99 protein-coding genes and 2 tRNA genes (1 of these 101 running past the window's edge) are annotated in these 115,343 nt (G+C 30.6%); 56 read left to right on the top strand and 45 right to left on the bottom strand.

What is annotated here, in order from left to right:
• From GCL60_RS15445 to GCL60_RS15455, 3 genes are all read right to left on the bottom strand, one after another.
• On the bottom strand, positions 1-364 hold a 364-nt coding region (locus GCL60_RS15445), incomplete at its 3' end, for a hypothetical protein (protein ID WP_153421579.1).
• A 104-nt stretch (positions 365-468) separates the two neighbouring features.
• Positions 469-2,712 carry a choice-of-anchor D domain-containing protein gene (locus GCL60_RS15450; protein WP_153421580.1) on the bottom strand — a complete coding sequence of 748 codons (2,244 nt, stop codon included), beginning with the start codon at positions 2,710-2,712 and terminating at the stop codon, positions 469-471.
• Positions 2,713-2,780: 68 nt separating this feature from the next.
• Positions 2,781-2,930: a hypothetical protein gene (locus tag GCL60_RS15455; RefSeq protein WP_153421581.1), complete on the bottom strand. Its 150-nt coding sequence runs from the start codon at positions 2,928-2,930 to the stop codon at positions 2,781-2,783.
• 581 nt (positions 2,931-3,511) lie between these two features.
• Here GCL60_RS15455 and GCL60_RS15460 point away from each other — a divergent pair.
• Both GCL60_RS15460 and GCL60_RS15465 read left to right on the top strand, forming a co-directional pair.
• Positions 3,512-4,183, top strand: coding sequence for a heavy metal response regulator transcription factor (locus GCL60_RS15460; protein WP_153421582.1), 672 nt, complete (start codon positions 3,512-3,514; stop codon positions 4,181-4,183).
• A gap of 2 nt (positions 4,184-4,185) precedes the next feature.
• Entirely contained in the window at positions 4,186-5,622 is a 1,437-nt protein-coding gene (locus tag GCL60_RS15465) for a heavy metal sensor histidine kinase (RefSeq protein ID WP_153421583.1), read from the top strand.
• Positions 5,623-5,738: 116 nt separating this feature from the next.
• On the opposite strand, the gene GCL60_RS15470 is transcribed toward GCL60_RS15465, so the two are convergent.
• Positions 5,739-5,813 (bottom strand) — tRNA-Gln (locus tag GCL60_RS15470).
• 210 nt (positions 5,814-6,023) lie between these two features.
• Here GCL60_RS15470 and GCL60_RS15475 point away from each other — a divergent pair.
• Together GCL60_RS15475 and GCL60_RS15480 are read left to right on the top strand one after the other, a co-directional pair.
• Positions 6,024-7,139 carry a branched-chain amino acid aminotransferase gene (locus tag GCL60_RS15475; protein ID WP_153421584.1) on the top strand — a complete coding sequence of 372 codons (1,116 nt, stop codon included), beginning with the start codon at positions 6,024-6,026 and terminating at the stop codon, positions 7,137-7,139.
• A gap of 211 nt (positions 7,140-7,350) precedes the next feature.
• A complete protein-coding gene (locus GCL60_RS15480) occupies positions 7,351-7,890 on the top strand; it encodes a hypothetical protein (protein ID WP_153421585.1) in 540 nt (179 codons plus the stop codon).
• A gap of 6 nt (positions 7,891-7,896) precedes the next feature.
• Here the strand turns inward: GCL60_RS15480 and GCL60_RS15485 are convergent, their stop codons facing one another.
• From GCL60_RS15485 to GCL60_RS15495, 3 genes are read right to left on the bottom strand one after another with little or no spacing between them, the layout of a single operon-like run.
• Complete coding sequence (locus tag GCL60_RS15485) at positions 7,897-8,853, bottom strand: flagellin (RefSeq protein ID WP_153421586.1); 957 nt, start codon at positions 8,851-8,853, stop codon at positions 7,897-7,899.
• Positions 8,854-10,488 (bottom strand): methyl-accepting chemotaxis protein, encoded by a 1,635-nt coding sequence (locus GCL60_RS15490; RefSeq protein ID WP_153421587.1) that lies wholly within the window; start codon positions 10,486-10,488, stop codon positions 8,854-8,856. It lies immediately after the preceding gene.
• A gap of 28 nt (positions 10,489-10,516) precedes the next feature.
• Positions 10,517-12,205, bottom strand: a complete 1,689-nt coding sequence (locus GCL60_RS15495) for a GspE/PulE/PilB domain-containing protein (RefSeq protein WP_153421588.1) — start codon at positions 12,203-12,205, stop codon at positions 10,517-10,519.
• A 147-nt stretch (positions 12,206-12,352) separates the two neighbouring features.
• Between GCL60_RS15495 and GCL60_RS15500 the strand changes: the two genes are divergently transcribed.
• Both GCL60_RS15500 and GCL60_RS15505 read left to right on the top strand, forming a co-directional pair.
• Positions 12,353-12,946 carry a TetR/AcrR family transcriptional regulator gene (locus GCL60_RS15500; protein ID WP_153421589.1) on the top strand — a complete coding sequence of 198 codons (594 nt, stop codon included), beginning with the start codon at positions 12,353-12,355 and terminating at the stop codon, positions 12,944-12,946.
• A 23-nt stretch (positions 12,947-12,969) separates the two neighbouring features.
• Positions 12,970-14,394 (top strand): POTRA domain-containing protein, encoded by a 1,425-nt coding sequence (locus tag GCL60_RS15505; RefSeq protein ID WP_161998245.1) that lies wholly within the window; start codon positions 12,970-12,972, stop codon positions 14,392-14,394.
• 89 nt (positions 14,395-14,483) lie between these two features.
• On the opposite strand, the gene GCL60_RS15510 is transcribed toward GCL60_RS15505, so the two are convergent.
• Positions 14,484-15,464, bottom strand: coding sequence for a flagellin N-terminal helical domain-containing protein (locus GCL60_RS15510; RefSeq protein ID WP_153421591.1), 981 nt, complete (start codon positions 15,462-15,464; stop codon positions 14,484-14,486).
• A 161-nt stretch (positions 15,465-15,625) separates the two neighbouring features.
• Positions 15,626-16,348: an FAD-dependent thymidylate synthase gene (thyX, locus tag GCL60_RS15515; protein ID WP_153421592.1), complete on the bottom strand. Its 723-nt coding sequence runs from the start codon at positions 16,346-16,348 to the stop codon at positions 15,626-15,628.
• Between the two features lie 181 nt (positions 16,349-16,529).
• On the opposite strand from thyX, the gene GCL60_RS15520 reads away from it, so the two are divergent.
• The 19 genes from GCL60_RS15520 to GCL60_RS15610 all read left to right on the top strand — a co-directional run bounded on the left by GCL60_RS15520 (position 16,530) and on the right by GCL60_RS15610 (position 37,883).
• Positions 16,530-16,961, top strand: a complete 432-nt coding sequence (locus tag GCL60_RS15520; protein WP_153421593.1) for a hypothetical protein — start codon at positions 16,530-16,532, stop codon at positions 16,959-16,961.
• A 6-nt stretch (positions 16,962-16,967) separates the two neighbouring features.
• Positions 16,968-19,046 (top strand): tetratricopeptide repeat protein, encoded by a 2,079-nt coding sequence (locus tag GCL60_RS15525; RefSeq protein WP_153421594.1) that lies wholly within the window; start codon positions 16,968-16,970, stop codon positions 19,044-19,046.
• Positions 19,047-19,093: 47 nt separating this feature from the next.
• Positions 19,094-19,732 carry a hypothetical protein gene (locus tag GCL60_RS15530; RefSeq protein WP_153421595.1) on the top strand — a complete coding sequence of 213 codons (639 nt, stop codon included), beginning with the start codon at positions 19,094-19,096 and terminating at the stop codon, positions 19,730-19,732.
• A 57-nt stretch (positions 19,733-19,789) separates the two neighbouring features.
• Positions 19,790-20,254 (top strand): DDE-type integrase/transposase/recombinase, encoded by a 465-nt coding sequence (locus GCL60_RS15535; RefSeq protein WP_153421596.1) that lies wholly within the window; start codon positions 19,790-19,792, stop codon positions 20,252-20,254.
• Positions 20,255-20,483: 229 nt separating this feature from the next.
• Positions 20,484-21,026: a peroxiredoxin gene (locus tag GCL60_RS15540; RefSeq protein ID WP_153421597.1), complete on the top strand. Its 543-nt coding sequence runs from the start codon at positions 20,484-20,486 to the stop codon at positions 21,024-21,026.
• Positions 21,027-21,085: 59 nt separating this feature from the next.
• A complete protein-coding gene (locus GCL60_RS15545; RefSeq protein ID WP_153421598.1) occupies positions 21,086-21,634 on the top strand; it encodes a carboxymuconolactone decarboxylase family protein in 549 nt (182 codons plus the stop codon).
• Positions 21,635-21,720: 86 nt separating this feature from the next.
• Entirely contained in the window at positions 21,721-22,512 is a 792-nt protein-coding gene (locus GCL60_RS15550; RefSeq protein WP_202614046.1) for a ZIP family metal transporter, read from the top strand.
• A 117-nt stretch (positions 22,513-22,629) separates the two neighbouring features.
• On the top strand, positions 22,630-24,240 hold the full coding sequence (gene purB, locus GCL60_RS15555; protein ID WP_153421599.1) for an adenylosuccinate lyase: 1,611 nt from the start codon (positions 22,630-22,632) through the stop codon (positions 24,238-24,240).
• A complete protein-coding gene (locus GCL60_RS15560) occupies positions 24,237-25,034 on the top strand; it encodes a phosphoribosylformylglycinamidine synthase subunit PurQ (protein WP_153421600.1) in 798 nt (265 codons plus the stop codon). Before purB ends, GCL60_RS15560 begins: the two co-directional genes overlap by 4 nt.
• A gap of 1 nt (position 25,035) precedes the next feature.
• A complete protein-coding gene (locus GCL60_RS15565) occupies positions 25,036-27,567 on the top strand; it encodes an AIR synthase related protein (protein WP_153421601.1) in 2,532 nt (843 codons plus the stop codon).
• The gene (purF, locus tag GCL60_RS15570; RefSeq protein ID WP_153421602.1) at positions 27,567-29,018 is read left to right on the top strand and encodes an amidophosphoribosyltransferase; all 1,452 of its coding nucleotides are present in this window, start codon (positions 27,567-27,569) and stop codon (positions 29,016-29,018) included. The genes GCL60_RS15565 and purF overlap by 1 nt, the downstream gene beginning before the upstream one ends.
• Positions 29,019-29,558 carry a 5-(carboxyamino)imidazole ribonucleotide mutase gene (gene purE, locus GCL60_RS15575; protein ID WP_153421603.1) on the top strand — a complete coding sequence of 180 codons (540 nt, stop codon included), beginning with the start codon at positions 29,019-29,021 and terminating at the stop codon, positions 29,556-29,558. It begins immediately after the preceding gene.
• A complete protein-coding gene (locus tag GCL60_RS15580) occupies positions 29,555-30,748 on the top strand; it encodes a 5-(carboxyamino)imidazole ribonucleotide synthase (protein WP_153421604.1) in 1,194 nt (397 codons plus the stop codon). The genes purE and GCL60_RS15580 overlap by 4 nt, the downstream gene beginning before the upstream one ends.
• A complete protein-coding gene (gene pyrF, locus GCL60_RS15585; protein ID WP_153421605.1) occupies positions 30,732-31,517 on the top strand; it encodes an orotidine-5'-phosphate decarboxylase in 786 nt (261 codons plus the stop codon). Before GCL60_RS15580 ends, pyrF begins: the two co-directional genes overlap by 17 nt.
• 10 nt (positions 31,518-31,527) lie before the next feature.
• Positions 31,528-33,837: a phosphoribosylaminoimidazolesuccinocarboxamide synthase gene (locus GCL60_RS15590; protein WP_153421606.1), complete on the top strand. Its 2,310-nt coding sequence runs from the start codon at positions 31,528-31,530 to the stop codon at positions 33,835-33,837.
• 38 nt (positions 33,838-33,875) lie between these two features.
• On the top strand, positions 33,876-34,442 hold the full coding sequence (gene purN, locus GCL60_RS15595; protein WP_153421607.1) for a phosphoribosylglycinamide formyltransferase: 567 nt from the start codon (positions 33,876-33,878) through the stop codon (positions 34,440-34,442).
• A 7-nt stretch (positions 34,443-34,449) separates the two neighbouring features.
• Positions 34,450-35,406, top strand: coding sequence for a phosphoribosylformylglycinamidine cyclo-ligase (purM, locus tag GCL60_RS15600; RefSeq protein ID WP_153421608.1), 957 nt, complete (start codon positions 34,450-34,452; stop codon positions 35,404-35,406).
• Positions 35,407-35,651: 245 nt separating this feature from the next.
• Positions 35,652-36,989 (top strand): peptide MFS transporter, encoded by a 1,338-nt coding sequence (locus GCL60_RS15605; protein WP_153421609.1) that lies wholly within the window; start codon positions 35,652-35,654, stop codon positions 36,987-36,989.
• 27 nt (positions 36,990-37,016) lie between these two features.
• Positions 37,017-37,883: a mechanosensitive ion channel family protein gene (locus tag GCL60_RS15610; protein WP_153421610.1), complete on the top strand. Its 867-nt coding sequence runs from the start codon at positions 37,017-37,019 to the stop codon at positions 37,881-37,883.
• Between the two features lie 5 nt (positions 37,884-37,888).
• Here the strand turns inward: GCL60_RS15610 and GCL60_RS15615 are convergent, their stop codons facing one another.
• The 3 genes from GCL60_RS15615 to GCL60_RS15625 all read right to left on the bottom strand — a co-directional run bounded on the left by GCL60_RS15615 (position 37,889) and on the right by GCL60_RS15625 (position 40,732).
• The gene (locus GCL60_RS15615; RefSeq protein ID WP_153421611.1) at positions 37,889-39,439 is read right to left on the bottom strand and encodes a DHA2 family efflux MFS transporter permease subunit; all 1,551 of its coding nucleotides are present in this window, start codon (positions 39,437-39,439) and stop codon (positions 37,889-37,891) included.
• Positions 39,439-40,302 (bottom strand): HlyD family secretion protein, encoded by an 864-nt coding sequence (locus GCL60_RS15620; RefSeq protein WP_153421612.1) that lies wholly within the window; start codon positions 40,300-40,302, stop codon positions 39,439-39,441. Before GCL60_RS15620 ends, GCL60_RS15615 begins: the two co-directional genes overlap by 1 nt.
• Before the next feature lie 91 nt (positions 40,303-40,393).
• Positions 40,394-40,732: a DMT family transporter gene (locus GCL60_RS15625; protein WP_202614047.1), complete on the bottom strand. Its 339-nt coding sequence runs from the start codon at positions 40,730-40,732 to the stop codon at positions 40,394-40,396.
• A gap of 263 nt (positions 40,733-40,995) precedes the next feature.
• Between GCL60_RS15625 and GCL60_RS15630 the strand changes: the two genes are divergently transcribed.
• On the top strand, positions 40,996-42,363 hold the full coding sequence (locus GCL60_RS15630; RefSeq protein ID WP_153421613.1) for a PAS domain-containing protein: 1,368 nt from the start codon (positions 40,996-40,998) through the stop codon (positions 42,361-42,363).
• Positions 42,364-42,688: 325 nt separating this feature from the next.
• Positions 42,689-43,915 carry a dicarboxylate/amino acid:cation symporter gene (locus GCL60_RS15635; RefSeq protein WP_153421614.1) on the top strand — a complete coding sequence of 409 codons (1,227 nt, stop codon included), beginning with the start codon at positions 42,689-42,691 and terminating at the stop codon, positions 43,913-43,915.
• Positions 43,916-43,932: 17 nt separating this feature from the next.
• Here the strand turns inward: GCL60_RS15635 and GCL60_RS15640 are convergent, their stop codons facing one another.
• On the bottom strand, positions 43,933-44,748 hold the full coding sequence (locus GCL60_RS15640; RefSeq protein ID WP_153421615.1) for a substrate-binding periplasmic protein: 816 nt from the start codon (positions 44,746-44,748) through the stop codon (positions 43,933-43,935).
• A 323-nt stretch (positions 44,749-45,071) separates the two neighbouring features.
• On the opposite strand from GCL60_RS15640, the gene GCL60_RS15645 reads away from it, so the two are divergent.
• Positions 45,072-46,370, top strand: a complete 1,299-nt coding sequence (locus tag GCL60_RS15645; protein ID WP_153421616.1) for a hypothetical protein — start codon at positions 45,072-45,074, stop codon at positions 46,368-46,370.
• 17 nt (positions 46,371-46,387) lie between these two features.
• On the opposite strand, the gene GCL60_RS15650 is transcribed toward GCL60_RS15645, so the two are convergent.
• Positions 46,388-46,477: transfer RNA gene (locus GCL60_RS15650), tRNA-Ser, on the bottom strand.
• Between the two features lie 41 nt (positions 46,478-46,518).
• Positions 46,519-48,465 (bottom strand): lytic transglycosylase domain-containing protein, encoded by a 1,947-nt coding sequence (locus GCL60_RS15655; RefSeq protein ID WP_161998246.1) that lies wholly within the window; start codon positions 48,463-48,465, stop codon positions 46,519-46,521.
• A 146-nt stretch (positions 48,466-48,611) separates the two neighbouring features.
• On the opposite strand from GCL60_RS15655, the gene GCL60_RS15660 reads away from it, so the two are divergent.
• Complete coding sequence (locus GCL60_RS15660; RefSeq protein ID WP_161998247.1) at positions 48,612-49,544, top strand: DUF2797 domain-containing protein; 933 nt, start codon at positions 48,612-48,614, stop codon at positions 49,542-49,544.
• A 20-nt stretch (positions 49,545-49,564) separates the two neighbouring features.
• Here the strand turns inward: GCL60_RS15660 and GCL60_RS15665 are convergent, their stop codons facing one another.
• From GCL60_RS15665 to GCL60_RS15675, 3 genes are all read right to left on the bottom strand, one after another.
• Complete coding sequence (locus tag GCL60_RS15665) at positions 49,565-50,419, bottom strand: hypothetical protein (RefSeq protein WP_153421619.1); 855 nt, start codon at positions 50,417-50,419, stop codon at positions 49,565-49,567.
• A gap of 201 nt (positions 50,420-50,620) precedes the next feature.
• Positions 50,621-51,118, bottom strand: a complete 498-nt coding sequence (locus GCL60_RS15670; RefSeq protein ID WP_153421620.1) for a YajQ family cyclic di-GMP-binding protein — start codon at positions 51,116-51,118, stop codon at positions 50,621-50,623.
• Positions 51,119-51,150: 32 nt separating this feature from the next.
• A complete protein-coding gene (locus tag GCL60_RS15675; protein ID WP_419964833.1) occupies positions 51,151-51,426 on the bottom strand; it encodes a thiamine-binding protein in 276 nt (91 codons plus the stop codon).
• A gap of 86 nt (positions 51,427-51,512) precedes the next feature.
• Between GCL60_RS15675 and GCL60_RS15680 the strand changes: the two genes are divergently transcribed.
• A complete protein-coding gene (locus GCL60_RS15680; protein ID WP_153421621.1) occupies positions 51,513-51,821 on the top strand; it encodes a DUF4286 family protein in 309 nt (102 codons plus the stop codon).
• On the opposite strand, the gene GCL60_RS15685 is transcribed toward GCL60_RS15680, so the two are convergent.
• From GCL60_RS15685 to GCL60_RS15710, 6 genes are all read right to left on the bottom strand, one after another.
• Positions 51,813-52,148 carry a Rieske (2Fe-2S) protein gene (locus GCL60_RS15685; RefSeq protein ID WP_153421622.1) on the bottom strand — a complete coding sequence of 112 codons (336 nt, stop codon included), beginning with the start codon at positions 52,146-52,148 and terminating at the stop codon, positions 51,813-51,815. The genes GCL60_RS15680 and GCL60_RS15685 overlap by 9 nt on opposite strands.
• 23 nt (positions 52,149-52,171) lie before the next feature.
• A complete protein-coding gene (locus GCL60_RS15690) occupies positions 52,172-53,464 on the bottom strand; it encodes a SufB/SufD family protein (protein WP_153421623.1) in 1,293 nt (430 codons plus the stop codon).
• A 5-nt stretch (positions 53,465-53,469) separates the two neighbouring features.
• Complete coding sequence (gene sufB, locus GCL60_RS15695) at positions 53,470-54,924, bottom strand: Fe-S cluster assembly protein SufB (RefSeq protein WP_153421624.1); 1,455 nt, start codon at positions 54,922-54,924, stop codon at positions 53,470-53,472.
• A gap of 30 nt (positions 54,925-54,954) precedes the next feature.
• Positions 54,955-55,704 carry a Fe-S cluster assembly ATPase SufC gene (gene sufC / locus GCL60_RS15700; protein ID WP_153421625.1) on the bottom strand — a complete coding sequence of 250 codons (750 nt, stop codon included), beginning with the start codon at positions 55,702-55,704 and terminating at the stop codon, positions 54,955-54,957.
• Between the two features lie 33 nt (positions 55,705-55,737).
• Positions 55,738-56,307, bottom strand: a complete 570-nt coding sequence (gene sufU / locus GCL60_RS15705) for a Fe-S cluster assembly sulfur transfer protein SufU (RefSeq protein ID WP_153421626.1) — start codon at positions 56,305-56,307, stop codon at positions 55,738-55,740.
• A 125-nt stretch (positions 56,308-56,432) separates the two neighbouring features.
• Positions 56,433-57,686, bottom strand: coding sequence for an aminotransferase class V-fold PLP-dependent enzyme (locus GCL60_RS15710; RefSeq protein WP_161998248.1), 1,254 nt, complete (start codon positions 57,684-57,686; stop codon positions 56,433-56,435).
• 152 nt (positions 57,687-57,838) lie between these two features.
• On the opposite strand from GCL60_RS15710, the gene GCL60_RS15715 reads away from it, so the two are divergent.
• Complete coding sequence (locus GCL60_RS15715) at positions 57,839-60,703, top strand: AarF/UbiB family protein (protein WP_153421628.1); 2,865 nt, start codon at positions 57,839-57,841, stop codon at positions 60,701-60,703.
• A 4-nt stretch (positions 60,704-60,707) separates the two neighbouring features.
• Here the strand turns inward: GCL60_RS15715 and GCL60_RS15720 are convergent, their stop codons facing one another.
• Together GCL60_RS15720 and GCL60_RS15725 are read right to left on the bottom strand one after the other, a co-directional pair.
• Entirely contained in the window at positions 60,708-62,102 is a 1,395-nt protein-coding gene (locus GCL60_RS15720) for a metallophosphoesterase family protein (protein WP_153421629.1), read from the bottom strand.
• Positions 62,103-62,246: 144 nt separating this feature from the next.
• Positions 62,247-63,020 carry an exodeoxyribonuclease III gene (locus tag GCL60_RS15725; RefSeq protein ID WP_202614049.1) on the bottom strand — a complete coding sequence of 258 codons (774 nt, stop codon included), beginning with the start codon at positions 63,018-63,020 and terminating at the stop codon, positions 62,247-62,249.
• 120 nt (positions 63,021-63,140) lie between these two features.
• Between GCL60_RS15725 and GCL60_RS15730 the strand changes: the two genes are divergently transcribed.
• From GCL60_RS15730 to lnt, 3 genes are all read left to right on the top strand, one after another.
• The gene (locus GCL60_RS15730) at positions 63,141-64,343 is read left to right on the top strand and encodes a cation:dicarboxylate symporter family transporter (protein ID WP_153421630.1); all 1,203 of its coding nucleotides are present in this window, start codon (positions 63,141-63,143) and stop codon (positions 64,341-64,343) included.
• A gap of 320 nt (positions 64,344-64,663) precedes the next feature.
• Positions 64,664-66,484 carry a hypothetical protein gene (locus tag GCL60_RS15735; protein ID WP_153421631.1) on the top strand — a complete coding sequence of 607 codons (1,821 nt, stop codon included), beginning with the start codon at positions 64,664-64,666 and terminating at the stop codon, positions 66,482-66,484.
• A gap of 97 nt (positions 66,485-66,581) precedes the next feature.
• Positions 66,582-68,264: an apolipoprotein N-acyltransferase gene (lnt, locus tag GCL60_RS15740; protein ID WP_161998249.1), complete on the top strand. Its 1,683-nt coding sequence runs from the start codon at positions 66,582-66,584 to the stop codon at positions 68,262-68,264.
• Here lnt and GCL60_RS15745 read toward each other — a convergent pair.
• Entirely contained in the window at positions 68,261-69,052 is a 792-nt protein-coding gene (locus tag GCL60_RS15745) for a transporter substrate-binding domain-containing protein (RefSeq protein ID WP_153421633.1), read from the bottom strand. The genes lnt and GCL60_RS15745 overlap by 4 nt on opposite strands.
• A gap of 147 nt (positions 69,053-69,199) precedes the next feature.
• On the opposite strand from GCL60_RS15745, the gene GCL60_RS15750 reads away from it, so the two are divergent.
• Positions 69,200-70,114 carry a cation diffusion facilitator family transporter gene (locus tag GCL60_RS15750; protein WP_153421634.1) on the top strand — a complete coding sequence of 305 codons (915 nt, stop codon included), beginning with the start codon at positions 69,200-69,202 and terminating at the stop codon, positions 70,112-70,114.
• A 1-nt stretch (position 70,115) separates the two neighbouring features.
• Here GCL60_RS15750 and lipB read toward each other — a convergent pair whose 3' ends face one another.
• Genes lipB through GCL60_RS15770 form a run of 4 tightly spaced genes read right to left on the bottom strand, consistent with a single transcriptional unit; the run spans position 70,116 to position 75,248 of the window.
• A complete protein-coding gene (gene lipB / locus GCL60_RS15755; RefSeq protein WP_153421635.1) occupies positions 70,116-70,769 on the bottom strand; it encodes a lipoyl(octanoyl) transferase LipB in 654 nt (217 codons plus the stop codon).
• Between the two features lies 1 nt (position 70,770).
• Positions 70,771-72,063 carry a phosphonate ABC transporter, permease protein PhnE gene (gene phnE / locus GCL60_RS15760; RefSeq protein WP_153421636.1) on the bottom strand — a complete coding sequence of 431 codons (1,293 nt, stop codon included), beginning with the start codon at positions 72,061-72,063 and terminating at the stop codon, positions 70,771-70,773.
• Positions 72,063-72,860 carry a phosphonate ABC transporter ATP-binding protein gene (gene phnC, locus GCL60_RS15765; RefSeq protein ID WP_202614050.1) on the bottom strand — a complete coding sequence of 266 codons (798 nt, stop codon included), beginning with the start codon at positions 72,858-72,860 and terminating at the stop codon, positions 72,063-72,065. The genes phnE and phnC overlap by 1 nt, the downstream gene beginning before the upstream one ends.
• A 27-nt stretch (positions 72,861-72,887) precedes the next feature.
• Positions 72,888-75,248 carry a lytic transglycosylase domain-containing protein gene (locus GCL60_RS15770; RefSeq protein ID WP_161998250.1) on the bottom strand — a complete coding sequence of 787 codons (2,361 nt, stop codon included), beginning with the start codon at positions 75,246-75,248 and terminating at the stop codon, positions 72,888-72,890.
• Here GCL60_RS15770 and GCL60_RS15775 point away from each other — a divergent pair.
• The 10 genes from GCL60_RS15775 to oppF all read left to right on the top strand — a co-directional run bounded on the left by GCL60_RS15775 (position 75,214) and on the right by oppF (position 88,706).
• On the top strand, positions 75,214-76,179 hold the full coding sequence (locus GCL60_RS15775; protein WP_153421638.1) for a sensor histidine kinase: 966 nt from the start codon (positions 75,214-75,216) through the stop codon (positions 76,177-76,179). The two genes, GCL60_RS15770 and GCL60_RS15775, sit on opposite strands and share 35 nt — an antisense overlap.
• Positions 76,145-76,864, top strand: coding sequence for a response regulator transcription factor (locus GCL60_RS15780; RefSeq protein WP_161998251.1), 720 nt, complete (start codon positions 76,145-76,147; stop codon positions 76,862-76,864). The genes GCL60_RS15775 and GCL60_RS15780 overlap by 35 nt, the downstream gene beginning before the upstream one ends.
• A 198-nt stretch (positions 76,865-77,062) precedes the next feature.
• Complete coding sequence (locus tag GCL60_RS15785; protein WP_153421640.1) at positions 77,063-78,931, top strand: bifunctional homocysteine S-methyltransferase/methylenetetrahydrofolate reductase; 1,869 nt, start codon at positions 77,063-77,065, stop codon at positions 78,929-78,931.
• A 33-nt stretch (positions 78,932-78,964) separates the two neighbouring features.
• Entirely contained in the window at positions 78,965-79,255 is a 291-nt protein-coding gene (locus GCL60_RS15790) for a 2Fe-2S iron-sulfur cluster-binding protein (RefSeq protein ID WP_153421641.1), read from the top strand.
• 1 nt (position 79,256) lies between these two features.
• Positions 79,257-82,775, top strand: coding sequence for a methionine synthase (metH, locus tag GCL60_RS15795; protein WP_153421642.1), 3,519 nt, complete (start codon positions 79,257-79,259; stop codon positions 82,773-82,775).
• 354 nt (positions 82,776-83,129) lie between these two features.
• Complete coding sequence (locus GCL60_RS15800; RefSeq protein ID WP_153421643.1) at positions 83,130-84,785, top strand: peptide ABC transporter substrate-binding protein; 1,656 nt, start codon at positions 83,130-83,132, stop codon at positions 84,783-84,785.
• 100 nt (positions 84,786-84,885) lie between these two features.
• On the top strand, positions 84,886-85,806 hold the full coding sequence (oppB, locus tag GCL60_RS15805; protein WP_153421644.1) for an oligopeptide ABC transporter permease OppB: 921 nt from the start codon (positions 84,886-84,888) through the stop codon (positions 85,804-85,806).
• A gap of 16 nt (positions 85,807-85,822) precedes the next feature.
• Positions 85,823-86,749 carry an oligopeptide ABC transporter permease OppC gene (gene oppC / locus GCL60_RS15810; RefSeq protein WP_202614051.1) on the top strand — a complete coding sequence of 309 codons (927 nt, stop codon included), beginning with the start codon at positions 85,823-85,825 and terminating at the stop codon, positions 86,747-86,749.
• A gap of 17 nt (positions 86,750-86,766) precedes the next feature.
• Entirely contained in the window at positions 86,767-87,732 is a 966-nt protein-coding gene (locus tag GCL60_RS15815) for an oligopeptide/dipeptide ABC transporter ATP-binding protein (protein WP_153421645.1), read from the top strand.
• A complete protein-coding gene (gene oppF, locus GCL60_RS15820; RefSeq protein ID WP_153421646.1) occupies positions 87,729-88,706 on the top strand; it encodes a murein tripeptide/oligopeptide ABC transporter ATP binding protein OppF in 978 nt (325 codons plus the stop codon). The genes GCL60_RS15815 and oppF overlap by 4 nt, the downstream gene beginning before the upstream one ends.
• 13 nt (positions 88,707-88,719) lie before the next feature.
• On the opposite strand, the gene GCL60_RS15825 is transcribed toward oppF, so the two are convergent.
• From GCL60_RS15825 to surE, 5 genes are all read right to left on the bottom strand, one after another.
• Positions 88,720-89,808 (bottom strand): mannosyltransferase family protein, encoded by a 1,089-nt coding sequence (locus tag GCL60_RS15825; RefSeq protein ID WP_161998252.1) that lies wholly within the window; start codon positions 89,806-89,808, stop codon positions 88,720-88,722.
• Positions 89,809-89,934: 126 nt separating this feature from the next.
• A complete protein-coding gene (locus GCL60_RS15830) occupies positions 89,935-90,678 on the bottom strand; it encodes a substrate-binding periplasmic protein (protein WP_153421648.1) in 744 nt (247 codons plus the stop codon).
• 132 nt (positions 90,679-90,810) lie between these two features.
• On the bottom strand, positions 90,811-91,611 hold the full coding sequence (locus tag GCL60_RS15835) for an SDR family NAD(P)-dependent oxidoreductase (RefSeq protein ID WP_153421649.1): 801 nt from the start codon (positions 91,609-91,611) through the stop codon (positions 90,811-90,813).
• 14 nt (positions 91,612-91,625) lie between these two features.
• Positions 91,626-92,693 carry a KamA family radical SAM protein gene (locus GCL60_RS15840; protein ID WP_153421650.1) on the bottom strand — a complete coding sequence of 356 codons (1,068 nt, stop codon included), beginning with the start codon at positions 92,691-92,693 and terminating at the stop codon, positions 91,626-91,628.
• Positions 92,690-93,463 (bottom strand): 5'/3'-nucleotidase SurE, encoded by a 774-nt coding sequence (gene surE, locus GCL60_RS15845; protein WP_161998253.1) that lies wholly within the window; start codon positions 93,461-93,463, stop codon positions 92,690-92,692. The genes GCL60_RS15840 and surE overlap by 4 nt, the downstream gene beginning before the upstream one ends.
• Position 93,464: 1 nt before the next feature.
• On the opposite strand from surE, the gene GCL60_RS15850 reads away from it, so the two are divergent.
• The 5 genes from GCL60_RS15850 (at position 93,465) to GCL60_RS15870 (ending at position 97,997) form a co-directional block, all read left to right on the top strand.
• Positions 93,465-94,457: a M28 family metallopeptidase gene (locus tag GCL60_RS15850; protein ID WP_161998254.1), complete on the top strand. Its 993-nt coding sequence runs from the start codon at positions 93,465-93,467 to the stop codon at positions 94,455-94,457.
• A 1-nt stretch (position 94,458) separates the two neighbouring features.
• The gene (locus tag GCL60_RS15855) at positions 94,459-95,121 is read left to right on the top strand and encodes a bifunctional adenosylcobinamide kinase/adenosylcobinamide-phosphate guanylyltransferase (protein WP_161998255.1); all 663 of its coding nucleotides are present in this window, start codon (positions 94,459-94,461) and stop codon (positions 95,119-95,121) included.
• Positions 95,122-95,124: 3 nt separating this feature from the next.
• Positions 95,125-95,865, top strand: a complete 741-nt coding sequence (gene ubiE, locus GCL60_RS15860; protein ID WP_153421654.1) for a bifunctional demethylmenaquinone methyltransferase/2-methoxy-6-polyprenyl-1,4-benzoquinol methylase UbiE — start codon at positions 95,125-95,127, stop codon at positions 95,863-95,865.
• 99 nt (positions 95,866-95,964) lie between these two features.
• Complete coding sequence (locus GCL60_RS15865; protein ID WP_153421655.1) at positions 95,965-96,909, top strand: malate dehydrogenase; 945 nt, start codon at positions 95,965-95,967, stop codon at positions 96,907-96,909.
• A gap of 140 nt (positions 96,910-97,049) precedes the next feature.
• Positions 97,050-97,997 carry a glycosyltransferase family 2 protein gene (locus tag GCL60_RS15870; protein ID WP_202614052.1) on the top strand — a complete coding sequence of 316 codons (948 nt, stop codon included), beginning with the start codon at positions 97,050-97,052 and terminating at the stop codon, positions 97,995-97,997.
• A 4-nt stretch (positions 97,998-98,001) separates the two neighbouring features.
• On the opposite strand, the gene GCL60_RS15875 is transcribed toward GCL60_RS15870, so the two are convergent.
• A complete protein-coding gene (locus GCL60_RS15875; protein WP_153421657.1) occupies positions 98,002-99,894 on the bottom strand; it encodes a DUF6311 domain-containing protein in 1,893 nt (630 codons plus the stop codon).
• A gap of 183 nt (positions 99,895-100,077) precedes the next feature.
• Between GCL60_RS15875 and GCL60_RS15880 the strand changes: the two genes are divergently transcribed.
• From GCL60_RS15880 to GCL60_RS15890, 3 genes are all read left to right on the top strand, one after another.
• Entirely contained in the window at positions 100,078-100,848 is a 771-nt protein-coding gene (locus GCL60_RS15880) for a hypothetical protein (RefSeq protein ID WP_153421658.1), read from the top strand.
• Positions 100,849-100,892: 44 nt separating this feature from the next.
• A complete protein-coding gene (locus GCL60_RS15885) occupies positions 100,893-101,156 on the top strand; it encodes a hypothetical protein (RefSeq protein ID WP_153421659.1) in 264 nt (87 codons plus the stop codon).
• 330 nt (positions 101,157-101,486) lie between these two features.
• Positions 101,487-103,796, top strand: a complete 2,310-nt coding sequence (locus GCL60_RS15890; protein ID WP_153421660.1) for a hypothetical protein — start codon at positions 101,487-101,489, stop codon at positions 103,794-103,796.
• A gap of 17 nt (positions 103,797-103,813) precedes the next feature.
• Here GCL60_RS15890 and GCL60_RS15895 read toward each other — a convergent pair whose 3' ends face one another.
• Positions 103,814-104,956, bottom strand: coding sequence for a methyl-accepting chemotaxis protein (locus tag GCL60_RS15895; RefSeq protein WP_153421661.1), 1,143 nt, complete (start codon positions 104,954-104,956; stop codon positions 103,814-103,816).
• Entirely contained in the window at positions 104,949-106,007 is a 1,059-nt protein-coding gene (locus tag GCL60_RS15900; RefSeq protein ID WP_161998256.1) for a methyl-accepting chemotaxis protein, read from the bottom strand. Before GCL60_RS15900 ends, GCL60_RS15895 begins: the two co-directional genes overlap by 8 nt.
• 152 nt (positions 106,008-106,159) lie before the next feature.
• Between GCL60_RS15900 and GCL60_RS15905 the strand changes: the two genes are divergently transcribed.
• The gene (locus GCL60_RS15905) at positions 106,160-106,504 is read left to right on the top strand and encodes a MazG nucleotide pyrophosphohydrolase domain-containing protein (RefSeq protein WP_153421663.1); all 345 of its coding nucleotides are present in this window, start codon (positions 106,160-106,162) and stop codon (positions 106,502-106,504) included.
• A 1-nt stretch (position 106,505) separates the two neighbouring features.
• Here GCL60_RS15905 and GCL60_RS15910 read toward each other — a convergent pair whose 3' ends face one another.
• The 3 genes from GCL60_RS15910 to GCL60_RS15920 all read right to left on the bottom strand — a co-directional run bounded on the left by GCL60_RS15910 (position 106,506) and on the right by GCL60_RS15920 (position 109,680).
• Positions 106,506-107,507 (bottom strand): diacylglycerol/lipid kinase family protein, encoded by a 1,002-nt coding sequence (locus GCL60_RS15910; RefSeq protein ID WP_153421664.1) that lies wholly within the window; start codon positions 107,505-107,507, stop codon positions 106,506-106,508.
• Between the two features lie 3 nt (positions 107,508-107,510).
• Entirely contained in the window at positions 107,511-109,073 is a 1,563-nt protein-coding gene (locus tag GCL60_RS15915; RefSeq protein ID WP_153421665.1) for a pyruvate kinase, read from the bottom strand.
• 115 nt (positions 109,074-109,188) lie between these two features.
• Positions 109,189-109,680, bottom strand: coding sequence for a Fur family transcriptional regulator (locus tag GCL60_RS15920; RefSeq protein ID WP_153421666.1), 492 nt, complete (start codon positions 109,678-109,680; stop codon positions 109,189-109,191).
• 89 nt (positions 109,681-109,769) lie between these two features.
• Here GCL60_RS15920 and GCL60_RS15925 point away from each other — a divergent pair, with 89 nt between their 5' ends.
• Both GCL60_RS15925 and GCL60_RS15930 read left to right on the top strand, forming a co-directional pair.
• On the top strand, positions 109,770-111,803 hold the full coding sequence (locus GCL60_RS15925; protein ID WP_153421667.1) for a carboxy terminal-processing peptidase: 2,034 nt from the start codon (positions 109,770-109,772) through the stop codon (positions 111,801-111,803).
• 277 nt (positions 111,804-112,080) lie between these two features.
• Positions 112,081-112,905, top strand: coding sequence for an Rpn family recombination-promoting nuclease/putative transposase (locus GCL60_RS15930; protein ID WP_161998257.1), 825 nt, complete (start codon positions 112,081-112,083; stop codon positions 112,903-112,905).
• A gap of 916 nt (positions 112,906-113,821) precedes the next feature.
• Here the strand turns inward: GCL60_RS15930 and GCL60_RS15935 are convergent.
• The 3 genes from GCL60_RS15935 to GCL60_RS15945 form a co-directional block, all read right to left on the bottom strand.
• Complete coding sequence (locus tag GCL60_RS15935) at positions 113,822-114,196, bottom strand: DUF805 domain-containing protein (protein ID WP_153421669.1); 375 nt, start codon at positions 114,194-114,196, stop codon at positions 113,822-113,824.
• A 346-nt stretch (positions 114,197-114,542) separates the two neighbouring features.
• Complete coding sequence (locus GCL60_RS15940) at positions 114,543-115,016, bottom strand: hypothetical protein (RefSeq protein ID WP_153421670.1); 474 nt, start codon at positions 115,014-115,016, stop codon at positions 114,543-114,545.
• 122 nt (positions 115,017-115,138) lie between these two features.
• A protein-coding gene (locus GCL60_RS15945) for an imm11 family protein (protein WP_153421671.1) crosses the window boundary here: on the bottom strand, positions 115,139-115,343 show its final stretch. The gene runs 227 nt beyond the window's last position; the window shows 205 of its 432 coding nt (coding positions 228-432); the start codon falls outside the window, past its right edge; its stop codon occupies positions 115,139-115,141.

The following is a 115,343-nucleotide window of genomic DNA, read 5'->3' on the forward strand; positions in this document are numbered from 1 at the left end:
GATCTTCAAATCCATTCCCAATTACATCTCCTATTTTATATGATAGAGAAAATGCACCTGTTCTTGGATCTACAGATTGAGATAAATCTTTATAATTGTAAGCATCACTTACTGGCTTATTGCTATCCGCTCCGCCTTGGGTATTACTTGCACTTTGGGCATAAGCCTTAGTTCCGCTAAGCTCTGTACCTGCTGTTGATTTAGCTACTGTCTGAGTGCTTTTAGCACCTTCTGCTGAGCTATATACAACCGCTGTTAACTTAGATATCCCGCTCGCATATACATACGATTGAAAGGGACTTGATAGCATTAGACCAGTACTAAATAATGCTGTTACTTTATTTAAAACATGGTTTCTTTTCATTTTTTTTTATCCGTCTTAATTAAATTTCCAAAAAAAACACCTGCTAGAATTATTTTTACTAATTAACTAGCAAGTGCTAATTTATGTTATGCAATTATTTCTAATTACATATTGTCGTTAAGTTGCGCGTAGAAAGGGTTACCGAAGGAATCTACACCATTCATTTCAAGCATAAATGGTAAGTGCCATTGGTAGTTTCCAACCCAACTTGGCATTCCAGAGTCAGAGATAGAAGCAAAAGCATAATCATTTTTACCTATAGAAGTTAAAGTTAAATCTTGATTTTTATTCTTGCTTAAAGTTACGTAAGTAACGGAATCAGGTTTTAATTTACCAGATAAGAATTTTCCAGAATAGAACTCTCTTCTATATTGGTTATTTAAGAAAGTCTTTCTCTCACCTTGGTCAAACCAACCTAAATCAATAGAATATCCACCTTTAAAGTCAACCCCAATTAGTGCTGAGCTACGGTTCATGTTTTTGTTTGTTACACGAATTTGACTTACTTCAGAAGAACTTAATGTTGCATAAGTTTTAACATCTGGAGAAATTTTGAATAATCTGTAGTTATCTCTTGTAACAAGATCTCCACTATAACCATCCGCAACAATTCCAAATGTAAATAAGGAACCAGTATCAACACCTTTAAGAGGATTCGCTAATACAGCTAAATTTACTCTTCCAGCTTGGTTATCTTCAGTACTAATTGTTGTAACAGTACCATCTTTTTCAACATAAGAAATTTTAGCACCAACATCTAACTTTTGGCCATTAGCTTCAGTATAGATAAATTTAGCTTGTGTATTAGAAGGAATTGAAGAACCTTCAGTACATTTTGTAAAGTTATTTGCTGCAGATAAAATGGAAGTTGCGTCTGAACTAATTCCACCAGAAACTAGTTGAACTTGTGTACTTGCAACAACGTCTTCTAACTTAACAGAAATTGCTTTTCCTGAGTCATCAGTAGCTGTAAATGTAGGAACTAAAGGAATATTGTGTTTTCCATTTCCGTAAATTTCTTTTTTATTACATGAAGTATCAATTTGGATACTTTTTGAATTTACTTTATATTGAGACAAGTTTAATACATTTGCCGCAACTGTTTTATAATTGATTGTAGTAATTGCAGATTTTTTAGTAGTACCATCATTATAAGTAACTACCATAGCAACTTCTTTTTGCTCATCAATTTTATCAGAATTTAAAGAAACATCAAAAGTACAAGATGCATCTTTAGCTAATTCAAAAGATTTTCCGTCTACTGGTTTACATGTAGATGAATCTAATTTTATAGATAATGGTTTTACTAATGTTGGTAAAGTAACTAAAGTAGCTTTGCCATTTCCATTATTTTTAATTGTATAAGTACGAATTGCTGAATCTTTATTGATATTTGAAACTAAGAAATCAGCATAAGAATTTAAAGATAAGTCTGCTTTACCAATAGTTTGGTAAGAAATTACAGAAGGTATCGTAACAGGAACTAAATTTCCTTCTTCATCTACATCATTATAAGTAATTTGAAGATTTTGTTTCGTATCCATTAAATCTGCTGGAGCGAAAGTAACTTCAATATCACAGCTTTGACCTTTTTCTAGTGTTTCTTTACAAGTATTCCCTGTAATAGAAAGAGGAGATGCAAGATCAGCAATTTTAATTCCTGTTATTGCATTAGCGCTTTTATTTGTAATAGTTAAAGTTTTTTTGTCTGTTTTAGAAACTTCTGCTTTTAATTGAGCTAATGTAGGAATATCGAGAGTAACTTCCCCTTTTGCTAAATAATTTACATCAAAAGCTGTTGTTTTTGTAGCGGATGCAGATTCGCTAGAATAAGCAACAGAAATTGTTTCTTTACCGCTTGCAACTTCAGTTGGAGCAAAAACGATAGTTACTTGGCATGTTTCACCAGCAGCTAAAGTTTTATTTAAGCAACTTGTGTCAGCAACTGGATCAACTACAGGAGCTGGATCAACTACTGGAGTTGTTGCTTCAGATTTAGCAGCTTTTGCTGGTTCTACTGGTTTAGCAGGATCAACTACAGCAGGAGTTTCGGATTTAATTGTAATTAATCCGCCTTCAACGCCTGTAATTGTAATATTTTGTGCAGATTTAGAGCCTTCATTTTTAATTACTAATACTTGCTCTTTCTTGTCACCAACTTTAGCAACAACTTGAGGAACAGACATAGTAACTGTTAAGTTAGGTTGTTGATCTTGCGCTGGATTTACTTCTGGAGATTGTTCAGAAGCAGAATTAGAAGAGCTACCTTTATTACAAGAAATAGCAAATGAAGCACCTACTAAAGTTATAAGAGATAACTGTATAAGTTTTGAATTACGAATTGTCATTTAAAGTTTCCTTTTTGTTGTGAATGACTAATTAAAAAAAATTAATAAAAATTAAAATGTGAATTAAATTACTCTACACATTCGATAGGAGAAGGAATAAATTGATCGCTATTTGTAACAGATATTACTGAATTAGAATCACTATTTCCTGCTGTTTTTTTCTCGCAAGAAGAAATTAATACTGGAATAATCAAAAAAATAATAAATATTTTTTTCATCAATAAAAAACCCTTTCACCACAAACAACTAATTATATGAACAATTAATTGTTAAATTAAATAAATAAAGCATTGATATTCTGAATTACTCCTTCAAAAACAGCTCTTATCAATCTTTAAAAGCACAAATGATATTTAATTCATTATTGATTACGAAGTCGTTAAATTGAAGTTAAATGAAATGTAATGTAATAATTATAATTATAATCTTATGTAATCATTATAACAATAAAATTAAAAAAATATAAATATTACAATCAGATTAAAATTTTATTAAAGAATTATTTCAAATAAATCATAATTTACTATATAAACAAAGGAATAGTTTAAATTAATTATATTATAGATATTAATGTTACATTTTTATAGATAATAATGTTACATTAATACTGTATTTTAGATTAATTATTGTTTATAAATTAAACCAATAATAACAATAATTTAGAATAAGAGAACAAATACAATTGTTACATTTATTAACAATTTCAGAAATTTATTTAAAATTTCATGATTTTTGTCAAAATTTGAACATTGAATAGCAAGAAAATTTTGATAGTTATTAATTATAGGGGATATTTCCAATGAAAATTTTGATAATTGAAGACGCAGAAAAAACAGCGTCCTTTTTAAGAAAAGGTTTAACAGAAAAAGGATATGTTGTTGATGTTGAATCAAATGGTCAAGAAGGATTGGTTCTTGCTCAAGTAAATAGTTATGATCTCATTATTCTTGATGTCATGTTACCTCAACTTGACGGTTGGTCGATTTTAAAGGAACTTAGAGCTTCAGATAACAAAACGTACATAATAATGCTTACAGCAAGAGATGATACCGATGATAAGGTTAAAGGGCTTAATTTAGGTGCGGATGACTACCTTGTAAAACCTTTTGCTTTTTCTGAACTTGTGGCTCGAATTCAAACAGTTTTAAGAAGACAATCCTCTATACAAAAAGATATTATGGTATTTGCAGATCTTGAAATAGATTTAAATAAAAAAAGAGTATCTCGTGAAGGTAATAGAATTGAATTAACCCCTAAAGAATTTATGCTATTATCCCTTTTAATAAGAAATAATAGCGTTGCTCTATCGAGAAGTGAAATTTCTGAGAAAATTTGGAATATCAATTTTGACACAGATACAAATGTAGTTGATGTTCATATTAGACGCCTTAGAGCTAAAATTGATGATGGATTTAAAAAGAAGTTTATTAAAACGGTTAGAGGTATTGGTTACATGTTTGATGAAAGTTAGGAATGAACAAAGTATCTCTATTTTATAAAAATATTAAAGAGAATAATTTCAATATTAGTCTAACTATTTGGCTTTCATTCTGGTATTTTATAACTTGTATTATTTTGATATTAACTCAAAATTTTTTATTTAATAGTTTTATTTCGTCATTTTACAATCAAACTGAAAAAGTAACTCTTGAAAAAAATATACAAGAAATTGTTAGACTTATAGACAGAAAAGAAAACCCAAATCGCTCACCTTTTGAATGTTTATTTTTTGAAGTAAATGATAATCTGTTTTTTTTAGTAGAAGATGTTACAAACAGAAAAATAATATTTATCACCCCAGGAATGTTTAAATTTCTTTATTCTTTGCGAGAAAATCAAAACGAAAATTTAGTTTCTCCAGATGAAGAGATCAATATAAAACAAAAAAATTCAAAATACTTTTATTATGTAAAAAAAGAGATCGTACATAACAATAAAGTCCTTCATATTGAAGTTTTAGCTGATAAAACCAATCGTATATCCATCTTAACAAATTTTAAAAACCGCTCTAGCTTTATATCTCTTGCCATTTTAATAACCTGCCTCATTCTTTCGGTTTTTATATCTAAAATCATATTAAGCCCGATTCATCGAGTCGTTAAAAAAATTCGAAGCATTACTTCTGTTAACTTACATGAAAGAGTTGATAATGATTGGCTTCCTCAGGAAATAAAAATTATTAAAAACTCTTTTAATGAAGTTTTAGAAAGGTTAGAAGATTCTTTTCAAAGAATTAGCCAATTTTCTGATGATATTGCGCATGAAATTAGAACTCCAGTTAATAATTTAAAAGGAGAGATAGAAGTCGCTTTACAAAACAAACGAACTGTGCAGGAGTATGTAGATATTCTTCATTCTAATTTAGAAGAATGTCATAGATTAACAAGAATTATTGATAACTTAACCTTTTTATCACGCTCAGAAAAACACAATATTCATATTCAAGCGGAAGAAATAGACATTCATCAAGAATTATTAAATATGAAAGATCTTTATGATGGAATTGCAGAAGAGAAATCTATAGAAATTTCAGTTCAATGCGAAAAAGATATTCATTCTTACGTAGATAAAGTTTTATTCCAAAGAATAATTAGTAATTTATTATCTAATGCAATAACCTATAATAAACAAAATGGAAAAATTATTTTAATTGCTTTTTTAAGTGAAGAGTATTTAAATATAGAAGTAAGCGATACAGGAATCGGTATTCCAGAAAAAAGTGTGCCACATTTATTTGATAGATTTTATCGTATAGAAAAATCAAGACATACTTCTTCAAAAAATATGGGTCTTGGATTGTCTTTAGTAAAAAGCATGGTGAGTATGCACAAAGGAACAATTGAAATAAAAAGCAAGGAAGGCGAAGGAACATCCGTGTATATTAAGTTTCCAAAAAAACCATTAAATTAATTTGATAAAAAATAATGAAAGGATTTAAATTCTCAAACATAATAATTTTACTTTAAAGTAATAAGCGATCTTTTATTTGCTTAAGTTTTTTGGAGGAGTCATTAAAAGAAGAAAAGTGGCTGGGGCACTAGGATTCGAACCTAGGAATGACGGTATCAAAAACCGTTGACTTACCACTTGTCGATGCCCCAAGCAGCGGTGAAACCTGTATGCCAACCTTCAAAGATCTTGTCAAGCATCCAATGAAATTTTTTTCAAAAAATTTCTGGTAAAGAAACAAATCCCTACAATGGCTCTTACTTAAACGGAAAAACATGATAAATATTCCAGCGAGTCTCTATTTCTTACTTAAATGCCAAGAAATTGCTCGCCTCATCATCAAATCATGAAGGAAAATAAAAATGAATTCTTCTAATAAAAACATGATTAAAAATAAAGATTTCAAAATCATAAAAAATCTGTTGCCGAAACACAAAAGAAAAAACCCACCTTCTTTGAATGAAAACATAGCATTTGGAGCAATACCTACTAATCATATGCTCATTTGCGACTATCTACCTAGAAAAGGCGGATGGCAAACACCTGAAATTATTCCTTATAAAACTTTTTCCATGACACCTAACTCCGTTGTTTTTCATTATGGACAAACCATTTTTGAAGGCCTAAAAGCATACCGATCTGAGTCAAATGATAAAGAAATTTTCCTATTTAGACCTGATAAAAACGCAGCTCGTATGGCTCTTTCTGCCACCCGTATGGGTATGATCCCCTTTCCCGAAGATTTGTTCGTACATTGCATAAAAGAGCTTGTGAAAGTCGAAAAAGACTGGATTTTACCCTCCCCTGGCGCTTTATACATTAGACCTTCCATGATTCCTCTGGATAAGGGAGTATCCTACAGAGCCTCTGAAACCTATCGATTTTTCATTATTCTAAGCCCTTCTAAAAGCTATTTTTCAACAGAAACAGGAATCGCTGTTTATATTGAAAGAAATCTATCAAGAGCTGCTATTGGAGGTTCTGGAGAAGCAAAGTGTGGAGGAAATTATGCTTCTGCTTTACTTCCAATGCGCACAGCTAAAGAAAAGGGGGCTGAACAAGTATTATGGTTAGATTCCAATGAGCATAAATATGTGGAAGAAGCAGGAGCGATGAATGTAATGTTCGTATACAAAAATAAAATCGTAACCCCTGCACTAAATGGAAGTATTCTTCATGGAATTACAAGAATGTCTGTATTAGAAATTGCCAAAGTTTTAGGCTATGAAGTAGAAGAAAAGAGAATTGAAATATCTCAAATTTTATCTGATGCAAAGTCGGGCAAACTAACAGAAATGTTTGCTTGTGGAACGGCAGCTGTTATTTCCCCAATTACATGCCTTATTGATAAGGATGAAAAAATAATCATAAATAATGAGAAAATTGGTGATATTTCTTTACACATAAAAAAGAATTTAATTGGAATCCAAGCAGGGACAATTAAAGATACCTATGGCTGGAGATTCCCAATCGTATAATTGATATCATCAAATTTTATTAAAAATAAATTTGTCTAATTCACAACCAGTCAAATCTCCGACATACCCTTTTTAAAAATCTAAGTTATGAATCATTCATAGAGAAAAAAAATTATAATTTTTCTTCTCTATGAATAAGAATTCATAAAATTAATTGATTTATTTTAATATGAAATAAATCAAATAGACTAAATAAAAAGGAAATAAAACAATGAAAACAAATCAATACATACAAAAAACCCCGCAAGAAATTGCTTCAGAACTCTTTCAAGGCACTAAAGTAGAATCTGCTTTTGATAAAAAAGGAAAATTTAGTCATTTATTAGCAAAACTTTCCAAAAATGAATTTTTTAAATTATATTCACCAGAAACAACAGTAACTATTTTTATTCAAGGATTTTGGCTTCAATTATGTTTAAATGATAAAAATAAACAAATATTAAATAGAAAAACAAATACAATATTAAACTTAGAAATATACAATGATGAATTTGGAATAACCATTCTTGAAATGAAATACTTAGGGAAAAAAGTGGGAAAATTTAAATTTAAAAAGATCAGTTCTACCGATCTTCCATATACTACTGATGGCTACTACGCTATTGCCAGATCTGCTGTTAAAGTATTTTCTAAAATACAAAATAATTATAATTGGCAAAAAATAAATATATATAATTTTCCTGTTGTTCAAATAATACCTGAAGAAAATTGCTTTGAAATATTTGATTCAAATTTAGTAAATTTACAATAAAAATTATTATGAATTTTTGTCAACACCTTTAACAAGGGTTAAAATGTTTTGTGCGGAATTATTATTTCGCTGAGCAAGTAAACTTGTACTGGCTTGAACGAGAATCTTTGCTTTTGCTAAATTTGTTATTTCAGTCGCATAATCAACATCTCGAATTCTTGAATTTGCCGCAGCTGTATTTTCATAAGCAACATTAATTGTATTAAGAGCGGAAGATAAACTTGAAGTTGCTGCACCAAATTTTGCTCTAAATGATGAAATTTTTGAATGAGCTTCATCAAAACTCGCACCTAATTCTTTTTCATTACTTACATTAAAATTATCTAAAACATCATCAATAGAAACACCATCTTCTGCATTCGCTAATTTTTCTGCTGATTTTATTCCCAAATCATTTGGTTTTGTTTTCACATGATCTAAATCTTCTATACTAATAATACCTACGTCTTTTCCATCAGAAATTTTAGGAGCACTTACCCTTACATGAACTGAACTTGTAGTATAACCATTTCCTCTTCCAATTCCTTGATATTCAAAATCACTATCATCATCTGAACTAAATAATTGACGACCCATATGACTAGCAGTTGATGAAGTAGTTACTAAACTTTGATAATTTGCTTGATATTCTATAAATAAAAAACCGCGTTCTTTATCCGATAATGCTGGATTTGTTGATTGCGCAACTAACTCTTTTAATCGAATCACATTGTTAGATATTGCATTTAAATTTGATTCAGCTGCCTCTGTATATGAAAGACCATCATTTGCATTTCTTTTATAAACATTTAACTCACGCATTTTAGAAATAAGATTATCAGACAGAGATCTTTCAACAGGCATTGGTTCATTTCTAGTAAAACGAACACCTGTTGATAGTTTTTCAAGACTATTGTCATATTCTTTTTGGGCTTTGGCGATGTTTCCTTCTAAGTTAACACCACCAGTAATTCTGAGTCCCATTTAGCTAGCTTCCTTAACACCATTATTTTCAGCAGCATTATCATCTTGAATTTTGTTTGGAACAGAACTATCTATTTCAGAGAATTTTCCATCTTCTTTCAGCATGAGAACTTGTCCTGGAGATCCAATTTGTAAAGTAACGCCTGCTGTTAATAGATTTTTTAGATATTCACTTGCTAAAACGACTTTATCTACACAACTTGAAATATCTTTGCCAACTTGTTGCATTGATTCTAGCGTAGATCTTTCTGTGTCCAAATGTTTAAATGAGATTTCTACTTGATGCAATCCACTTGAGCATTGATTTGCTGCAACTTCAGAATCTGATTTTGCCTCACCTAAAGTAACGGCAACATGATGAACCCAATCATGAACTTGTCTAGCAACACTTTGAGCTTGTTCTAAATTACTTACAATTCCTAACAATTTTTTTACTTCTACTTGAATTGCAGCAAGACTACTTGTTCCAGCAGCAACAATACTTGTTAAACTTGTTTCCACCTGATTTACTAAATCCCTAGCAAAAGTTGCTGTTTCTGTAATTTTTCTAATTGTTCGAAACATTTCTCTTGTTCGAGTTTTGTTACCTTCTGATAGGTTTTTAGCAGTTCCAAGTTGGTCATCTAGACCTATAGCTTGTCTAGACAATTGGCCAATTTTTTCTCTTAATTCTTTTAATAAAGTATCGGCAGTATCTGCTTTTTTAACACCTGCTTCGATAACAGCATGACCTTCCCTAATGGCACCCATAGCACCTGATGTTTCTTCTTGAATAGCTTCAATTCTATCATAAATATCTCTAGTAGCTGTTGATGATCTCTCAGCAAGTTTTCTAATATCATCAGCCACAACTGCAAATCCTTTTCCTTGATCTCCAGCTCTTGCGGCCTCAATACTTGCATTTAGTGCTAATAAATTTGTTTGCTCAGAAATATCATCAATGACTTCAATTATGTTTCCAATATCTGAAACACGATTTGCTAAAATTGAAATTTTTTCTTGTACAGCATTCATCCGATCACGACCACCAATCATAGCAGAAGTAACACCTTGAATTGCCTCTCTCGTATTTTGAGAATGTTGAAAAACTTCATTCTGTAAAACTTGCGTTTTACTCATTAATTCATCCCAACTTTTAATCACTTCAGTTAACTGTTCTGTTTGATCTTGAAACGTATTAAAATCATGTAAAAGGTCAGATCCTAAACGCCCCCATGCACGACTTCTATCTGCTGTTTTTCTTGTTTCAGATAGAGAATGTCTACTCATTAATATGCTTTCTCTAATATAATCTGAAGTAACATTTAAAGTAACGATGCTTTCACCAATGGCCTGTCTTGTACTATCCAAATTAAAAGAAGCTCTTTGAATTTCTCTATCTTTTGTTTTTCTAAACTCTAATAAGTTTCCAAGATTATCTGTAACACCTGAAATATTATCTGTAATTTTTCTAAATTGTCCTTGTAAAGCTAATAATAGTTGTCGCTCTGCTTCAATATCTGTACTTTGAGAAAATGCAACTAATTCATTTAATCTTCTTATAGAAATAAGCAATTGCCTTTGAGCATTTAACATAGAAGCAATGCAGTCTGTAGCTGATAATGTTGATTCTGAATTGTTCAAATCATTTTCCACAAGACACCTCAAAATAAAATTAACAAAATTACGAAGCAGAATTATTCATTTTTAAAATTCTCTTTAATACAGGATCTAATGCAACCGAAATTGGATTCTCATTTTGATTCATAACAGATGATAAATCTCCCGAAGAAGAAAAGTCCTCACCAGTTATTTTATAAGCATTATTTTCATCAAAAGTAACATTCACATTATGTGAATTTAAAATTGAATTCATAATTTCTATCGCTTTATCTTTATCATTTATCAACGAAATTTTTATTAACGCTGAACTTGCAAGAGAAGATAATTGAGAAATTTGATTTTCATTCATTTCTTTATTGTTATTTACAATAGTTTCTTCTGAAATTGTTTCTTCTGAAGTAGCTGTTTCCAATGGAGCTTCTTCGCTTAATTCTGCACCTTCTTGTGGTGCTGTTTCCAATGGAGCTTCTTCGCTTAATTCTGCACCTTCTGTCGAAGCTGTTTCCAATGGCGCTTCTTCGCTTAATTCTGCACCTTCTTGTGGTGCTGTTTCCAATGGAGCTTCTTCGCTTAATTCTGCACCTTCTGTCGAAGCTGTTTCCAATTGAGCTTCTTCGCTTAATTCTGCACTTTCTTGTGGTGCTGTTTCCAATGGAGCTTCTTCGCTTAATTCTGCACTTTCTTGTGGTGCTGTTTCCAATGGAGCTTCTTCGCTTAATTCTGCACTTTCTTGTGGTGCTGTTTCCAATGGAGCTTCTTCAATTAATTCTGCACCTTCTTGTGGTGCTGCTTCCAATGGAGCTTCTTCACTTAATAAGTTTTCTTCTGGATTTTCTTGATTTGCTTCAGCAGGTTCTACTGTTTGATTTTCTTGCGACTGTAGAGCCTCAGAAGGTGGATTTTCTTCTGTAGATGGGGCAGTAGCTTCTTTTATTTCAGCAACAGGTGGGCTCATGGATAAACCCGCACCTTCTATATCTGGCTTATCTTCTACATCTAAAACACCAGCTGCAATTTCTCCGCTACTTCCATCAATAAAACCAATAGATGGATCGGGAGCTTTTGCAATACTATTCATCTCAGGAAATGAAATGTCTGGTGACGGCTCATCATCGCCTTTATGCCCTTCCGATTTTCCTGAAGATCCCATTTCTGAATTAGAGACAAAACTACTAACTTCGTCTGAATCATAATCGGATAAATTCGCCCCAGCAAAATCTTCTCCAATTGTAATTGCTTCTGCCTCGAAAGGAGCTTCATAACGCAAACCACCAATGACGCCTCTTGATCTTTCAATTACTGTTGTAAGTTTTAAATTCGGAATACTGACACGATATATTTTAGATAATCCTTCTGCAAGTTGAAAAACTGTTGCAGAAATTCCAATAATTCTCTTATTTAAAAAAAAACGGAGTTGTTGAATGGCTCCTCTGTCGGAGGGATCTTCTAAAGCAACATACAAAATAGAATTTTCTTCACCAAGACCAAAACAACTATAGTGAATGGCTAGATCTATAGGTATATAATTTTGATAACTCTCATCAAGCATAGATATCGCTTTATCAGATAAAGCATTAACTCTAAAATACCTTTGCAGATATTCTTGAATTTGCTCTGGCGAAGCGATATTTAAAGAACGTAATATACGAACAGGGTTTTCCCCTAGTTCTTTGCATGTTTTTCTTAAGGCTATCAGCTCTCCAGAAGACAGGTACCCATCTTGCTGCATAACCTGAAGCAAATCGTACATATGTCTTTCCTTAGACCTTAAGTTTCCTTTGTTTGTAAATGATTCTCTTGACTCATGGTACTTTGATCTTAAGCTATTTTAGTTCATGGGGGACTATCCGTTCCTTCCCAGATATGAAATTGACGATTTAAAACAGGAAATTAAATTATGAGCCGTTCCGACCTCGCTTCAGAAAGAAAAACCCAAATAATTAATGCAACGATTGAGTGCATTACACGCTATGGATATAGCAATTTTTCGATGCAAGATGTGGCGAGAGTTGCAGATGTATCTAAGGGTATAATTCATTATTATTTTTTAAATAAAGAAGATCTCATGATGACTGTTCTTGATCATGTGAGTGCAGACATTGAAAATCTTCTTCATTCAGGTGATTTAAACCCCGATCCAATAGCAAGGCTTTCTAATGTAATCTGGATGTGCTCAAGCGTTGTTCAAAATAAAAGAGAATATTATCGAATAAATATGGACTTTTGGACCCAAATAGACCAAAAAGAAAAAGTCCGCCAAGAAATAGCAAGTCATTATGCTAAGTTTAGAAATTCCATAGCCGTCATCATTCAACAAGGAATTTCACAAGGCGTTTTTCGAAAAGGAGATTCTGCTCAATTTGCCAGTATGATTATCGCCATGATTGACGGCATAGCTTTACAGTGGCTTTTTGATGAAGGAGTGTATAATTACGACGAAATCGTAAAGAATTGTGAAGAAGCTATTTTGAATTTTTTAGTAAAAAAGTAACATAATCAGGAAAATGAATTTTAGTGTACATTTGTAAATTAAAAAAATATAAAAAAGATATTTCCCTCCTTCTTGTAATTGCAGGTTCATTTTTTATATCTTTATTACACACAAATCCTGTATTTTCACAAGATATAAATAAAAATACAGAGCAAGAAAATTCTACAAATATTTCATATATAACTCCTAAAAAAGCGGAAGGTTTAATAATATCCTCAATTGATTTAGTTGGAAACAATAGAACAAATGATGATGTTATAGAAGACAACATTGAGCTAAAAGAACAAAATATATTTACTGTAGAGAAATTAAAAATTTCTCTACAAAATTTAAAAAATTTACAAGTTTTTTCTAAAATTGATGTTAAGTTAAGTTTAAACAAAAATAATCAAATCATAATAGTTTTTGAATTAGATGAAAAATGGACTTTATTACCTTATTTTTTAGCTGGGTCAGGTGGTGGCACATCGTATCTTGTTTTAGGTCTTTATGAGACGAATTTTATAGGAAGACTATATACATTTAATTTCACATATGGATGTAAAAACGATAATTGCTCTACTTTTGTTTATTTTAGAAACCCGAGTGTTTTAGGAAGTCGTTTTAATTTAGTTAATTATATGACTAGAGAACATAATATATTTCATACATATAATAAAAACAGAGAAGTAACTGGAACTTTTGCTAACAAAAGAGACATGCTTAATTTATTTACTGATATTAAAATTACACCAACTTTATTTCTAGGTTTTGGAGCTTTATACTTAAAAAATGACATCACTGATGATGGTATTAATTCTTCTGACACATTAACAAATAAAAAAAATAGTTATAATTCTCCCCCATCATCATCATCTGTTGCATTAGAAGGAAGGTTAACCCTAGGAAAAATTAATTATGATGGTATGAAAGTGGATGGAGTCAATTTTGTTTCTATTTTAGATACAACTGCAGAATCATATAAAGCACAAAATGATAATTATACATCTTTAAATAGCACATTACAATTTTATCATCCTAATATAAATTTAGGTTTATTTACCATACCTCTACCAAGATTATCTTATTTAGCAATACGAAGTAATATAAGTGTAACTTCAAGCGATGTTCTTTCTCAACAATATTTTATTGGTGGTCTAGATAAAATAAGAGGATTTTATGATGGAGAATTTTCTGGAAAATTCTCCTATTTTAGCAATTTTGAATTAAGAATACCTAGTTATGTTAATGATTATTTTGCTATTCAACACGCATTATTCTCTGACGTTGGATATGCTTCTAATACATTTCCTGATATGTTTTCTAACTACACAGGAGTGAGTGTCGGTACTGGAATCCGTATTTTACCATTAAAAGTAAACAGAGTTGCATTACGTATAGACTGTGCTTATACATTAAATCCGTTTCATACTTATGGGTTTAATTTTGGTTTATTACAATTTTTTTAGAAAATATTTTACAAAGCAAACAAAGAAGATCTTTATTAGAAATAATAAAGATCTTCTTTTTCTTTTACAATTAAGTATACAACCTAAAATTAACCTAACAAGCGCATTGCTGCACCAGGGCTTTGGTTGGCTTGAGCAAGAACAGCCACACCACCTTGTTTGAGGATGTTGGACTGAGCCAATTTTGCAGTTTCTTCTGCAAAGTCAGTGTCACGAATACGGCTATTCGCAGCAGAATAGTTTTCGGATTGAACACTTAAGTTAGAAATTGTAGAGTATAGACGGTTTTGCAACGCACCCATATCTGCACGGAACTCAGATACTTTAGAAATAGCATCATCAAGTTTGTTAATAGAAGCTTGAGCACGCAATTTAGAATCGTTGTGATCTCCACCTTCTAAAGAAACACCAGTGGATTCCAATGATTCATCACTTGCACGACCAATTCCTAGACCAACTGTACTTGTATTAATTTTATCAAAGTTAAGTCTAATGATGTTTACTGGATTACGAGCAAACTCTTCATTAAATGGATCACTTTGACCATCTGTCATTTCACTCCAGTTTTTACCAACTTGAACTTCTAGTGGTGGAGGATTTGATTTTTTAGTCATATCTTCTGGCAAGCCACCTTCTGCTTCTTCAGGTTTACCAGTTAATAATAAAGTTCCATTGTATTCTGTTGAGTTTGTTATACGATCTACTTCGTCTTTTAGAGCATTAAATTCTTTGTGAATAAATCCGCGTTCTTTATTCCCAATTGTATCTGAAGAACCTTGTACAGCAAGCTCGCGTAAACGAGATAAGATATTTCCAATTTCATTCATTCCACCTTCGGCAGTTTGAAGTAGAGAAATACCGTCACTAGCGTTACGTTTTGCCATGTTGAGACCACGAACGTCCGCTTTTAATTTTTCGCTAATAGCAAGACCCGCAGCATCATCTGAAGCCTTGTTAATGCGATAACCTGAGCTTACTTTCTCAATGGACTCATCATTTTGCTTGGTTGTAATACTCAAAGCTCTTTGAGCATTAAGGGATTGGATGTTGGTTTGTATACGCAAACCCATAGCTGGTCTCCTCCATGAAACTCACCACAGTCCAAAACCACTTGGTACGGGGTGCGGCCATCCTTGGCCAAACTAAGAAAAATGTACCGCAGGCGAATTGCCATGCGTACATTTTGCATATCGGAAAAGATTTTCTAGACTGTAGGTAATTTTTTCTTTTTTTATTTTTCTGAATTTAGCAATGCTTCTATTGAGTGGGGACAAATAGGATCAATAAGTTTTTTAATGGCTCTCGCTAGATTTCTAATTTCGAGTTGCGCTCCTTCATGATCGCGCAATTTTATAAAATGTACCGTCGCTTCTAATGAGGCTGTCCATACAAGAGCATTCTTAAAACTGATGGGCATAATCATACGAGCTTGCTCTTTACAAACTCCAAGTTCTAATAATTTTTTATAAGAAGAAAAGCCATGTTCTATTGCATTCATATAAATAGCACGAGCTTCATCATTCGATTCTACAAGCTCACCTTCTTGGGAAGCTTGCTTGTTACTTTTGTGTTGTTTACGAAATTCAGATGGAATATGAAATTCAGGATCAAACTCAACATATCTCCCAGATACTTCATTCCAAGTTGTAGCTGCTTCTTTAAATTCACCGCTAGTATAAGCACAGCCAACCTGATGTTTATATAACTGTCTGCATACAACTTCAGAGACGCCTTCCAAAGTAAAGGTAAATACGACATGACGAAAAGGACTCATGTGCTTATGAGCAGCAAGATATTTAATGAGTTTAACATCTTTCTCATCCATTTCAGTTTTTCTTTTTCCAAAACTAACGCGCGCTGCATTTACAACAGAAAGATCGCTACCCATAAAATCCGATAATGTTACCTTACCATCGTCCACTTCAATTGCTGTTCCAATAAGTTCTTTAGTCATTTGAATATTCTCCTAATGTGGCAAGATAGAAAGATCTTGCTTAGTAGAAAAAAGTGCAGGATTTTAGCCAAAAAAGCAACATCTCAAATAATTGATTAATAGTAGAGCAATCCAATAAACTCAAACTAGGGAATCCAAAAAAATTCTTTTCTTTAAAGGAAGAAAACTGGTGGAAAAAGCCATGTTTAACGAGATGTCAAGTTATGAAAACTTAAAATCAAATCTTGAAAACAGATTTGATTTATCACCTTTAAAATCTGAATTTTTATTATTTTGGCAAAAATGGAGTCATCTCCATATTCAACTCTTTTCAGAACTTCAATTAGGTGTTTATAAAACATTTATGAGCCCCAAAGATTTAGAGCTCATTACCCAAAAATTTATGAAAAAAAGACTTGGTATCATTTCTGCTTTTAGTCAGAGAATGAAAAATCATCCTGAGTTTAAAAATGAAATTACTTTATTTAGAAATGTAATAAATGAACATGATGAAAACTTTAAAACAATATTAAAACAAATTTTAAGTAAACTATTAACAGAACTAAATAGATTACAATCAATTCGTAAAGTAACAAATGCATATAAAAATAATCAATTTTCTTTGGGAGGATAATTCCAAATGACAAAATGTAGCTCCCTTGAAAGCATTATAAATGATTCAAAAAAATCAAATTTTTCAAATTTTCTTTCATTTATAGAAGGAGATGTTGGAAAGTCTTTGTCAAATATACAAGAAAGACATGCTTCTCATGTCTTAAAAAAATCTAAAAAAATTGCTTTTATTGCGCCACAACTTCCACATCCTTGTGAACTAGAAATATGGAATTATTGTGTCAATAAACTAGGATTAGAAGGCGCTTTATATACCCATATAAGTGAAGAAAAAACATTTATTCAATTTGCAAAGCTTTTAAATAATTCAAATACGACACTTTATTTAACTTGTTATACACTAGACTCCATGAATGAAAATAAAACATTTTTATCTGGATTAGAAAAAGAGCTTGAAGATTATTCTTTAATTGTATCTTTAGGAGAAAACTCCTTAGCAAGTTACCAAGCATCAAAAGTCAAAAGAAACAATTTCTCTCGTCTTATTATTTGGCAAAATGCACCAAGACCTCCTCATGCTAATTTAGGAGCAAGATCTCCAAATGGCTCACCGTTACCTAACATAGCAAGGGAACGTACAGTTCGAAAAGAAGTTTTAAAAAATGCAGATCTTATTTTATGTTTTGATAAAGATGGAGCAACTTGGTCCTATCTTGAAGATGTAAGTTCACAAAGAATTCGTCGCGTTTCACGTGGTTTGAATTCTCAAAGATACTCAGCAGAAATTTCTACTTTTCGGAGAATCGAATTAAGAGCTTCTTTAGGACTTCCCGAGTCTGATTTTATATTTTTCCATTTAGGACCACTTGAAATTGAGTCTGGTGCTCTTGATTCCGTATTTGCTTTTAAAAACTTGTTACAAAGCAATCCCACATTTCAAGGAAGAGCAAGGCTTTGTTTTTGCGGAACAGGCTCAGCGGCGGCGGATATAAGACAAAGTGTTGTAGAATTAGACATTGATGACCATGTGTATTTTTTAAATCCAAACGGAGACGGTCTAAAAGAGATACCAGGAAATCAATTTTCCTGTATTATATCTGTTTGCGATGCTGTAATTCATGGCTCTATTGCTCCCGTAAACGGAAATGCACTTAAATTTTTAGATAGCACCTACGATGTCATGTGCGCCCTTTCTTCAGATATTATTATTATCTCCAATGGGAATAATTGGATTGGAGAATGGGTAAGCCGGTTTTATAAAACGTTTTCTTCAGGAAGCATTCATAGTTTAGCTAGACTCATGCAGGAAACGATTGAAAAACAAGACAAAGTAACAAATGTTAAACATGCTATTAAAAAAGCAATTGCTAATGAATTTCCTTTTGAAAAAATTTCTAATGAAATATCTGAAATTTTTAAATCACTTATTGTTGTTACACCTGCCATTGATACTGAAAATACTTCAAAAATAATAAATCAAATTGAAGAAATGGTTGTTGCAAAACAATATATTGATGCCATTAATTTAATTTCTCAAGCTTTTCAAAAAAACAATCTTTCTGTTGTTCAGCAAGGAAATTTATTTAGATTAATTGGTGATTGTTTTACTAAACTTGGTGACTTAGATAATGGAGTTTCAAATTATACAAAGGCACTTGAACTCGATCCATACTGTGCAAAATGTTTTATTGGACTAGGAACAGTTGCATTACAAAGAAATAATTACAATGTTGCTGTGCCTCAATTTCAAAAAGCAATTAGTTTAGCTCCAAACGATGACATGGCGAGTCTTGGTCTTGGCTTAGCATTTGAAGGTTTAAATGAGTTGAAAGAAGCTCTTTCTTGGACAATACGTGCTTGTCATTTAAAAGCAGACAATACGGTCGCCATTTTCAATTTAGTAAAGCTTTCTTTTGAAATGGAAGAGTATGCTGATGCAGAAAGAGTTTTAATACGTTATTTAGGACTCCATCCTCATGATGTAAATATGATTTATACTCTTGGCACTATAGCTTTTAAAACAGGAAAAGTAGATATAGCGCTTCAATTAATGGAAAATATATTATCACTTGATCCAATGAATAGCAGAGCTCATAGCCTAATGAATCAAATACAAAGACAAGATTTACAAAAGAGACCAGCTTAAAAAGTTAACATGCATTGTTAAAGTTCAAGATTTTGGAGGTAAAAATAATGGCTGATGTAAGGGTAAATGGCAAAAGAGTTCCCCCATTACAAAGTGTGGATACTTTATCAATATTAGTTAATAAATTAGAAGCTATCGCACAAAAAAACAATAGTGCTTTGACTTCCATATGTATAAATAATAGTAATATTGATATTGATAATCCAGAATATCTTCGATTAAAGCTTGAAAATGAAGACACCATAGATGTAAAGTTAGATACCCCAGAACAACTTTCTTATGAAAGCCTTCAAGTTGCCCTTGATATGGCTGGACTTCTTGTATTTGATTTAAAAGTTGTAACTTTAAAACTTTGGGATTCTGGAAAAAATTATGAAAAAAGCCTAGAAACGCTTCTTAATGACTGTAATTTATTTTTATCATTAGGGGCAAGACCCATATATTTATTAAATAAAGACCCTGAAAATTTAGAGCCAGATGCTCAAGTTTTTCTAAGACAACTTGATACTATCGCTTATCATGTTGAAGATGCTACGTTACTTGCAGTACATGAGCATGCAAAAGAAGCTTGTTATGTCCTTGTGGGAATGGTTAAACCTGCTATAGAACGCTGGATTGGATTAAGTGCCAAATTCGCTCAAATACTTGATATTAATACAGTAACAAACAATCTAGTTATTTCTTAACATAATAAAATTCATCGCAACAAATAATATAAATAAACTCTTGCCTATAAAATTCATTTGATATATCAAAAAAACACTGTTACGTTACCTTTTATCTTAAGGGAATGTAATAAGAATAATCGTGTTTTCTGTAAGGAGTCCTCTATAATGGCAAATAAAGAAAGAATCGACAAACAACATCGCTATCCTTGGGCAGTTATTGAAACTGCTGTTCAATTCTATTTTCAACAAAACATGACTTTCCGTTCTGTTTCTGAAAAAATGTCTACACACGGCGTAGAAGTTTCTCATAAAACTGTTTACGAATGGGTTCAAAAATTCGGTGATAATGTTGATAAAAAATCACGCAAACGTATTCCTAGCTACGAAGTAGAAGAGTCTTACATTAAATGTAACGGCGACTGGAAATACATGTACCGCGCTCGTGATCGCCAAGATTCTACTTTAAGCATTTGCATGCGCGATAAAAAGAATTTAACTTCTGCAAAGTCTTTCTTTAAAAAATCTTTAGAAAGCAACTAATTAAATATTTTAAAAATATTTTAGTTAAATTTATAATCCTCTCCTTTCTGGCGAGGATTTTTTTTATTCTTTTATATCAATATTTTACAAATCAAGATCCATAAACTTGACTTCTATTTAAATTTAGATTAATTCTAAATTAAGCATTAGTATATCTTTTGCTTCTTATAAAATAAGAGTCCTAGGTTTTTAATGAATTGAACTCATCTCAATTTTTAGAGGTTTTTTTATGTCACGTTTTCTTGGTGTTTCAGAATCCTTTCCAACCTTTTCTGTTCCTTCCGTAGTTTCATTAGAAAAAGGAAAAGAGTTCACAACAATTGATAATGAAAAAATAAAAGGAAGATGGTCCGTATTCTTTTTTTGGCCTATGGATTTTACTTTTGTTTGCCCTACCGAAATAGCTGAATTTAATAAATCTTATAAACAATTTTTAGATCGTGAAACCGACCTCTATGGAGCAAGTACAGACAGTCAATATGTCCACTTAGCTTGGAGACAAAACCATGAGGACTTAAAGGGTCTTTTATTTCCTATGCTCGCTGATAATAAAAAAGAATTAAGCGAAGCGTTAGGCATTCTGCATCCAACTGAAAAAGTACCCTTTAGAGCAACTTACATAGTAGATCCCGAAGGAATAATCCGTTGGGTAAGCGTGAACGATTTATCTGTTGGACGCAACGTGAAAGAAGTTTTACGTACACTTGATGCTTTACAAACAGACGAATTGTGTCCATGTAATTGGGAAAAAGGACAATCTACTATTAAGTAACAATTAAAATGCCACTTTATTCTGTGGCATTTTCTAAAATTTATCCATAGGAAATTAAAATGGAAACCCAAAATTTGTTAAATTCTTTTATAGAAAAATATACCGAAAGACTAGATGGATTAGCAGTTAAAGATCTAAAACTAAATTTTGAAAAAGTAACAACTTCAGGACAACTTGACATAGAAGAGTTATCTTTGTTAATTATATCACTTGGAAAAATGCTTGAATTTGAAGGGCTAATGATTGTAGGTATTGAAAATGCAAGAGCTAATCAAATTCCAGATACTCTAATCAATGAAGCTTTGCAAATTCCAGCTATTATGGGAATGTTAAATACATATTATAAGTTCAGATTTTTCTCTGAAAAAAATGATTCTAACGCTTCTTCAGAATATGGTTCTCCTGGATTAAGAATGAATGCACTTGCGAAACCATTAATGGGCAAAGAAAAGTTTGAAATCATTTCACTTGCTATTAGTATTTTAAATAGCTGTGAAAAATGCGTAATTTCACATGAAAAAGCGGTGCTTGATTTGGGTGTATCAAGAAATAAAATTCATGATGTTATGAAGCTAACAGCAATTGTAAAAGGACTAAGCTCTTTTTAAAAATCTTCTTTTTTATTCATTTTTTTTATAGTAAAGTGGTGAAAAATATGAAAATAAAAATATATAATAAGGAATAACTTAAAAAAGTGACACTAGACACACATTCCTTTATAAATATCATATTAATAGGCACCACAGTTACTTTTTTAGCTTCTTGTTTTGGAGCTTTGCCCATTTTTTTTCTTAAAAATATTTCTACTAAAACAAGAGATATTTTAATGGGTATTAGCGCTGGCGTTATGCTTGGCGCTGTTTGTTTTTCACTTATAAATCCTGCCATTTCATTAGCTGAAATCAAATATACAAATAAATTAACAGTTGCAAGTTACATTGCTTTATTTGTTTTTTTAGGCAGCTTTGGAATAAGTTACCTTAATAAAAAAATCCCACACGAACATTTTTTAAAAGGAAAAGAAGGCGGCGAAAGTAAAGCTTTAAAGCGAATTTGGTTATTTATTTTAGCAATCACAATTCATAATTTCCCTGAAGGTCTTGCTGTCGGAGTTGGATTAGGAAGTGGCGAAGTAAAAATCGCTTTGCCAATAATTATTGGTATTGCTCTTCAAGATATTCCAGAAGGACTTGTTGTTGCTTTATCTTTAAAAGCTTATGGATATTCAAATAAATATGCAATTAATGCCACCTTAATCGCAGGACTTGCTGAATCTTTTGGAGCTCTTTTAGGCTGTCTAGCAACAACAATTTCAAACTCATTGCTTCCTGCAGGTTTGGCTCTTTCCGCAGGAGCCATGCTATATGTGATATGTGGAGAAATGATCCCAGAACTACATCGATCAGGTAATGAATCCAAAGCAACAACAGGATTTATTTTTGGTTTTATTTTAATGCTTTTTTTAGATGTGGGCTTAAGTTGGTAACCCCCTTTATCTCTTTAAAATTTATCTATTTTTAATAATTGTACTTGTATAAGGGAATATTTTTTTCTAAGAGAAACTGACCGTGTGAACAGACATAAATAACCGGAGGTTTGCATCATGATTGAACGTTATTCCCGCCCAGAAATGAAAGCTATCTGGTCCGAAGATGCCAAATATGCATCTTGGGCTGAAGTTGAAAAAGCTCACCTCTCTGCTCTTGTCGACTCAGGTGAAGCTCCTATTGAGGTTTTAAGCGTATTTGACGCTGCTTTAATTAGCAAAAAACCCTCTGACTTTCTTAATAGAGAGCAGGAAACAGGCCATGACGTTATTGCTTTTGTATCTGAAGTTGGTGACGCTATGGGAGACAAAGGACATTATCTGCATAAAGGACTGACTAGTTCCGATGTTCTTGACACAAGCCTTTCCCTCCGCACACGAAAATCCCTTCAAATTATTTCAAATACCCTTCAAAAACTTAGAGAAAATTTAACAGCTCAAGCATTTCAACATGTAAGTACTGTTTGTATTGGCCGCACGCATGGAATTCATGCTGAACCAATGAGTTTTGGCCAAGTACTTTCTAGTCATTTTGCTGAATTTCAAAGAGCGCATCTCGAAATTTTAGAAGCTCAAAAATTAATGTCTTTTGGAAAACTTTCTGGAGCTGTAGGAACTTATTCTCAATTAAGTCCAAAGTTTGAAATGGCTGTATTAAATAAATTAGAATTAGAGCCAGAACTTGTTGCCACCCAAGTTATTCCAAGAGATCGTCTTGTTGCCGTTGCAAGCGCCATTTTAGCTGCAACCAACGCTGTCGATCGTTTTGCCACAAATGTTCGCCATTGGGCGCGCACTGAACTTGGTGAAGTTTTAGAGCCTTTTGGAAAAAAACAAAAAGGCAGCTCAGCAATGCCACACAAAAAAAATCCTATTCTTGCCGAAAATCTTTGTGGTTTAGCACGTACGATTCGTGGTTTTGCAGGAATGTTATCAGAAAACGTAGCACTATGGCATGAAAGAGATATTTCACACAGCAGTGTAGAACGTATGGCTCTTCCCGATATTTTCGTTACTGCAGATTTTATGATCTCACGTTGCGCTTCCTTGATAGAAGGCATGCAAATTCGCCCTGAAGCTATGAATGCGACTCTTTGGAGAACAGGTGGATTGTGGGCTAGCCAAAGTGTTTTAACTGCTCTCGTATCAAGCGGAATGAATCGCACAGAGGCCTATGAACTTGTTCAATCAATAGCGTTAAATATTTCTGCAAAAGTATCTACATCTGGAGTTGCCCAAAAACAATTTTTAGATGATCTTCTTGCAAATAAAAAAGTTTGTGAAATTGTAGGAAGCAAAACAATTTCTGCTCTTTTTGAAACAGATCGTTACATTAGTTCCGCTCCTGTTACATTTAAACGAGTTTTTGGTATCACTCCTGAAGAATTCAACCGTAAAAAAACAGAGCAAGTGAATCAAAAAGTCCCTGCACTTCAAAAAGTAATTAAAGTAACAGTTGAACTTCTCCCAGATGTGCTTGACACCGAGGCAAAAACAATTGCAAACGATATGAAGCTCTCTGGCAATGCCGTGATCAGCTTGCGTCAACAAAAGTCCTTCTTTATTCGCATGGCTGGTGACGCATCCCCAGAAAACATAAATAAATATGCTTGTGAGGTTTTGCATAATCCTGTTATCGAGCAGTATAAGGTTGAGGTCGTCCAATGAAGAAAAAAACCTTAATACCGGTTTTTCCTGGAACTAATTGTGAAAAAGAATCTTTGTTATGGATTTCAAATAACTTAGACACTGAAGCTGAATTTCTTGATTTAGAAAAGCATTCTACGCTTACAGCGAATGAAATTGATGCTATTTTTATTCCAGGTGGATTTAGCTACGGAGATTATTTAAGAGCGGGAGCTATTGCTTCTCGTACAAAAGAAATGGCATTCATAAAAGAAAAATCCAAAGAAAATATTCCCATTTTAGGAATATGTAATGGTTTTCAAATTTTATGTGAAACAGGCCTTCTTCCTGGTGCCTTAATAAAAAATATTACTCGTCAACATCACCATTTTCCTGTTTCTATTAAAATTGATCCTAGTTTTTTAGACTCAAATAATGCTGAGAATAAATGTGTTTGGATTCCAAAATTTAATTCAATAAACTTAGAAAAAGTAAAAAAAACGTTTTCTAACGAATTTTTAATTCCAATGTCTTGTGGAATGGGAAATTGGCTTCCGCCTCTTAACGAAACAGACAAAATAAATGCAGAAAAAAATGCGGTTGTTTACTACAATCACAATGAAAACGGAAGCTATAAATCTATTGCAGGAATTACAAACGAATCAGGAACTATTTTTGGTATGATGCCGCATCCCGAACGCGCTTCAGATAGTTTTGTGGGTGGTACGGAAGGACTTCTTTTCTTACTTGGGATTTCCCAATCCAGAAAAATCAAAATAAAAGCCGGTAGTCCACTAGAAAAATTTTCTGAAAATATAAACAGGGGAGTGAGCTAAGATGTTTGATACATCCCTCATAACAAAAGAGTTTTTAACACAAGCAATTCAATTCGGTTTAAATGAAGAAGAATTAAAGACGTTTTGCAAGCAACTTGGCAGATTGCCCTCTTCCGAAGAACTCGCCGTATGCGGCGCCCTTTGGAGTGAACATTGCTCATACAAATCATCACGAGTTCATTTAAAACGTTTTCACACAGAAGAGCCTTGGGTTATTCAAGGACCTGGTGAAAATGCAGGTGTTGTAGCTATTAATAAAAATTATGGCATTGCTTTTAAAATGGAATCACATAATCACCCAAGTTATTTGGAACCTTATCAAGGTGCTGCAACTGGAGTTGGTGGTATTTTAAGAGATATTTTTTGTATGGGTGCTTATCCAATCGCAAGTTTAAATTGCTTGCGTTTTGGAGAAGGAACTTGGAATGCAAGACTCATTCGTGACACTGTTCGTGGAATAGGAGATTACGGAAATTCCGTAGGCGTTCCAACCGTAACAGGTGATATCAGTTTTCATCATAATTATAGCAAAAATATATTAGTAAATGCTTTTAATGCTGGAATTATACATAAAGACAAAATATTTAGAGGAATTCTTTCTGAAGCAAGTGAAGAGCAAATTGTTCCACTTAAAAAGAAAGCGGAACAAGTTCTGCCTAAAATTAAAGTAACAAATGAAGTAACACCAGAACTAAACGAAATTCTTTTTCCAGAAAAAGAAAATGTTCTTATATATTTTGGTTCTGCTACAGGTAGAGACGGCGTTCATGGAGCAACCATGAGTAGCTCTGAATTTTCAGGAACAGGTGCCGCATTAAAGCCTACAGTTCAAGTTGGTGATCCTTTCGCTGAAAAAGTACTTCTTGAAGCCACATTATCATTAATTGAAAAAAAATTAACGGTTGGTTTACAAGATATGGGAGCAGCTGGATTAACATCAAGCTCTGTTGAAATGGCGGGTCGTTCTGGGTGCGGTGTTGCCATTGATTTAAATAAAGTTCCACAAAGAGCAAGCAATATGCAAGCCTGGGAAATTTTATTAAGTGAATCACAAGAGCGTATGTTATGTGCTGTTTCACCAAATAATATAGATGCCGTTTTAAATGAACTTGAAAAATTTAATATTTCATATGCTGTAGTTGGTAAAGTAAATTATACAGGATTATTTACTTGTATTTTTGATAACAAAATAGTCACAGCAACACCAGTATCTATTTTAGTAGAAGATATTCCAAGATACGAATGGCCAATTCAAAATAAAGAAGAATATTTAAATAATCATAAAGTCATTAAAAACGAAACATGTGAAAATTCTTGGGATGGAGAAACTCATTCAAAAAATCTTTCACTATCTTTAAATGCAGAAAACAAAGAAGCTCACAAAGATATTTTATCAAATTTAAATTTAGAAAATTTTATTGAAAAATATCCTAAATTAATTTCAAAACTCTATTCTCATCCTACAAATGCAAGTAGATCACCTGTATATCATAATTATTGTTCTACCGTTCAAGGTAACACAATTGCAGCAGTAGGTTCTTTACAATCCGCATCCGCTGGTGTTGTTCGTTTACCAGAATATGCTCAAGAAGTAGATTCTCAAGGTAACAAAACAAAAACGGGAGCAGCTATTGCAGGTGGGTGTGAAGAACGTTGGGTAGAATTAAACCCCTTTGATGGTTCTGGATTATCTGCCTTAAAAATTGCTCGAAAAGTTATTGCATCGGGAGCTGTTCCTTTAGCTATGACAGATTGCCTAAACTTTGGTAGTCCACGCTCTCCCGAAGTCATGCGCCAAATTTCCGATGCAGTTGATGGAATTAATATTGTAGCGAAGCAACTACATATTCCTATAGTAAGTGGAAATGTAAGTTTAAATAACCAAACTTCAGGCCGCCCTATTCCTCCAACTCCCATGCTTGGCATAGTAGGAAGAGTAGATGACTTCAGTAAAGTACCATTAGACTCCTTACCTCATCGCTTTTTTGAAAAATCCAATGAGAAATCTGTGTTTCTTTATCATATTTCCATTAAAGATGCTTTTGAAAATTCAAGCTATGAAGCATCTCAAACTGCTTGGTTACTTGGTGGTGAGAACTCCAATTGTCCAAAACTTGTTTTGACAAATGAAAAAGAATTATGGCAATGTATTTTAAATACAATCCAAAAATTAAGTCCTAAAATTACAGTGCCTGTTGGACACGGTGGCTTAATTGGTTCTTTAATTTCACTATCCTTAAAATCAAAAAGTTCTTTAGATCTTTCAAGCCAAATTTGGAAAACTTCTACAAAAACACTTTTTGCTGAAGGTAACATGGGTTTTATAGTTGGCTTTGATTCCAAAGAAAAAGCAGATATTTTCATGAATCAAGAATTTTTAAACTTGAATGTAAATAAAATTGCGGAACTCAAACATAAAGACTCTGAAATTTCAATGCCTTTATTTAATTTTGACAATGTATACGCTAAATATTCTCAGTCTTTAAAACAATATTTTGAAACGTTATCTTGTGCAGATAAGGAAACAATCTAATGTGCGGAGTTTTTGGAGTTACTAACGCAGAAAATGCTTCAAAAATTGCTTATCTTGGCCTCTTTGCTCTTCAGCATCGTGGCCAAGAGAGTGCAGGGATTTCAACTACAAATGAAAAAATTATAAATACACACAGAAATACGGGTCTTGTTTTTGATGTTTTTAAAGAGAATGATCTTTCAAAACTAGAAGGAAATAATGCCATAGGCCATGTTCGTTACAGCACTGCTGGTGGTAATATTGGCGCTAACGTGCAACCCATTACGGCTCGTATTGGTGGAATACCTGTTTCTTTATCCCATAATGGTAACATTGTTAATTCCGAAGAAATTCGTACTTTCCTTGAAAACTCAGGTGCTATATTACAGGCGACGGCAGATACCGAACTTATTCTACACATTATGGCACGAAGTAACAAAACTACTTTTATTGAAAAATTAAAACATTCTTTTGAAGAATTATCTGGTGCTTTTTCATTATTAGTATTAACGCCAACTCATCTATATGCCGTTGTTGATGCTTGTGGTTATCGTCCTCTCTCCTTAGGCAAAATGAAAAACGAAAATGGCATTCCAAGTTGGGTATTATCTAGCGAAACTTGTGCAATGGATTTAGTTGGAGCTGAGTTTGTTCGAGATATTGCTCCTGGAGAAATTTTGTCAATTGAATTAGCTACTGGATTAACACAAAGTAACATTTTTAATTTAACTGAATTTCAAAATAGAAAATTACAACATTCAAAGTGCATTTTTGAACATGTTTATTTTTCAAGACCAGATAGCCTTGTTTGGAATATATTAGCAAACGATGCTCGTTTTGCGATGGGTGAAGAACTTTCAAAAAATAATCCTGTCGATGCCGACATGGTAATTGCAGTCCCTGATAGTGGCGTTCCTATGGCAATGGGTTACGCAAAAGCATCTGGAATTCCTTATCGTATTGGATTAATTCGAAATCACTACGTTGGACGAACTTTTATTGAACCCACTCAAAACGTACGTAATTTTAAAGTAAGACTTAAATTAAATCCTGTAAGAGAAACCGTAAAAGGGAAACGTATCATAGTTATTGATGACAGTATTGTTAGAGGAACTACTTCTCGTAAAATTATTGAACTCCTTCGTGAAGCAGGAGCTAAAGAAGTTCATATGAGAATTGCTTCCCCTCCTGTTAAATATCCATGTTATTACGGAATAGATACGCCAAAACGTAAAGAACTTTTAGCACAAGTAATGACTTCTCTTGAAATGAATGAATATTTAAAATCAAATACATTAGAATTTTTGTCTGAAAACCAGTTACTCAATGTAATGCAAAGCTTTCAAACTTCCTCTTTAAAAAAGAATGAAGAATCTTTAAATGGAGGCTGGTGTACGGCATGTTTTTCTGGAAACTACCAAGATGAAATCGCCCAAAAAAAAGGTTGTATTGAAAAACTAGGAGCAATTTAAATGAGTCCTAAAAATTTAGTCAGCATTATCATGGGAAGCCATTCTGATTATGAAACCTTAAAACATGCAGAAGAAATTTTAATCGAATTTCAAATTCCCTATGAAATTCAAGTTATCAGTGCACATAGAACTCCAGAACTCATGTTTGATTTTGCAAAGTCAGCATCAAAAAAAGGAATTCAAGTTATCATTGCAGGAGCTGGTGGGGCTGCTCATTTGCCTGGAATGGTAAGCGCATTAACAACTCTCCCTGTATTAGCGGTTCCTGTTCAATCAAAATCATTAAATGGATTAGACAGTTTACTTTCCATTGTGCAAATGCCTGGAGGCATTCCAACCGCAACCTTTGCTATTGGAAATGCAGGCGCAACAAACGCTGCTTTATTTGCAATTCAAATTATTTCTTTGCATGATAAAAATTTAGCGCAAAAACTAGTCCAATGGCGGAAAAATAGAGCGGACAAAGCTCTTGATGGAAATGAAATTGTCCAGGAAAAATATTTAAAATCTCTTAAAAAACAAGGAAAAAAAGAGGTATGAAAACGATTGGAATTTTAGGAGGTGGTCAGTTAGGAGGGATGCTCTCTGAATCCCTTTTAAAATATGGAGCCAAAGTTGCTTTTTATGATCCTGAACCAACTTCTCCTTCATTTCATCGATCCCCTCTTCATTTTCAGGGCTCATGGAACGATTTTGAAAAGTTGAAAGAGTTTTTTTCTCTATGTGACTTAATTACTTATGAATTTGAAAATGTTTCTACTGAACTTCTGGAATCCCTAGTTAAGGTAACAGGAAAAAAAATATATCCTTCCGCAAGTGTTTTAGCCGTTACTCAAAATAGATTTTATGAAAAAACATTTTTAAAAGAAAATAACATTCCTGTTTGTCAATTTGCATTTGCAAAATCATATGAAGATTTAATTCAAATTCTACCTACTTTTCCAAAACCATTTATTATTAAAACATCTACAGGTGGCTATGATGGAAAGGGACAATGGAGCATAGAAAATGAAATTGATATCAGTAATTTTATAACAGATTTTACGAAAGATAAATTTGTTGAAGTTATCGTTGAAGAAAAAATAGCAATTGAATATGAAGCTAGTTGTATTGTAGCCCGTAATCAGGAGGGAGACTCGCTCTGTTTTCCTATTTTTGATAACGTTCATAAAGATCATATTCTTTATAACACTACAATTCCATCAATGTTAAATAAAAATATTCAAAATAAACTCAAAGAAATTGCAAAAAATTGTGCAAATAAATTAAATATAGTTGGACTTTTAACCACCGAATTTTTTATAACAAAACAAAAAAATAAAAATAATTCTCAAAATGAGACTGATGGTTTTTCTATTTTTGTAAATGAATTTGCACCAAGACCTCATAATTCGGGACATATATCTAGAAATGCTTGTGATATTAGTCAATACGATGCTCATGCAAGAGCCTTATTGGATCTTCCTTTACATGAACCAAAATTAAATCCTGGATTTTACTGTATGGGAAATTTATTAGGCAATATCTGGTTTGCCCAAGGTAACAAAGATAATTTAAATTTATCCTGTTGGAAAAATCATCCAGAAATTATTGATGTATATTTATATGGAAAAGAAGAGGCAAAATTAAACCGTAAAATGGGGCATTTTATTTCTTATTCAAATAAAAGCCAAGAACACATAAATGCTGCTGAAAGATTTAGGAAGGATTTAAATGAAAAACAATCATAACGTAAAACTTTGTCTTGGAGTTGATCCCAATCCCACGAATAAAGATTTTGAATCTTTTCGTGAATCTGTTTACAAGCATATGGAAATTCTTGAATTTTGTTCTGGAAATTTAAAAGACAGCATTATGAAGCCACAATTGGCTTTTTTTCTTTCTTACGGAAGTAAAGGTTTACTTTTACTTGAAGAACTTGTTGCCCGTTTTCAAAAACAATACACTATAATTTTAGATGCAAAATTTAATGATATCTCAACATCTCTAAAAGCCTACCTCGATTTTGTTTTCCATTCCATTGGTGCTCATGGTATTACAATAAGCCCATTTTTAGGCGAAAAATCAATTCAAATGTCTATTGAAGAATGTGCAAAACATGTAGGTAAAAAAGGGCGTGTTTATGTACTTTGTGCGACAAGCGAGTCTAGCACAAATCATCTTTCTTTTATTCAAGACAATTGGAAAAAGACACTTTTAGCTTGCTGCGAAATTCGAAACGAAGTTTTTCAAGGAGAAACTTCGTTTCAAAAATTAACGGGTGTTGTTGTAGCGGCAAATAGGGAAAATATTTTATTTTCAAATGAAATAAAAGAAAGTCATTTATCTATATTATCTCCAGGAATTGGCGCTCAAAATGCGGACTGGAATGTAATTCAAAAATGCAAAAATCATCCTAATGAAATTATTTTTCCATTTAGTAGAGCTATTTTTTCAGGCGGTGAAATACCAATAGAACAAATGAATGAAAATTTAATAAACATTCAAAAATATTTTTAAGGATTCCTTTATGACATCCATTACAAAAATCTATATCGGAAAAGTCAGAAATAGCGTTTCTTTAAATAATGAAACAAGAATTATCGAAACTAGCAATCGTATCTCTGCTTTTGATTATATTTTTCCTTTTCAAATTGAAAAAAAAGCTGAAATTCTTCAAGCAATCTCGGTTTGGTACTTTAATAAAACATCACATATTATTGAAAATAATTTAATTGGCTGTCTTGATGAAACACATGTTTTAGTTAAAGAAGCAAAAGTTTTTCCTGTAGAAATTATAGTTAGATCTTATCTTACCGGAAGCCTTTGGCGCTTGTATCAAGAAAAAGGTGCTGCTGGTGTATTTACAGAATATGGAATTAATCTTCCAGAAAACATGACTCAAAATCAAAAATTTAGCAAACCTATTATTACACCATCTACAAAAGCAGAAACTGGTCATGATCTCCCTATTTCTTGTGAAAAAGCATCTGAAATAATAGGAAAGGAAAACTGGAATTTAGTAGAAAAAAAAGCAATTGAACTTTTTCTTTTTGGTGAACAAGAAGCTTTAAACAGAGGCCTCATTTTAGTAGACACAAAATATGAAATGGGTTTATACCAAAACCGCATTATTTTAGTTGACGAAGTTCACACTCCCGATTCTTCTCGCTATTGGATTGCAAGTGGATTAAATTTATTAGCACCAAAACAAATGTCTAAAGAATTCTTACGAGAAGAATTAATTAAAATAATTGGAAAACCAGAAGAATATAAAGAAAACCCAGCTAATCACCCCTACTTTAAAGACACAAAGGTAACAGCGGAATTATCCCAAAAAATTTCTCAGAGATATAATGAAATGTTTCAAACCTTTGTAGGGGAAAAACAACCCAAAGAAATTTGTGATACAAATCTTGTTCCTTGGCCAATTTCAAAAGAACTTTTTAAAGAAACAATAAATTCTGCTACCATGCCAGAAAACATTCTTGTTATTGGAAACGGGGGACGTGATTTTACGATTTACTCCTCCTTTTCAAAACTACCTGAAGTAAATACTGTTTTCTGTGCTGCAGGAAAAAGAAATTGGCATTCTGCAAAATACGCTGAATGCCCAACAACACAGGTTCAAGAAATTGCAAAATTTGCTAAAGAAAATAAAGTAGGACTTGTTATTGCAGGGCCTGAAAATCCTATTGCACAAGGAATTGAAGAATATTGTTCACAAAATCATATTCCGGTTTTAGCTCCTTCTTTAAATTGTGCATCCTTAGAAGCTAGTAAAATTATTTGTAAAGAAGTTATAAAATCAGCTGGTGTTCAAACTGCAAAATCTGAAATTATAAACTGGAATCAATTAAAAATAAAACTAAATCATTATCTTGAAATAGGAAATTCAAATGAATTTTCGTTACCTTGTGTGCTAAAATATGATAGTTTAGCTGCAGGAAAAGGTGTATTTGTTTTATTTAAAAAAGAAGATGTTATAGAAGCAATAAAATCCATAGAACAAAATTTACAAGAATGGGAAAAACTAGCTTCACAAATCAAAGCTGTTACTTATAGCAAAACACAAAAAGAACCTTGTTTCCTTATTGAAGAAACACTTTCAGGTGAAGAAATATCAGTAATTGCTTTATGTAATGGAGAAAATTATCGCTTATTACCCATTGCCCGTGATTATAAAAGACGAAATGATGGCCAAACAGGTCCTAATACAGGCGGAATGGGGACCGTTTCACCTGTTCAATTAAATGAAAATTTAATGACTCAAATTAAAGAAACTTTTAGTAAAACTTTAAAAGAATTAACTAAACGAAATACTCCTTATTATGGCTTTCTTTTTGCAGGTTTTATGGTAGATAGTTCAAATAAAGCATGGCTACTCGAGTATAATTGTCGTTTGGGAGACCCTGAAACTCAAGTGTTGCTTCCAGGTTTACAGAGAGATTTCTATATTGAAGTTTTAAGAACAGCCAAAAAACTTCCTTTTTTATTTCCTGAAAAATCACAGACACCATTTGATCATGATAATTTAAAAAGAATTTTTGTTGTAGGCGCTTCTCCTGAATATCCTGAATCAAATGTACAACGCAGAGAAATTATAGTACCAAATGAAAGTATTTTTATTTCTTCAAATTGCTATTATCTGCCTACTGCCATAGAACCAGATAATACGACCACGGGAGGAAGAGCCTTTGGCGTTTTATCTACCGCAACAAATTTTAAACAAGCAAGAGAAAACGTATATAAATCGATCGAAAAGATAAATTTTAAAGATAGCAATGGAAACCTTATAAAACCTCACTTCCGCACTGATATTGCGAAAGAATTATGTTAACTTAATCATAATTAACTTTTTATTAGTGAGTTGCACAAATGATTGTTGTTTTAGCAAGTGGTTCCGGAACAAATTTTGAAGCGATTGCAAATGCTTTTCCAGATAAAGTAAAAGCATTAGTTTGTAACGTAGAAAATGCAAAAGTAATTCATAAAGCTCAATCGAAAAATATTTCAACATTTATAGTTCCACATAAAAACTATACAAATAGATCAGAACATGAAATAGCTTTATTACAAACAATTCAACATTTAAATGATATTAAAGTGATTGTGCTTGCAGGTTATATGCGTGTTTTAACTCCTACTTTTTTTGAAGAAGTTTCTAAAATAAAATCAAAACCTGTTTTAATCAATTTGCATCCAGCTCCTCTTGATTTATACAAAGGTGCTCATGCTTATGAATATGCAATTACAAATAAAGTAACAGAATGGGGACTTTCTGTTCATGAGGTTATTCCCGAATTAGATTCTGGAAAACTTTTAAACTATGTTTCCTTTCCCGTGTTCCCTTATGAATCCGAAGAACAATTAAAAGATCGAGTAAGACCTTTAGAGCATAAAATTTTAATAGAAACCCTTAATAAAATTCTTTTTTGGAGATAACATCCTTATGTCAAGCGCAACTTATGAAAAAGCAGGGGTAAGTATCCAAGCCGGAGAAACACTCGTAGAAAAAATTAAAAAGATAAATCCTACTATTGGTGGATTTGCAGGAATTTATGAATTGGACTCCGAACGTTCTTTAGTTGCCTGTACCGATGGTGTTGGTACAAAACTGGAACTTGGAATTAAAATGCAACGTTATGAAGATCTTGGTCAAGATCTTGTTGCCATGAGTGTTAATGATCTCATTGTTTGTGGAGCAAAACCTCTTTTTTTCCTCGATTATTTTGCAACTGGAAAGCTTGATGTCGATGTTGCGCACCGTGTCATCAAAGGAATTGTAAAAGCATGCCAAGACTCAGGTTGTTTGTTACTTGGTGGTGAAACGGCAGAAATGCCAGGATTTTATGATCAAAATAAATTTGATTTAGCAGGTTTTGCTGTTGGCGATGTTTTAAATAAAGATATTATTGATGGCAAAAATATTAAAGAAAATGACATCATAGTTGGACTTCCTAGTAGTGGTTTCCATTCAAATGGATATTCTTTAGTTCGTAAAATTATGACAGACAATAACGTAACATTAGAAACTCCATTTGAAGGAAAAACAATTGGAGACTATCTAACGGAACCAACTCGTCTTTATGTTAAAGATATTTTAAACCTAAAAAAACATATCGTTATTAAAGGAATGGCGCATATTACTGGTGGCGGTTTAACTAATATTAGCAGAATATTACCTGAAAATTTTGTTTTTGATATTGATAAGAAAAAGATACCCGTACCAGCAATCATTAAACATTTTCAAACAATTGGAAAAATTTCGGATGAAGAAGCTTTTACCGTTTGGAATATGGGAATGGGTTTTACTCTTATCATCGATCCTAGTCAGTTAGAAAATCTTAAAAAAATCATGCCTGATTGTTTTGAAATTGGAAAAGTAATTTCTTTAAACAAAAAGTAATTTTTAAATAATAAAATTACTTTTTAAATTTTTATCCATATCTAAAAAATACATAAATAATGTTTTTATTTTAAATTCAAAAAAATCAAAAATTAAAATTATTTTTATTTAATATTAAATAAATACGATATAAATTGATTTATTTTAAAAAAAAAGTTGTCAAATTATTTTTTACCCTTTAAATTTAAGAGCAAGAAATTTATTTAGAAGAATACCGTTGTATCTTTTACACGAAAGAATTAAATATGACCACAAAAACAAAACAACCTAAGGGTATGTACATTCTAGCATTTACCGAAATTTTCGAAAGATTTAGTTATTATACTTTATCTTTTCTATTGGTTTTATATGCATCAGCTCCTCTTTATGGTGGTGGTTTAGGTTGGAGTAACGAAAAAGCATTGGGTTTAGTAGGAATATATACAATGACGGCCTACACTCTTCCTATATTAGGATCATTTATAGCAGATAGATTTATTGGAAAAGGAAAGTCTGTTATTTTAGGTGGCTGTATTATTATTCTAGGCCATTTTTTCATGCTTTTCTCAAAAAATGAGAGTATTTTTTATTTAGCATTATTTTGTGTTGCCTTAGGAACAAGTTTTTTTAAACCTTGTATGCCATCACTCTTAGGTGATTTATATAAAGCAAATGATACAAGAAGAGAGTCTGGATTTAGCTGGTACTATTTTGGAATCAATATTGGAGCCATGATAGCTGGTGTAAGCAGCGGTTTATTAACTCAAAAGTTTGGTTATCAAGTTGCCTTATCTTCCGCTGGTGTTGGAATGGTAATTGGTATGGTTGTTTTTATTTTAGGAAAAAAACATCTTGTCCTTGAATTTGATAGAAAATCTAAAAAAGTTGTCGATCCAAATAAAAAGCCAATCTCAAAAGTTCAAATGAAAGCTCTCTATTCATTAATTATTGCATTTGTATTTTTTGCCCTTTGGACAACAGTATATAATATTGCTATTTCAGGAACTCTTACATTATATATTGAAAAATTTACAAATAAGACTGTATTTAATGTAGATATTCCTACAACATTTTTTATGTCTTTAGAAAGTTTAACAATTATATTATTTACACCTATTATTACTTTTGTTTTAACTAAATTAGCGACAAAAAACAAATACCCACATTTTTTTACTCAAATGAATTTAGCAGTATTTATTGCAGCAGCATCTGTATTTTATTTTACTTATTTAGCACATATTGGACATGGAATAGAAGAAGGGGTAAAACCATTTCAATATTATCAATTCATATTATTTATTGTTTTATTATCAATAAGTGAAACAATTATTTCACCAGTTATGATGTCTGCTATTAGTATTATGGCTCCGCTTAAATATAAGTCATTATTTCAAGCCTTTTATTTAGCAACATTTGGCTTAACAGGTTTGCTTGCTGCAAAAATAGGAGCTCTTTCATTGAAATCTCCATTTGAAACTTTTTTAATTGTGAGTATTGTCATTTTGGTGGGTGCTATTGTTTATTATTTTGTGAAACCCAAAATGATAAAAACAGCCAATGAAGCTGCAAAAGAGCAATTAAAGCAGCAAGGAAGTTTAAAATAGCAAATTTTTGCTATTAAGGTTTACCGCATGAATTCGATTACTCTCGATGATTATTATCTTCAACATATTGTAACTAGTCTTATATTTTTCTTTGTTCTTATTGCCATCCGATTTTTACTTGTGAAACAAGTTTCTCATTTAAAAATATCTCCCGCAGAAACGAAGAGAAGTATTATTGTTAAAATAAATAATATTTTTATTATAATTATTTTTTTATCTTTCATAACAATATGGTCAGACGAAATTAAAACAATGGCCATATCCTTTGTAGCAATTGCTGCGGCCATTGCTATTGCTACAAAAGAATTTATTTTGTGTTTTATTGGAGGATTATATAAATGGCTTTCAAAACCCTTCTCTGTAGGAGACCGAATTGAAGTTTCTACTTTTCGGGGAGAAGTTGTCGATTTCAAATTTTTAAGCACTACATTAATTGAGATTGGTCCAGGTAAAGAACATTCACAATATACAGGACGAGTTTTAGTTATTCCAAATAGTATTTATTTAACAAGTACAATTGCTAAAGAAAGCCATACTGAAAGTTTTACCTTACATTCTTTTATCGTTCCCATCTCTAATAATGAAGATTGGAGTACCAGTGAAAGAAATTTATTAATTGCCTCAAAAGAGGCATGCGACTCTTATTTTGAAGAGGCAAAAAACTTTTACGCAAGTGAAAAGCATTTTTTTGTTTTAGGGCCAGTTAATATTGAACCACGAGTACAATTATCAATTGTGAATCCAAATCAAATCAATTTGATCGTTCGACTTCCCTGCCCCTCATTACAAACAAATCAAATTCAACAAAATATCATTCGTTATTATTTAGAACTACAAAGTTTTTCCAAAAAAAATCCAATTCAAACAGAAAGACCTGGCGTTACTGTTACTTAAAGCTTTCAATGGGAATCTGAAACATTTTGAACTTTTTTCTTTAATTTGATAAATAAAATAGGAATAAAAGAGATCGAAAAAATAACCATCATGATACCTACTAACTGCAAAAAACTTAAAACAAAGGCTTGATTTTGAATACGATTGTATAAACTTGCAATTGCTGCTGAAGAAGTATTAGCTAAACCGATATCTTTTATAAAAGTATTTGAAAAATTCATAACTGTGGAGTTAAAACTATTCATTGCATTTTGATTTAAATTTGTTACGTGTGAAATTAATTGATTATAATTGTAATTTGTATTTCTTGCTAATAAGGTACCTATTAAAGCGATTCCAATACTTCCACCAATTTGTCGAAATAAATTGAGGAGTCCTGCAACTTGGCCAAGTTCAAAACCAGAAAACTGGCTTAAAATAGTTGAGTTTATAGGAATAAATAAAAATGCTAAAGCGACCCCTCTCGCAAAAAGCATATATAATATATCGCGCTCCGAAGTTAAAGAAGAAAAAAATGTCATCATATATAAACAAATTTCAACAGTAAATAATCCAATAAAGATCAAAATTCTTGGATCTCGAATTGTTTGTACTTGTTTTCCAATAAAAGGCATAAATAATGCAGTCAATAATGATCCTGGAATAAATATTTCGCCAATTTGAACTGCATTATAATTAAATGTTCGAGTTAAAAAGACCGGCAAAATAAATACAATTCCATATAAAAAAAAGCCAAGACAGCTCATTAATATAATACCGCTGACTACAATTGGTTCTTTAAATAATCTTAAATTTATAATAGGAAATTTTACTCGCAATTCCCACCAAACAAAGGTAACTAAACTAATAAATGAAATGATACAAGCTGAAGTAATTAATTTAGATTCAAACCAATCATCTGCTTGACCTCTCTCTAATAAAAATTGCAAACAGCCAACTCCAAGAACGAGCAAAATCAAACCAAAAACATCTAAATCTGTTTTATTTTTAACTCCATTTGTTCTATCTTGAATGCAAATAACACCTAGAAATAAAGTTAATATTCCTATTGGTAAATTAATATTAAAAATAGATCTCCATCCATAATTATCAGTTAAATACCCACCAAGAACAGGTCCTAAAGTTGGTCCAACCATAACACTCATTCCAAATATGGCTCCTGCTATGCCTGCCTTTTCTTTTGGAAATTGTTCATATATTAAAGCTTGTGAAGTTGGTAATAAAGCTCCACCAGCTAATCCTTGTAATATTCTAAAAATAATTAATGAAATTAAGTTAGGAGCCAATCCACACGCAACCGAAGTTATTGTGAAAATACTTATACAACCTAAATAATAATTTCTTCTTCCAATACGTTCCCCAAGCCATGCTGATAGAGGTAACACAATCGCATTTGCTACAGTATATCCAGTAATAACCATACTAACATCTTCTAAAGTAGCACCTAAATTTCCCATCATGGTTGGAATAGCAACATTTACAATTGAGGTATCAATTATTTCTAAAAGAGAGGCAAGAACTGCAACAAAAATAATCAATCGAGATGTTAAAGTCATTATTTCATCCGGTTTTTCTTTATTTTAATAAAAGCAGATAAACCATTTTTTAACATTTCAATATCTTGCTCTGATAACTTTTCAAAATGGATTCTAACAGGTACACGTTGAACAACTTTAGTAAAATTTCCTGTTGCGTTATCGGGGGGTAACAAAGTAAAAGTTGCGCCTGTAGAAGAACTTTGTGCATAAACAAAGCCTTTATAAGTTTTATTAGAATAGGCATCTACTTCTATTTGAACAGATTCTCCATTTTTAATGTACTCAATTTCTGTTTCTTTAAAATTTGCTGTAATCCATCTTTCTTCTGTATCTACAAAACCTATTAAAGAAACACCTATAGAAGCAAGTTGACCCACTTCTGCAGATGTTTTTGATATAATTCCATTCATTGGTGCTTTTATTTTTGTATACTCTAATTGTAATTCTGCTTCAGCCAACTGAGCTTCTAAACTTTCTTTTTGAGCTTTTAAATCGGTTAAATTAGCAAGACTAGAATCATATTGCTGAGGAGTTGCAGCGCCAATTTTAAATAATTTTTCTGTTCTCTTAAAATTATTATCAGAATCTGTTAATTTAGCAGTTAGAGAAATTAAATTATATTTGACTTGTTTTAATGAATTTAAATAATCACGATTGTCAATTTCAATTAAAACATCCCCTTTTTTTACTTTTTTACCTTGAACTGCATTTACTTTAGAAATAAATCCTGAAACTTTCGGAGCTAATAAAAAAGCATGTCCTTCAATTTGAGCATTATCTGTAGAGATATATACTACATTTTGATAAATAAAATATGAAATAATAGTTAGTGTTGTAATTCCAACAATAGAAAGGAGTATTTTTTTTATGGGAATGGGCATTTTAACCTACCTGAAGAATATTCAGGGTTATAATACCATAATTTAGTTTTATAAAATTTCAATTCAAAAAATTGACTATATTTATAAATATTTAACCATTTTTTAACAATATATTAGATAACTTCATTAGAATAACACCGAATATAATGAAGATTAGCCCAATAATTTTATAAAAATCAAAATTTTCCTTAAAATAATAATAGCTTACTAATGAAATTAATATTGTTCCAAAGCCAGACCAAGCAGCGTAAACAAAACTCAAAGGGAGCTGTTTTGTACTTAATGACATACAATAAAAAGCAATTGCGTAACCTACAACAACAAAAATACTAGGCCATAGTTTAGTAAAACCGTCAGACATTTTTAACGATGTTGTTGCAAAAACTTCAAAAATAATAGAAATAAGTAAATAGATAATTGCTTTTATCATTCATTTTCCTTTTTTCATATTTTTAAATTATACTTTAATTTAAAAATATCTAAAATATTTGTTGTTATTTTATCACAAATTATTTTTATTTTAATAAATTATAGTGACTTATAACAAATTCATTTACCAAACGAATTTATTATTATAATTAATAAATTCAGTCTTCTAAGTTATATAGTACAAATTTGACATTACAATAAAATTTTATTCGCTGCATAATTTCAATTACATAACCGATAAAAAAAGATGAGAGCAAAATTATAATGAAAAACAAAATTGAGCCCATTAATCAAGAAGTCGAATTCGGTTTTGAAGAAATTTTCTTTTCATTAACTGATAAAAAAGGTATTATTGTCGATGGCAATAATGTTTTTATAAGAGTCAGTGGATACCAAAAAGAAGAATTAATTTCGAAACCGCATAATATTATTCGACACCCAGATATGCCTAAATGTGTATTCGAATTATTATGGAAAAAAATACAAGCAGACCAACCTATCGTTGCATATGTCAAAAATATGAATGTAGAAGGAAAATTCTACTGGGTCCTATCTACGGTTATACCAATTAAAGATGGATATTTGTCCATTAGAATAAAACCTCAATCACCTTTTTTGAATGTTGTAAAAGAACTCTACCCCCTTCTATTAGAAAAAGAAAAAAAAGAAGGAATGAAAGCAGCTTACGCCCTTTTAATGGAAAAACTTTTAGAACACAATTTTGAAACCTATGAGTCTTTTATGGTTCGTGCTTTATCAAATGAAATACTTACTAATAGAAAATTAATTCAATTTGCCCCATTAAATATAGAAGGTTTAGGCATAAAAAACCCTATATATAAAGAAATTTCAAGAAGTTTTGGCAAAAATTCAAAACAATTTAATGTTGTTCTAGATAAAATCAAATCCATTATCGAATTTGCACCCAACTTAAAAAGCAAAACCGATTCTATTTTATTATCTTGCAATAAATTAGACTATATCTCATTAAATATGTCTATAAACTCAGGAAATTTAGGCCAAGAAACGGCTTCTGTATCCATTATTTCTCGTGAATTTCAATCTATGGTTTCCATCATTAGAGGTCTCGTAAAAAAATTTCAAGACAACTCTATTAAATTAAGAAGTGAAATCGAAATAATTGAATTTGAATCTATGTATTCTTTTTTGCAAATTAAAACAATTGAATTGTTTTTTAATGAATTTTTTAATATGGAAAAAGATAATGATGGAGAACCGACAGAAAATTCAGAATCATCAAGAAAAAATTTAAGAATATTATTTGCACAATTGATACAATCCATTAATTTAAATGCAATTAAAGCACTAGAAAAATCAAGTTCTTCTTGCAAGGGACTTTTAGATATTTCTAATTTATTAAAAGGAAAAATATTTAGTCTTGAAATTACTAAAGACCTTTCAAAGATAGAAATATCTCGAAATAAAAGAATTGAAGGTTATTTCGACAATCAAATTCAAGATATTCAAAATTTTATTTCAGGAAATAAAGATAATATTGGCAATATTCAAGAAATGACTTCAGCCGCGGCAAACGAAATTAAAAATATTATTGATAGCATGAAACAAATTAATAATTATATCAGTTCGGTTAATAAAAAATTACAAAATTAATCCAATTTGATAAATTATTTTCCTGAATTCCACATAAATATCTAAAATTACTAATTAAATTAATTTTTTTCTTTTCCTTCAGCCATTATTCTTCTTTTTTTATTTGACATTGAGACTTAATATGATATCCTGCACCTCCGTTTGGTATAAAGCCAAATCTATTTATTTGGTAAATGTTTATGAAACAAATTACAAACTATTCTTATTTTTCCAAAAAATTGTATTCCTATACAAACACAACATATTGTTGTTGCTAATTTATTTTTTCTTATTTTAATACAAAAAAAATTAAATAATTTTAAATTTCTCCTTTAAAGGAAAAAATATGTGCGCTACAGGAAATCATCATCATAAAAAAATTTCAAAAACACCTCTCATTTATTTCATCATGATTATTTTAGGTGTTTCTTTTGGATTATCTGACATATCATATCTTCAAAATTTTGGAGTTTTTATATCTGATATATTTATAAAATTATTTAAATTCATAAGTTTACCAATTATTGCTTTATCCCTTATTGTTACCTTAGCAAATTATAAAACAGAATTTTCAGCTCAAAAAATATGGCAAAGAACATTATTATATACCTTAAGCACTACAATTATTGCAGCTGCTGTAAGCTGTATTTTTTATTTAGTTATAAAACCATCTAATATTCAAAATATAGCCGCAAAAGAATTTATTACAAAAAATTCCGAAACTACTTATTTAAACCATGTTTTAAATATCATCCCCTCAAGTATTTTTTCACCATTTATTGAACATCAAGTTATGGCCGTGTTACTTTTAGGCATTGGTATTGGAATTGCGATTCGCCTTATTCCCGAAGCAAATTCAAAGCAAACAATCCTTCATTTTTTTCAAGGATTACATGGTATTTTTTTAATCATAACTCAGTGGATTATAAAAATTATTCCCATTGGACTGTTTGGATTTATAACAGTTACAGCCATGGAATTAAAAAATGGAATGGAATTTAAAGGAATTGGTGAATATATAGCCGTTATTGTTCTTGCAAATTTATTTCAAGGTTTTGTCATTCTACCTTTATGGTTAAAAATGAATGGAATTAAACCATACAAAACGATGAAAGGAATGTTTCCCGCTTTATCGCTCGCTTTTTTTACGAAATCTTCTGCCGGAACTTTGCCTGTGACAATTGAAACAGCAGAAAAAAATATCAATATCAATCCTAAAATTAGCCGATTTGTTTTACCCTTATGCACAAGCATTAATATGAATGGGTGTGCCGCTTTTATATTTGCAACCGTAATATTTTTAATGCAAAATCATGGAATTGAAATTAATTTATCCACAATGGTATTATGGATTTTTATTTCAACTATTGCTGCAGTAGGAAATGCGGGCGTCCCTATGGGGTGTTTCTTCTTAAGTGCAAGTTTACTCGCCAGCATGAATGTTCCTATTGTATTATTAGGTATTATTTTACCTTTTTATAGTATAATTGATATGATCGAAACCTCATTAAATGTATGGTCGGATTCTTGTGTAGCAAAAGTAGTAGATAAGAAAACAGAATTTAGTATTTAAAGTCCTTAATAAATAATTTAATCGAGGACTTTAAATTTAATTATTTCCTCTTCAGTTAAGTATTTTTTAATATATTTTTTTATGAGTCCATTTTTTTTCAAATTATCAATAATTTCTTCAAATTTTTTAAAATTTTCATTATTAAATGTTTTTTTGGATAAAAAAATTCCCGATTTGAATTTTTCGTCATCCAATGCCCAATCAAGTATTTCAAAATTACCTTGAAGTTCCTTGATTTCAGACATATATTTTTTTATTACAAATATATTCCCAAAAATACCTTGAACTCTATTATTTGCTAACTTTAAATAAATATTTGTTTGTTCTGAAGATTCTTGAACCCTATTTTCTTTCCTTAATTTTTCAATAAAATCTTCAATATTTTTTGAACCATGGTATGTACCTCTGACAATTCCAACTTCTAATTTTTTATTTTTAATAAAGTCTTCAATGGTATTTACTTTCATATTTTTTCGAATAAGTATAAAATTTTTTTTATTCCACATTTTAATTATATATGAATAGCTTTCTCTTTCACTAGACATAAAACCCGAAGCAGAAATATCAATTCTTCCTGATTTTAACTCTATCCAACTTCTTGCTCTTGGCATTAATATAAAATTGAATTTACAATTTGTTTTTTTAGAAATTTCATTTAATACATCTACAATAATTCCAGATTTATTTTCTGTAATGTATAAAAAACCATTTTCATAAACAGCAACTGATAATGGTTTATTGCAAAATGAATAATTCATTATTTCTTTAGCAAATAATAAGCTATTTGGAATTAAAATAAAAATATATAATATAAATTTAATCAATGTATTCATTTTACTACCCTAAAAAATAGAAAATATTTTGTCAAAAAAATCACATTAACCAATATTTTGGCGTAGCCAAAAATAAATAGAAAATTAACTTAAATATATATTATTTTATAATAACTATAACAAATATTAATCATTAATTTCTAGAATTCCTGATTCAAACATTTTAACAAAAAGCAAGAAATAAATTTAAATATTTATAATTAATAACAAATAGTAAAATAAAGTCAAAATATTGATATATTAAATTTTTTAAAAAAGAAATATTTGCTACTTTAAAACCTTAGAAAATTATAAAATGTACCTTTTCTTTGAAAGGAAAAAATATGCTAAATACAAGTATAGACACATCAACTATTCCACAAAATATAATTAATTTAACTCCAAAAACATTATCTTTAGTTCCACCTCTTTCGGAATTTATTTCTGAAAACCCAATGGGAAAATATAATAATAGTACTTTTTGTTTATTTTCGAAAGAATGGCTAAATTTACAATTATTTAATTCAAGAGTTTTAATGCTTCCTATTGCAAAAGAATCTTTTACGGATCTATATGGCGAATTTAAAGAAGAATACAAATCAGAAATAGAAGATGTTATAAAATGCATGAAAGAAATAAGAGATCTTTCCAACATATTTGGAAATCCAAATGTATTAGTTGCACAAATTTCAAAAAATCCAGACATTCTATTTACGGATAAAGTTCCAACTGAAATTTACACTCATATTGTTTGGTTTGCTGGAAAAGTTTATAGAGTGGCAAACAGCTTTACACAAACATATACTTATCTTCAAAAAGAATATGATAGATTTCTTTCTGCTACTTCAGATAGTGAAAAAACATACATAGCGAAACGTTTAACTCTTGAAATTAAGGAGTTTATGTCGGGCCCTGGTGGACTCATAGAAAAAGCAAAAAGCATGCTTAAATTAACAAGCGACTTAATTAAAAGACTCGCTGAATTTGATATTGTTATGACCGAAAAAAATGAAAGATTAATTGCTTATTCAAATAGCTCTTCTCAATTTCTTGAAGAAGCAAGAAATGAATATAATGATGACATTGAAAGAATTAAAGTCCTTGGTCAGGCAGCAGCAGCAGCTCATAAAGAATGGGAAGACTATACGATTGCAGCTACAACTACATCTGTTGGACTTCTTATCCTAACCTTAGGAATTGCTCTGCCAATATCAGCAATTCTTGGAGGCACTTTAGGAGCAAAAGCTGCCGAAGCATTAAAGATGTATGATAAATATGTAGCTGATCAACAAAATACCCAAGTGGATGCCGCTAAAAAAGCACGTCTTATTTCTGATTTAGAATATTTTAATCTTGTGGAAAACGATACAAAAAATGCGTGCAGTAGATTCGTAGTTCAACTTAAAAAAGTAGAAGGAGCTTGGCTTCAAATTTATGGTGATCTTAAACACATTGCAGAAAGCACAGATTATCAACCAGAAAACTTAGACCAAATTAGTATTATGTTCCAAAATTTATTATTAACAGAAGCTTATAACGACTGGCAATCTATCAAAGAAAAGGCAAGTGAATATACTCAAAATTCATTAATTAACTTTTTACCACCTGTAAAACTAGGAAGTCCTATTCCACAAAATGCTTAATACTTAAGTTATATAAATGGCGGAGAGCGAGGGATTCGAACCCTCGGTACCCTTGCGAGCACGCCTGATTTCGAATCAGGTACATTCAACCACTCTGCCAGCTCTCCAGAATAGGTTTTTGTTGTGTAGCATACTTTGATCGAAGAAATCAATTCAAAGACTGTTTTTGCTTTTTTCTAGTTCCTGAAGTAGCTACTTTTTTAGAAGAGGCAGATTTTTTTCGCAAAGCAGATGAAGTCGTTTGTTTTTTTGCTTTGGTAAATGCTTTTGATTTAGATGAATTTTGAGCTACTTTTATATGACTACTTTTTGAAGATACATGATGAATAGATTGATTATTTTTTGCAGACATTTTTTTGCTAAATTTTTTAGATGAAAATTTGTTGCTCGTAAAACGATCATACTGTCCTGTTCCTAAAGAAATAGGAATATAAACCAATTGCCCTTTTCTTAAATGAGAATTCATTTTAAGTTTTGAATTTGCGTGAAGAACAGATGCTGCATTAATACGATAACGAGCAGCAAATGCAGCAAGGGTTTCTCTACGATTAATTCGAGCTGTAACAATATATTTATTTGATGCTTCTGGAAGAGAGTTCATCGCCATTAAAGCATTTTCATATTTACTTGCAGGAACTTCTAAGTCAAAATGACCTTCTGAAGTAGCATGTGGTGGAGGCGTAATTCCTAAACGTAGTTCTGGATTTAAAGACTCTAAAACATTTTTATCTACATTCAAACTTTTTGCTAAATCAGCCAATGAAATAGAACGTTTTACCGGAATTGTTTTTGATGCCGCAGGTGTTGGCGCATCGGTGGTATCAAAACCAAATTTCTCAGGATTTTTAGAAATTATCATAGCCGCAATTAGTTTTGGAACATAGTCAGCTGTTTCTTTATTCACAACTCCCATAGAGGTTAATTGGAAAAAAGAAGAGTCCGTTCCATAATTTTTAAGAGTTCTGCTAACAAGACCAGGACCACCGTTATAACTTGCCGCTGCTAAATGCCAGCTTCCAAATTTGCTGTAAAGTTTTGACAAATAATTTGCAGCCGCCTTCGTTGATTTTTTAAGATCACGGCGTTCATCTAAATAATCATTAATAATTAATCCGTTTTCTCGAGCGGTTGCAGGCATGAATTGCCATAAGCCTACGGCACCAACATAACTCAATGCTTTTGAGCTATAACCAGATTCGATCATGGATAAATAAATTAAATCCGTTGGCAAACCATTTTGCTTTAATATTTCTTCCATTTGTGGAATGAGAGCATTACCCCTTCTCATCCAAAGAACAAAACTTTTTCTTCCGCTATTTCTAAAATAACTTATCCATTGTAAAACTTGATTATTAATAACGACGGGAAAATCAAATCCAGTTTTTTCAATAGATGGATAAACAACACGTATAAATTCATTTGTTCGAGCTTGAACCAATGCTTTATTTTTTGCTGCTTGGGTTTTGTATTCATTTCCATTTGAAGCAAGCCATTGTTGATCAAATTGTGTCTTCCAAGATTCATAATAAACATTGTCTTCGCATAATAAAATACTATCATTTGGATGAACGGAAGAAACCATTTTTGAATTTGAATCAAATTCATCTGGAGACTCAGCAACTAAAGCATTATCTGAAGAATTAAAAACAAGATTTTCGCCATCTTCTACATCATCGGGAAGTAAAGCGGTATCGTTCATTTTTAATTCAAGATCATTTTCAGATTTTGTCTTTTCAGAGGGAGCATAAGCTACGACTTTTTTTATATTGTTTGGTTTCGAAGCTTTTACCGTTTTAGATTCAACTTTTAATTCTTTTTTAGGATTTACAGTTTTGATATTATTCTTTTTTAGACTTGAATCTTCATTTTCATCTAATTTTACAATTTCTGAAGTTCCTGTATTTTCTTTACTTGAAATTGCAGAAGGTTCAGATGATAAAAAAAGTTCTGAAGACTTAGGATTCATGCTACTTTGGCAGCTTACAATTAAGGGTGAAAGAAAAAGGGGAAAAAGCAAATTTTTAATGATTTGTTTTTTATTTAAGCTTTTCAAATTTGGTTTTTCACCTAAGTGATTGATTTTCTTAATATTCACCTTCATGGCTCCGTTTCATGACAGATACTCTTAAACAGTTATCGGCATGACTGCTCTTCAGTTTATATGTTACAAAATTTGAATTGGTGTTGATATCAACACTTTCTTACCTTCATGTTTAGTCTTTGACGAAAAGGGTGTCAATCTTGAATTATCTAATCCAAAAGAAGAATTTGCCTATTTCAAAACTGTTTACAAATTTTGATACTAGTTTGATAAAACTTTCAGCAAACACTTTAGAAGACATTCAAAACTTAAAAGAAAAAATAATTTCAATTCAAGTAAAATACAATTTAGATGAAAAAGAAGCTTTAAAAACAGGATTAAAAATAAAAATTAAACATTCAGGATTATTTCAATGCACATCTTGCAAAAAAAATATAAAAAAACTTTTTGAAGGATTCTGTTTTCCCTGTTTTAAGAAAAAAGCATCTGCAGATAGATGTATTATGAGCCCTAATTTATGTCATTATAATTTAGGAACATGCCGTGAACCTTTATGGGGTGAAGAGTATTGTTATCAACCTCATTATGTTTATTTATCTTATACAGACAAATTTAAAGTAGGAATAACAAGGCAAACTCAAATTCCAACAAGATGGATTGATCAAGGCGCAAGCTCAGCAGCTCTTTTAGCTAAAGTAACATCAAGACACCAGGCAGGAATTATTGAACATAATTTAAAAGAAATTTTACATGATAAAAGCCATTGGTTAAACATGTTAAAAAATGGAAATAAAAGACCTTCTTTAGAGGAATTTCAAGATAAAATATCCTTCATATTTAATTGGATAAAACAGAATGAAATTTTTCAAAATAAAGAAATTATTGTTGATACACCAGCACATTTAAAATTAAGTGATCAAATTGAATATTTTCATTCACCAGTCATAGTGAATTTAAATTATGATATACCCAGTGAAGTTTTAAAATTTAAGTCTATAAATCTTGATAAATCAAGTGAAATAGAAGGAATCATAACTGGGATAAAAGGACAATATATTTTTTTAGGCGAAAATGTTTTTAACATGCGAAGACATGAAGGATATATTGTCGATTTAGATTTAGAAGAAATTTAAATAATAAGGAGGATTCCTTATTATTTAAATGATCCTCGAACATGAATACCATGTTCTCTAAAAGTATTTTTACAATCGTTTCCTGATAAATCACATTTCGTAATTTCTGTTTTTACCCTCATAGGTTTTTCATCATTGAAATTCCCTTCCAAAAATTGCCTTCTTGTATAAAATCCAGTATCCGTAAAAAATAAATCATCTGTATAAAATTTAAATGGTTTTGTTATAGATACGATTTTATCATTTTTAAAGTGATATAATTTACCAACACGACTTACAGCATAGCCTTCAAAATTATCATTAAAAGAAATTGAAGTAATAGAATCGTTAATTTCTCCTATTACTTTACAATTCCATGCAAACTCAGAACATCTTTTAATGAAAGAAGTATACATTCCATTGTTTTCATCTTTTACTTCTGCAAAATATGTTGATTTACCAGTATAGGAAACATAAATTATTTTTCTATCCGCTTTTGTTATTGTTTTTACAAAGACATTATTTTCATAATAGTCAATGTTTAAATCTTTTTTTGCAACAAAACCTTTGCCATTATCTTGAAAAGAAATACCTACAATATCTGCACTTGTATCTGGAGTCGTAATAGGAACACATTTTAATGTTTCCATGCTACATGCATGCAAAGAATATTTATTATCTTCTGGAATATATTTTGAAAGATAAAAATTATTGCCAGTATAGTTTATTAAAGTTGTTGTGCTGACTAAAGACATTAAAGTTTTAACATATTTATCATTTTCATAATAATCTAAGTTTGTATCATCTTTTAAAATAATCCCTTTAGAAGCATGAGAAAAATTTGAAACTTGTGAAACAACTAAAAGTGTGAAAATTGATTTAAGAACACTTTTCATAACATTATCCCTTCCTATTTATTTTTGAAGCATTATAAAATATTTTTTAAAATTTAACATTAAAATTGTACATACTTTTGACATTAAAAATAAATATTATTTTATATATTCTTCTTACTTATAAATATAAAGGAAGTTTATTAAATTTGAATTGTTTTATAAATATTATATTTCATTATCAATATTTTATTATAAAATGAATTAACTTTTCATATTCACAAATTGCATAGGAATTTTTAATTCTTGTTGTTTTTCTTTTAATAGAGATATCACACTTTGAAGATCATCAATTTTTTTTCCTGTAACACGAATTTGTTTATCTTGAATTTGTGTATCTACTTTAATCTTAGAATCTTTGATCGTTTTTGTTATTTTTTTTGCTACGTCTGTTTCAAGACCTTGTTTCACTTTTATATTTTGACTCATCATCATACCACCTATGGGTTTAATTTTATCAATATCTAAGGAAACAAGATCTATTCCTCTTTTTAATAATTTTGAGTTAACAATATCTGCCATTGCAATAACGTGTGTTTCAGAATCGGCAGTTAATTTCATTTCTACTTTTTGTTTATCTAAAACGAGTTCGTATTTTTTTCCTTTAAAATCATATCGAGAAGCAATCTCTTTTTGCGCTTGATTTACGGCGTTATCTATTTCTTGAATACTAACTTCAGACACAATATCAAAACTTGGCATTATTAAGGCTCCTTTATTTATTTAATCTTTAATTAACGGTACTTTTCTATTTTTTCAGAAATAGAAACACCTGTTGGTCGATAGTGTATTTTAATATATGTCATCACTTCAAGTGCCCCATTTTGAATACAGGCATCTTGTGCTTGTTTTATAAGCTCAAGCAATTGATCTTGAGTGCCTTCTAAAGTCGTCTCCATAGGTCCGACCTCATATTTAATGCCTGACTTTTGAACAACTTCAATTGCCTTGTCAACAATTTCATAGCTATTTAAGCCATCCGGAACTTTAGGAATGACTTGGAATGCCATACTAATTGTAGGATTTGTTTTTTGAATCATGATAGTATCCCAAACGTTTAGTTGATAATTATACCACTTCAAATCGGAGATTAATCATGATTTTATATGAAGTCACGTGTATTTTAAAAGAAAAAAAAATTGAAGAAGATTTTGTAAAATATATGACCACAAAACATGTTAAAGAAGTATTTGATACAGGCTGTTTTTTCAATGCCTCTTTTATAAAAACTGAGAATCCCCTTATTTATAGATCAAGTTATTTTGTTAAAAATAAAGAACTTCTTGATAATTATGTTTCAAATTTTGCGCCAAAGCTAAGGCAAGATGTCATAAATAAATTTTCTGAAGGGGCAATTGAATTTCAAAGGACGGTTTGTGAGGTTTTATTTCACGATTCAATCTAATTGCACATAAACGAATTTTTCTGCATTTTCTATTTTAATTTCCGTTTTATATACATTTAATGGGATACAAGCAGGTGGAGCTTTAACAGCTCCATTCTCCGAAATGGAAAAAACAGCTTTATGAAAGGGACATGTGATTTCCGCTTTTTCTGGATTCCACTTTCCTTTTTCTAAAGGTTTATCTGCATGATTACAATTATTATCAAATGCCCAAACCTTTTCAGTTTGGAAATCTAATACAAATAAAATATCAATATCATCAATATTAAATTTAATTGGTTTTTCTTTTGATAAATTGCTTAATAAACAGACTTTAAAAAAAGACATCTTTCAAAATACCTTCCGTTACATTAAATATCTTGTGGTAATTTTGAAAGAGCAACATCTAAAGAGTTTTCAGCTAACACAGAAATTAAACTCTCCGATTCTAAATTATTTAGAGATTCTGCTGCAAAACTTTTTACAATAAGTTTACGAGCTTCTTGCAAAGAAAAACCTCTTGTTGACATATAATAAAGTTGCTTAGAGTCTAATTCACCAGTAGCACTTCCGTGTTTGCAAATGACATCATTTGGTAAAATTTCAAGCCGAGGAGAAGCATCAACTCTCGCATTTTTACTTAATAAAAGATTTTTATTATTTTGAAATGCAAAAGTTTTAGGTGCATTTTTCTCAATTTTCACAAGTCCTTGAAATATGCTTTTTGCTCTTCCTGATAAAATCATTTTTAAATTTAGATTGGAATTCCCGTTTGGTACTTTATGATGTTGAATAGGTTCATAATCAAACTTGCCCGTTGTTGCAATTACAGCAACACCAGACTTTGCTTGTGACCTTTCACCTTCAAAGACAATATTTGAAGTTACCCTTGCGTTACCTTGAGGAAACATAATTTGGGCATCATTAAATTTTGCATTTTCAAAAAGTTTTACAACTCGCTCTAATAAAGAAACAGAGCTTTTATTTTCTTGATTTGAATGATGGATCCATAATTGATTTAATTTTGCATTTTCTTGTAAAATAATGGAGTGTCTATGAATAAAAAAGGATGCGCCACCTTCAATTAAAGTAAAATCAGCTTGACTAGATTTTGATAAAACTATTTTTAAAGAAGAATATGTTTGAGAAAAATTTGGAGATAATTGATTTGAAACAATAACAAACGGAGTTTCAGATCCCTTTGATTCTATTTTAACTACTATTTCATGAGGAGAGCTCGATTTTAGACGACTTGCTAAAGCAAAACCAATATCACTATTTGGAGCAATGGATTCCACTTCAAAAGGACTAGAAGAAAATTCTATAATTGATTTAATATTTTTGGACATATAAATATCAGCACAGCCATGACCAATATCTATATAGACAATTCTTTCCATTTCATTTTCTAAAGCACTTACAGCAGAATCACCCAATATACTTTTTAGTGAATTTAGCTTTTCAATAAGTTGATCAGAATTTCTGTAGGAAACTTTCCAAGGTAAAAATTTATTTCTACCTGCCTCAATAGCGCTGTTACCTTGAAAATTTAATACTTCATTTTGAGGTAAGAAAAAGTTTTCTGGATTTGTTTTTCTCCAGCTTTCTTCAGGATATGTTGGACATAAAGCTAATTTTTGAGAATCTAGATTGTCAATTGTCATGAGATTTAGCCAACTCCTTCAAATTCAATTTCAATAAGTCTATTTAATTCTACCGCATATTCCATAGGTAATTCTTTAACAAATTCTTCAATAAATCCATTTACAACCATTAAAGTTGCTTGTCTTTCTGAAAAACCGCGACTTGTTAAATAGTAAATTTGATCATCACTAATACGACTCACACTCGCTTCATGACCTACTTCCGTACCTACTTGTTCTTCAATTTCCATTGTTGGATATGTGATTGAAGATGAAATTTCATCCATTAATAGGGCATCACATTGTACTTTACTTTTACAACCGGTCATTCCTTTTGGAATTTTTACAAGACCACGATAAGTTGTACAACCACCATCTTTTGAAATAGATTTAGAAGTAATTACACTTGTTGTATTAGGAGCGGCATGAATAATTTTAGCACCGGCATCTTGATGCATTCCATTGCCACCAAAAGCAACAGAAAGAATTTCACCTCGTGCTCTTGGACCCATTAAGTAAACAGCAGGATATTTCATTGTTAATTTAGAACCAATGTTACCATCTACCCATTCCACAACCGCATCTTCATATGCGTATGCTCTTTTTGTTACTAAATTAAATATATTTTTAGACCAATTTTGAATTGTTGTATAACGAATTTTCGCACCTTTCATTGCAATAAGCTCTACAACAGCTGAATGCAATGAATCACTACGATAAACGGGAGCCGTACAACCTTCAATGTAATGCACAGAAGATCCTTCATCTGCAATGATGAGAGTTCTTTCAAATTGCCCCATATTTTCGGTATTAATTCTAAAATAGGCCTGTAAAGGAATTTCAACATGAACTTCTTTTGGCACATAAATAAAACTTCCACCACTCCACACTGCTGTATTTAAAGCTGCAAATTTATTATCATGAGATGGAATTACAGTTCCAAAATACTTTTGGATAATTTCTGGATGCTCACGAAGTCCTGTGTCCATATCAAAAAAGAGCACGCCTTTGTCTTCGAGTTGTTTTTGCATACTATGGTAAACAACTTCCGATTCAAATTGAGCAGACACCCCAGCTAAAAATTTTCTTTCTGCTTCAGGAATACCAAGCCTATCAAAGGTATCTTTTATTTCAGAAGGAACATCATCCCAATTTGTTCCAACCCGTTCCGTTGGACGCACAAAATAGTGAATATTTGTAAAATCAATTTCATTTAGGGCTTTCGTATCACCCCAAGTTGGCATTGGTTTTTCGTTAAATATATCGAGTGCATTTAAACGAATATCAAGCATCCATTTTGGTTCACGTTTGAAATTAGATATTTCTGTTACGATTTCTTTTGTTAAGCCTGCTGCTGATTTTGCGCCTTTAAATATATAATTTTCTTTTACATGAAATCCGTATTTATAGTCATCCAAGATATCGACTTGTGACGGATCGAAATCTTCTTGATTGGATGAATTATTATTTTTCTTTTGCATGAGAATCTCCTCTAATGACTCACAATTTTGTTAAGTCTTTGAAGATGGATTGATGCGAATATGCTCATAGCCATTTCGCTCAAGTTCGTCTACTAAGGACATATCACCAGATTGATTTATTTTTCCATCAAGTACTACATGAACTTTATCGGGTTTGATAAAACTTAATAAACGTTGGTAATGTGTTACGATAATAAAACTTGTTTTTGTTTCTTTAGCAATGTGATTTATACTTTCGGCAACAATTTTTTGTGCATCGACGTCGACACCAGAGTCAATTTCATCTAGAATTGCTACTTTAGGTTCTATCAACATAAGTTGTAGCATTTCAAAACGCTTCATTTCGCCACCTGAAAAACCGTCATTTAAATATCTTTGCAGTGCGGATCTTTCAATATTTAACATTTCCAATTTATTTTTTAATACTTTTCTAAATTCGGAAACACTCAATTGTTTTTCATGACGAATATTATATAAATTTCGCAAATATTCAGAGATTTTTAAGCCAGGAACGGATACGGGATATTGAAAGGCAAGAAACATTCCTTTTTTTGCCCGTTCCGTTGTATCTAGTTGAGTGATGTCTTCACCGTCTAAAATAATATTTCCTGAAGTGATTTGATATGTTTTTGCGCCCATTAATGCATGAGCTAAAGTTGATTTCCCAACTCCATTTGGACCCATAATAACATGAACTTCTCCTTTAGGAATTTCAAGACTAATTCCTTTAAGAATCTCTTTTTCACCTACAGATGCTTTTAAGCTTTTAATGGTTAACATTTAGAACCTTCTCCTAAAGAACAAATATCTAATTTAAGTTTCAGTAGTTACAATTTTTAATTTTCGTTGGCTATTTTGTGATTTAACACAATTTTCTTCTTTATCACAGCCTAATTTTGGCATTCCTTTTTCATCAAAATTATCATTTAAGAGAAGATTTAATGTTTTCCATGGTAAAGCTGCGCATTTTACTCTAACGGGAAATTTACTTACTCCGTTTAAAGCTTCAATATCTTCTTCTAGGTCATCTGTATTTATTGATAATTTTCCAGTATAAATATTTTCAGCATGATGAATTGTTTTTTGTGCTTCTTCTAAAGTAACATTTTGTAAAGAATCACACATGATGCTTGCACTTGCTTGGCTAATGGAACAGCCCGTTCCATCAAATCCAATAGAAAGCAATGGACATTGATTGTCCTTCATTTTAATTTCACAAAATACGGTAATAGCATCACCACAAAGAGGATTTTTTCCCTCTTGGCAATAACGGCATGAAAAATTTTTAGATTTAAAGCGAGGTCGTTTCGAGTGGTCAACAATAACCTCTTGATACAAAGAACTTAACTCAATTGATTGTGATGTCTTAAGGTTTTCTGTCATGACCTGAACTCCAAATGCTCAAAACTTGTGCGCAATAAAACGCTTTATTAAGAAATACCACCAGAAAATCGTAAGATCGACATTTGGGACGGTAAATCAACATAATATAAAAATCTATGATGAAACTACACTTTTTTTGAAGCATTTTTTATAGCTTCGAGAGCGATTTCGACATCGTCTCTGTCGGAATAGGCAGCAAAACTGCATCTAATAAGCGCGTCTACCCCTAAAATACGAATTAAAGGCCAAGCGCAATGATGCCCTGCCCGCATTGCAATATTTTCAGAGTCTAAAATTGTAGCCATATCATGAGCATGGATTTTTTTATGGCGAAAAGAAATAATTGTCTCTTGACCACTTTCAGGGCTAAATACCTCAATATCATTAATGTTTTTAAGACCATCTAAGAAAATTTTAGCTAATTCACTGGAATGATTATGAATATTTTTACGGCCTTTTTTTTCTACCCAATCAATGGCGGCACCAAGACCGCAAACCTCTGTAATGGGAGGAGTTCCTGCTTCAAATTTAGCAGGGCCAGATATCCATTGACTTTCTTCAAGGGTGACATCGGAAATCATGCCACCACCAAAAGTAGAAGGAGGAAGCTTTTCGATAAGCTCTTCACTCATTGCCAAAACACCAATTCCGGAAGGGCCATATAATTTATGAGGACTAAATGCGATTGCATCGGCTCCTAAAGAAAATAAATATTCTTCATGGGTAGACATACTTTGTGCGCAGTCTAAAATTACGAGGGAACCTACTTTTTTAGCCATAGCAATAATTTCTTCAATTGGATTTATTTGTCCAATCACATTTCCAACATAGGCTAAAGAAACAATTTTAGTATTTTTAGTTATTAATTTTTCAGCTTCAGATAAATTTAGCGTTAATTGATTTCCCTTTTTTCCAAGCATTGAAATATAAGCTAACTCACAGTCTTTTCGAAGAGCTGCTTGCTGCCAAGGAATTAAATTTGCATGATGTTCAATTGCAGGAATCACTATTCGACTATTTTCATTTAAATAAACATCAGAAATACCATAGGCTAAAATATTTAAAGCTTCTGTAGTTCCTCTTGTAAATACAACTTGATTTGCATTTATTTTAGGATCAATAAATTTTGCTACTTTATGACGCGTATCTTCATACATTTGTGAAGATCGAATTGAAACACCATAAGCACCTCTGTGGACAGATCCGTAATCATTTTCTAAATGATTTACCATGGCCTGTATGACGTGTTTGGGTTTTTGTGCAGAAACAGCGGAATCAAGATAAACAAAGGGCTTTGTTTGTCCGTTGACTGATTTTTCGTTATTTTTAAAAATCGGGAATTCATCACGAATTTTAGAACCGAGATTATTTGCTTTCATTTTATTACCTTCCTTGGGGGCCGGGTGAAAAATCCGCCTCCAATATTTATCTGACATAGGGGTCGCAAAATGCTGAGAGCATGTCAACAATTCTTATAAGGGGATGATACCCGTAAACGAAGGTATTGATCTCTATTTGAGGAAATACGTAGATGCAATTTGGGAAAAATAAAAAGAAAAAAACACATATAGAAAATAAAAAGAATAGCTATAAAGAAAGTCTAGAAAAAGTTGCTTCTCTCGACTACCGTTGGGTTGTGCCTCTTACTATTAAAATAAAACAAAAATCATTCGTTATATCTAAATTTTTTTCTTATGTATTTGCAGAAATTGCGGTTTCTCCTCTTTCGGGAACAAAAACGACCATTGGCCGCTTTAGCCTAATTAAAGGAATTACAAAAGCCCTATTTCCTCAAAGTGATTCTTTACTTACTCAAATAGAAAAGTCAATAAAAGCACTTCAAGAAAACATTGGAGAAATCTCTAGTGAAATTTTAACAGACACTGAAGTAACACAAGAATTACTTTCTCCTTTTATAGAAATGGTATGCACAACTATTGAAAAAAATCCACAGCTCATTGCTTTATTTGGCCAACCACAAATTCTAGCAGCCGCTTTTGGCCCTCTTGGAGAAAGAATTGCTGGTTTTGTTGATTTAATTCCAGCTCTATCTAATCATGCCGCTGAAAAATTTCCAGATCTTAAAGAAACTTTTTTTAATTCTTTATTTCAACTTTCAAAAGAAGAAAGAAAAGATATTTATTTATTAGCAGAAGAAATATTAAGTGTTGTTTATAAAGAAAAAGTGTTACCTTTATTAAATAAAACTTTATCAAGTGACCCCAGAGGAAAAGTTCTTGCTCCTATTTTAAGTGGAGCTATTGAAGCCATACCAGGGGAAAGTTGTATAAATGCTGTATTATCTATTGCGTGTACTCCTCATAATGAATTTTCAAATGGCAGAGTAATTGCCATTGCAATTCAAGAGATGGGTGGTCTTTATGTTAAAATTTCTCAAGTTATTTCTGAGCTTTGTCCACCAAGTTTAGCAAGAGAGTTAAGAACAACACAAGATGATGCGGGAGGTATATTTCCAAGTATAGAAAAGTCATGGGAGTATTTAATTGAAACTTTAAATCAACCAGAATATCTTGATTGGAAACCTTATTTAATTATCCCCCCAAAACCTGTTCGTCATTTTGCGAGTGCAAGTGTGGGTGCATTATATAATTTTCAATTAAGTGAACTTGGAAAAGAAAAATATAATGTAGATAATGTTTTAATAAAATTGCAAAGACCAAACTTAAAAGAATTATTTGCATCTCAATGTGAGCATATTTTAAAATTAACAGATGAAGCAAATAAAGCTATTTTAATAGATAATAGCTTAACTAAAGATGTTGCTTCTGAGTTACTTGGTTTAGTTTCAACTTTAAGGAGATCTGTTTTAAATTATCATAAACAGAGCCAAGAAGAACTTAACTTTACTTTAGAAGAGCAAAATGCAGATAAAGTAAGAACAGCTTTAGATAACAACGATATTATTAAAGTACCAAGATTTTTTCTTTCAAGCCAAAATCTTGTTTTTATGGAAAAAATGCCTGGAATAAAAGTAACTAAAATTATTCAAGCTAAGTATTTAGAAAGAAGAGAAATAGCAGATAATATTGCACAAGCTTATATAGAACTTGTCTTTTCTAAAGGTGTTGTTTGGGCTGATCCACACCCTGGAAATATTTTATATGACGACCTATTAAACCAAATTTCTATGATCGATCTCAACCCCTGTTTTGTTTGGGATATAAAAACAAGGCAAGAATTTAAACATTTAATTTATAGATTATTACTTAGAGATGCTGATGGTGTTTATAAAACTTTATATCATTTAGTAGAACGACCAGAAACATTACATTCAAATACTATTATAGAAGACTTAACTAAATTTTTAAATTTATCTTTAGGAAGTACAAGTTTAACAAGATTTGTTGGTGAATTTATAAAAACGCTAAGCGAAAACCAAATTGATCTTAAAGTGCAAGTTCAAGCAGCATTGAGAGGATTAAGTCAAATTGCATTAACAACTTCATCCATTTCAGTGCGAAATAATTTTGGATCTATTTTACGAAATCAATTTACCTTAAAAGAACTTATTGGTACTGTGTGGGATGTTGGTGTAATAAGAGTTTCGCGTGTTATCTTATCTACTTTATTTGAATTTACAAGGCAAATGCCTGAATATGATATTGGCCCTGTTTTAGACGAAAGAGATATAAATACTCTCGCATTTAAAGTAAAAGAATTATCTAAAGCGAATGTATGCAATATCTATTTTCGTAGAGTTTCACCTGAAGATCATCCAAATTTAAAAATGAGTCAAGATGGCCAAATATTATTAATTACAAGCGATCTGTATATTGAAATTTTAGATAAGGTAAGACCCGCTACCGTTCGTTACGTTATTGAAACCCCTACGAAAAAATGGCTAAAAGAAAGACAAGAGTTTGTTAAGTTAGCAAGTATTGCCAGAAGCTTTTGCACAATTGAATGTCTTGAACAATTGCGCAGAAACTCGCTTGATGATTATTGGAGAATAGTAGAATCATGGAGTAAAGTTTCTTATTTAAGAACAGTTGAGGAAACCCAACTCATTGGGGAAGTTCAAATTGCGGCAAGAAAGTTATATTCATTGCGTTTTGCAAATATATGGGAATCCTCTTTAGCAGGATTACCTTTAAGTTCAAGAATAATATGGCGCTTTTTGATGCGTGTTGAATCTTGGAAAGAAAGCTCGAAACAAAGTTACCTGTTTTCACAAAAAAAGAAGTTTGGCGATGTGCTTTTAGCAAACCTTGCTTATAGCAGTTTTTTTAGAATAAAAACGTTATTATTAGAAGCTATTTTGTGGAGTTTAAGAAGATATATTAATAGGCTTAAGTTTACAATGCACTTACTTCCAATGCCAACTCAAGAGCTTGTTCATTTAATTTTATATGGCTTAAGTAGAAATAATAATTAAAATGTTATTTTAATGGATTAATACAATCTTGATAATCTATTACATCTATATTATCTGCGGAACCGCAAACATAATATTTCCATTTGTTTTTCAAACGAGAAATATCTGCGTTTAAATTAAAATTTTTCAAATATTTTTCATCAATCTCATCGGGATCTTTATTCCACTTTCCTATTAAACTTTGCATTCCAATAAACAAATTTGGACTCTCATAAGTTTCATTAAAATTATAAGCTTCTTTCCATGTTTTATAACTAGGATCAAAATAAAATGAAATTGCATTACTTAAATTATTACCTTCATCAATCGTAAAAATTTTATATCCTGAATTATTGTAATGTGCAGGACTGATTGACGGTACATAAGAGGCAAATAAGCCCAAATCATTATTTATAATTTGAAAAGAATCATTATGAGTATGAGATACTAAAATACCAGATATTGATAAAAAATTATTACTCAAAATTTTCATATAAGGTTTTTCTGCAAATTTTGGATTAGAATTCCAAAAAGTAACGGGGTCACCTCCTTTTATCATAGAGTTAAAAGAGGAATAAACATCAACTCCACATGGTATATGAGAAATAAGGATAAATTTTTGATCTTTTGCATTATTAAATTGATCATTTAACCAATCTAGTTGTTGCTGAGCAATTTCTTTAATATCTGCTTTGTCTTTGCTTATGGCATTTCTTGAAAAAGAATTTGTATTTAATGCTATAATACTTAGCTTTTTTATTTGAGATTGTGCTACATAATAACCGCCATTTAAAAAAGTATTAGAACTTTTTATTTGTGAAGAATATGTAGTCCAAATATTTTTTAAATCAGAATAAAATTTTGTCGTTTTCGGATTATCAACATTATAATTATCAATATAAGAATCATTGTTTCCAATTACAGGATATATTTCAATATTGCTCGGAATAGAGCCCCTAATTTCCGAAGTTAAATATTGAAACGTTTTCTTAACAAAATTTTGCGCTCCTATTAAACTAGAGTCATTTGTATATATTTTATAGTTTTCTATATATTGATGAGCCAAAAAATCACCTAATATAACTGCAAAAATTAAATTTGTATTTTTTGAAGCTTGATTTAATTCTGTTAGTAATGATTGAAACAAAGGAAAATTTGTATTTTGACCATAAGAAGGAAAAGTATTATTTTTATAGTATTTTTTAAAAATTGAGTTCCATTTATTACTATCCGATTTATTTAACTCATTAATTAATTGGATACAGTTTTTTTGATTAGACTTATCATAACAAAGATCAAAAGGATTGAAATGAATGTCACTTATCGCAATAAAGTTTGCAATACTTTTATTTGCATAAATTTTTAAAGGAAAAAGAAAATGAATGAAAAATCCAAATATAACCAAATTCCTTTTGAACATATTCTTCCTTTCAATATTAATTTTAAATAACTTTTATCTAAGTAACCATGTAACGTTAGGGAGTTATCATAACCCCTAAAAACTTTCCAGTTTTATAGAAAATAAATAAGTAAAATCTAAAAAATAGATAATTGAAATGATAAATTATTGAATCTCAATAGAAATAGGGCAATGATCAGATCCCAAAACATCTTTATGTATTTTTGAAGAAACTATTTTTTGTATTAGATCTTCACTAATAAATTGAGAATCAATTCTCCAGCCTATGTTTTTTTCACGAACCCCGGGGCGATTGCTCCACCAAGTATAATGCCCCCCATTTTTTTCGAAAATACGAAAGGCGTCTAAATACCCCTCATTTAAAAATTGAGTTAACCAGTTTCTTTCTTCAGGTAAAAATCCAGGATTTTTTTGATTTTGTTTTGGATTTGCTAAATCAATTTCTTTATGAGCAATATTAATATCACCACTCATAACTATTGAAATATTTTCTTTTTTCAATTCATTTAATTTATTTTGAAGATTATGACAAAAAGACAATTTATAATCGAGTCTTTTGCCTTCAGGCTGGCTATTTGGAAAATAAGCGTTACCGTAAAAAATATTATTGTAAAATAGACCAATAAATCGTCCTTCTCTATCAAAATCCATATTGCCGAGACCAAAAAGGATATCTTCTTTTTTTAAGGGTAACCTCGTATAAATGGAGACCCCGCTATACCCCTTTTTTTCTGCTGGATGCCAAAAACTTTTATACCCAAATGGTTCAATTTGCTCTTGTAATAGTTGTTCAGGCAAAGCCCTTACCTCTTGTAGAAAAACAATATCCGCATCTACATTTTTTAACCAATCAAAAAAGCCTGCTTTTGCTGAAGCTCGAATCCCATTTATATTCCAAGAATAAACCTTAATACTCATGATTTGTTGACTCCAAATTATCATTTCGCTAAACACCACAAGTGGTAATAGCAGATGGATGAAAAGAATACCTGTAAAGGTTTTCTAGTTATAGAGCAAAATCTAGATTAAGGTTACAAAATGTTAAAGAATATCCCCAGGTTAATGAACAGTATCATATTTAAATTATTAGTTACCCTTCTCTTGGGGTTCTTTTTTGGACACCTTTTACCTACCTCTATCCAATCTATTTTATATGCGATTAGTCTTTCTCTCAAAGAAACCCTCATTTTTCTTTTACCAGTAATCATTTTTAGCTGTATTTTTTCCTGTTTACTTTCGTTTAAATCTGACGTTTTTAAATTCATCATTATCCTCTTAGTATGCATTGCATTATCTGGATATATATCAACATTTATCAGCTATAACGTCTCAAAATTCGCTTTATCAGGATTTAATGACATTCAAGAAGCTCAAGGAACAATTACAAGCAGCCTTACACCCTATTGGGAGTTCAAATTTCCAACCCTAATTTCTAATAATTTCGCCTTATTTTCTGGCTTTATAGCAGGACTTATTTTCTCTAAATTTAGAAATAATCATGTGGAAGTATTTGCAGATAAAATGCGAACACTTGTCACTTTATTTTTAAATAAAGTTTTTGTTCCTGTTCTCCCGTTATTTGCTTTAGGATTTGTCATTAAACTAGAGAGCGATGGCATTTTATCCATCATTATTCGCTCTTATTTTCCTCTAGTTGTAGCGATTATCCTTACTGAAGTCCTTTATATTTCATTATTATATTTTATTGGCGCTGGATTTAACCCAAAGAAATTTTTATATTTTGCTAAAAATGTATTACCTGCAGGTATGATGGGATTTAGCACAATGTCCAGCATGGCCGCTTTACCATTAACCATTCGCGCGGCAGAAAAAAATACAGGTCAAATCGATCTTTCTCGTACCATTGCTCCTGCAACAGTAAATGTCCATTTAGTTGGAGATAGTATTGCAGTACCTATGATAGCTCTTGCTATTATGACTACTTTTGGTCTTGCTTTTCCTGATTTAAGCACATTCATGATTTTTGCTAGTTACTTTGTCATAGCAAAATTTGCTGTTGCTGGAATCCCTGGGGGTGGCATTGTCGTGATGATCCCTATTCTTGAAAAATATTTAGGCTTTTCTCCCGAAATGTCTGGTTTAATTACAGCGATTTACATTCTTTTAGACCCTTTAAATACGACAGCAAACGTACTAGGAAATGGTGCATTTGCTATATTAACTACAAAAATATTTAAGAAAAAAAGCAAAGTTTCCACCCCAGTTACTGAAACTCCTTAAAAATTACTTTTATAATTCAAAATAACAAATAAATTTCTTTATTATTTTGAATTATTTCATCAATATAAAAATTAACCTTTTCCAATCCAAATTAAACAATTCTTACAAAATCATTAAAATCTTTTCAAACCCAAAATCATTATTTATCTCCCAAAATATTTATGTTAATTTTAAAATCTAGTTATAAGTTTTATGTATTTTCAAAATACAACAACATTAAAATATTTTATTTATACTTTTGAAACACCATTTATTATTTATTTTAAAATAAAATAATAAGGACTCAAATATATAATTTTCTATTTATTTTTGGGGGCAACATGAAAATTTATTTTCCTATTCGTTATTCAATGGCATACATTTTAGCTGGTAGCATTTTAATTTCATCCTGTAATAGGGGATCAAATGATTCAAACTCTCAAAGTCCTAACAGCGGTAATTCGAATGTAAATCCAAGTTCTGCAACAAATTCTGCTCAAAAAAAAGTAGAAGATATTATTCAAAAAGTATCGCCTTCAATAGATTCTTTTCTGGGCAAAGGTTACAACTCTTTACTTTCTATGAATACTCAAGGAGCTTGTTTAGGTAATGTAACAGCAAAGTTTATTCCTAAATTAGAAAATACAACTACATTTGATAAGATCGATTCTTTTGAAAGTCTTTATAACTCTTTTAATATTGGAACATCATTTTTTGGTGGTCTAAGCTTTTTATCCATTCCCTTAATAAGTGCTAATGCTGGTTTTAATTATTTAAATTCATTCCAATTTAATCATTATACAAGCAATATGGTAATGACTGTAAAAAGACAGGTAGGTACAAGACAAATTGATTTTGCTTACAAAGACGTTCCTTACTACACAATAAATCCTGAATATGAAAATATTTCTACAAATCAATTTGCTCTTCTTTGTGGAGATAGTGTTATTGTAGAACAAAAAGCAGAATCTAGTATTTATGTTGCTTTAAAATTTTCGTTTGCCAATTCAGATTCTAAAAAATCTTTTGATATGGGTTTTGGTGGGAAATTCTCCTTGCCAATCCCTGCGGGAGCCATTCCAACTGGAGTTTCTGTACCACTTGGATTTAGCGCTATGTTTAGTAATGTTGATTCAAAGACAAAACAAAATACAACCGTTACTATTTTAGCAAGACAAGTTGGTGGTGATGATAATAAATTACCTGAAGCATTAAAAAATGGACAATCCTGTAATTTATCTAATACGGAAGCTTGTAGCGAATTATTTAAAACAGTAAATGATTACGTATCTACAAATTATCCTAGTCAATTTAGCGATAAAGATATAGAAAATCTTGAAAAAAATCCTGAAAAATCAAAATATATTCTTTCAACAAGTCAAACAACTCAATATAGCTTGTTGCCAATAAGAAACAAAGAAAAATTTGTTCAACAAGATATTGCGAATAAATTAAATGAAAACATTGATATTAAGAATCAAATAAAAAACAAAATAAGTAAACAAATTAATGATTTTTATTATATGCTTAATTTAAAAAATAGCGACTCCTATAAAAATGCTTTACTTGCAAGCAGTGAAAAAAGTATTATTGATGAAAACTTCACATTAATTGACAACACATTTACAAAAATAGGTTCTATAGTAAATGTTTGTTATGATGATATTAATAAATGCCTAAATGAGATTAATAATATATTTACACCTAATTCAATGTACAAACCGATTGATGATACCGTAAGAAAAGTTCTTGTAGATGGAAAAATTGTCGGTCGATCAATTAAAACAAATACATCTAGTGGAACCGATGCCTTTCTTACACCAAGAGAATTAGAAAAATATGATACGATTTATATAAAAGTAATTTCTCAAGATGGAAATGTCTTAAATCTAAAAACCGATCCAAATACAAAAGCGGAAGAGTCCTATTTAGCAAAAGTAATTTGTGGAGCAAATGGCAGAAGCCAAACAAGTGGAAACATCACTCTATATGAAAAATCTCTTATAAAATTCAAAGCAGACGATTTTGTATGGGCTGCTGGTAAAAGTCATAATGATTTTGCTGATTCAAAAATTTGCTGGGTTGACAGTCCTGCTTTAACAAAATTTACAAAACCTGTAGCTATTGAAGTTTGGGGTTTAAATACTTTTGGCGGAATTTAATTTGACCACTTTATTTTATCTCTTTTTTTAATAAAATAATTTTACAACAAAAATTCATTTTTTAAATAAAGAGATAATTTAATTTTTGAGGTAAATGGTGAAATTAAATTTAAAAGAAATATTTGTTAATCGTTTCCAAAAATTTACATGGAAACATTTTCCTTCTCATAAAGATTTATTTTTATGCTTTCTAAGTGGCGTTTTATTTTCTTCCACTTTCCATTCTTTAAATTTCTTACCACAGTGGTTTCGAAATTTTAATTTCATTTTACTCTCTCCTTTATTTTTTAGTTTAATGAATTTAAACAAAATTCATAAGACAAAAGTGCGCATATTTCATTTTATAGTACTTGTTTTTATTTTTTCATTCCCTCTTGAATTTATTGGTTTTACATGGATATTTACTAGTATAAAATATTTTTTTGGTTATTCAACTTTATTAACAAGTTTGGTTTATTTTTTAATTTGTTCATTATCTTGCATTTACTATTTATTCCTTTTATCCCCTTTTTTTATCCTTTCGCAATTCAAAAAAGATAAATATTTTAAAATAATTTACTTATTTATAATTTCAATTTTAATGGCTACTTTAGAGCATATTTATCCAAGATTATCCAATTGGTATTTTGGCTACTCTTTTTATTACAATATTAACCTAAGCCAAATTGCGTCTATACTAGGTTCTTATGGATTATCTTTTATACTTTTTTATAGTAATTTATCATTTTCCTTTCTTTTTTATTCTAAAACAAATTTAAGTTCCATATTATATAAAAAAAGTTATATAAATTTGGGAGTTTTATCATCATTTATAATAATTTTAAATATTATTAGTCCTTACATTTTCATAACTAATGATAATAAATTTATAAAAATAGGATTTATTCAACCAAATTTTACTGTGATTCAAATAAATAATGATCTAACAATTGACCAAGATAAAAAACAAGAAAACTTAGAAAAACTCCTAATAAATTTAGATAATCCTAAATTAGATTTAATCATATTACCTGAAAGCGCCATTTATTATCAATTTGGTTTTAGTCCAGAAAAAATGACTGATATTGTAAACACTTCTAAAAAATTACAAACACCAATACTTCTACAAAGTGTTTTACCTTCTGATTCAAAAGAAAACTTACGTTTTAAAAATAAATATTCAGATATAATTGAGATAGAAGCCGCTGAATCAAAGTCATTTGTAATTTACCCAAATGGAAATACTTCTAATTTTTATACAAAGTGGAAACTCATGCCACTTGGTGAAGAGCTTCCTTTTAGTCATTTATTTCCAAAAATAGCCGACAAATATCTTATAGAAACAAAACAAACCATAAAGTTACTAAATGGAAATAAAGCAATTCCACTTAATTTTAAAAATTACAAAATTGGAATCTTTATTTGTTATGACTCTATTGATGAGAGTTTAAGTAATTTATTATCTCAAAACGGTGCACAATTTTTTGTGAATCAATCTAATTTTTTATGGATGGCAAAATCAAATGCCACTTTTGTTTTTTCTATAATAAATCAATTCAAAGCAATAGAAACAAATAAAAGCTTACTATTTTTAACTAATAATGGACCTACTTTATTATTTAATAAAAATGGAGAAGTTATTTTTAATAATAAAACTATATTTTCACAAAATGCTGGCTATTTAGAAATTCCAGTCAATCAGGATATTAGTTTTTATAGCAAATATTTTTTGGAAATAAAATATATTTTTGTACTTATAAGTATCATTTGTCTTATTTTATTTTTTAGAAAATTAATTTAAATATTTCCTAGATTTTTAATTATTAATTTATTAATTTTTTTTATTAAATTCCCATCCATTTTTTTTGAACAAAAGAGTGTTCTTTTATTTCCTACTTTTATATCATTAACTTTTTTAAATGCTAAATTTTTATTCATTTCGATGCTATTATTTTTAAAATAACTAAATTCATTTTCTGACATAATCATATAATCAGCTCTATTCATTATAATTTGTTGCAACATATTTGAGTTTTCAACAAAAGTTAATTTTAAGCCATTTCCTAAATCATCTTCTAATCTAGAAGAATCAATAGTATACTTTTTATTTTTAAGAAGTAACTCATCTACATATTTTCCATAAGAAAATCTAAACTTAACAAGCATAACTAAACTATAGTCTAACATAATTTCATTTAAAGTAGAATATTTATCAAATCGTGTATCATCTTTTCTAGTAACAATAATATAAGGCTTATCTTGATAAAATGGAACACTATAAATTCCATAATTTTTTCTTATATTTGATAATATGGCATAACCTGAACAAACATTTAATTTATTTTCTTTAATCACAATGTGTGTACGAGCAGCAGGAAATTCATGAAATTCATATTTTACATTTAAATTTTTAAAAACTTTGTCTAAGTTTTTAAATAAAGTACCATCTTTTAAATTTTTAGTATTTTCATCAATCATATAATAAGGAGGCCTTACTTGATAATGAATGATAATCTCTTCGTTTTCACTTGCCATTAAATTAAGAGGCGAAAGAATCATTTTAATGAAAAAAAAGAATAATAATTTCATAATTACAAACCTCCATTACAACAATACAATGATTCTAGTTATTTACAATTTAAAGCCTCTATAAATTTGACTAAATCACAAATAAAAATATTAAATTTAAATATGGAAATGGTATATTTATTTAATCTTGAATTTATTGGAGCCAATATGAGTGAAGAAACAGAGCATAATCATTCCCATGGTTTTTCAAAAGCAAAAGAAAAACCTTTAATAATAGCATTACTTTTAACCGGAACTTTCTTTTTTGTAGAATTATTTACAGGAATTTTTTCTGGAAGCCTTGCTTTAATATCCGATGCTACTCATATGCTAACTGATGTTATTGGAATAGCAATTGCTCTAGTTGCAATCAAAATTGCAAAAAGACCCGCTGATTTAAAGAGAACTTATGGATATTACCGGTTCGAAATATTAGCTCCCTCTTTTAATGCATTTTTATTATTTTTTGTTGGAATTTATATTATTTATGAGTCTTATGAAAGATTTATGAATAAAGATACGGTTGATTTAAAAATTGGACCTATGTTTTTTGTTGCAATTGCAGGTTTAATTATTAATTTAATCAGTATGAAAATTTTAAGTAGCGGTAAAGATGGGAACTTAAACTTAAAAGGTGCTTATCTTGAAGTCATGAGTGACATGATTAGTTCTGTTGGAGTTATCATTGCAGCAATTATAATTAAATTTACAGGTTGGAAATGGGTTGACTCAATAATAGCAATTGCTATTGCGCTATTTATCATTCCAAGGACATGGTCATTATTAAAAGATAGTATGAATATTTTACTTGAAGGAGTTCCAAAAGGAATAAAATTAGAAAATATGAATTCAGAATTATCAAAAATTGAAGGTGTTTTAAATATTCACGACTTACATGTTTGGGCAATCTCTAATGATAAAATTAATTTTACAGCTCACATTGTTTATTCAAAAAATTATAACCAAAATAAAATTTTAAATGAGATTAAAGAAGTTCTTGAACATAAATTTCACATCACCCACGTAACAATTCAATTGGAACTTGAAAACTGTGGGCAAGATAGGGAACATGGAAATAAATAACTTAACTTATTAACTTCTCTTTTATTTTTCCAGCTAAATACTGTTCTACTTCCTCATATTTAACAGAAAGCAATTCTTTTTTATCACTCAATTCCCTAACAGACATTTCTAAATTGATTACACCTCTGCCTTTTAAACCACAGGGAATGATATTAGAAAAAGTTTCGAGTGAATTTGTCACATTAAATGCAATTCCGTGTTTTGTTACTTTATCTTTAATGCGAATTCCTATAGCACCAATTTTATTTTGTCCTACCCAAACACCCGGATTTATTTCATCCCGATTTGCACTAATTCCAAAATGAGCAGCGGTTTCAATCATGGCTTCTTCCAAGGAATTTACATAGGAACGTACCGTATGGCGATATTTATCAATATGAAAAATAGGATAAATAACAATTTGTCCTGGTTCGTGGACAGTGACACTGCCACCCCTATCAATTTTATGATACGCAACTCCTTTATATTTGAGTTGCTCAGGAGGTATTAGCATGTCTTCCAATAATTCTCTTTTGCCCATTGTTACTGTAGGAGGATGCTGAACTACTAAAATAACACCTTCCTGATTTGAATTTTTAGATATTTCAGAATGAAGTGACTCCATTAAACCTAAAGCATCACCATAAGGTAACAACCCTAAATACTTAATTTCCATACTACTGAATTGCCTCACGAATTCTTGCCGAAAGAAAGTCCATTCCCCAAACTACTAAAAAAATTAAAAAGGCAAGACTTCCTACTTGTGTCCATCTGGCAAGCATTTGTTCTTGAATTAAAATACTTCCAATACCACCGCCGCCAACAAGACCAATAACGGTTGCCATGCGAACGTTGATATCCCAACGGTATATTGTAAATGCAAGAAAGGGAAGAATAACTTGAGGAACAACAGCGTACCAAACGACAGAAATTCGATTTGCACCTGTTACTTGAAGTGCTTCGATAGGACCTTCATCTACACCCTCTACCGCTTCAGAATATTGTTTCACTAAGCTTGAAACACTATGAACCATAAGAGCCATAGCACCTGCAAATGGGCCTATACCAATCCAGACTGAAAATAAAATAGCCCAAATAAGAGGCTCAATAGAACGTGTGATATTCATGTAAGAGCGAATTAAAAAGTAAAAAGATCTCATTAAATAACTATGTCTAGTTAAATTTCGAGAAGCAAAAAAAGATAAAACAAAGGCTACAGGGACACTAAAAAATGTGGCAATAAAGGCGAGGTAAATAGACTCCGCTAATTTTCCTAACGCTTTGCTAAAATATGTTAAATCGTTTGGAATACATTGAATATGAAATAATTCAGCCTTATTTATAAAAATTGCATTATGAGCTTTTACAAATAAATTTAAAAACCACTGTAAGCCATCGTATAAGGAAAATGTACCAATGGATTCACCTACACCGGGAACACCACAGGCAAGTTGCAAGCTCAAACGACCTGCCCCTAATAAACCATCAATTTGTAATATTTTTGAGACACTTACATTGATTAAAACTAAACCTGTTACAAGAGTAATAATAACTAATATATAAGCTTCGCATCTAGCAAATTTCCAATGATGATTTAATTTAATAGAATCTTCTGGATTTGTTACTTGTAATTTAGAAAGACTTGCAATCCAAGAACCAAAACCCTTACATTTTAAAGAAATAAAAAAACCGATTATAGCGCCTATTGCAAATAAGATAAAAAACCATTTCCAAGGAAATTCAAAGTAACGACTATCAAAATTTATTTTTTGAATTAAATTTAAAGCGAACGCATTAGGCTCTTCAGAGTAAGCTAAGTTTTCTATAAAAGGAAGTATAATAGAAAATACAAGAATTTTGCCTAAAAATATAATAAAATAAGCCCAGACAAACATTTCTATAAAAAGACCGGCAACAGCTCTTTTACGACGCTTGGATTCCATCATTGGAATAAAAGAAGGGAATTTCATTAATGTATCTCCACTTCTCGAGCGTCTGCTCCATAAATATCTTTAAACCATTTTTCCGTGATATCGGTCGGCTTTCCTTCAAAAACCAATTCCCCATTTTTTAATGCAATGACATGCGTTGAATAATCGCGTACTAAGCTTAAAAAATGCAAATTACAAACAACCGTAATATTTCTTTTTTGATTTAAATCTTTTAAATAATTCATAACCGAATAACTGGTTGTAGGATCTAAAGAGGCAACAGGCTCATCGGCAAGTAATAAATGAGGATTTTGAACCAAGGTACGAGCAATGGCAACTCTTTGTTTTTGCCCACCGGATAATCCATCAGCTCTTACCAAAGCTTTATCTGAAATACCGACAATTTTTAAAGCATCATAGGCATCATCAATCCATTCTTGAGGCCATTTTTTAAAAATACCTCCTAAAAAATGATCATTAAATTGACCAAGACGACCCATTAAAACATTATTTATGACATTACGACGGTTGATTAAATTAAAATGTTGAAAAACCATCCCTATTTTGGTTCGAACTTCTCTTAATTTATGCTCATTCACATGAGTTATTTCTTGTCCTTCAAAAGAAATTGAACCCGAAGTGGGTTCATGAATTCGATTTATACAACGCAATAATGTAGATTTTCCTGATCCTGATAATCCAATTACAGAAAGAAAAGCCCCTTTGGGGACATTAAAACTTATTCCTTTTAAAGCTTTTGTGCCATTTGGATAAGTTTTGACAAGATTATTCACTTGCAAAATATAATCATGATTTTGCTCCGTCTGTAATGTCACACGGTAACCCCTTTAATTTTATTTCGATTAGAAAATATTAAGTTTTGTAAATGGATCAGGCAATGACTCACCGAAATCCAGATTATAACCCTCACTATTTCCTAGTTGGACTCGATAATAAATGTCAAGGTATCCAATGACTTTTGATACATATTTTTTTGTTTCTTGAAATGGTATATTTTCATAAAATTCATCAATTGATAAAGAATTATTTTGACCTATCCAACGATTTACAGCTTCTGGTCCACTATTATAAGCGGCTGTTGCAAGTAAGTAGTTCCCTTTATATATTTTAAGTAACATTCTTAAATACCAAGCAGCATATGCAATCGACTGTGAAGGTTCTTTTAGTAAACTAATATTAAAATTTTCCTTACCAATATGCTTTGAAATATTTATTCCTGTATATGGCATAATTTGCATTAAACCTATAGCTCCTACAGAACTTTCGGCCAAAGGATAATAAAGAGATTCTGCACGCATAATAGATAATAACCAAAAAGGATCAATATCTGCTAATTTAGATGCATTTTGAACGTCATTCCAATAGGCTAATGGAAAATTTAATTTCCAATAATTCGTTTTTTCAGTCCAAATTTCATCTGCGCCATATTCATCAAGAGTATTTGGAAAGTTATTTCTTGCTAAATCAGAAGCCATTTTATAATCTGTAGCCATATAAGAAAGATTAGCTAGCATTATAATTTGATTCTTTTTTAATTTTTTTAAGTTTATTTTTTTAATATGAATCATAGCAACATCATTTAAATTATAAGACACAAGTTTTCTAATATATTCTAAATTTTTATCTTTAAGTTTTCTTTTGATAAAAGGATTATTTTTTGATGTATAAAAATCTTTAAATTTTAAACCTTCGTTCATTAAATTTTTTTGATTTGAAGATTTTAATTTCCACCTAGAAAATATTGGATAAGGATAATCTGAGTTTTTTTGAGAAATTTCAGTTAACTTTTTACTATATTTTTCTTTATCCCCATTTTTTTTATCAATTAATGCTAACCAATATTGAAATTTTGTATTTGTAGATTCTTTTTTATTTTGTGTTAAAAAATTCTTACCCACTTTTTCAGCTTCATTTAATTGATTTGATAAATAATACTGCCAAAACAAAAACCAATCTTGATCTTCTTTCGCATTAAAAAGAGTCATTTGATTTGTAAAGTTAGCTGAATCAGAATGTTTACCTGCATAATGTAACGACATCGCATATTTTGTTCTTGCCGTATCCGCTAATTTTGAATTTGGCATTTCTGTGAATAGTTTGTAGTAGGATTGAGCTGCATTATTTGGTTGATTCAAGGCATTATATACTCGACCTTGCATATCTAATATTTTGTCTTTAATAGTTAAATCATTATATGCTTTGGAATCAGATAAATAGTTTAATAAAAGCTCAGCTATATCATATTCTCTTGCCGACATTAATAGGTCAATAATTCCTAATATTTTTTCTTTTTCTTGTTGATTTAAAGTATCTGAAGATTTATTTGGTATAGGATTAAATGGATTGATACCAACCAACGCTAATATATAATTACGCGAGTCTGCTTGTTTACCAATTCTTTTGTAAACTTCTCTAGATAAATATTGAAGGTTTTCTTCTCTAAAATATAAACTACCTAAACTTCCGCCTGAACATTCTATTTTTGAAAGTATGTTCATTGCTTCTCTTCCCGATTTTTCTAATGGATAAAATAACAAAGGTTTCTTTAAAAAAGATAATGTTAAATTTGGTTGATTAAAAAACATAGCTGCTTGCGCTAGTTTTACCAATACATCATTCAGTTTTTCCCAATTTGTATTTTGATCAATTATAGAAGAGTGGACTCTATAATATTCAATAGCTTCCGCTTTTAATCCCGAATCTAATAAAGCATCTAAATATAAAGGAGCGATTAATGGAAACGTAATTGTATTTTTTTTACTTGATAAAGATTTTAATAACAAAATTGTTCCTGAATAATCTTTTAATTTATATAAATATTCACCATAATAAATTCGAAATAAATTGGATTGCATTTCATTCATTTTGGCTTTTTTAGGCTTCAAATATTTAATTGCTATATCTATATATGATTTTTCATCGGCATCAACGGCAACATTTAAAAGACCAAGATAGGAATAGATTTGATCCTCTACCGTTTTTTCTTTCATTGCCTGTTTTTTAATTTCTTCAAGTGATTTAAGTTCTTGTTGGTTTTTTTGTTTTAAAAAATCTTGATAAAAAGTGATATACTTTTTACCCATGATTTCTGAATTGGTGCTTTCTCCAGCGAAAGATTTTTGTATAATACTAATGCTGCCTATATAGGCAAAAATATAAAGGAAGAGCATGCTAAAAAAACTTAAATGGCTTCTGCATCCCATATCAATTCTTATCCTCGCCCAAATCTGTTGGGGACTATTAATGTTTGTCTGGATTAGATGGTACATCCTAAGAAGCCAAGAGATAAATAGCTTCATCGAAAAAATTCCCGTTCCTGCCACAAGTTCAGGGCAGTGGGTTATCCTTTCGCAAGGATGTATCTTAATGGGTTTCATACTAATAGCGTTGTACATGATTTTTGTTAGCCAAAGACGTTTATCTCGAATTACAAAAATGCAAGACACCATTCTTAGCAATGTTACCCACGAACTTAAAACTCCTCTTGCTAGTATACGCCTTTATGCGGAAACGATGCTACTTCGAAACGTACCCGAAGAAGAAAGAAAAAAATTTTTAACACGAACTCTAAAAGAAACAGAGCGGTTGCAAAAGTTAATTGATACCGTTCTTATTTCTGCAAGGCTCGAATCAGATAAATCTTCCTTAGCACATAGTCGTATTAATTTAAATGAATTGCTTACAGGATGTTTTAATCAAGTGAGAGATCGTTTTGGCGATTTACGAACTTTTGAATTTCAAAATCTTTCTTTAAAAGAAGAGAATGCACATTTTATTTGGGGTAATCCTTACCATTTGTCAATGCTATTTGATAATTTACTTGATAATGCTGTTAAATACACAAATAAAGGTGGGCTAATTCAAGCTGGGGTGTTATTAAAAAAAGATTCCTTACAAGTTTTTATAAAAGATAATGGTTTTGGAATTGAAAAAAACAATTTAAAAAAAATATTTAAAAAGTTTTATCGAATTGAAAGAAATTCAAAAATGAAGGTACAAGGTTCAGGACTTGGTTTATCTGTATGTCAATCTATTGTTAAAGAACATCATGGAAAAATTTTCGCTTTAAGCGATGGACTACATAAAGGAACAACATTTTATGTCGAACTCCAAAGACTTTCTCCTCATTGTTGAGGATGAAGAATCAATTGGTGAAGGATTAAAGTTTAATTTTGAAGCAGAAGGTTTTGAAGTTATTATTATCTCAGATGGCTTAGAAGCAGTTGAGTTTATTAAAACTAATTTTGAAAAAATATCTACAATTGTTTTAGATATTATGCTACCTCAATTAGATGGATATGAAATTTTAAAAAAAACTCGAATTCTTGCTGAAAGAATTCCTATTTTAGTTTTAAGTGCAAAAAGTTTAGAAAATGATCGTATAAAAGCTTTTGAATTAGGTGCAGATGATTATGTCACAAAACCATTTAATCTATCTGAAATTATCCTAAGAGTTAAAAGATTAGTTCAACGTAAAAAATGGTATAAAACAGATGGAATTCAAACTCCTAAAACGTTTGGTCTCTCCATTTTTGATCCCGAGAGACTAACAATCACAAGAAATGATGGTGTCCTTCATCGCATCTCACCAACAGAAGGACTACTAGTTCAAGTGTTTTTAGAAAATGAAAATAAAATATTAACTAGAAATGATTTGCTTCAAAAAGTATGGCAATATGACGCAATAATTGAAACACGAACGGTTGATGTCTTTGTAGGAAAGCTTCGTAAATATATTGAAAAAAATGCTGCAAAACCAGAATTCATAATTTCCGTACGTGGCGTGGGTTACACCTATATTTCAGAAAATAAAAATTGAAATTTTTATTCGATTTAAAAACACTCGCATCTTGCCGTGCCATAAAATACATGTCATAATTTTTTTACAATGTTAATCGACATTGGGCGAAACTGAATTTTGTTTTGCTTTACCTAAACTCTTTTGTTCTCTCGCCCTTTGTGGCTGCGTTGTGTGGTTATCCACTGTGAGACAAAATTTAATGGAGTGGGTCAATATATGACTAAAGCCGCTGTTTCTATAACACCACTATTGTGTTGTCGTTCTTTCCGATCTTCTCTTGAAAAAGGAGAATACATTCTTTTAGGAGGATCAACTGGTACCTTACTCTATGAGAAAGGCATCTTTATCAACCGCTCCTTTGAAGAAGTAAATCTTTCTCAACCCGATTTAGTGTATCAAATTCATACTGATTTTATTAATTCAGGCGCTCAAATTATCAGTACTAATACTTGGGGAGCAAATTCCTTAAAATTAAAATCTTTTGGTTTAGAAAATAAAATAAAAGAAATAAATACATCAGGCGCTAAAATCGCTCGTAAAGCTGCAGGAACAAACTGTTGGGTTGCAGGAACAATGGGACCTCTTGGCGTTCGCATTGAACCATGGGGACCCACTTCTCTCGATGAAGCTAAAGACATCTTTAAAGAACAAGCAAGTGCTCTTATTAAAGGTGGAGTCGATCTTTTTATATTAGAAGGTTTTCCTGATTTATCTGAAATTCATCAGGCCATTTTAGCAATTAAAGAATTAGATAATTTTCCCATTATTGCCATGATGAGTATTAATGAAGAAGGTTACAGCTTATACGGAACAGAGCCTGAGTGGTTTATCAGAAAATTAGATGAATGGGGAGCCGATGTCGTTGGTGTCGATGGCGGAAATGGCCCTGCACCCATGATTGAGTTGTTAAAGAAAATAAAAAAATCGACAACAAAACCTATTATTCTTTATCCCAATGCGGGTCAGCCGCGCATGGTTGATGGTCGACTCATTTACATGGCAAGCCCAGAATACATGGGAGAATTTGCAAGACAGGCTCTTTTAAAAGGAGCACAATTATTAGGTGGCAGTAGCGGAACTTCGCCTGCTCATACTAAAATTATGTCTGGTGCCATTCGACAAGCTAAAGCGTTTGATATGACTGAACATAAGGTAACAGATATTTCTGATCACCCTATTCATGTTCATACCACAAACGTACCAAGAACGTTACAAAGCAATTGGTCCCAAAAAATAGCCGATGGTAAATTTGTTGTCAGTATGGAACTTCTCCCTCCTAAAGGGCTAGAAATTGAAAAAATACTGGAACGTTCTAAAATATGCAAAGATAATAATATTGATGCTATTAATATTCCTGATGGTCCAAGAGCATCCGCAAGAATGAGTTCTCTTGCAACAGCTTGTATAATTGAGCGTGAAATTGGGATTGAAACCGTGTTACATTATGCTTGCCGAGACCGAAATTTATTAGGCATTCAAAGCGATCTATTAGGCGCTTCTGGCTTAGGAATTAAAAATATTCTTTGCATAACGGGAGATCCTCCCAAAATGGGACCTTATCCAAATGCAACAGCTGTATTTGATATCGACGCAATTGGTCTTGTAAATATGGTAACAAGATTAAATTCGGGACTTGATCTTGGTGGATCTAGCATAGGTCGTCCTACTTGTATGAGCGTTGGCGTGGGTGCAAATCCTGTGGCATCCGATATTGAAAAAGAAAAATCTCGTTTTCGTTATAAAGTAGAAGCTGGTGCAGAGTGGGCAATCACTCAACCCGTTTTTGACTCCGAATCTTTATTTCGTTTTTTAGAATTTTCATCACAATTTTCAATTCCTATTATAGCTGGTATTTGGCCTTTAAAAAGCATTCGTAATGCTGAATTTATGGCCAATGAAGTCCCCGGTGTTTATGTTCCAAATAAAGTTCTTGAGCGTATGCGCAAATGCAAGACCGCTGACGATCAAATGGAAGAAGGAATTTTAATTGCACGCGAATTAATTGAAGAAATTAAATCTTCCGTTCAAGGATTACAAATTAGTGCTCCACTTGGAATGGTTGATTTTGCTTTAAAACTTCTTTAATTTTTTATCCTTAAATAAACACCGGAAATACTTATGTCAAAACCAATTATTCATTTTGTATTAGAAGATATGGACGTAGAAGCTCCTGTTGGCGCTTCCTTTCAAGAAATTGTTCAAGCAAGTGAAGCCGACGTTACTTTTGGCTGCCGTAACGGAACATGTGGAACCTGTCGTATTCGAGTTGAAAAAGGAATGGAAAATATCTCAAGTTTGGAAAGAGAAGAAAAAGATTTTTTAGAATCTATAGAATCACCATCAAACGAAAGATTAGGCTGTCAAATTCGAATAAATGGAAATTGTTCTATTAGTTATATAGGTCTTTAAAATGAAAAAAACGATATCAGAAGCAATAAAAGAAAGAGTTCTTATTCTTGACGGCGCAATGGGAACACAAATATTTAATCACAATCCTACCATTGAAGATTATGGTGGAATTGAATTTGATGGTTGCGTTGAACTATTAAATGAAAGAAGGAAAAATTGGATCCAAGAGATTCATCATAATTATTTTCAAGCTGGATGTGATGCTGTAGAAACAAATACGTTTGGTTGTAACGAAATTGTTTTATCTGAATTTGGAATTGCAAATAGAACTCTCGAATTAAATATACAAGCCGCAAAACTAGCAAAAGAAGTAGCAAATAGCTATCAAAGTTCTAAATATGTCATAGGAAGTGTTGGCCCAGGAACAAAATTAATTACTTTATTACAAATTGATTATAAAACTTTATATCAAAGTTATTATACTCAAATGAAGGGATTATTATTAGGTGGTGTTGATGTTATTTTAATTGAAACATGCCAAGATATTAATCAAGTTAAAATTGCAGTAAGAGCTGCAAAAAAAGCAATGAATGAAGTAAATAAACAAGTTCCAATTTGGACTCAAGTTACTATAGAAACATCTGGAACAATGCTAGTTGGTAGCGATATTCAATCTGCCTTAACAGCAATTGAGTGCTTAGGCGTCGATGTTTTAGGTATGAATTGTGCAACAGGCCCAGATGAAATGAGACAGCATATTGCTTATCTTGCAGAAGCTTCTCCGTTCGCATTAAGTGTTTTGCCAAACGCAGGATTACCGCAAAATGTTAGTGGCAAAACAGTTTATCCTCTTGGTCCCGTCGATTTTGCAACAAAAGTTATTACAATGGCGAAGGATTTTTCACTAAATGTGATCGGTGGTTGTTGCGGAACAACTCCTGAACATATTAAAGAATTAGTGAATCAAGCAAGTAGCTTAAATCCTGGTATAAGAAAAGGAAAATACGAAAGAAGTGTTAGTAGTTTATATACGAGCGTACCTTTAGACTTAGAACCAAAACCTCTTTATGTTGGTGAAAGAACCAATGCAAATGGTTCTAAAAAATTTCGCGATTTATTAGCTATTAATGATTATGATGGCCTTGTTCAAATTGCAAAAGGTCAACTAAAAGAAGGGGCACACATTTTAGATGTTTGTGTTGCTTATGTTTCTCGTAACGAAACAGAAGATATGGAATTATTATTAAAAAAACTTGTTACCCAGGTTAATATTCCAATCATGATAGACTCCACTGAAATTCCGGTTATTGAGAGAGCTTTACAAATTGCTCCCGGTAAATGCGTTGTTAATTCAATTAATTTTGAAGATGGCGAAGAAAAAGCACGAAAAATTCTAGATCTTTGTAAAGAATATGGAGCATCTATTGTTGCATTAACAATTGACGAAGAAGGAATGGCAAAAACTGTAGAACGTAAACTAAATATTGCAGAACGAATTTATAATTTAGTTGTTCATGAATATAAAATGAATCCTGGTGATCTTATATTTGATCCATTAACGTTTACTTTAGGCAGTGGTGATGAAGAGTTTAGAAAATCAGCTATTGCAACGATAGATGGAATTAAATTAATTAAAGAAAAATTTAAAGGTGTAAGAACAATTTTAGGATTATCAAATGTAAGTTTTGGTTTAAATCCTTATACTCGACAAATTTTAAACTCATTAATGCTTTATCATTCTGTTAAAAATGGTTTAGACTTAGCAATACTAAATGCATCAAAAATAATTCCAGTTGCTAAAATAAGCGAGGAAGATCGTAAATTATTTAATGACTTAATATTTGATAAAAGATCTGAAGATTATGATCCGTTGAAAAAAATTCTTCAAAAATTTTCTGATGTAAAAAAAGATTTAAATCAAGAAACTACAAAAAGAAATTCTTTATCTGTAGAAGAACGGCTTAAATTAGATATTATTGATGGTGAAAAACAATATATTTTTGAGGACTGTAAAGAAGCTCTAAACAAATACCCACCTCTTCATATTATAAATAATATATTATTAGAAGGTATGAAAGTTGTTGGAGAACGTTTTGGAGCAGGTGAAATGCAATTGCCATTTGTACTTGAAAGTGCAGAAGCAATGAAAACAGCCGTTCGAGAACTTGAACCTTATATGGAAAAAAAATCGGGATATAGCAAAGGAAAAATGATCATTGCAACCGTAAAAGGTGATGTTCACGATATCGGAAAAAATTTGGTCGATGTTATTTTATCAAACAATGGCTTTGAAATTTTAAATTTAGGAATTAAACAACCTATAGAATCCATATTAGAAAAATATAAAGGCTCAGGAGCTCATGTCATTGGAATGAGCGGTTTACTAGTGAAGTCAACTGCCATTATGAAAGAAAATTTAGAATACATGGCTCTGCATAACCACTCCATACCAGTGATATTGGGAGGAGCTGCTCTTACTAGAGAGTTTGTCGAAAAAGAATGCCAATCTGTATACAAAGGTCCCGTTTTTTATGCTTTTGATGCTTTTGAAAGTTTAAAAATAATGGAAAAAATTTGTGACCTAAAACAAGAAGAATTAACTCCTGAAAAAATATCTGAAATCCGTAAATACGCAAAAGCTACAGAAAAAGGAGCAGAGTCAGATAAAAAAGAACCTGATAATCAAATAAAAGTTATTCGTAAAAGCGAAAAAACGATGCAGGCCGATGAAAATGGACAAAGTCCATGGGTTCGTAAAAATGAGAAAATACCAATCCCACCTTTTTGGGGAACAAAAATAAAAGAAGAACCTTTAAAAAATATTTTTGAATATATAGATGAATTTGCATTAATAAGAAGCCGTTGGGGATTTTCTCAAGGTAACATGACAGAAGAACAATTTACTGAAATTTTAAAGAATAAAGCTCAACCTTTATTTGAACAAATGAAGAAAAAATTTATTGAAGAAAATGTAATAACCCCAAAAGCAATTTATGGTTATTTTCCTGTTTGTTCTGAAAATGACAAATTAATTGTATATGAACCAAATACGCGCGAAGGAACTCCAGTAGAAAGTAGAAAAATAATTGCCGAATTTTATTTTCCGAGACAAAAATCAGGAAAAATTTTATGTATTTCGGATTATTTTCAAAATATTAAATCTGGAAAAATAGATACTCTTGGCGTTCAAATTGTAACTTTAGGGGAAGAAATTTCACACATTACAAAAAAACTCTACGACGATGGGAATTTTACAGAATATTATTATCTTCATGGCATAGCAACAGAGCTAACAGAAGCATATGCTGAAGTTATACATAAATTAATCCGAACGGAATTAGGAATAGTTGGAAATGATGCAAAAAGCCTAAGACAACTTTTTAGCCAAGGTTATCAAGGATCCAGATTTTCATTTGGATATCCCGCATGTCCAAATATGGAAGGAAATAATACTTTATTAAATTTACTTGAAGCAGATAGAATTGGGGTAAAAATATCAGAAGCCTTCCAAATGCATCCAGAGCTTACAACAAGCGCTCTTGTTTCATGGCATCCACAGGCGAGATATTTTACAACTTAATGAATTAAAAATTAAGTTTTATAAAATAAATATTAAAATAAAACTGAAAAAATTATCAATTATTATAAATAAAAATTAAATCTGAAAAACCCACAAAATAATCTAAACATAAAAAGAAGATATAAATTTAGACATAAGTTTACTATAAAAAATAAGAATTAAATTATAATTACTATGTTTATTTATTAACAAACATAACAAGACATAAATTGTTTAATTCAAATGTAATTGGCAATTTATTGAATAAAAAACCCTTATTTTCGTTGACAGTTGGTCAATAATCGGCTACTAAGTCAATAGCATAAAAAAATATAGCCCTTAGGTATTCCACTTACTAACCTGATCGGAGAGTTCATGACTCTAATCAAAACTTCTGTTTGTACACGTTTTTTTGTCCCTGCTTTTCTCTCTTTGTTTAGTTTAACAATAAACGCATATGCAGCCGAGGTTCCTGCAGGAACCAAACTTGCAAAAAAGCAAATATTTAACGTTGGTATTGGTGCTGAAGCGCCAACTTTAGATCCCCAAAAAGGGCAAGATAATGTGAGCGCAAGAATTGGTTACGATCTCTACGAAGGTCTTGCGACCGAAAATGAAAAAGGGGATATCGTTCCTGGTATTGCTTCAAAATGGGATATTAGCAAAGATGGTCTCACCTACACTTTTTATATTCGCCCAAATGCTAAATTTTCAGATGGCTCCCCAATTACAGCAGAAGACGCCGTTTTTTCTATAAGAAGACTCGTTGATCCTAAGCTAGCATCTCCTTATGCTGAGCTCATTTCTATGGTTAAAAATGCTGAAAGTATCGCATCAGGCAAAGCAAAACCCGAAGAACTTGGTGTAAAAGCAATTGATCCGAATACAGTTCAAATAACATTAACAAAATCGACTCCCTATTTTCTGAAATTAGTTGCTTTTGCAAATTTAGCCATTGTAAAAAAAGCAAATGTAGAAAAATTTGGAGAACAATTTACACAACCAGGCAATCTTGTTTCTAGTGGTGCTTATAAATTAAAATATTGGAAAATAGGTGATAAAGTAACAACAGAAAGAAACCCTAATTATTGGAATAATAGCAAAACAGTGATTGATACCGTAAATTATTTTCCAATTTCTGACGTTAATACTGAATTACAAATGTTTCAAACAGGACAACTCGATTTCACATACGATATTCCTTCTGATAAATTTCAAGATTTGAAAAAAACATTAGGCAAACAATTATTTGCAAAGCCTTATTTATCAATGTACTTCATAGATTTTAACAATAATATCGCTCCTTTTAAAAATAATCCGAAATTACGCCAAGCACTTTCCATGGCGATAGATAGAAAAGTTATTGCAGAAAAAGTAACAGGACGCGGTGAAATTCCTTCTTATGACATTGTTCCCTTCGGAACATCGTCATACAAGCAGCAAAATTACTCATGGGAAAAATTAACTCCAGAGCAACGCATTGCGGAAGCACAAAAGTTATATAAAGAAGCGGGTTATTCTAAAGAAAAGCCTTTAACAATTTCTTATTCATACAATACGAATGCATTACATAAAAAAGTAGCAATCGCACTTTCCTCTATGTGGGAACAAAATCTTGGGGTAAAAGTTTCTTTAACAAACCAAGAATGGAAAGTATTTTTAACTGAGAGAATGGAAGGAAGGTACGTTACAGCACGTGATGGATGGATTGCGGATTATAATGATCCAAGTTCATTCTTGGATTTATTTCAATCAAAATATCCTCAAAATAATTCAAAGTATAAAAACCCAAAATACGATGAACTTATTACAAAAGCTTCTTTAGAACAGAATTTGGAAAAACGTTCCAAAATCCTTGAGCAAGCGTCTTTAGTAATGATGAATGATTATCCAGCAATTCCACTTTATACTTACGTAACAACCCACCTTGTAAAAAGTCATTTAGGTGGGCATAGTGGAAACAATCCTTTAGATCATCAATACACAAGAAATTTTTATATTATAGACAATCTAACTTCTGCAAGTCGATAAAATATTCTAAGTAAACATTCTATTTGTTTACTTAGAAATCTTAATTGTTGTTAGTTTTCAAAAGATTTTTTTTATTACTTTAAGTCGAGGTTTGGCATTTATGGTTTCCTATACTATAAAAAGATTTCTTGGCGCTTGGCCAACATTAATTGTCCTAATTACTTTATCTTTTTTTCTTATGCGTGTTGCACCAGGTGGTCCTTTTTCGGGAGAAAAAGTTCTAAGCGCTGCTGTTCAAGCAAATCTTGATGCTAAATATCACTTAAACGATCCTATTTTTGTACAATACCTAGACTATTTATGGTCACTTGCAAGAGGCGATTTTGGTCCTTCCTTTAAATATCCAGATTGGACTGTAAATCAATTGATAAACCAAGGCTTCCCAGTTTCCTTATGGATTGGTGGCTGGGCTATGTTTATTGCAATTATTATTGGAGTTCTTGTTGGCTCCCTTGCTGCTTTTAAACAAAACACCTGGGTAGATTACATAGCAACAGGAATGTCAATGACTGGAATTTCCATTCCAAGCTTTGTTACAGCACCTATGTTTACTCTTTTGTTTGCGGTTGTTCTTGGCTGGGTGCCTGCGGGTGGATGGAATGACGGAGCATTTTTAAATATGATCCTACCTGTTACCGCGCTGGCTCTTCCTCAAATTGCTATTATTAGTAGGATCATGCGAGGAAGCATGATTGAAGTTTTACGAAGTAACTATATTAGAACAGCAAAAGCAAAAGGAATTCCAAATCGAATTATTCTTTTTCGACATGCGATTCGCCCAGCTATTCTTCCGGTAATATCCTATCTTGGACCAGCTACAGCTGGAATTATCACGGGCTCTGTTGTGGTTGAACAAATATTTAGTCTTCCTGGTTTAGGCAGTTACCTTGTTAAAGGTGCCCTAAACAGAGATTACACCTTAGTTTTAGGATCTGTAATTTTAGTAGGAGCACTTATTATTGCATTTAATTTTATTGTAGATGTTCTTTACGCAATGATAGATCCAAAAATTAAATATTAATAAGGATAAATTATTTATGTCTACCACACCGAGTATTACCAACATGAATAAAAAAGCAATTGTTCTAAAATCAATTGAGAAAAATACTGAAATAAAAGGAAGAAGTCTTTGGAAAGACGCCATCCGGCGACTGTCTAGGAACAAAGCCGCCGTTGTTAGTTTATTTGTTTTATTTTTTATTACAATTTTAGTTATTTTTGCTCCCTTATTCTCTCACTATGAAATGCAAGATACGGATTGGAATGCCATTGGTTTATCGCCAAGTTTTTCAAATTTACATTTTTTTGGGACAGATGATTTAGGTAGAGATGTTTTTGCAAGAACACTTTATGGCGGAAGAATGTCTCTTCTAATTGGTATTATTTCAAGTATTGTCAGTGTTGTTATTGGAATAGCATATGGAGCTACCGCTGGTTTTCTCGGTGGAAAAATAGATGGATTTATGATGCGAATAGTCGATATTATCTATTCGTTACCTTTTATGTTTTTTGTTATATTATTAATGACTTTTTTTGGACGAAATATCTTTTTAATTTTTATTGCTATCGGCGCTGTAAATTGGCTTGATATGGCCCGTATCGTTAGAGGACAAACTTTAAGTTTAAAAAGTAAAGAATTCATTGAAGCTGCACATGCTGGTGGTGTAAACTCTCCAACAATTATTATGAGACATATTGTTCCTAATATTTTAGGTATTGTTATTGTCTATGTTACTTTAACAATACCCCAAGTTATATTAACAGAATCTTTTTTAAGTTTTTTAGGTCTTGGCGTTCAAGAACCCGCTACAAGCTGGGGAGTTCTTATTAATGACGGAGCACAAAACGTAACAATTGCTTGGTGGCGTCTGGTTTTTCCAGCATCTTTTTTAGTAATCACATTATTTTGCTTTAATTTTATCGGTGATGGTTTACGCGATGCTCTCGATCCAAAAGACCGCTAATATACTGGGGTGTTTTCATGACTTTACTAAGTGTAAATAATTTAAATGTTTCCTTCGCTACTCCAGATGGTTTTGTGAAAGCTGTCAATGGAATTAGTTTTTCTTTGAATCCAGGAGAAGCTTTAGGAATTGTTGGGGAATCAGGTTCTGGAAAAAGCCAACTTGTTTTAGGCTTAATGGGACTTCTTGCTCAAAATGGAAAAACAACTGGAAGTGTTAAATTTAATAATAATGAACTAATAGGTTTAAATCAAAACGAATTTAATAAAATTCGTGGCGATAAAATATCTATGATTTTCCAAGATCCAATGACATCATTAAATCCTTATTTAAGAATATCAAAACAAATGACTGAGGTTTTGATGTTTCACAAAAATATGAGTTATAGTGATGCAAAAAATGAATCTATAAAAATGCTTGATCTCGTTAAAATTCCTGATGCAAAAAACAGAGTGGATATGTATCCACATGAATTTTCTGGTGGGATGAGACAGCGTGTAATGATAGCCATGAGCCTACTTTGTAAACCTGATCTTTTAATTGCAGATGAACCGACAACAGCATTAGATGTTACTGTTCAAGCTCAAATTGTAACTTTACTTTGTGAACTTAAAAAAGATTTAGGAACAGCAATTATAATTATTACCCATGATTTAGGAGTTGTTGCTGGAATTTGTGATAATGTTATGGTTATGTATGCAGGAAGAACTATGGAATATGGTCCTGTAAATCATATATTTTACACCCCACAACATCCTTATACACAAGGCTTATTAAAATCAATTCCAAGACTTAATGATGAAACTTATGGAGATCTTCCCACAATACCAGGAAATCCTCCGAGTCTTTTAAATTTACCAAAAGGCTGCCCTTTTCAAGAAAGGTGCCTATATGCAGAAGAAAAATGCACTGTAAAACCACCACCTCTTGTTACTTTTGGAAATGATCTTAAAAAAGCATGTTATTTGGAGATCCAACAATGAGTGAAACCATTTTATCTGTAGAAAATTTAAAGGTACATTTTCCAATTGCAAAAAAAGGATCTTGGTTTAAAAAAGTAACACTTAAAGCAGTTGACGGTGTTACTTTTGATCTTCAAAAGGGAGAAACTTTAGGTGTTGTTGGTGAGTCTGGCTGTGGTAAATCGACACTTGCAAGAGCCATTATGCGACTCCTTCCTGCTACTGAAGGAAATGTTACTTTATTAAATAAGAATTTATTGGCTCTAGATAAAACTAAAATGAGAGAAGCTCGTAAAGATATTCAAATGATCTTTCAAGATCCTTTAGCATCTTTAAATCCAAGAATGACAGCGGGTGAAATCATTGCAGAACCCTTAAAAACATTTTATCCCAAGTTATCTAGCAATGAAATAAAAGCCAAAATTACAAATTTAATGAATTTAGTAGGTTTAATTCCTGAACATATAAACCGTTATCCTCATGAGTTTTCTGGTGGTCAATGCCAAAGAATTGGTATTGCACGCGCTCTTATTTTAAACCCTAAAATAATTGTTTGTGATGAACCTGTGAGTGCTTTGGATGTTTCAATTCAAGCTCAAATTGTAAACTTATTAAAAAAACTACAAAGAGATCTTGGCTTAACTCTTGTTTTTATTGCACACGATCTTAGCATCGTAAAACACATTAGCGATCGCATTATGGTTATGTATTTAGGCAGACCTGTAGAAATTGGAACCCGTGAACAAATATATAAAAATCCATTACATCCTTATACAAAAGCATTGTTATCTGCAGTTCCAATACCTGATCCAGAACTTGAAAAAAATAAAGTGGTTCAAATTTTACAAGGCGATCTACCTTCTCCAATCAATCCGCCGAGTGGCTGTCGTTTTAGAACACGCTGTCCTGTGGCCGAAGCAAGATGCGCACAAATTGAACCGACATTAAAAAAATCAAATTCAGGAGCATTAACAAGCTGCTTAAAGGTTATTTAATTTATGATTCAAATTAATATGCCCATTTTAATATATAAAAATTATAAGCAGTTTGAATATTTAAGAAGACAAATAATATAGCAATGAAGATAAATAGCGGTTTTCTATATTTACCAGAATAAGTACTTATTATAAAAAATATAGGAAATAAAAAACTAGCAAAACGAAATGAGTTTATCAGCTCTGCTTGCATAGGCAAGACCAATAAACAAGTTAAACAATAAAAGAAAATAGGTTTTGAATGTTTCCATAAGAAAAAACAAAAGAAAAGCATAATAAAAAAGAATATGTGATGCTTTATTGCTCCAAAAGAATAATCCTGAACAGTATTTTGCAATATAAATGTTTTAAAATATTCTGATATATTTTGGATATGATGCCAGTTACTTTGAGCATTTAAAAAAGCAAAAGCATTTTTAAATGCCAAATATTGATAAATTAAAAAACAGCAAAAAAAAGCACCAGAGATTAATCCTGAAAACAAAAAAACTTTTATTTTTTTATGCCTCAATTTATAATTATTCAAAGAAATAAAAGCAATTGCAATAGCCAAAATGATACCTTGATTTTTAGTTAATGAACATAGTCCTGCAACAATTGCAGCTGAAATCCAATGTTTTTTAAAAGCTAAATAAATTGAACTGAAAGATAATAATAAAAACAAAGATTCCGTATGACTAGTATGAAAAACATAAGAAGCAGGAGAGAAAACAAATAAAAACCAAACATACTTATTTTTTGGAATAAGCCAGGGTGGTAAGGAGCTATCTTTGTTTTGTATTAACTTTAATAATAATAAACAAAATAAAAGAAATAAAATTGTTGAAAGAATTGTTCCAATTAAAGCAGGATATACTACAAATGGAACAATTAGCTTAATTATAAAAATAATAAGAGGAAATAATGGATAAAAGGCAATGCTTTGATTTTCTTCATAACCATTTAGAACTATTTTTGTATACCAACCAGCATCCCAATGATCTAAAATTCGATTCAAATATGTCCATTGAATTGTGTGTTCTTGATTATAAAGTAAGATCAGCCATAATGCAAAATGTAAAAAAATCATCATTATAGATGATATTAATATAAACACTTTCATATTTTTAAGTTCCATTAAATGCCTCTAAAAAAAATATAAAAAACTATCAAAAAATACATTTTGATAGTTTTTTATAATACATTAAATATTTAAATACACAAGCCGTTTAATTTTTGTTTATTTTAATTAATATATTATTCCATTTTTCTTTTTTAGATCTGTTATTTCTTTATTATTATTTTTCAAAAAATTATTAAAATCTTCGATCAATTTTTTATTTTTTATAGTAGACATTTTATAATGATCTAATACATAAGGTAAGTCTTTTCGAAACATAAATTTGTTTTTATATTGAACATTATTATTAACAATATATAAAGCAACAGCTATATTAAAAAAAACCGCATCTATTTTATCCTTATATAAACTATCTATTAACTCAGAAATATTATTACTCTCTAAAAATTTAATATTTTTATTTTTGTCTTTATATTCTTTAACTTCAAATCCTCGAATTGTTCCAATTGTTTTAATTTCAGAAATATTTTTATTTTTATTTTCATTTTTCATAACAATGCCATCAATATAAGTAATAACATCGTCTGAATAAATAATATTTTTATTTTTCTTCATTTCGGATTGCCAATTAATAGAGTCCGGAAATTTAAAGTCAATATTTCCATCAATGAATTCTTTATAAAGTCGAAAAATAGGCATTGGCAAAAATTTAAATTTAATCCCAGTTTTTTGCATAAATAATTCAAATATATCATTTGAAAATCCTTTATAATTTCCAGATGAATCTATATAAAAATAGGGGGCATAATTTAAATTTTCTACACCAACACTATAAGTTTGAGACTGAGCATAATTAAATTGCAAAAATATAAATAGAAATATGCATTTGATACTTTTATTATAAAAATTCATTTTGCCTCTTTAAATAAAGATAAAATCTTCGAAAAGCATATGAATTATTATCGGTTGTTAAAAATTAAATTTTATTTATATTTTATTTTAAATTTATTCTTTTATTTTAAATACTTAAAGACAAACTTTGATCTAAGTGCGTTTAACTTTATAACTTACAGGGCATTGAACTGTAGGTAATATAACCACTTCATTCCAGTTCACACGGCTTGGTTCTTTTAAAGCCTTAATAATGAGTCTTGCAATATCTGTTGCCGTTAGACAGTCAACACCTTCATAAATACTATCTGCTAATTTTTCATTGCCTTTAAAACGAACTAGACTAAAATCTGTTTTAACCATACCTGGAGATATTAAAGAAACCCTCACATTTTTATCATGCAATTCTTGACGAAGAGATTCTGTAAATGCGCGAACAGCAAATTTAGAGGCACAATATACAGAACCGCCTTCATATGTATAATGACCAGCAATACTTCCTAAATTGATAATATGCCCAGAGCCATTAGCGACCATTTTTTTAGAAATTGCCGATGTTACCCTTACTAAAGAAGTAACATTTGTTTCTATCATACTTACAATGTCTTCTTCTTTAATGTCTGTAACCGGATCTTTTCCACTAGCAAGTCCAGCATTATTTATTAAAATATCAACATTTAAAGCATTATTTTTTTCTAAAATGGATATGATATTTTTATCGCAAATATCAGCTGCAATTATATTTACTTGAATATGAGGAAATTGAATTAAAACTTCATTTTTTAATAATTCAAGTCTCTCTTTTCTCCTTGCCAATAATATTAAATTTACGCCTTCACGAGCAAGCCATGCTGCCGTTGCAAGTCCAATTCCCGAACTTGCTCCCGTAACTAAAGCTAATTTACCATTTAATGAAATATCAGAATCAGAAAATATATTTTTTAATAAACTCATTAAATATTACTCCGCTATGGATACTTTACAATTATTTGCGAACCATTTAATGGACTTTCAAATTTCCATTGATTATTTTCAAGTTCAATCGCACTATTTGGATTTACAGCTATTTTTCCATTTCCACCAGGTATATCAATAATAAATTCAGGTATGCAAAGCCCTGAAATTTTTCCTCGTAAACTTTTTAATAAATGAATTGCTTGTTTTAAAGGAATTCGAAAATGTTCTGTTCCTTTAGCAAGATCTGGATAATGAATATAATATGGTTTTATGTTGTTTTCTACGGCGGTTTTTAATAAGGAAACTAATTTTTCTTCTGTATCATTAATATCTTTTAAAATAACAGACTGAAGTAAAACAGGAATTCCATTTCGAACCAACAAAGATATTGCATTTTTACATTCATTTGTAAATTCGCTCACACTATTTATATGTGCTGCAATCCAAATACTTTTATTTGTGTTTTTTAAAAGATCAATTAAATTTTGAGTAACTCTTGAAGGTAAAACAGAAGGAATTCGTGTATGAATTCGTATCACTTTTAAATGTGAAATTTCTTTTAGTTGTTCAAGTAAATTATTTAATGCTTTATCTGTGAGTGTTAAAGGATCGCCACCCGTTAAAATAACTTCCCAAATATTTGAATTTGCTTTAATATATTGAATTGCTTCTTCAAAATTTTCATGAGTCAAATTATTTTCAGAATTAGAAACTTTATATCTTCGAAAACAAAAACGACAATAAGAAGCACACATATATGTTACTTTTAATAAAACACGATCCGGGTAACGATGTGTAATTCCTTTAACAGGAGTCCATCTTTCATCGCCTATTGGATCTTCAAGCTCCTCAGGAAAAAAAAGAAGTTCGTTTGTAGATGGTATAAATTGTTTTGCTAATTCTTTATTATTATTTTTAATTTCATTTAAAAATAAATTAGGCACACGTATATCAAAATTATCTTTAACTAATTTTAATTGGTCTATTTGATTTTTATCAATGAGGTCATGTTTATTTAAAGTTTCTAAATCAATAATTCCTTTTGATAAATCACGCGCCCAATTATTTTCCATTTTCATAATTTTATTGAACCAATAATCTTTTCTAAATTTTTATTACGCCCAGAACTACTTTGTTTCGTTCTTACAAAACTTAACGTAACATGATTTGTTGTAATTAAGGATACATCCTGCGACATATCTTGCGGTTCGAATCTTGCTAAACCCCCGATTAAATAAATTTTTGTATTTTTTTTCTGACTTGGAATCAGTTCTTCAATATGAGGAACATAAAGAGATTCCCCACCACATTCGGCAAATGCAATATTTTTTGCTTTTTGAGGCACATTTATATTTAATATTTCTAGATTAGGCCAATCCATTGAACTCGAATTTGAAATCACTTGCTCTACAATATGAGACGCTTGGGTAAAAAGACTTTCTAAGGAATCTGGTTGTAGGCTGTCTGTATCAGCAGAAACAGCTATAGCCCGAAAACCCATTAAAGCTGCTTCTGTTGCAGCGCCAACTGTTCCACTATAATTCACATCAATTCCCACATTCAATCCATGATTTATTCCTGAAACGACAAAATCGGGTGGGTCTGTTTTTAAAATATGGCTGAGTGCAATAGCAGCACAATCCGCAGGAGATCCATCAACAGCATAAATATTTTCAGATACTTGCGTTACACAAACGGGCTGATAAAAAGTCATAGCATGAGATTGGGCGCTTCGTTCGCCATTTGGAGCTACAACTGTTATTTTATGGCCAAGTGAACTCAGGTAATTAGCTAAAACCTGAATGCCTTTTGCTTTATACCCATCATCATTGCAAAGGAGTAAATGCATAGTGAAACCAACCTTATTTATTTGGACAACGATATTAATAGGGCTTTTAATCATATTTAATTCAGCAGCCACAGCATTGTCATTTCAAAATTCTCCTCATTTATCAATAGAAAATTTAAAAAAATCAATGGAATGGTTTACTGCAGAACCTCACCCCATGGGTTCTAAAAACCAATCTAAATTAGCAGCGGACCTTAAGCAAACGTTAAATCAATTTGGATTGCTAACAAGTGAGATTAAATTTAAAGCAACAATCCCAAATACGGATTCACCTCAATTTGGTGGTTTACAAAAAGACGCTTTTTTAACAAAAGAAGTAACAGGATATAATATCGTCTCTACAATAAAAGGTAAATCCGATTGTAGTGTCTTAATAGGAGGACACTACGATACAAAATATTTTAAAGATTTTAAATTTGTTGGAGCGAATGATGGCGGTTCTTCTACCGTTTTAATGATGGAATTAGCAAGGGTCTTAAAGAAAAACAAATTTAAAGAAAATATGCTTGGATCTTGCAATATAAATTTTATTTTTTTTGACGGAGAAGAGTCTGTTCTTCCAAATTGGATTGATGGAGAAAATATTCTTAAATTACAAGACAATACTTATGGCTCAAGAGATTTTTCAAATAAATTAACAAAAAACAAAAACGGGAAATATATTTTTGAAAAAAAACCGATTCATTTAATTTTAATTATTGATATGGTTGGTCATAAAAATCAGGAACTATTAATTACAAAAGGTTCTCATAGTGAATATTCAAAATTATTTATTCAGTCATCAAATAAAATAAAAATAAAAGAAGCAAATTTTTTAATGGAAGATGATCATACTCCATTTTTAACTTTAAGTATTCCTTTACTTCATATCATAGATTGGAAAAATACTGAGGAATGGCATACTAAAAAAGATACATCCGATATTATTTCTTATGAAGCAATTGCAAATTTTGGAGAATCTATTATTCAATTTCTATCTTCTAAAAGGATTTAAAATGACTATTGAATCTAATAAAAATTCAAAAATATCTTTATTTTTAGGTGGAGGACAATCGGGTAAAAGTATTTTTGCAGAAAATTGTGCTAAAAAATGGGAAAATGTTTTATTTTATGCAACTGGCGGCCAAATTGAAAATTCACCAGAATGGGAATTACGAATTAAAAAACACCGAGAGAGAAGACCAAGTCATTGGCTCACTATGGAATATCCTATTGAAATTGAAGATGTTATTAAAATGAGTGAAGAAAAAAAAGTGGATATTGTACTAATTGATTGTTTAACTCTTTGGATGGGATGGCAAATATCTAAAAGTGTTCAAAATTATACACAGGTACAGCTTTTAAAACACCTCGAAATGGAATATCAGCATTTTATTAAACAACTTTGGAAATTCAAGTGTCCTATACTTGTAGTTTCTAACGAAGTCGGAGAAGGTGTCATTCCGGGTTCGGAAACAGGACGTATTTTTAGAGAAGCTTTAGGAGCAATGAATTTAGCATTAGGAGAGATATCTCAATGTATCACTTTTAGTATTGCCGGACAAAATTTACTTTTAAAATCTTCTAAAAATAAATTTATAGATGGTTTTTGTTCCACGGGAATCATAAATGAAAATTTTATTTTTTCTGAATTAAATAATAATCCTAATTTGGAGTAATTCATGTCTCTAAATGACAGTTCAAATAAACAAATGATTTTAAGTGAAAAATCAATTCAAATTCAAAGTATGTTTGATAAAATATCGAAACGTTATGATTTATTAAATCGACTTTTATCTGCAGGCCAAGATACAAGATGGCGCAACAAAATGATTCGCTCCATGCCATCCATAGTTTCAAAACAAGGTACTCTTTATGATATAGCTTGTGGCACTGGTGATGTTTTATTAAATACAAAAAGAAAGAGAAAAGATTATTCTAATTTAATAGGCTTTGATATTTCTGAAGGAATGCTTAGTCAAGCAAGAATAAGGTCTAAATTAAAGCAATATGATATTCAATTTATTCAAGCTTCTGCTGAACAAATTCCAGCAGAAAATAATTCTGCTGATTGTATTACAATTTCATTTGGTTTGCGAAATGTAGACAATAGAGAGACAGCACTCCAAGAGTTTCATAGAATATTAAAAAAAGGAGGAACTCTTTTTGTTTTGGAGTTTTTTCCATCTGAAAGCACTTTTTTTGCAAAAGTTTTTGATATTTATTTTAAAAAAGTTCTTCCTAAGATTGGCGGATTAATTTCTGATAAATCTGCTTATGAATATCTACCAAAAAGTGTTTCTACCATGCCATCTGGAAAAGAATTTAAACAAATTCTTTCAAATATTGGTTTTATTGAAATTGAACAAACCTTATGGCTTGGAGGAGCTACCCGACTTTTCAAAGCAGTTAAAAAAAGCTAAAAGAAAACCGAGTAACTTGTTTTAAACAAAAAAAACGAGCATTATTCTTTTCGAGTATATTTTGTTTCATTATCTGTTTCTTTATTGAGGAGCTTTAAAATGTTGAAAAGACCTAAAATTACTGTTGTTGGAGCTGGCGGAAATGTGGGCGCATCTGTTATTCAATGGTGTGCTCAAAAAGAATTAGGTGATTTGGTATTAATAGACCTAAAACCAAATGTAGCTCAAGGACGCGCTCTTGATCTAGCTCAAGGCGGAGCTTTTGCAGGTTTTAATGCAAGTTTTACCTCTACAGATGACTCCTCACTCATGCAAGATTCCGATGTTGTTGTTGTTACAGCTGGAGTTCCACGTAAACCTGGACAAACTCGTGAAGAGCTTGTTGGAATTAACGCAGGAATCGTAAAAACAGTTTGTGAAAACATCAAAAAATATGCTCCAAATTGTGTTTTAATTCTTGTTTCAAATCCACTCGACGCAATGTTAACTGTTGCTCAAAAAGTAACAAGTTTTCCTCGTGAAAGAGTCATTGGTATGTCTGGTGTATTAGACTCTTCCCGTTTTCGTAGCAATATTGCGCGCGCTCTTAATGTGCACATTAAAGATGTTTCTGCTATTGTTATTGGCGCACATACAGATAAAGACATGGTTCCTGTAACAAGCACTGCGACTGTTGGTGGTGTTCCTTTAAACAAATTATTAAATGCGGAACAAATAGCAGACGTTGTTAGTAGAACAAAACGCGGTGGTGCTGAATTAACTGAACTTATTGGAACTTCTGCATGGGTTGCTCCTGGTTTTGGCGTAACAGCTATGGTGGAAAGTATTGTATTAAACCAAGGTCGTATTTTACCTTGTTCTGTTGAGTTAAAAGGCGAATATGAAATTTCAGAAGGTGCTTGTCTCTGCGTTCCTGTTAAATTAACAAATAAAGGAGCAGAAAAAGTATTTGAAATTGATCTTTCTTCCGACGAAAAAGCAGCATTAAAAGCAGCTCATACAGCTTATTTAGAAGTTAGAAAAATTGCTTTAAACAGTATTTAATAACGAGAATACTTTTGAACTGTTTTCTTATAATCAAATTGCTAAAGTTTATAAAAGCGGGAAGCAATTATAATTAAAAGATCTCTTAATTCATTTCTTAAGAGATTTTTGTTTTTTGTGTTAGATATATGGAGAAAAAATTGTCTAAGATAAATGAAGAAGTTTTTTTAAGCATTATTATTCCTGTTTTTAATGAAAATGAAACGATTAAAACTTGTTATCATGAAATCAATAAAAAACTTGAAATTTATAAAAGTGTCTTAGAAATCATTTTTATTGATGATGGAAGCTCTGATAATAGTGTTCAAATTCTTAAAGAACTATCACAAGAAGACAATAGAATTAAGTGCATTTTTTTATCCCGGAATTTTGGAAAAGAAGCGGCAATGAGCGCTGGAATAAATCACACGAATGGCAAATATATAGTGCAAATTGATTGTGATCTACAAGACCCTCCCGAAATTATTCCAAGTATGATTGAAACATTAGAAAAAAATAATTGTGATGTTGTCTATGGAATTAGAACTGAAAGAGCAGGAGAATCCTTTGTTAAAAGATCTACCTCCTATTTATTTTATAAATTAATTGATAAAATGTCGCATATAGAAATTCCTAGAAATACTGGTGATTTTCGAGTAATGAACAAACAAGTCATTTTAGCATTGAGAGAACTTCCAGAAACACAGCGTTTTATGAAAGGTCTTTTTTCCTGGGTAGGTTTTAAGCAAATTGGTTTTTATTATAAAAGAAATAAGAGGATTGCTGGAAAAACAAAATTCAACTATTATAAATTATGGAACTTTGCATTAGAAGGGATAACATCTTTTACAAACATCCCATTAAAAGTTGCTACATATATTGGATTTTCTATTTCTTTCATTGCATTTTTAATATCTATTTTCTATTTAGCAAAGTATTTTATAATTGGTGATAAAATTCAAGGTTTTTTAACGTTAATTGTTTCTATTTTATTTATGGGTGGAATCCAACTCATGTTTTTAGGCATTTTGGGTGAATACTTAGGAAGAACATACCTTGAAACAAAAAGAAGGCCCTTATATGTTATTAAAGAAAAAATAAATTTATAAAATATTAATTGTCTACCAATTTACAAGCATAATACGAGCCTATCTCTTGACATGTAAAATTTTTATTATTTTCAATATTTTTAAATAAGTTTTTTTGACTTTTTAATACATAATAAACACTATTTTTATCAAAATTTCCATCTGAAATTATTTTAAAAATATTTTGCTCATTTTTTTTCATAAAACTATCATCATTTCTACTAAAATAACCAACATTTGTTGTATAACCATATTTTGCTGTTAAATACCAAAAATCCTTATAAAGAATATCTGCCGAAGTTGGATAAAAAACTAAATTCTTTTTATCCCCAACAAATGAGACCCATTTTTTAATATAATCTTCATCATAAGAAATATTACCAGATTGGAAAGGAATTCTTTTATATAAAGGATATATATCCCATAGTTGAATTAAGAAAAGGATAAATAATATTATTATTTTTTTACTAAGACTTCTATTACTTAGAACCCATTTTAGCAATACATACAAAACAATTAAATAACACATTGGCCAAACATATCGACCATTAGATCGAAATGTTCCAAAAATATTTAAAATAATCTCAGGAAATTTAATTTCAAGTATTGTAAAATCAAAAAATTTTATTATTGGAAGCAAAGAAAATAAAAACAACAAAAATACTGAAATATTTAAATAAATATACTTTTTATCGAAGCACTGCTTAATATTATATTTTTTTTGAAAGAATAAAGGAATTATTAAAATTAAAACACCTAAACCTAAATAACCAAATCCTTCAAACTTATCTGAAGGAGTAAATAAAGGATTTATAAATTGAGATACATTTCTAGATAAAGGATTAAAAAAAACATTTAAATTTGATGAATAAACACCAAATCCAGAATCATAAATCCCTTTTAAATGAAAATACCCTATTAAATACCAAGAAAAATAAGTAAAAAAGCAAACTCCAATTATATTCATAAATACATATTTTAAATTAATCTCTTTTAAAGAAATCATACTCAATAAAAACATAATATAAAATACTATAACCATTAATACAATATAAGGATGAACCCAAACTGAAAACAATAATACTAAAGTTAAATAAAATAGTTTCATATTTGAAGATATTCTAGATAGAAAAATACAAAAAATAGCTAATATAATCCAATGACAATTTAAAGTAATATGAGCAAAACGATTTAAAAGAATAGGAGATAAAAATAAGAAAAAGGAACAAATTATTTTTAAAATAATATGCATATTCCATTTTTTTAATAAAAGGGCCGAGAAAAACCCCTGTAATATATAACAAATAAATAGCCAAAGGCCTAAATATTGATATTCAGGATTCCAAATAGGCTTTAATATCTTAAAAAGAAAAGCGAGTATTGGTATTGAGTCACTATAACCAACAGATGTACCTATTGGATAGTTAAGTAAATTATTAACCCCAAAAGGAAATTGCCAAGGAACACTTTGAAAAACATAACCACCTAAATAATTTTGAAGCCAATCTGAACTATTTAACCACAAAGTTTCTTTAGGATTTATAATTAAAAAAGAAAAACGAATATAAAATATTAAAACACCTAAAAGACTCGAAATAGCCGCTGAAATTAAAAAAACACGCCTATCATTTAATTGTCCCAATTTTTCAAATATTTTTTTAAAAATAAAATACAATTTATCCATAAATAAAAGCATATAGAACATTATAAATAAAAGTATTGGAAAAAAATAAATTCTCATATTTTTCATTTCACATGATGGAGAATAGCGAGAATTAGTGCAATTATTTTCTAACCAATTTAATTGATTTTTTAATACCAATAAAGAAATTATTAAAGAAACTAGTAAAAAAATAAATTTACTATATTTCAGCTTTCTTATATTTTCTAATAATCTAAAAAAAATTATTTGCTTCATAAGCTCTTTCTATTTATTTAATGAACTCTTATAAGACCGTTAATGACCAACTTAGAAATTAAATTTTAAAACCATTTCATTTTTTAAATGATCAAGGTATTAATATAAGTCTTAGGCAGATGCTATTCAAATACTCTGCTCGTAAAAATTTTGTGATACCAATTTATTAAAAAGGGTCTAAAAATGATTAAATTTATACCAATCTTAACTTTAGCAGCACTATTAACGACAAGCTGTTTTGAAAACTCAACTCCAACAAATCAGCAGGTATTATCTGCTGCATCTTGTCCCGTGGCAGCTGTTTCCGTCTTTAAAGTTTCTTTTAACGAATCTCAAGGAAAATATCTAATTTTTCACGGTTCTTCTTCTGACCCTAAATCTTTGCCAAACCCTTTAACGGTTGAAAACTTGCAAATGGCTCAAATACAAGCTCCCCAAGGCAGCACAGGAGAAATTGCTAAATTAAACTTCAATAAAAGTGATGGTAAATGCAATCCTGTATTAGAAATGACCCAAGGATATAAAATTGAATTAGCTGCCGCTTCTGGAAATTCAGCAAATTCAAATGGAGGCGCCACCAATAATGGATCTTCACAAGGAAGTTCTTGGGCTCCATTTTTAATGGGAGCACTTGTTGGAAATGCTGTATCTAATGCAATGCAACCAAGATACGCACCTCCCGCATATTATTTACCACCACCCGCAGCCTCAGCAGGCCAAGGTGGCTTGGTAACTGGTGGGGTTTCAGGAAAAACTCCTGATGAAATGAATAAAAAATATGAATCACAATATAAACAACCTCCTAAGAAAGGCTTCTTTTCAAAATCAGGAAATTCAACTACAACTGCAGATTCAGAAACAAAACCTAAAAAGAAAGGGTTTTTTTCTGGAGGCAGTGAAAATGGTTCCTCCACTAAAAAAAGTGGTAGTTTTTTTAAGAAAAAGAAAAAATAAAGGTAATCATTTTAGTTTAGGTTATTATAAATAAAGGAGTATTTATGTCTAATTTTTATGCTGGTGTTGTAAGAAAAAAATTCACTTTAATGTGCGTTTCTCCAGAAGGTTCCCAAATTGAAATCGTATCTTGTTATGACGATAATGCAGCAAAAGTAAGTAAACAAGCTTCTGAAAAAATCCTTTCTCTAATGGAAGAAAGCTTTGAATTGGAAGAAGGATTTAAAATGAAAATAGTAGAAACAATGGAATCTGCTGAAGACATTCCTCTTGTTGAAGTAAAAGATAAAAAAGAAGCTTCTTTTTAATTTAATAAATAAAGTTTTTAATATTTCCCCTCTCTTAACACTATATTAATATGCAACAAAATTAATATGGTGTTTTTTTATTAACTATTTCTTATTCATATATTCATAAAAAAATCATTCTAAATTTTATTTAATTTATTTTTAAAAATGTTACATAAAGATTAATTAATTCACAAATTAATTAATTAAATCAGCAATAAAAAACATTTAATTTAAAAGTAATTATTAGTTAACTTAAATTATTATAAACATTTAAAACCATCAAATTACTTTATTGTAATCTTTGATTCTTTTTAATTATGCTTTAAACCTTTAGGAATTGGGATAATTATGTACGATCTAAGCAATATTCGCATTTATAAAGACGAAACAAGTTCATTTATAAAATTCAGTTTATATGATAATACAAGACCGTATAAAAAATCATCAAGCTTAATTATTACAGCTAATGGAAGATATTTACCAACTTCAGGCAAGTTATTAAGAACAGAAATTAGTGATGTGGGATTTTACTGTTTTCATAACCGATCATTAAAAGATGAATGTTTCTCTTTATTAAGAAAAATAACACAAACAAAAACTAAAGTTTATGAAACAATTGGTAAAGGCGTTACTTTTTATGACTATAATCTTTCAGACTATTCATATGGTAATTTTTACTATTCTAGTGAATCATTAAATAAACAAGACTATATCGTCGCTTTATTACTTGAATCCTATTTATATGAAAAAGAAAATGTTTACGGATCACAATATAGCTACGGAAGCCTTTTACTGAATGAAGTGCCAGATATCATAATTTTAAAAAATTCAACTTCATTATTCAATTTATTAAATGATAAATTAAATTCAAACTATAAAAGCATTTTTTGTAATATAACCAGAGAAGAACTTGGAAAAATAAGAGCTTCAATGGCTGATAATGAGAGATATGATTTTCCATTAAGCTCTCAGAAAAAGTTACAAATTGAAAAATCAGTTATAGAAAAATTAAAAATGATTGGTATTGTAAAAAGCTATACAACCAGTGGTAGCTCATACTCTGTTTCTGGAAGTGCTTTATCTCATCCGAGCAGCACACACACCTCAGCGGGAAGTATTTATGGTTCCCTTGGTAGCGCTTATACAACAACAGGAAGTACTTATACTTCAGGATTGAGTTCTCACTCATATAAACCAAGTTCTTATATTTCTATTCCAATTTCATACACTTCTACACCAAGCTCATACACTTCTACACCAAGCTCATATACTTCTACACCAAGCTCATATACTTCTACACCAAGCTCATATACTTCTACACCAAGCTCATATACTTCTACACCAAGCTCATACACTTCTACACCAAGCTCATACACTTCCACTCCAAGCTCATATACTTCTACACCAAGCTCTTATACATCAGGTGGAGGAGTCTCAACTCATTATGGTGGCATTCCATACTATTATTCGGGATTAAGCTCGTCATCTACAAGTTCTAGCAAAAAGAATTCTAAATATACTCGTTTTTGGGATATTCACATTTCGGGTTCATCAGGAAAATACGATTTTGTAAATGATATTGGAAGCCAAAAATCACATCAAGAAACAAAATATAATAATCTTAAAAACTCTAAAAATTATATTATTGCATCATCAGGTAAGCATATCAGACCAGCACCAATTACATCTAGTTTACCTAATGAAGGATACATAACTTCTTGCATAACTACGACTGATATTCTTTCCCATATTTATTCAAGAGAAAATCGAGATTTAGTTGACTGGGTTTCTGATAATAGTTGCAGAGGAAAAATAAGAATCAATTGCCATGGTGATGGAAATGGAAAATTGGGAATGGAGCATGAATATTTTTTTGCAAGTGATATAGCACAGTGGCTTATTAATTGTGGTTTACACAATGCTGTATTTACAAAAAGAGGAGAAGAAAGAACAAATGGCCTTATAACTGTTAACTTAGCTGCTTGTATGGTTGCTAGATATGACGTCGTAACAGCAAAATTTAGCGCACTTGAAAGTAAAACTTCATATGCTTTAGACTCTGCTATCGATAGATTTGTAAAAGAAATGCGTACAAATGGGCACTATGGATTAGCAGTTACAGGAAGTAGCGAAATTGTATGTCAATCAGGTGGAAAAATATATAGAAGTCTTCCTAAATTACCTATATGCTTTACTGAAAATCCCTATATGGATCTTAATAATGGTTATGACTATTGGAGATATTATGCTGACAAACATATTTCTTGTTTTGAAAAATATGGATCTAATTTAGGATTTACGGTTCCAAGCGGTTGGCAATTAACCAATAGTACAGATACAAGTGGTGGAAAAATAAATATACCTAACATTTATTCAATTGAAAACAGCAGATATTACAATCCAGACTCTTCTCCAAGTGGGGAATGGATTTTAAAATTAAAAGATGCTCGATACTCAAGAGATTTCGCTTCAATTGTTATGATACCATCAGGATGGATTGTAGATAAATATTTAAAAACAATTGATCCTCCCGTTGGATGGATTGTAACAGCGAATGCATATGGTACAGGAGGAACGGTTTGTAGCCGATCTCATTCAGGCATAAATGATACTGAAAAATTAACAAAAACACCTTATAAAATTAGAGCTATAGTATAATTATTAGAAATAAAATTTCAAAAACCCATACTTTTTAAGGCGCGTCTTACTTCGTTACCTTTATTTTTTTCCATAAAAGTAACACCATCTTGTCCAGAAAAAGCTTTTTGAGAATCGACTGAAGATTCAATTAACTTTTCGTTAATTTCAATTAATTTATCAATAAGTATATTACCACTTTCAATTAAACTTTGATTTTGGTTTGTATCATTTAAAACTTTCAGAATAGTATCTTCCACATTTTTAATATGCCCTTTCTGCATATCAGTGCCTTCAGAAATAATTTGTATTTGTTCCTTTAATCCATCAACACCTTCTGATATTCTTTGAAAGGCATCGAGAGCTTTTTTACTTACAATTTCTCCTTCTTTTATTCTTTCATTCATTGTTCTTATTATTTGATTAACTTTAATTGAGCTTTCATTTAACAAATCTTTAATTTGTTTTGCTGATTTTCCGCTTGTACGGGCAAGTGTTTCTACTTCTTCAGAAACAACAGAAAATCCTTTTCCGTGATCGCCCGCCCTTGCAGCTTCTATTGAAGCATTCATCGCTAGCAATTCAGTTTTTGCTACGATATCTGTGATTACAATAGATTTTAATGTAATTTGATTAATAATTTGTAACATTTTATCCATATCACCAGTAGCACTTTTAATAACTTCAATAGATTGCCCTAATTTTTCCATTATAGAAGCCGCTTCTTTTAAACGATTTTCAGCGCTAATTGTGATTGTTTTGCAATCATTAATTTCTTGAATTGTTTTTGAAATCATTTGAAATATTTGATTAATTGTATTTGTTGTTTGTGACGTAAATTCAAATTGTTTACCAAATGAATTTGCAATATTTTTTTTAGGATAAATAAACTCATTAATAGTACTTTGACTTTTTTCAATATAATTTTGAAATAAAATACCAACCATAAAAGATTTTTTTTGAATTTTGCGAATATAATAATACATAATATATTCCATAAAAACCAATGGTACAGAAATAATAATGAAATAATTTATAATATTTTTTAAGCCTGAACCAAATAAAAATATAATCATTAAAGTAAATGAAAAAATGATAAGGTTAGAAAAAAATAGTGAAATTAATATTTTAAACTTTAAGCCAGAAAAAGAATTTTTTTTAGAATATTGCTCTTTATCCATTTTTTCTTACTCCAGACCAATACTCATTTAATACATAAGCAACTTCTTTAATATTTTCAAAGTTTTTTAAATTTATATCATATATTTTTAATAAATTTACTGTATCCGTTATATTTTTTTTCAAAATATTACGCATTTCAAAATTGGCCGAATTAATTTGATCTATACTTAATTTTTGTTCCCAAGTTGCAACACGTATATTTTCTGAATGACTAGAAATACCAAACATTTCTGCTTTGATAGCACTAAAAACGGCCAATGCATTATTACTTGAAACTTTTCCAACTTCTACTCTAGACTGATTCGCTTCAATTATAATTTGAATTTGCTTTTGACTTTCAATAACAATATTTTCAATTTCATTTGCTTCATTTCCACTATGTTTAGCTAGGTTTCCAACTTCTTCAGCAACAACAGAAAAACCTTTTCCCGTTTGTCCTGCTTTAGCAGCTTCAATAGAAGCATTTAAAGATAATAATTCTGTTGTAGAAACAATAGTATGTATTGTAGATGTATCATTGCTAATTTGTTTTATAAGACTTGATATTTCTACTAATCCATCTTTTGTTTTTTCAATTGTTAATATTGAATCAACCATTTTTTGCATTATTTCATTGCCTTCATTTACATCTCTAGTTACTTTGTCTGAAAGCTCTTTACAAACTTCTGAATTTTTGGTTGTTTCAATTAACATAGATATAATATCTTGCATTAGCTTAGAACTTTCAGTTAGTTCATCTAACTCGCTTCCAGTAGTTGAAATGAATCCGCTTAGATTGTCCTTTATATTTTTTAAGGAATTATCTCCCATAGAGCAATTTTCTGAAATATAAAAAAAATCTTCATTTATGCTTTTCACAAACTTTGATATAAGAATTCTCGTTAAAATAATAGATAAAAATGTAATTAATAATAAAGAAAAAAACGAAAAGATTAAATACTTATCTTTAATACCATCAATATAAATAAGATAAAAACTTAAAGCACAACATGCAAGTAGCATTAATACCATTAATGCCCATACTCTATTTTTTGCAGAAATATTTTTCAAAAATGAAAACATTCCTTAAACTTTCAATTTATTAGCAAATAATTTTGCCAAATTTCATAAAACGTATCGTCACTCTTTTCCAAAAAAAAATTCAATTGTAGGAAAAAATGTAGTAGTTTGATAAGAATTGTCACTCTTATAAAGGAAACAAAATGACAAACAGATTAAAAGAACCTTCAGCAAATGGCCTCAAAACGATTCAAAAAGAATTTGATTTATATCAAAATAATGCCTTTGAAAAACGAAGCGCAAGCTTTTTTTCATTAGAACTTTGTGGAGAGAGCGGTGAATTGGCAAATTTAGAAAAAAAAATATGGAGAGATCCAACGAAAGAAATAGAAATGGATAAACTTTCCGACGAAGCCGCAGATGTTTTTATAGCTCTTATGAATTATTGCAATTCAAGAAATATAAATCTAGAAGAGTCCGTCCATTCAAAACTAAAACGGATAGAAGACAAACGCCTTAAAGGGCTTATGGGAAAAATAAAAGAATAAATTATATATTAGCTATTATAGATAATTTATTTGGAATAACAGAAAAAGAAGCAGGCAAATATCCTGGCATTTCACCATCAGACTCCGCCGGTATATTTGCATTTTCTTGAGATTTTATTTTAATTGTAGTTGCTTCTCTTTCAATTATATCGTTTTCTAGACCTTTGTAATTTCCTGAATATAGTCGGTTAAGTAAAAATATCGATTTTATTTTATTCATTTTACGAATTTGAACAACTTTAAATTTACCGTTATTTATGGCAGCCTCTCTTGAAATTCTCATTCCTCCACCACAATATTGTCCATTGCAAATAAAAAGAACCCGTAGATCAAAAGGAACGTAAGATTCATTATCAAAAGAAATTTGAACAGGAAAAGATTGATTTTTTAATAAAGTTTTAATTGCAGCAAATAAAAAAGCTGCTCTTTTTCCATATTTTTTACCTGAGTCATTTAATCTTTTTACAGTCTCACCGTTTGCGCCACACCCTGCAATATTAATAAAGTAACGAGAATGAAAACTTTTATTTTGAAATTCAATAAATCCAACATCCGATAAAATTAAGTTTCTTTGTTTTATAATATTTAAAGCTTTATTAATATTGTTAGGAATACCAATAGATTTAATAAAATCACTACCTGTTCCAAGAGGAATAAATGCCAAAGAGGGAATTAAATTATTTTCTGTAACGTTATTTAATTTTAAAGGGCTTCCATGTATTTTAGGAAAATTAGAATTACTTGAGTTTAAAAGCTGATTTCCTAACAATCCATTCACAATTTCATTTATTGTGCCATCACCACCAACCGCAACAACAATCTCATAGCCTCTTTTTTTTGCAAAATAAGCTAATAAAGATGCCTCATATTGACAAGTAGTAAAAACCCAATTTGCATCAGGAAAAAACTTTAAAACTTGGGGAAGAATTTTTTTTTCCCAAATTTTAAAGGATTCGCCTGATCTTGATTTTGGATTCACAATAAATAAAATATTTGGATCCATTCGTTAATCAATTTCCTGTACAGTAAATAAGTTTGAATTTCTTTCCGAAACACTAGAAGCTGTTAAAGAAACAAAGACAAATTTTTCACCTTTTTTAAAGTTGAAACTTTTTACCAATATTTCTTTTATTTCAGAAAGTATTCTTTCTACTTGGCTTCTAGATTCAAGAACAACTGCGGTTACAGATCTTAACAAATTCATTTGTCTCATAATCTTTTTATTACATGTTATGGCAATAATTTCGGTTGGTGTTCTCATAGAAGATAATTTCATTGCCGTATAACCACCTTCCGTAAAACAAACAATTGCTTTTACATTCGCTTGTTGTGCAATACGAATGGCTCCGTAAGTAACAGCATCATCGTCTGATGGGATTTCATTCATTTCAAATGGATGCCATTTTTTTTCAAACCAAGCTTCACTGTTCACGAGAGTTTCTAAAGTAACTTGAGCAACTAAAGAAGCATTTGGACCTTCTGTTACTTCATGAGATAGAACCAAGGCATCTGCACCATCTGCTGCCGCATTTGCCATATCTGAAACTTCTGCTCGTGTTGGATTGGCATTTACATACATAGAGTGCATAAGCTCGGAAGCTACAATCACTGTTTTTGATAATTTATTGCAACGGGCAATAAGCTCTTTTTGAATAATAGGTAAGTTATGTGGATGCTCATCAATTCCAAGCTCAGAACGACTTAAAAACACGCCATCAATATGTTTCATTAATGTTGGCAATAAATCTAGGGAGCGCTTGGAATCTACCTTTAATAAAAAGCGAGGAGGAAGTATTGCTTCCACTTCATGAATACTTTTTGAAATTGGGATACTTGGGTGTCTTTCAGAAAAAGGTGCGTTTTCTCCTAAAATTCCAGCTTTGATTGCTAACAATTCATTTTCAGATTTAATTCCATCTACAATGACATAATCTGCTAATGAAGAAAATCCTGTTTGCAATGTTCTTTCATCTTCAGGCAATAACGGAAATAAATCACGAGACATGCTTGGCGAGTGAACATCTACACCAGAAAGTAACATGCCCCCATTTTCTACTAAACAGCGCAGTGTCATACCAGATTTAAAGTTTTTAGGTACATCAAGTACTTTTAGTTCAACAGCTCCATAAGACACACTTATTTTTGAGCCTTCTTTAATATTTGTAAGCTGATCTTCACTAGAAACAATAATTTCAACATTTTTTGTCGTTGATGTGACAGGTCTTAAAGAAGCGCAAAAATTAAAATCGACAATAAAAGTGATATCTATTTCAGATCCATCTGCAACTTCAATTGGCGCACCATGTAAAGATAAAATAGAACGGCGCCCAATAAAACTTAATAAAAAAGGAACTTGCCCTTCACTATGCTGAACATCTTCACTAGCTAATTGTTTGCTTATTTCAAGTCTGAGTTTAATTATATTTGGCAAAGCGCTTGAAGAATAGGACATTCTTACAGCATCTAAGCGATTTTGGGTAATAACAGCTGCTATATTTTCAACACCTAATTTATCACAACCATTATTTGTAACTGTCCAAATGAGCTTCGCTTTTGACTTTTTATCCATATCTTTGTTCTTTCCCTAAAGTATTTTGTTTGAGGACACCCGTATTGATATACCTCAAAGCATCCTTATAAATATCTCAGCGAAAATAGAACCAGCAAGAATAAAGATCAATTCACTACTTTAAATTTTTACGTTTGCAATTTTCAGAGTTCGCACAATCAGCGAAAAGTTCCATTTTATGCGATTTTAAAACAAACCCAAGATTTTTAGCTACTAATTCTTGGCGTTTTTCTAACTCCTCATCATAAAATTCAACAATATCATGACATTGATTACAAATAAGATGATCATGGTGTTCATCACCTTGATCTGCAAATTCAAAACTAGCTCTATCCCCACCAAAATGACGCTCTACAAGAATTTGAGAATCCGTCATCATTTTAAGAGTACGATAAACAGTTGCTAAACCAATAGAACTATCTATTTTTTTAACTTCATTCGAAATCGTCTCAGCATCAACATGACGTCCAGAGGAAAGGACGGCATCTAGAATAATTTTCCTCTGCCTTGTTTGCCTTAACCCTAGTTGGCTTAAATATTCATCAAAGACTTTATGTAAATGCGCCCTCTTTGGGAGGCTATCACCAGATCTACGGGATGTCGTCATAAAAACTCACAAAAAAACAAATTGACTATTACATTGCAAAAAATGAAAATAAAGAAATTAGCTTCAGCTTAAAATATAGGGAATGCAATATGCGTTTATTTGCAACATTGTTACTCGCAATAGCTTTAAGTCTTGTAAGCGGAGTATCGTTATCTCCAACAACAGCTTACGGAGAGAATTCAAAGAATGCAAGGACATTCCCTCCTCTCTTAAATTGCCAAGAATCAAAATCACGAATAGATTCCATGCTTGATTTGCATTTTTATTATAATGAAATGAATGATGAATTATCCCAAAGAACAATCAAAAAAATTTTTGAAAACTTAGACCAAAATAAAGTGTTTTTTATAAAGCAGGATATTGAATATTTTCAAAATAATGAAAAAAATATTTCAAAAAAAATAAAAATAAATAATTGTGATTTTTTATTTGAAATTCATAAAGTATTTATAAAACGTGTTCATGAAAGAATGCAAAAAGTAAAATCAATTTTAACAAAAGAACTTGATTTCAATAAAACTGATTATATTAATATTGCAAAACAAGATTGGCCAATCAGTTCTGAAGATGCAAACGAGAAAATTAAAAAAAGAATTAAATTACAGTTTTTATCTACAAAACAACCTGAAGAAAATGATAACAAAGTTAGAGAAAGATTATTAAAAAACTTTGTTCGGTTAGAAAGAAAATTTTATGAGTTAGATAATGACAAACTGTATTCAATTTTTTTAAATAGCTTTGCTCTTGCAATGGATCCTCATTCTGCTCATATGTTACCTTCTGATCATGATTCTTTTGTTATACATATTAGCAATAAATTAGAAGGAATTGGGGCACAACTTCAAGAAAAAGATGGTTACATTGTTGTCCGCGCGATCATTCCTGGTGGAGTTGCCCAAAAAGATGGTCGTTTAAAAGAAAAAGATAAAATCATTGCTGTAGATTCAGGAAATGGCCAAGGATTACACGATCTCATCGATACTGATGTCGATCAAGCTGTTAATTTAATTCGAGGAAAAAAGGGAAGTCCTTTAAAACTCATTGTCTTAAGAAAAAATGGAAGTACGAATGAAAAATTATCTATTGTTCTAACTCGTGACGAAATTGATTTAAAAGAAGATGAAGTAAAAACAGAAATTTATCAATCAAATAATGGAAAAGTTGGAATTATAAAAATCCCAACTTTTTATACAGATTTAAAATGCAAAACAAAAATATTTTCTCAATGCAAAGGTGTATCTTATGATGTTGAAAGAGGAATAAGAAAGTTAACAGAAGAAGGCATTAATGGATTGCTCATTGATTTAAGAAATAATGGTGGTGGAGATTTTCCTGAAAGCGTTAAGTTAACAGGACTATTTATTCCCAATGGAACAGCTGTTCAAACAGTAGATAAAACAGGAACAATTAAAAGATTAAATATAGATGAATCTAATTGGATATATAAAGGACCCTTGGTTATTTTAATTAACAGATATAGTGCTTCTGCTTCGGAAATATTTGTAGGTGCTATGCAAGATTATGGAAGAGGGATTATTGTTGGAGATAAAAGTACTTATGGAAAAGCGACGGTTCAAATTGTTCAAGAGATTCCCGGAACACTTGGACGCAGAACAGATGGAGCAATTAAAGTAACACAGAGTAAATTTTATCGCCCCGCAGGTACTAGCAATCAAAAACAAGGTGTTCATGCCAACATTGTAATTCCTAGTATTTTAGAATCCTATGATATAGGTGAAGATCAATTAGATTTTGCCTTACCATCCGATGTCATCCCTCCTGCAAAAGGTTTTAAACCACTTCAAGATCTTTCTTTTTTAATAAATAGAATAAAGTTTTTAAGCCAAGATAGAATAAATAGAAGCAAAAAATTTCAAGATTATTTAGTAAAAATCAATAAAATAAAACTTGAAAAAAATAAATTATTTCCTATTACAAAAGATTATTTTAAAATTATTGAAGAACAAGAAAATCCAAGAGACTTAAATGAAGAAAGTTTATACAATATAAAATCTTTGATAAATGAAAATGATTTACAATTCATGGAAGCTTTAAATATAACAATGGATTCAATTAAACTAAGCGGAAATCAGAATTTTTGGGTGGGAATGAGTTCGAAGTAGATTTGAATTTGATTGTTAATTCATTTTATTTATCATAAGTATTCTTTTTTTTATTTTCATTATTTAATATTTTTGATAATTATCATTATCAATTTCTATAAGTTGTCTCACATTTTCATCGGATATTCTAAAGTTCAAGAGTCCATTTAATATTAATTTTAATGAATTCTCCTTGCTGTCCAGTTTCTGGTCACCCCCTTTTTTCTTTAAAATTTTTTGTTACTCAAACCTTTGACAAATAAACAAGATGTTTATTTGTTTTTATAAGGATGTTGATTTGGAAAATGATAAGTTACTGGATGTTAAAAATGATTATTTATTTAAACGCATATTTGGGGAAGACGAAGAAATATTTATTGATTTTGCGAATAGTATTTTAAATTACCCGGAAGAAAGAAAAATAATGTCTGTCACTTTTTTAAACAATGAAGTGAATAAAGACAGTGAGTTTGATAAAGAGTCTCGGTTTGACGTAATTGCGCAACTAAATGATGGCTCCTTTGTAAATTTAGAAATGCAAATGAGAAACACAGGTGAGTATGAAAAACGTTGTTTGTATTATTGGGCAAAACTTTATGAAAAACAATTAGGTAAAGGAGAACCTTATCGTGTACTTGCACCTTCCATTTGTATTCATATTTTAAACTTCAATTTTTTTAAAGAAAAAGATGAATTTATGACTAATGTGGGTTTATTAGACATGAAAACCAATAAAGTCTTTTCTAAGGATTTGGAGTTTATCTTTTTAGAAGTTCCCAAAGTTCCAAAAACCTATTACAATAACCTAGAAAAATGGATGGTCTTTTTAAAGGGAACATCTAAAAAGGAGGTCATGAAAATGGACAATTCTGCAATAAATAAAGCTCAAGAAACTTTGGAATACTTAAGCCAAGACCCCGTTGCTCGGGCAAAGTATGAAGCTCGTTTAAAATACTTAAGTGACTACAACACAAGCATGTATACCGAGCGGCAAGAGGGGAGAGAAGAAGGGAGAGAAGAAGCTAAAATTCAATTTGCAAAAAAAATGCGCAGTGAAGGATTTTCTCCTGAAATCGTTATGAAAATAACAGGTCTAACTGCTGAAGAGCTTGAAAAGTTATAAGAGAAATTTTGTGTTTTAGTTTTAATTAAAATATTTATTATCCTATTAAGATTTGAGAAAGTGTATTTAAAATGATTAAAATAAGATTTTTCTTCCGGTAAAACAGTTACTGGAAAAATTTGAAAATTTCCCTCACCTATAGTCTTTAAACAATTTAAAAATCGATCATTTATATAATATTCATCACCAGTGCCATGGTGAAAATCAGTATATTTTTTACCCCAAGGCTCATGATTTGTATACAATTCTTCATCAATTTCAAGTTTTTCTACTTTACGAAATAAATAATCATCATATTTTGTATTTGTTTTTTTTATATAACACTATCAAATAAATAATATTTAAATTTTGGCTCAGCCCATGTTAATCAAAGTATTTGTTCATAAATATTCTCCAATAAAACCTAAGAGTAATTAATAAAATCTATAAAACATTAATTTTCATAAAAATCAATGTTTTGACTTATTATTACTTCTTCTTTCATTGCTAATAGAACTAGATCTGCTTGAACCTTTTGAAGAACTTGTGCTTTTTTGTTATTTCCGCTTTTATCACTTGCCCATGATTTGTTTTTTCATGCTTAATATTCAAATTATATTTCTCAAATATTGCTCAAAATGCTAGAGTTCAAATAAGTTCTCGTATTTTATTTTATCAGTTGAAATAATAAAAAAGAGTGAAGCCTATACTTGGTTCCTACTCATTGAAATCAATGAGAGGCGGTTTATTTAGAATAAAAGCTCTTCATATGCTTTTCAAATGGAAATACAAATTTACAAATTATTTACCTATTTGTGAGCAATTGTGCTCCCTGGCCGGATAATTGCACTTAGAGATAATTTTTGAAAATCCTCTCTAAGCTTTTCTTTTACTTTGATTTATTTGCAACAGAAACCTTTTATACATTAAAATGCGATTATTTGATCTCAAGACAACCATACTTATTTATCCCTTTTGTACCTGGTAGTGAACAAATAATATAAATAATTAAAATACCAATGAGAGGAATCATATGAATAAAGTACCACCATCCATTTTTATTTATATCGTGTAATCTCCTCACTGTAACAGAAATATATGGAGGTAATAATATAAGAGCGGAGATTATAGGAAATAGACTGAAAAAATTAATTTTTTCAGAATTATCAAAAACTATTTTGTTTATTAGAATAGGAATAAACCACAGCGAATAATAAAATAAATGAAAATACCAAAACTCAAGAACTGTTGATCTGCCTTCAAATCGAGCATACTTTTTTAAACTATGTATAATTGATTCAATAAAATTCATATATATTTTCCTTTCAATAATAAAATTAAATTATTTTCATATTTAATATAATTTTGCAAATCTATTTTAGAAAATTAGTTTTTTATTTCTATCTAGTTAATTAACAGCAAAGCAAAATATTATTTATGCTATCAAATCAAATATTTTAAGGACTTACTGAGCTAAACTTGCGGTCTAAAAATCAAATTTAGATTGAGAATAAGTAAAGTATTATAAAGAAATAATACATTTATTAAATTTTTTATAATAAAAAAAATAGTTTCAACAAATCTTGTATATTCAATTATCCCATTGAAATTAATTTAAAACCGTTTGTTTTTAAGAAAATCTTCTAATAATTTATGTTCTATTCAAAAGGCCGACCGATAATCAGTGGCAAAGTACCACTTGGATCATATATTTCACCTACACCGCAATAATCTTCTTCCCATTGTGCATTTAAATAGGAAACAGGATCGTTGCAAATATCTTCCCATGTTGCATTTGGAAATAAAGTCAATACCCAATGATCAATATCCCAAGAACAAAACTTTTTTAACTCAGGCAGCCAGCATAAAATACCAAATTCAGAATATCTATCACATTCTTCTATTAAGCTAACTGCTTCTAATTCATAATAGGCTTGCTGTATTACATTTATAATATTTAAATTAACATCATAAGTTGTGGCATCAATCCATATTTTTTCTCTTTTTAAATCTTCTAATTTATGAAACTTTACTTTTTTAGGATAAGCTTCATCTGGATTATAATCTAATTCTTTATTTGTTTCCAAAAAATTTATAAATTCTAACGGCAAATTTAAATTCATTTCTATCATTTTTAAAAATACTCTCCAAAAGCTCACGTGCAGTATGTAAATCAAATCATGTTTGGTAAAATATATTATATACAAAATAGAGACTATAAAAAAATAGTCTCAAATGAATTATCTATTTTTTATTATCCTAAAGGAATTAAACTAAATCCTTTAACATCATTTTTCTCAAATTCTTCTACCAGCTCTTTCGTTACTACCGTTACAATTTGATACCCATATACTCTAAATATATGAATTCCTTTTGGAACTTTAGAACGATCTAACACCATTTTATCAAAACCACGAAATTTACCAAGTTTATCTGGTCTATTGTCTTCTTCAGTCCAC

Source organism: Silvanigrella paludirubra, from assembly GCF_009208775.1.
Lineage (GTDB): Bacteria > Bdellovibrionota_B > Oligoflexia > Silvanigrellales > Silvanigrellaceae > Silvanigrella > Silvanigrella paludirubra.

Coding starts and splice junctions, on each gene's coding strand:
- GCL60_RS15750 (WP_153421634.1), top strand. CDS start 69,200: ATGAGTGAAGAAACAGAGCATAATCATTCCCATGGTTTTTCAAAAGCA.
- oppC (WP_202614051.1), top strand. CDS start 85,823: ATGTCTACCACACCGAGTATTACCAACATGAATAAAAAAGCAATTGTT.
- GCL60_RS15785 (WP_153421640.1), top strand. CDS start 77,063: ATGACTAAAGCCGCTGTTTCTATAACACCACTATTGTGTTGTCGTTCT.
- purN (WP_153421607.1), top strand. CDS start 33,876: ATGATTGTTGTTTTAGCAAGTGGTTCCGGAACAAATTTTGAAGCGATT.
- GCL60_RS15735 (WP_153421631.1), top strand. CDS start 64,664: ATGAAAATTTATTTTCCTATTCGTTATTCAATGGCATACATTTTAGCT.
- surE (WP_161998253.1), bottom strand. CDS start 93,463: ATGCATTTACTCCTTTGCAATGATGATGGGTATAAAGCAAAAGGCATT.
- purF (WP_153421602.1), top strand. CDS start 27,567: ATGTGCGGAGTTTTTGGAGTTACTAACGCAGAAAATGCTTCAAAAATT.
- GCL60_RS15875 (WP_153421657.1), bottom strand. CDS start 99,894: ATGAAGCAAATAATTTTTTTTAGATTATTAGAAAATATAAGAAAGCTG.
- sufC (WP_153421625.1), bottom strand. CDS start 55,704: ATGTTAACCATTAAAAGCTTAAAAGCATCTGTAGGTGAAAAAGAGATT.
- GCL60_RS15540 (WP_153421597.1), top strand. CDS start 20,484: ATGTCACGTTTTCTTGGTGTTTCAGAATCCTTTCCAACCTTTTCTGTT.
- GCL60_RS15590 (WP_153421606.1), top strand. CDS start 31,528: ATGACATCCATTACAAAAATCTATATCGGAAAAGTCAGAAATAGCGTT.
- sufU (WP_153421626.1), bottom strand. CDS start 56,307: ATGACAGAAAACCTTAAGACATCACAATCAATTGAGTTAAGTTCTTTG.
- GCL60_RS15630 (WP_153421613.1), top strand. CDS start 40,996: ATGAAAAACAAAATTGAGCCCATTAATCAAGAAGTCGAATTCGGTTTT.
- GCL60_RS15495 (WP_153421588.1), bottom strand. CDS start 12,205: ATGTACGATTTGCTTCAGGTTATGCAGCAAGATGGGTACCTGTCTTCT.
- GCL60_RS15800 (WP_153421643.1), top strand. CDS start 83,130: ATGACTCTAATCAAAACTTCTGTTTGTACACGTTTTTTTGTCCCTGCT.
- purB (WP_153421599.1), top strand. CDS start 22,630: ATGATTGAACGTTATTCCCGCCCAGAAATGAAAGCTATCTGGTCCGAA.
- GCL60_RS15670 (WP_153421620.1), bottom strand. CDS start 51,118: ATGCCAAGTTTTGATATTGTGTCTGAAGTTAGTATTCAAGAAATAGAT.
- GCL60_RS15910 (WP_153421664.1), bottom strand. CDS start 107,507: ATGGATCCAAATATTTTATTTATTGTGAATCCAAAATCAAGATCAGGC.
- GCL60_RS15690 (WP_153421623.1), bottom strand. CDS start 53,464: ATGACAATTGACAATCTAGATTCTCAAAAATTAGCTTTATGTCCAACA.
- GCL60_RS15645 (WP_153421616.1), top strand. CDS start 45,072: ATGCTAAATACAAGTATAGACACATCAACTATTCCACAAAATATAATT.
- GCL60_RS15530 (WP_153421595.1), top strand. CDS start 19,094: ATGGCTGATGTAAGGGTAAATGGCAAAAGAGTTCCCCCATTACAAAGT.
- GCL60_RS15885 (WP_153421659.1), top strand. CDS start 100,893: ATGTCTAATTTTTATGCTGGTGTTGTAAGAAAAAAATTCACTTTAATG.
- GCL60_RS15465 (WP_153421583.1), top strand. CDS start 4,186: ATGAACAAAGTATCTCTATTTTATAAAAATATTAAAGAGAATAATTTC.
- ubiE (WP_153421654.1), top strand. CDS start 95,125: ATGTCTCTAAATGACAGTTCAAATAAACAAATGATTTTAAGTGAAAAA.
- lipB (WP_153421635.1), bottom strand. CDS start 70,769: ATGGAAATTAAGTATTTAGGGTTGTTACCTTATGGTGATGCTTTAGGT.
- GCL60_RS15940 (WP_153421670.1), bottom strand. CDS start 115,016: ATGATAGAAATGAATTTAAATTTGCCGTTAGAATTTATAAATTTTTTG.
- GCL60_RS15720 (WP_153421629.1), bottom strand. CDS start 62,102: ATGTTCAAAAGGAATTTGGTTATATTTGGATTTTTCATTCATTTTCTT.
- GCL60_RS15935 (WP_153421669.1), bottom strand. CDS start 114,196: ATGAATTTTATTGAATCAATTATACATAGTTTAAAAAAGTATGCTCGA.
- purM (WP_153421608.1), top strand. CDS start 34,450: ATGTCAAGCGCAACTTATGAAAAAGCAGGGGTAAGTATCCAAGCCGGA.
- oppF (WP_153421646.1), top strand. CDS start 87,729: ATGAGTGAAACCATTTTATCTGTAGAAAATTTAAAGGTACATTTTCCA.
- GCL60_RS15780 (WP_161998251.1), top strand. CDS start 76,145: ATGTCGAACTCCAAAGACTTTCTCCTCATTGTTGAGGATGAAGAATCA.
- GCL60_RS15895 (WP_153421661.1), bottom strand. CDS start 104,956: ATGGATAAAGAGCAATATTCTAAAAAAAATTCTTTTTCTGGCTTAAAG.
- GCL60_RS15710 (WP_161998248.1), bottom strand. CDS start 57,686: ATGAAAGCAAATAATCTCGGTTCTAAAATTCGTGATGAATTCCCGATT.
- GCL60_RS15610 (WP_153421610.1), top strand. CDS start 37,017: ATGAATTCGATTACTCTCGATGATTATTATCTTCAACATATTGTAACT.
- GCL60_RS15480 (WP_153421585.1), top strand. CDS start 7,351: ATGAAAACAAATCAATACATACAAAAAACCCCGCAAGAAATTGCTTCA.
- thyX (WP_153421592.1), bottom strand. CDS start 16,348: ATGACTAAAGAACTTATTGGAACAGCAATTGAAGTGGACGATGGTAAG.
- GCL60_RS15565 (WP_153421601.1), top strand. CDS start 25,036: ATGTTTGATACATCCCTCATAACAAAAGAGTTTTTAACACAAGCAATT.
- GCL60_RS15730 (WP_153421630.1), top strand. CDS start 63,141: ATGTTAAAGAATATCCCCAGGTTAATGAACAGTATCATATTTAAATTA.
- GCL60_RS15625 (WP_202614047.1), bottom strand. CDS start 40,732: ATGATAAAAGCAATTATCTATTTACTTATTTCTATTATTTTTGAAGTT.
- GCL60_RS15905 (WP_153421663.1), top strand. CDS start 106,160: ATGACAAACAGATTAAAAGAACCTTCAGCAAATGGCCTCAAAACGATT.
- GCL60_RS15725 (WP_202614049.1), bottom strand. CDS start 63,020: ATGAGTATTAAGGTTTATTCTTGGAATATAAATGGGATTCGAGCTTCA.
- pyrF (WP_153421605.1), top strand. CDS start 30,732: ATGAAAAACAATCATAACGTAAAACTTTGTCTTGGAGTTGATCCCAAT.
- oppB (WP_153421644.1), top strand. CDS start 84,886: ATGGTTTCCTATACTATAAAAAGATTTCTTGGCGCTTGGCCAACATTA.
- GCL60_RS15880 (WP_153421658.1), top strand. CDS start 100,078: ATGATTAAATTTATACCAATCTTAACTTTAGCAGCACTATTAACGACA.
- GCL60_RS15605 (WP_153421609.1), top strand. CDS start 35,652: ATGACCACAAAAACAAAACAACCTAAGGGTATGTACATTCTAGCATTT.
- GCL60_RS15510 (WP_153421591.1), bottom strand. CDS start 15,464: ATGGGTTTGCGTATACAAACCAACATCCAATCCCTTAATGCTCAAAGA.
- GCL60_RS15475 (WP_153421584.1), top strand. CDS start 6,024: ATGAATTCTTCTAATAAAAACATGATTAAAAATAAAGATTTCAAAATC.
- GCL60_RS15485 (WP_153421586.1), bottom strand. CDS start 8,853: ATGGGACTCAGAATTACTGGTGGTGTTAACTTAGAAGGAAACATCGCC.
- GCL60_RS15855 (WP_161998255.1), top strand. CDS start 94,459: ATGACTATTGAATCTAATAAAAATTCAAAAATATCTTTATTTTTAGGT.
- GCL60_RS15775 (WP_153421638.1), top strand. CDS start 75,214: ATGCTAAAAAAACTTAAATGGCTTCTGCATCCCATATCAATTCTTATC.
- GCL60_RS15815 (WP_153421645.1), top strand. CDS start 86,767: ATGACTTTACTAAGTGTAAATAATTTAAATGTTTCCTTCGCTACTCCA.
- GCL60_RS15455 (WP_153421581.1), bottom strand. CDS start 2,930: ATGAAAAAAATATTTATTATTTTTTTGATTATTCCAGTATTAATTTCT.
- sufB (WP_153421624.1), bottom strand. CDS start 54,924: ATGCAAAAGAAAAATAATAATTCATCCAATCAAGAAGATTTCGATCCG.
- metH (WP_153421642.1), top strand. CDS start 79,257: ATGAAAAAAACGATATCAGAAGCAATAAAAGAAAGAGTTCTTATTCTT.
- phnE (WP_153421636.1), bottom strand. CDS start 72,063: ATGAAATTCCCTTCTTTTATTCCAATGATGGAATCCAAGCGTCGTAAA.
- GCL60_RS15525 (WP_153421594.1), top strand. CDS start 16,968: ATGACAAAATGTAGCTCCCTTGAAAGCATTATAAATGATTCAAAAAAA.
- GCL60_RS15835 (WP_153421649.1), bottom strand. CDS start 91,611: ATGAGTTTATTAAAAAATATATTTTCTGATTCTGATATTTCATTAAAT.
- GCL60_RS15675 (WP_419964833.1), bottom strand. CDS start 51,426: ATGGCATTCCAAGTCATTCCTAAAGTTCCGGATGGCTTAAATAGCTAT.
- GCL60_RS15500 (WP_153421589.1), top strand. CDS start 12,353: ATGAGCCGTTCCGACCTCGCTTCAGAAAGAAAAACCCAAATAATTAAT.
- GCL60_RS15560 (WP_153421600.1), top strand. CDS start 24,237: ATGAAGAAAAAAACCTTAATACCGGTTTTTCCTGGAACTAATTGTGAA.
- GCL60_RS15665 (WP_153421619.1), bottom strand. CDS start 50,419: ATGAAAAGTGTTCTTAAATCAATTTTCACACTTTTAGTTGTTTCACAA.
- GCL60_RS15915 (WP_153421665.1), bottom strand. CDS start 109,073: ATGGATAAAAAGTCAAAAGCGAAGCTCATTTGGACAGTTACAAATAAT.
- GCL60_RS15685 (WP_153421622.1), bottom strand. CDS start 52,148: ATGTCTTTTTTTAAAGTCTGTTTATTAAGCAATTTATCAAAAGAAAAA.
- GCL60_RS15580 (WP_153421604.1), top strand. CDS start 29,555: ATGAAAACGATTGGAATTTTAGGAGGTGGTCAGTTAGGAGGGATGCTC.
- GCL60_RS15825 (WP_161998252.1), bottom strand. CDS start 89,808: ATGAAAGTGTTTATATTAATATCATCTATAATGATGATTTTTTTACAT.
- purE (WP_153421603.1), top strand. CDS start 29,019: ATGAGTCCTAAAAATTTAGTCAGCATTATCATGGGAAGCCATTCTGAT.
- GCL60_RS15745 (WP_153421633.1), bottom strand. CDS start 69,052: ATGAAATTATTATTCTTTTTTTTCATTAAAATGATTCTTTCGCCTCTT.
- GCL60_RS15545 (WP_153421598.1), top strand. CDS start 21,086: ATGGAAACCCAAAATTTGTTAAATTCTTTTATAGAAAAATATACCGAA.
- GCL60_RS15450 (WP_153421580.1), bottom strand. CDS start 2,712: ATGACAATTCGTAATTCAAAACTTATACAGTTATCTCTTATAACTTTA.
- GCL60_RS15790 (WP_153421641.1), top strand. CDS start 78,965: ATGTCAAAACCAATTATTCATTTTGTATTAGAAGATATGGACGTAGAA.
- GCL60_RS15925 (WP_153421667.1), top strand. CDS start 109,770: ATGCGTTTATTTGCAACATTGTTACTCGCAATAGCTTTAAGTCTTGTA.
- GCL60_RS15520 (WP_153421593.1), top strand. CDS start 16,530: ATGTTTAACGAGATGTCAAGTTATGAAAACTTAAAATCAAATCTTGAA.
- GCL60_RS15635 (WP_153421614.1), top strand. CDS start 42,689: ATGTGCGCTACAGGAAATCATCATCATAAAAAAATTTCAAAAACACCT.
- GCL60_RS15920 (WP_153421666.1), bottom strand. CDS start 109,680: ATGACGACATCCCGTAGATCTGGTGATAGCCTCCCAAAGAGGGCGCAT.
- GCL60_RS15615 (WP_153421611.1), bottom strand. CDS start 39,439: ATGACTTTAACATCTCGATTGATTATTTTTGTTGCAGTTCTTGCCTCT.
- GCL60_RS15680 (WP_153421621.1), top strand. CDS start 51,513: ATGATTTTATATGAAGTCACGTGTATTTTAAAAGAAAAAAAAATTGAA.
- GCL60_RS15840 (WP_153421650.1), bottom strand. CDS start 92,693: ATGAAAATGGAAAATAATTGGGCGCGTGATTTATCAAAAGGAATTATT.
- GCL60_RS15890 (WP_153421660.1), top strand. CDS start 101,487: ATGTACGATCTAAGCAATATTCGCATTTATAAAGACGAAACAAGTTCA.
- GCL60_RS15830 (WP_153421648.1), bottom strand. CDS start 90,678: ATGAATTTTTATAATAAAAGTATCAAATGCATATTTCTATTTATATTT.
- GCL60_RS15770 (WP_161998250.1), bottom strand. CDS start 75,248: ATGGGATGCAGAAGCCATTTAAGTTTTTTTAGCATGCTCTTCCTTTAT.
- GCL60_RS15865 (WP_153421655.1), top strand. CDS start 95,965: ATGTTGAAAAGACCTAAAATTACTGTTGTTGGAGCTGGCGGAAATGTG.
- GCL60_RS15620 (WP_153421612.1), bottom strand. CDS start 40,302: ATGCCCATTCCCATAAAAAAAATACTCCTTTCTATTGTTGGAATTACA.
- GCL60_RS15715 (WP_153421628.1), top strand. CDS start 57,839: ATGCAATTTGGGAAAAATAAAAAGAAAAAAACACATATAGAAAATAAA.
- GCL60_RS15640 (WP_153421615.1), bottom strand. CDS start 44,748: ATGAATACATTGATTAAATTTATATTATATATTTTTATTTTAATTCCA.
- GCL60_RS15460 (WP_153421582.1), top strand. CDS start 3,512: ATGAAAATTTTGATAATTGAAGACGCAGAAAAAACAGCGTCCTTTTTA.